General features: G+C 70.9%; 86 protein-coding genes and 1 pseudogene (1 of these 87 only partly in view). 58 read left to right on the forward strand and 29 right to left on the reverse strand.

Annotated elements, in window-relative coordinates; genetic code table 11:
- Positions 1-375: the final stretch of a Gfo/Idh/MocA family protein gene (locus ACZ5AJ_RS14390; RefSeq protein WP_464135724.1), read on the forward strand. The gene continues 690 nt to the left of window position 1, outside the view; only the last 375 of its 1,065 coding nucleotides appear in the window; its start codon lies beyond the left edge, outside the window; it ends in the stop codon at positions 373-375.
- Positions 369-1,427, forward strand: a complete 1,059-nt coding sequence (locus tag ACZ5AJ_RS14395; protein WP_464135725.1) for a Gfo/Idh/MocA family protein — start codon at positions 369-371, stop codon at positions 1,425-1,427. Before ACZ5AJ_RS14390 ends, ACZ5AJ_RS14395 begins: the two co-directional genes overlap by 7 nt.
- A 109-nt stretch (positions 1,428-1,536) precedes the next feature.
- On the opposite strand, the gene ACZ5AJ_RS14400 is transcribed toward ACZ5AJ_RS14395, so the two are convergent.
- Positions 1,537-2,697, reverse strand: a complete 1,161-nt coding sequence (locus ACZ5AJ_RS14400; protein WP_464135726.1) for an MFS transporter — start codon at positions 2,695-2,697, stop codon at positions 1,537-1,539.
- A gap of 110 nt (positions 2,698-2,807) precedes the next feature.
- Positions 2,808-3,542, reverse strand: coding sequence for a hypothetical protein (locus tag ACZ5AJ_RS14405; protein ID WP_464135727.1), 735 nt, complete (start codon positions 3,540-3,542; stop codon positions 2,808-2,810).
- 883 nt (positions 3,543-4,425) lie between these two features.
- Here ACZ5AJ_RS14405 and ACZ5AJ_RS14410 point away from each other — a divergent pair.
- The 4 genes from ACZ5AJ_RS14410 to ACZ5AJ_RS14425 all read left to right on the forward strand — a co-directional run bounded on the left by ACZ5AJ_RS14410 (position 4,426) and on the right by ACZ5AJ_RS14425 (position 10,010).
- Positions 4,426-5,367, forward strand: coding sequence for an ABC transporter permease (locus tag ACZ5AJ_RS14410; protein ID WP_464135728.1), 942 nt, complete (start codon positions 4,426-4,428; stop codon positions 5,365-5,367).
- Between the two features lie 31 nt (positions 5,368-5,398).
- Complete coding sequence (locus ACZ5AJ_RS14415; protein WP_464135729.1) at positions 5,399-6,388, forward strand: ABC transporter permease; 990 nt, start codon at positions 5,399-5,401, stop codon at positions 6,386-6,388.
- A gap of 197 nt (positions 6,389-6,585) precedes the next feature.
- Positions 6,586-8,304, forward strand: a complete 1,719-nt coding sequence (locus ACZ5AJ_RS14420) for an ABC transporter substrate-binding protein (RefSeq protein ID WP_464135730.1) — start codon at positions 6,586-6,588, stop codon at positions 8,302-8,304.
- On the forward strand, positions 8,304-10,010 hold the full coding sequence (locus ACZ5AJ_RS14425) for an ATP-binding cassette domain-containing protein (RefSeq protein WP_464135731.1): 1,707 nt from the start codon (positions 8,304-8,306) through the stop codon (positions 10,008-10,010). Before ACZ5AJ_RS14420 ends, ACZ5AJ_RS14425 begins: the two co-directional genes overlap by 1 nt.
- Positions 10,011-10,058: 48 nt before the next feature.
- On the opposite strand, the gene ACZ5AJ_RS14430 is transcribed toward ACZ5AJ_RS14425, so the two are convergent.
- Entirely contained in the window at positions 10,059-11,282 is a 1,224-nt protein-coding gene (locus tag ACZ5AJ_RS14430; RefSeq protein ID WP_464135732.1) for a toxic anion resistance protein, read from the reverse strand.
- A gap of 68 nt (positions 11,283-11,350) precedes the next feature.
- Complete coding sequence (locus ACZ5AJ_RS14435) at positions 11,351-12,325, reverse strand: hypothetical protein (protein ID WP_464135733.1); 975 nt, start codon at positions 12,323-12,325, stop codon at positions 11,351-11,353.
- A 135-nt stretch (positions 12,326-12,460) separates the two neighbouring features.
- On the opposite strand from ACZ5AJ_RS14435, the pseudogene ACZ5AJ_RS14440 reads away from it, so the two are divergent.
- Positions 12,461-12,586 (forward strand): annotated as a pseudogene (locus ACZ5AJ_RS14440) (glycoside hydrolase family 38 N-terminal domain-containing protein); the annotation flags it as partial.
- Between the two features lie 77 nt (positions 12,587-12,663).
- Here the strand turns inward: ACZ5AJ_RS14440 and ACZ5AJ_RS14445 are convergent.
- Positions 12,664-12,966, reverse strand: a complete 303-nt coding sequence (locus ACZ5AJ_RS14445; RefSeq protein WP_464135734.1) for a hypothetical protein — start codon at positions 12,964-12,966, stop codon at positions 12,664-12,666.
- A 261-nt stretch (positions 12,967-13,227) separates the two neighbouring features.
- Here ACZ5AJ_RS14445 and ACZ5AJ_RS14450 point away from each other — a divergent pair, with 261 nt between their 5' ends.
- Complete coding sequence (locus ACZ5AJ_RS14450) at positions 13,228-13,989, forward strand: GntR family transcriptional regulator (protein ID WP_464135735.1); 762 nt, start codon at positions 13,228-13,230, stop codon at positions 13,987-13,989.
- 28 nt (positions 13,990-14,017) lie between these two features.
- On the opposite strand, the gene ACZ5AJ_RS14455 is transcribed toward ACZ5AJ_RS14450, so the two are convergent.
- Positions 14,018-14,785: an SDR family NAD(P)-dependent oxidoreductase gene (locus ACZ5AJ_RS14455; protein ID WP_464135736.1), complete on the reverse strand. Its 768-nt coding sequence runs from the start codon at positions 14,783-14,785 to the stop codon at positions 14,018-14,020.
- 272 nt (positions 14,786-15,057) lie between these two features.
- Here ACZ5AJ_RS14455 and ACZ5AJ_RS14460 point away from each other — a divergent pair, with 272 nt between their 5' ends.
- The 4 genes from ACZ5AJ_RS14460 to ACZ5AJ_RS14475 all read left to right on the forward strand — a co-directional run bounded on the left by ACZ5AJ_RS14460 (position 15,058) and on the right by ACZ5AJ_RS14475 (position 17,908).
- Positions 15,058-15,399, forward strand: a complete 342-nt coding sequence (locus ACZ5AJ_RS14460) for a transposase (RefSeq protein ID WP_464135737.1) — start codon at positions 15,058-15,060, stop codon at positions 15,397-15,399.
- Positions 15,400-15,502: 103 nt separating this feature from the next.
- Positions 15,503-15,736, forward strand: coding sequence for a FitA-like ribbon-helix-helix domain-containing protein (locus ACZ5AJ_RS14465; RefSeq protein WP_464135738.1), 234 nt, complete (start codon positions 15,503-15,505; stop codon positions 15,734-15,736).
- Entirely contained in the window at positions 15,733-16,158 is a 426-nt protein-coding gene (locus tag ACZ5AJ_RS14470; protein ID WP_464135739.1) for a PIN domain-containing protein, read from the forward strand. The genes ACZ5AJ_RS14465 and ACZ5AJ_RS14470 overlap by 4 nt, the downstream gene beginning before the upstream one ends.
- Before the next feature lie 898 nt (positions 16,159-17,056).
- On the forward strand, positions 17,057-17,908 hold the full coding sequence (locus ACZ5AJ_RS14475) for a fumarylacetoacetate hydrolase family protein (protein ID WP_464135740.1): 852 nt from the start codon (positions 17,057-17,059) through the stop codon (positions 17,906-17,908).
- 38 nt (positions 17,909-17,946) lie between these two features.
- Here ACZ5AJ_RS14475 and ACZ5AJ_RS14480 read toward each other — a convergent pair whose 3' ends face one another.
- Positions 17,947-19,437, reverse strand: a complete 1,491-nt coding sequence (locus tag ACZ5AJ_RS14480; RefSeq protein WP_464135741.1) for a M81 family metallopeptidase — start codon at positions 19,435-19,437, stop codon at positions 17,947-17,949.
- 97 nt (positions 19,438-19,534) lie between these two features.
- Complete coding sequence (locus ACZ5AJ_RS14485; RefSeq protein WP_464135742.1) at positions 19,535-20,770, reverse strand: ROK family transcriptional regulator; 1,236 nt, start codon at positions 20,768-20,770, stop codon at positions 19,535-19,537.
- Between the two features lie 251 nt (positions 20,771-21,021).
- On the opposite strand from ACZ5AJ_RS14485, the gene ACZ5AJ_RS14490 reads away from it, so the two are divergent.
- From ACZ5AJ_RS14490 to ACZ5AJ_RS14520, 7 genes are all read left to right on the forward strand, one after another.
- Positions 21,022-22,809 (forward strand): peptide ABC transporter substrate-binding protein, encoded by a 1,788-nt coding sequence (locus ACZ5AJ_RS14490; RefSeq protein ID WP_464135743.1) that lies wholly within the window; start codon positions 21,022-21,024, stop codon positions 22,807-22,809.
- Between the two features lie 84 nt (positions 22,810-22,893).
- A complete protein-coding gene (locus ACZ5AJ_RS14495) occupies positions 22,894-23,853 on the forward strand; it encodes an ABC transporter permease (protein WP_464135744.1) in 960 nt (319 codons plus the stop codon).
- Positions 23,850-24,851 (forward strand): ABC transporter permease, encoded by a 1,002-nt coding sequence (locus ACZ5AJ_RS14500; RefSeq protein WP_464135745.1) that lies wholly within the window; start codon positions 23,850-23,852, stop codon positions 24,849-24,851. Before ACZ5AJ_RS14495 ends, ACZ5AJ_RS14500 begins: the two co-directional genes overlap by 4 nt.
- A gap of 31 nt (positions 24,852-24,882) precedes the next feature.
- On the forward strand, positions 24,883-27,102 hold the full coding sequence (locus ACZ5AJ_RS14505; protein WP_464135746.1) for a dipeptide ABC transporter ATP-binding protein: 2,220 nt from the start codon (positions 24,883-24,885) through the stop codon (positions 27,100-27,102).
- Positions 27,099-28,112, forward strand: a complete 1,014-nt coding sequence (locus tag ACZ5AJ_RS14510; protein WP_464135747.1) for an ROK family protein — start codon at positions 27,099-27,101, stop codon at positions 28,110-28,112. The genes ACZ5AJ_RS14505 and ACZ5AJ_RS14510 overlap by 4 nt, the downstream gene beginning before the upstream one ends.
- Positions 28,113-28,144: 32 nt before the next feature.
- Positions 28,145-29,686, forward strand: a complete 1,542-nt coding sequence (locus tag ACZ5AJ_RS14515) for a sulfatase-like hydrolase/transferase (protein WP_464135748.1) — start codon at positions 28,145-28,147, stop codon at positions 29,684-29,686.
- Positions 29,683-31,170: an alpha-L-fucosidase gene (locus ACZ5AJ_RS14520; RefSeq protein WP_464135749.1), complete on the forward strand. Its 1,488-nt coding sequence runs from the start codon at positions 29,683-29,685 to the stop codon at positions 31,168-31,170. The genes ACZ5AJ_RS14515 and ACZ5AJ_RS14520 overlap by 4 nt, the downstream gene beginning before the upstream one ends.
- Before the next feature lie 13 nt (positions 31,171-31,183).
- On the opposite strand, the gene ACZ5AJ_RS14525 is transcribed toward ACZ5AJ_RS14520, so the two are convergent.
- The gene (locus tag ACZ5AJ_RS14525; protein ID WP_464135750.1) at positions 31,184-32,353 is read right to left on the reverse strand and encodes an ATP-binding cassette domain-containing protein; all 1,170 of its coding nucleotides are present in this window, start codon (positions 32,351-32,353) and stop codon (positions 31,184-31,186) included.
- 361 nt (positions 32,354-32,714) lie between these two features.
- Here ACZ5AJ_RS14525 and ACZ5AJ_RS14530 point away from each other — a divergent pair, with 361 nt between their 5' ends.
- Positions 32,715-33,437, forward strand: a complete 723-nt coding sequence (locus tag ACZ5AJ_RS14530) for a DUF4232 domain-containing protein (protein ID WP_464135751.1) — start codon at positions 32,715-32,717, stop codon at positions 33,435-33,437.
- A 655-nt stretch (positions 33,438-34,092) separates the two neighbouring features.
- Here ACZ5AJ_RS14530 and ACZ5AJ_RS14535 read toward each other — a convergent pair.
- A complete protein-coding gene (locus tag ACZ5AJ_RS14535) occupies positions 34,093-35,181 on the reverse strand; it encodes a helix-turn-helix transcriptional regulator (RefSeq protein ID WP_464135752.1) in 1,089 nt (362 codons plus the stop codon).
- A 138-nt stretch (positions 35,182-35,319) separates the two neighbouring features.
- On the opposite strand from ACZ5AJ_RS14535, the gene ACZ5AJ_RS14540 reads away from it, so the two are divergent.
- Entirely contained in the window at positions 35,320-36,078 is a 759-nt protein-coding gene (locus ACZ5AJ_RS14540) for a DinB family protein (protein WP_464135753.1), read from the forward strand.
- Positions 36,079-36,151: 73 nt separating this feature from the next.
- Here ACZ5AJ_RS14540 and ACZ5AJ_RS14545 read toward each other — a convergent pair whose 3' ends face one another.
- Positions 36,152-37,405 (reverse strand): ROK family transcriptional regulator, encoded by a 1,254-nt coding sequence (locus ACZ5AJ_RS14545; RefSeq protein ID WP_464135754.1) that lies wholly within the window; start codon positions 37,403-37,405, stop codon positions 36,152-36,154.
- A 182-nt stretch (positions 37,406-37,587) separates the two neighbouring features.
- Between ACZ5AJ_RS14545 and ACZ5AJ_RS14550 the strand changes: the two genes are divergently transcribed.
- The 12 genes from ACZ5AJ_RS14550 (at position 37,588) to mgtE (ending at position 52,271) form a co-directional block, all read left to right on the forward strand.
- Positions 37,588-39,282, forward strand: coding sequence for an ABC transporter substrate-binding protein (locus ACZ5AJ_RS14550; RefSeq protein ID WP_464135755.1), 1,695 nt, complete (start codon positions 37,588-37,590; stop codon positions 39,280-39,282).
- Positions 39,283-39,366: 84 nt separating this feature from the next.
- Entirely contained in the window at positions 39,367-40,353 is a 987-nt protein-coding gene (locus tag ACZ5AJ_RS14555) for an ABC transporter permease (protein WP_464135756.1), read from the forward strand.
- 9 nt (positions 40,354-40,362) lie between these two features.
- Positions 40,363-41,442 carry an ABC transporter permease gene (locus tag ACZ5AJ_RS14560; RefSeq protein ID WP_464135757.1) on the forward strand — a complete coding sequence of 360 codons (1,080 nt, stop codon included), beginning with the start codon at positions 40,363-40,365 and terminating at the stop codon, positions 41,440-41,442.
- The gene (locus ACZ5AJ_RS14565; protein ID WP_464135758.1) at positions 41,439-42,464 is read left to right on the forward strand and encodes an ABC transporter ATP-binding protein; all 1,026 of its coding nucleotides are present in this window, start codon (positions 41,439-41,441) and stop codon (positions 42,462-42,464) included. Before ACZ5AJ_RS14560 ends, ACZ5AJ_RS14565 begins: the two co-directional genes overlap by 4 nt.
- A complete protein-coding gene (locus ACZ5AJ_RS14570) occupies positions 42,461-43,321 on the forward strand; it encodes an ABC transporter ATP-binding protein (protein ID WP_464135759.1) in 861 nt (286 codons plus the stop codon). The genes ACZ5AJ_RS14565 and ACZ5AJ_RS14570 overlap by 4 nt, the downstream gene beginning before the upstream one ends.
- Entirely contained in the window at positions 43,318-45,918 is a 2,601-nt protein-coding gene (locus ACZ5AJ_RS14575) for a glycoside hydrolase family 2 protein (RefSeq protein WP_464135760.1), read from the forward strand. The genes ACZ5AJ_RS14570 and ACZ5AJ_RS14575 overlap by 4 nt, the downstream gene beginning before the upstream one ends.
- 11 nt (positions 45,919-45,929) lie before the next feature.
- Positions 45,930-46,826, forward strand: a complete 897-nt coding sequence (locus ACZ5AJ_RS14580) for a LacI family DNA-binding transcriptional regulator (RefSeq protein ID WP_464135761.1) — start codon at positions 45,930-45,932, stop codon at positions 46,824-46,826.
- A gap of 80 nt (positions 46,827-46,906) precedes the next feature.
- Positions 46,907-48,631 (forward strand): ABC1 kinase family protein, encoded by a 1,725-nt coding sequence (locus ACZ5AJ_RS14585; protein ID WP_464135762.1) that lies wholly within the window; start codon positions 46,907-46,909, stop codon positions 48,629-48,631.
- 51 nt (positions 48,632-48,682) lie between these two features.
- Positions 48,683-49,477, forward strand: coding sequence for a hypothetical protein (locus tag ACZ5AJ_RS14590; protein WP_464135763.1), 795 nt, complete (start codon positions 48,683-48,685; stop codon positions 49,475-49,477).
- A gap of 31 nt (positions 49,478-49,508) precedes the next feature.
- Positions 49,509-49,718, forward strand: coding sequence for a hypothetical protein (locus ACZ5AJ_RS14595; RefSeq protein WP_464135764.1), 210 nt, complete (start codon positions 49,509-49,511; stop codon positions 49,716-49,718).
- 195 nt (positions 49,719-49,913) lie between these two features.
- Positions 49,914-50,774, forward strand: coding sequence for an aryl-sulfate sulfotransferase (locus ACZ5AJ_RS14600; RefSeq protein WP_464135765.1), 861 nt, complete (start codon positions 49,914-49,916; stop codon positions 50,772-50,774).
- Between the two features lie 51 nt (positions 50,775-50,825).
- The gene (gene mgtE / locus ACZ5AJ_RS14605; RefSeq protein ID WP_464135766.1) at positions 50,826-52,271 is read left to right on the forward strand and encodes a magnesium transporter; all 1,446 of its coding nucleotides are present in this window, start codon (positions 50,826-50,828) and stop codon (positions 52,269-52,271) included.
- Positions 52,272-52,349: 78 nt separating this feature from the next.
- Here the strand turns inward: mgtE and ACZ5AJ_RS14610 are convergent, their stop codons facing one another.
- Positions 52,350-53,366 carry a PadR family transcriptional regulator gene (locus tag ACZ5AJ_RS14610; protein ID WP_464135767.1) on the reverse strand — a complete coding sequence of 339 codons (1,017 nt, stop codon included), beginning with the start codon at positions 53,364-53,366 and terminating at the stop codon, positions 52,350-52,352.
- 386 nt (positions 53,367-53,752) lie between these two features.
- On the opposite strand from ACZ5AJ_RS14610, the gene ACZ5AJ_RS14615 reads away from it, so the two are divergent.
- Complete coding sequence (locus ACZ5AJ_RS14615; RefSeq protein WP_464135768.1) at positions 53,753-54,190, forward strand: hypothetical protein; 438 nt, start codon at positions 53,753-53,755, stop codon at positions 54,188-54,190.
- Positions 54,136-56,436 (forward strand): beta-galactosidase GalB, encoded by a 2,301-nt coding sequence (galB, locus tag ACZ5AJ_RS14620; protein ID WP_464135769.1) that lies wholly within the window; start codon positions 54,136-54,138, stop codon positions 56,434-56,436. The genes ACZ5AJ_RS14615 and galB overlap by 55 nt, the downstream gene beginning before the upstream one ends.
- Positions 56,437-56,647: 211 nt before the next feature.
- Here the strand turns inward: galB and ACZ5AJ_RS14625 are convergent, their stop codons facing one another.
- The gene (locus ACZ5AJ_RS14625) at positions 56,648-61,567 is read right to left on the reverse strand and encodes a DEAD/DEAH box helicase (RefSeq protein WP_464135770.1); all 4,920 of its coding nucleotides are present in this window, start codon (positions 61,565-61,567) and stop codon (positions 56,648-56,650) included.
- A 383-nt stretch (positions 61,568-61,950) separates the two neighbouring features.
- On the opposite strand from ACZ5AJ_RS14625, the gene ACZ5AJ_RS14630 reads away from it, so the two are divergent.
- The 4 genes from ACZ5AJ_RS14630 to ACZ5AJ_RS14645 are packed head-to-tail and all read left to right on the forward strand — an operon-like array spanning position 61,951 to position 66,281.
- Positions 61,951-63,033: a LacI family DNA-binding transcriptional regulator gene (locus tag ACZ5AJ_RS14630; protein WP_464135771.1), complete on the forward strand. Its 1,083-nt coding sequence runs from the start codon at positions 61,951-61,953 to the stop codon at positions 63,031-63,033.
- Positions 63,030-64,331, forward strand: a complete 1,302-nt coding sequence (locus ACZ5AJ_RS14635) for an ABC transporter substrate-binding protein (RefSeq protein WP_464135772.1) — start codon at positions 63,030-63,032, stop codon at positions 64,329-64,331. Before ACZ5AJ_RS14630 ends, ACZ5AJ_RS14635 begins: the two co-directional genes overlap by 4 nt.
- A gap of 32 nt (positions 64,332-64,363) precedes the next feature.
- Positions 64,364-65,398, forward strand: coding sequence for a carbohydrate ABC transporter permease (locus ACZ5AJ_RS14640; RefSeq protein WP_464135773.1), 1,035 nt, complete (start codon positions 64,364-64,366; stop codon positions 65,396-65,398).
- A gap of 1 nt (position 65,399) precedes the next feature.
- Positions 65,400-66,281: a carbohydrate ABC transporter permease gene (locus ACZ5AJ_RS14645; RefSeq protein ID WP_464135774.1), complete on the forward strand. Its 882-nt coding sequence runs from the start codon at positions 65,400-65,402 to the stop codon at positions 66,279-66,281.
- Between the two features lie 109 nt (positions 66,282-66,390).
- Here the strand turns inward: ACZ5AJ_RS14645 and ACZ5AJ_RS14650 are convergent, their stop codons facing one another.
- The 4 genes from ACZ5AJ_RS14650 to ACZ5AJ_RS14665 all read right to left on the reverse strand — a co-directional run bounded on the left by ACZ5AJ_RS14650 (position 66,391) and on the right by ACZ5AJ_RS14665 (position 71,376).
- The gene (locus ACZ5AJ_RS14650) at positions 66,391-67,482 is read right to left on the reverse strand and encodes a Gfo/Idh/MocA family protein (protein WP_464135775.1); all 1,092 of its coding nucleotides are present in this window, start codon (positions 67,480-67,482) and stop codon (positions 66,391-66,393) included.
- 787 nt (positions 67,483-68,269) lie between these two features.
- Positions 68,270-69,361 (reverse strand): Gfo/Idh/MocA family protein, encoded by a 1,092-nt coding sequence (locus tag ACZ5AJ_RS14655; protein ID WP_464135776.1) that lies wholly within the window; start codon positions 69,359-69,361, stop codon positions 68,270-68,272.
- Positions 69,358-70,149, reverse strand: coding sequence for a ThuA domain-containing protein (locus ACZ5AJ_RS14660; protein WP_464135777.1), 792 nt, complete (start codon positions 70,147-70,149; stop codon positions 69,358-69,360). The genes ACZ5AJ_RS14655 and ACZ5AJ_RS14660 overlap by 4 nt, the downstream gene beginning before the upstream one ends.
- 75 nt (positions 70,150-70,224) lie before the next feature.
- Entirely contained in the window at positions 70,225-71,376 is a 1,152-nt protein-coding gene (locus ACZ5AJ_RS14665) for a Gfo/Idh/MocA family protein (RefSeq protein WP_464138780.1), read from the reverse strand.
- Positions 71,377-71,868: 492 nt separating this feature from the next.
- On the opposite strand from ACZ5AJ_RS14665, the gene ACZ5AJ_RS14670 reads away from it, so the two are divergent.
- The 5 genes from ACZ5AJ_RS14670 to ACZ5AJ_RS14690 all read left to right on the forward strand — a co-directional run bounded on the left by ACZ5AJ_RS14670 (position 71,869) and on the right by ACZ5AJ_RS14690 (position 79,406).
- On the forward strand, positions 71,869-74,322 hold the full coding sequence (locus ACZ5AJ_RS14670; protein ID WP_464135778.1) for a beta-glucosidase: 2,454 nt from the start codon (positions 71,869-71,871) through the stop codon (positions 74,320-74,322).
- Between the two features lie 127 nt (positions 74,323-74,449).
- The gene (locus ACZ5AJ_RS14675; RefSeq protein ID WP_464135779.1) at positions 74,450-75,205 is read left to right on the forward strand and encodes a DUF624 domain-containing protein; all 756 of its coding nucleotides are present in this window, start codon (positions 74,450-74,452) and stop codon (positions 75,203-75,205) included.
- A gap of 472 nt (positions 75,206-75,677) precedes the next feature.
- On the forward strand, positions 75,678-77,354 hold the full coding sequence (locus tag ACZ5AJ_RS14680; protein WP_464135780.1) for an ABC transporter substrate-binding protein: 1,677 nt from the start codon (positions 75,678-75,680) through the stop codon (positions 77,352-77,354).
- A gap of 31 nt (positions 77,355-77,385) precedes the next feature.
- Complete coding sequence (locus tag ACZ5AJ_RS14685; RefSeq protein WP_464135781.1) at positions 77,386-78,429, forward strand: ABC transporter permease; 1,044 nt, start codon at positions 77,386-77,388, stop codon at positions 78,427-78,429.
- A gap of 101 nt (positions 78,430-78,530) precedes the next feature.
- Positions 78,531-79,406, forward strand: a complete 876-nt coding sequence (locus tag ACZ5AJ_RS14690) for a carbohydrate ABC transporter permease (protein WP_464138781.1) — start codon at positions 78,531-78,533, stop codon at positions 79,404-79,406.
- A gap of 122 nt (positions 79,407-79,528) precedes the next feature.
- Here the strand turns inward: ACZ5AJ_RS14690 and ACZ5AJ_RS14695 are convergent, their stop codons facing one another.
- Entirely contained in the window at positions 79,529-80,563 is a 1,035-nt protein-coding gene (locus ACZ5AJ_RS14695) for an acetylxylan esterase (RefSeq protein WP_464135782.1), read from the reverse strand.
- A 214-nt stretch (positions 80,564-80,777) separates the two neighbouring features.
- On the opposite strand from ACZ5AJ_RS14695, the gene ACZ5AJ_RS14700 reads away from it, so the two are divergent.
- Positions 80,778-81,809: a LacI family DNA-binding transcriptional regulator gene (locus ACZ5AJ_RS14700; protein ID WP_464135783.1), complete on the forward strand. Its 1,032-nt coding sequence runs from the start codon at positions 80,778-80,780 to the stop codon at positions 81,807-81,809.
- Positions 81,810-81,926: 117 nt separating this feature from the next.
- Here ACZ5AJ_RS14700 and ACZ5AJ_RS14705 read toward each other — a convergent pair whose 3' ends face one another.
- From ACZ5AJ_RS14705 to ACZ5AJ_RS14735, 7 genes are all read right to left on the reverse strand, one after another.
- Positions 81,927-83,789, reverse strand: a complete 1,863-nt coding sequence (locus ACZ5AJ_RS14705; RefSeq protein WP_464135784.1) for a hypothetical protein — start codon at positions 83,787-83,789, stop codon at positions 81,927-81,929.
- A 29-nt stretch (positions 83,790-83,818) separates the two neighbouring features.
- Positions 83,819-84,643, reverse strand: coding sequence for a carbohydrate ABC transporter permease (locus ACZ5AJ_RS14710; protein WP_464135785.1), 825 nt, complete (start codon positions 84,641-84,643; stop codon positions 83,819-83,821).
- Entirely contained in the window at positions 84,640-85,476 is an 837-nt protein-coding gene (locus tag ACZ5AJ_RS14715) for a carbohydrate ABC transporter permease (protein WP_464135786.1), read from the reverse strand. Before ACZ5AJ_RS14715 ends, ACZ5AJ_RS14710 begins: the two co-directional genes overlap by 4 nt.
- A 196-nt stretch (positions 85,477-85,672) precedes the next feature.
- Positions 85,673-86,395 carry an extracellular solute-binding protein gene (locus ACZ5AJ_RS14720; RefSeq protein ID WP_464135787.1) on the reverse strand — a complete coding sequence of 241 codons (723 nt, stop codon included), beginning with the start codon at positions 86,393-86,395 and terminating at the stop codon, positions 85,673-85,675.
- Between the two features lie 45 nt (positions 86,396-86,440).
- Complete coding sequence (locus tag ACZ5AJ_RS14725; RefSeq protein WP_464135788.1) at positions 86,441-87,430, reverse strand: acetylxylan esterase; 990 nt, start codon at positions 87,428-87,430, stop codon at positions 86,441-86,443.
- Between the two features lie 154 nt (positions 87,431-87,584).
- Positions 87,585-89,627: an alpha-xylosidase gene (gene yicI, locus ACZ5AJ_RS14730; protein WP_464135789.1), complete on the reverse strand. Its 2,043-nt coding sequence runs from the start codon at positions 89,625-89,627 to the stop codon at positions 87,585-87,587.
- Positions 89,628-89,655: 28 nt separating this feature from the next.
- Positions 89,656-92,928: a glycoside hydrolase family 3 N-terminal domain-containing protein gene (locus tag ACZ5AJ_RS14735; protein WP_464135790.1), complete on the reverse strand. Its 3,273-nt coding sequence runs from the start codon at positions 92,926-92,928 to the stop codon at positions 89,656-89,658.
- Positions 92,929-93,261: 333 nt separating this feature from the next.
- On the opposite strand from ACZ5AJ_RS14735, the gene ACZ5AJ_RS14740 reads away from it, so the two are divergent.
- The 4 genes from ACZ5AJ_RS14740 (at position 93,262) to ACZ5AJ_RS14755 (ending at position 98,137) form a co-directional block, all read left to right on the forward strand.
- Positions 93,262-93,873 (forward strand): DUF624 domain-containing protein, encoded by a 612-nt coding sequence (locus tag ACZ5AJ_RS14740; RefSeq protein ID WP_464135791.1) that lies wholly within the window; start codon positions 93,262-93,264, stop codon positions 93,871-93,873.
- Between the two features lie 444 nt (positions 93,874-94,317).
- Positions 94,318-95,322: an ABC transporter permease gene (locus ACZ5AJ_RS14745; RefSeq protein ID WP_464135792.1), complete on the forward strand. Its 1,005-nt coding sequence runs from the start codon at positions 94,318-94,320 to the stop codon at positions 95,320-95,322.
- A gap of 14 nt (positions 95,323-95,336) precedes the next feature.
- Positions 95,337-96,314 carry a carbohydrate ABC transporter permease gene (locus ACZ5AJ_RS14750; RefSeq protein WP_464135793.1) on the forward strand — a complete coding sequence of 326 codons (978 nt, stop codon included), beginning with the start codon at positions 95,337-95,339 and terminating at the stop codon, positions 96,312-96,314.
- 26 nt (positions 96,315-96,340) lie between these two features.
- Entirely contained in the window at positions 96,341-98,137 is a 1,797-nt protein-coding gene (locus tag ACZ5AJ_RS14755) for a type 2 periplasmic-binding domain-containing protein (RefSeq protein ID WP_464135794.1), read from the forward strand.
- Between the two features lie 230 nt (positions 98,138-98,367).
- Here ACZ5AJ_RS14755 and ACZ5AJ_RS14760 read toward each other — a convergent pair whose 3' ends face one another.
- Together ACZ5AJ_RS14760 and ACZ5AJ_RS14765 are read right to left on the reverse strand one after the other, a co-directional pair.
- Positions 98,368-99,366 (reverse strand): LacI family DNA-binding transcriptional regulator, encoded by a 999-nt coding sequence (locus tag ACZ5AJ_RS14760; RefSeq protein ID WP_464135796.1) that lies wholly within the window; start codon positions 99,364-99,366, stop codon positions 98,368-98,370.
- Between the two features lie 201 nt (positions 99,367-99,567).
- On the reverse strand, positions 99,568-100,770 hold the full coding sequence (locus ACZ5AJ_RS14765) for an ROK family protein (protein ID WP_464135797.1): 1,203 nt from the start codon (positions 100,768-100,770) through the stop codon (positions 99,568-99,570).
- A gap of 287 nt (positions 100,771-101,057) precedes the next feature.
- Here ACZ5AJ_RS14765 and xylA point away from each other — a divergent pair, with 287 nt between their 5' ends.
- From xylA to ACZ5AJ_RS14805, 8 genes are all read left to right on the forward strand, one after another.
- Positions 101,058-102,251: a xylose isomerase gene (gene xylA / locus ACZ5AJ_RS14770; protein WP_464135798.1), complete on the forward strand. Its 1,194-nt coding sequence runs from the start codon at positions 101,058-101,060 to the stop codon at positions 102,249-102,251.
- Between the two features lie 187 nt (positions 102,252-102,438).
- A complete protein-coding gene (xylB, locus tag ACZ5AJ_RS14775) occupies positions 102,439-103,827 on the forward strand; it encodes a xylulokinase (protein ID WP_464135799.1) in 1,389 nt (462 codons plus the stop codon).
- 342 nt (positions 103,828-104,169) lie between these two features.
- A complete protein-coding gene (locus ACZ5AJ_RS14780; protein WP_464135800.1) occupies positions 104,170-105,195 on the forward strand; it encodes a LacI family DNA-binding transcriptional regulator in 1,026 nt (341 codons plus the stop codon).
- On the forward strand, positions 105,192-106,757 hold the full coding sequence (locus ACZ5AJ_RS14785) for a sugar ABC transporter ATP-binding protein (protein WP_464135801.1): 1,566 nt from the start codon (positions 105,192-105,194) through the stop codon (positions 106,755-106,757). Before ACZ5AJ_RS14780 ends, ACZ5AJ_RS14785 begins: the two co-directional genes overlap by 4 nt.
- Before the next feature lie 312 nt (positions 106,758-107,069).
- Positions 107,070-108,059: an ABC transporter substrate-binding protein gene (locus ACZ5AJ_RS14790; RefSeq protein ID WP_464135802.1), complete on the forward strand. Its 990-nt coding sequence runs from the start codon at positions 107,070-107,072 to the stop codon at positions 108,057-108,059.
- Positions 108,060-108,104: 45 nt separating this feature from the next.
- Positions 108,105-109,763 (forward strand): sugar ABC transporter ATP-binding protein, encoded by a 1,659-nt coding sequence (locus ACZ5AJ_RS14795; protein WP_464135803.1) that lies wholly within the window; start codon positions 108,105-108,107, stop codon positions 109,761-109,763.
- Positions 109,738-110,832, forward strand: coding sequence for an ABC transporter permease (locus tag ACZ5AJ_RS14800; protein WP_464135804.1), 1,095 nt, complete (start codon positions 109,738-109,740; stop codon positions 110,830-110,832). The genes ACZ5AJ_RS14795 and ACZ5AJ_RS14800 overlap by 26 nt, the downstream gene beginning before the upstream one ends.
- A complete protein-coding gene (locus tag ACZ5AJ_RS14805) occupies positions 110,829-111,890 on the forward strand; it encodes an ABC transporter permease (RefSeq protein WP_464135805.1) in 1,062 nt (353 codons plus the stop codon). Before ACZ5AJ_RS14800 ends, ACZ5AJ_RS14805 begins: the two co-directional genes overlap by 4 nt.
- Before the next feature lie 583 nt (positions 111,891-112,473).
- Here ACZ5AJ_RS14805 and htpX read toward each other — a convergent pair.
- On the reverse strand, positions 112,474-113,382 hold the full coding sequence (gene htpX, locus ACZ5AJ_RS14810; RefSeq protein ID WP_464135806.1) for a zinc metalloprotease HtpX: 909 nt from the start codon (positions 113,380-113,382) through the stop codon (positions 112,474-112,476).
- A 386-nt stretch (positions 113,383-113,768) separates the two neighbouring features.
- Between htpX and ACZ5AJ_RS14815 the strand changes: the two genes are divergently transcribed.
- Positions 113,769-114,164 (forward strand): MmcQ/YjbR family DNA-binding protein, encoded by a 396-nt coding sequence (locus tag ACZ5AJ_RS14815; protein WP_464135807.1) that lies wholly within the window; start codon positions 113,769-113,771, stop codon positions 114,162-114,164.
- 138 nt (positions 114,165-114,302) lie between these two features.
- On the opposite strand, the gene ACZ5AJ_RS14820 is transcribed toward ACZ5AJ_RS14815, so the two are convergent.
- Positions 114,303-115,331, reverse strand: a complete 1,029-nt coding sequence (locus tag ACZ5AJ_RS14820) for a Gfo/Idh/MocA family protein (protein WP_464135808.1) — start codon at positions 115,329-115,331, stop codon at positions 114,303-114,305.
- Positions 115,332-115,343: the final 12 nt, after the last annotated feature.

Below are 115,343 nucleotides of genomic sequence, written 5' to 3' on the forward strand. Positions count from 1 at the left end.
CGCACCGCCCATGTGGTCCTCACCCACCGCTCGGGAGCGATCACGCACTGCCGCGGATTCTGGGGACCGCCCGGCACCGCCTTCCGCTACACCTTCTCCCTGGCCGGCTCCGAGGGCCGCCTCGAGTACGACTCCGCGGCCGACACCGGCGTCGCCTTCGACGAGGTCGCCTCCGCGCGCCGCTCCTCGGGCGACGGCTTCCTGCCCTCGGTGGCCGCCTTCGACGACCCCTATGCCGCCGAGATCGTCGAGTTCGCCCGTGCCATCACGACCGGCGGCCCCTGCCGGGTGAGTGCGGCCGACGGCGTCCGCGCCGTCGAGATCGCCCGCCTCGCCCTCGACTCCCTGCGCACCGGACGGAGCCTCGCATGCTGACCCCCGCCCCGGAGACCCTCGCCCCTGAGACCACCGAGCCGTCGGCCGCAGCGCCGTCGGCCGCAGAGCCGCTGCGCGTCGCCCTCCTCAGCTGCGCGCACACGCATGCCGCCGGCTATGCGGCGCTGCTGCGGGACCGCGCTGACGTCGAGCTGGTCGTCGCGGACCCCGGCGGCTTCGGTGACGTCGGCGGGGCGGGCGGCATCGAGGTCGTCGACTCCTATCGGGCGGCGTGGGAGCACTGGGAGGGCGGCCCCGACGCCGTGGTCGTCACCAGCGCCAACGCCCACCACCGGGACCTCGTCCTCGAGGCGGCCCGGCGCGGCGCCCACGTGCTGTGCGAGAAGCCGCTGGCGACCGCCGTCGCCGATGCCGAGGAGATGGTCGCCGCCTGCCGCGAGGCCGGCGTCGTCCTCATGACCGCCTTCCCGGTCCACTTCTCGCCCGCCGTCGACGCCCTGCGCTCCGCGGTGGCCGACGGCACCCTCGGGCAGGTCATCGGCCTGACCGGCACCAACAACGGCAAGCTGCCCACCGGCCGCGACTGGTTCACCGACGTCGCCCTCTCCGGCGGCGGCGCCATGGTGGACCACACGGTGCACGTCGCACAGATCCTCGACTCCCTCGTCGGCGAGCCCGAGAGCGTGCACGCCGTGACCAATCGGATCCTCTGCGCCGACCGCGCCGGCGAGGGCGCCGAGACCGGCGGCCTGGTGACGCTCACCTATCCCTCCGGTCTCGTCGCCACCATCGACTGCTCCTGGTCCGAACCGGCGGACTCGCCCACCTGGGGCGGGCTGACGCTGCAGGCCGTCGGCACCGGCGGACAGCTCCAGATCGACGCCTTCGCCCAGCACGTCGGAGGTGTCGGCCAGTGGCTCCCCGTCGGCGCCGACCTCGACGCCCGGCTCCTGGACGCCTTCCTCACCGCGGCCCGCTCCGGCGTCGCGAGCGAGCCGACGGGCGACGTCGGTCTGCGGACCGTCCGCGTGGTCGCCGCGGCCCAGGAGTCCGTGCGCACCGGGCAGCCGGTGCGCCTCGCCGACGTCTGACGCCGGGCGACGGCCGGGTGCGGCGGTCCGGTGCGGCGGCCGGGAGCGACTGATCGGGGGTGCGGCCGGGAGCGACCTGCAGGGAGGGACCGGCGGGGAGGGACCGGGGTCAGCGTCGTGCTCGAGCGCCCGAGACCGCCATCATCAGCGCGATCGCGAGCGCGCCGACGGCGAGCACCGCGCCCCCGGCGAGGACGGCCCCGGTCACGCCCAGCAGCGAGCCGAGCACAGCGATGGAGATGCCGTTGCCGGTGCGCAGCCCGCTGGTGAGCATCCCAAAGACCCCGATCACGCGCCCGCGCTCGGACACCGGGGCGCGCAGCTGCACGACGGCCTGCCCGATCGTCGCGGACGCCAGGTTCGCGACACCCCCGACCACGAGCGCGATCACCGTCAGCGCATAGCTGGGGGAGACGGCCACGATCACCGTCGTCAGCCCGAACAGGAAGGTCGCGACGACGGCCGCCCTCGTCGTCGGCCGGATCGCGCCGGTGGCCTCCAGCAGGAACCCGCCGCCGACCCCGCCGACCCCATTGGCGAACAGCAGCATCCCGTAGCCGAAGCCGGCGTCGCCGGCGCCGAGCCCGTCGGCGAGGGTCGGCATCGCCACCTGCAGCGAGGATCCGACGCACACGGCGATCAGCGCACCGAGGACGATCATCGCGATCAGCACCCGATCTCCCGCGACCGTCCGCAGCACCGAGAGCGAGCGCAGCGGGCCCAGCCGCTCTCTGCGCACGAAGCCGTCGCGCGTGTGCCCGGTGTACGGGGTGCGCAGCATCAGCACAGTCATCGGTACGTAGAACAGGATGTTCACGAGGATTCCGCCGCCCGCACCGAACAGCAGCAGCAGGGCCGAGCCGACGATCGGACCCGCCAGCACCCCCAGCCCCCGGAAGGTCGCATTCAGCCGCACAGCCCCCGGCAGCTCCTCCGGCTCGGCGAAGTCGTGCAGCATCAGCTGCTCCGCCGGACCCCACAGCGCCCCCGCGCAGCCGTGGAGGACCAGCAGCACGCACGCCATCCACATCTCCAGCGTGCCGGTGAGGAACAGGACGCCCCAGGCCAGCGACACGAACGCGAACAGCCCTTGGGCGATCTGAATGATGCGCCGGCAGTCGAAGCGCTCAGCCAGCTCGCCGAACCACACCGACAGCAGCAGGAACGGCAGCCAGTGGCTGATCACCTGGAAGCCCACCAGGGCGGGCGAGTGGAACGCCTGCCACAGGAACCAGTAGGTGATGACGTGCTCGATGTTGTCGCCCATCATCGACAGCCCCGCGGTGATCAGGTACGGGCGCGAATGGCGGTCGCGGAGGGCGCCGAAGCGACGGGGCGCGATGGTGGTCGTGACAGGCTCCAGGGATGAGGAAGGGGAGCTCAGCGGGTGGCGGTGGGACCGGAGGAGCGCCCGATGTCGATGCTCGTCTCGATCCCGGCCTCGAAGTTCGTCGGCTCGGACAGGCGGGCCCGCAGGAACTCGGCATGCACGTCGAGGGAGCGGGTGACACCGGCGACGAGATCGTCCTCGACGCGGTCGAGCCGCGCGCCGAGCGCCTCGAGCTGCTGATCGATGCTCGCGAGGTTCGCGACCGCCTGGTCATGGCTGCGGCCCGTGCTCAGCTGGAGCATCGGCGCGGTGTCCTCGAGCGCACGGACAAGGTCGGGGATGTAGCGCTCCGCCATGCCCTCGACCAGCATCAGATCGTCGTCGGAGGCGCGGCGCGACTGCAGTGCGGCCGTCGAGGCGAGCGCATCGATCTGCTCCAGCAGCGCCTCGGCCCGGTGCACGACCGCAGGCAGGCCGGTGCCCCGACGGGTCCGACGGCGCAGCCTGGTCAGACGCCGACGCAGTCTGCGCGTCGAGCGCACCACCCCGGTCAGTGTCCGACGCGTGCCCTCGCGGACCTCGATGCCGGCGGATCCTGCGGCGTCGAGCCGCACGGGCGCTGCGCGCCGCTCCCTCAGCAGGAGCGCGCTGCCCCCGCCGACGACGACACCGATGCCGACCCCCGCGATGAGCGGCGGCAGCAGCCCTGCACCGCCCACGAGGCTCGCCACGCCCAGCAGCATGAACGTCCCGATCCCGAAGCTCCCGCCGAGGACGACGGGCACCCCGACGGTCAGCCAGCGGCCGCGACGGCGCCGTGTCGTGAGCCCCCGCGAGCCCGGTCCGAGCAGTCTCCCCTCGAGGGCCCGGGCCGGTCGGAATGGCGGGCCCTGTCGGGGCGACGGGGCCGGTCGGGGCGACGGGGCCGGTCGGGGCGACGGGGCCGGTCGGAGTGGCGAGGCCTGTCGGAGTGGTGGGGCTGACCGAGTCGGCAGGCGGCGCGAGGGCCCTGCCTGTCGATCATCGTGGACTGCCATGGTGCGCTCTCGCCTCCCCTCGTCGCATCCTCCAGGGTATCCCCCGTGCTTGCACCGTGGCTGGGCTGGGTCGAGCTGGGCTGGGCTGGGCTGGGTAGGGCTGGGCTGGGCTGGTGCTGCCGCCGATTCCTGCGTCCTGCCTGCTCGTGACTGTCCGTCGGCGGTAGGTATGGCAACAAGGGGTAGGTATGGCAACGAAAGGTAGGTGAGCGGCACTTGCCTCGCGTATTGCAGGGCAAGTGCCGCTCAGCTACCGACTGCTGCCAGATCTACCGATCATGGACAGCGGCTCCGGGGTCGGCGGAACCAGTGGGGGTCGGGCCAGGGCAGTCGGGGCAGCCAGGGAGGGTCGGGCCAGGGCAGTCGGGGTGGCCGGCGCGAGCTCGGGCCAGGGCCATGGGCGGGGCCAGGGGCCTGGGCAGAGGCCCAGGTCAGGGGCGGTAGGTGTCGGAGTGTGACGAGCGGCGCGTGTTGGGACGGCGAGACGGTGGGATACTCTTTATCGCTTAAAACTTTGCTCCGTCGAAAGCTCTCGTGATGACTATGAGTGAAACCCCGTCATGACCACGAGTGAAGCCCCCGTGATGTCCACCAGTGAAGCCCCCGTGATGACCAGCAGTGAAGCCCTCGCATGATGACCACCAGTGAAGCCCTCCCGGCCGAGGCCGCATCCTCCCTGGAGGAGCGCCCGGCCCGCGCTCCCGTCTGGAGATCGTTCCTGCGGCCGCTGCCGTTCGCGGCGGCGATCGTCGTGGCGGTCAGCCTGCTGTCGGCGGTGTTCGCCCCGCAGCTGGCGGCGCTGTCCGGGAACGACCCCTTCACGTACCACGCGGATGCGCTGGGCCCGGACACCTCGCCGCTGGGGGTCCTCGGCGGGGTGAGCTCCGAGCACTGGTTCGGCGTCGAGCCCGGGACGGGACGCGACCTGTTCTCGCAGGTCGTCTACGGAGCTCGGGTGTCGCTGCTCGTGGGCATCGCGTCCACCGTGCTGGCGACCGTGATCGGTGTGGTGCTGGGGATCGTCGCGGGAGCCGTCGGCGGGATCGTCGAGAAGATCGTCGACTTCGCCACCGACGTCACCCTCGGCTTCCCGTTCCTCATCTTCGCGATCGCCCTCAGCGCCCTGTTCCCCCTGGAGGCACCGCGAGCGCTGCTGCTGACGCTGGTGATCGGCATGTTCGGCTGGCCCGGCATCGCCCGCGTGGTCGCCGCCGAGACGCGCGTGATCGTCAGCCAGCCCTATGTCGTCGCCTCGCGGGTGATGGGGGCGCGGTTCTGGCATCTGTTCCGCCACCAGGTGCTGCCCAACGTCGCCTCGACGGTGATCGTCTACTCGTGCATCTCCCTCCCCGGCCGCATCGCCGCCGAGGCGACGCTGTCCTTCCTGGGCGTCGGCATGCTTCCTCCGACACCGTCGTGGGGGCGCTCGATCGGTGACGCGATCAGCTGGCTGCTCGTGGATCCGGCATTCCTCCTGTTCCCGGCGGCGGCTCTGTTCCTGGTGACCTTCTCCTTCAACATCCTCGGCGACACCCTGCGCGACGCCCTCGACCCCCGAGGAGGCCGCGCATGAGCCCCGCCCTCGACCCGCGAGGAGGCCGCGCATGAGCCCCGCTCTGGTCCGCGTGGTGCGCAGCCTCGCCGTGCTGCTCGCCGTCGTCGCCCTGACCTTCGCGATCTTCTACGTCGCCCCCATCGATCCTGCGCTGCAGATGTGCGGGAAGCCCTGCTCGCCCGACGACCTCGAGGCCGCCCGCGGCTTCATGGGGTTCGACCGGCCCTGGTACGTGCAGTTCGCGGCCTTCATCGGGGCGATCTTCACCGGGCGCAGCTTCGGCTCCGAGAACGTCGTGGTGGAGTGCGCGGCCCCGTGCCTGGGCTACTCCTTCCAGATGCATCAGCCGGTCACCGCGCTGATCGGCCAGCGCTTCCCGATCACCTTCTCGATCGCGATCGGAGCGGTCGCCCTCCAGGCCCTGTTCGGCATCGCGGCGGGGGCGCTGGCCGCCCGACGGCAGGGCGGGATCCTGGACCGCATCGTCACGGGAGTCTCCGTGATCGCCGCGTCGGCGCCCGCGTTCGTCGTCGGCCTCCTGGCAGTCGTCGTGTTCGCCCTGCGCCTGGATCTGCTGCCCAGCGGAGGCTACGAGGCCTTCGCCGACGGCCCCTGGCAGTGGGCGCGGCACCTGATCCTGCCGTGGGCGACGCTCGCCTTCCTCAACGGCGCCGTCTATGCGCGGCTCGTGCGCTCCTCGATGATCGAGCAGCTGGGCCTGGACTACGTGCGCACCGCGCGCGCCGCCGGGCTGTCGGAGCGGCGCGTCGACGGGTACGCCCTGCGCAACCTTGCCCTGCCGCTGACGACCCTGATCGCCCTGGACATCGGCGCACTGCTCGGCGGCACCGTCATCACCGAGCGGATCTTCGGCCTGCCGGGTCTGGGGGCGCTGCTGCTCGACGCCACCACGACCGCGGATCTGCCGGTCATCGTCGGCACCACGCTCGTCGGCTCGCTCCTGATCGTCCTCGCGAACCTGACGGCCGATCTGCTGCGGCCCGTCCTGGACAAGCGCCTCGCCCGGAGCCGCGCATGACCCGATGTCGCCACCCCTGAGCTCCCCGCCCTGCCTGCCCAGTCCAGTCCAGTCCTGCCAATCCAGCCCAGTCCTGCCAATCCAGTCCAGCCAGTCGAGCCAGCCCGGCCCACAGCCCGTGGCCCTCAGCACCCCGGAGGAGCCGGACACCCCGGCCTCCCCGTTCCCATCCGCTCCGCACACCCCCAGGAGAAGCCATGACCCCCGCATCCCGGCCCCAGCAGTCCCCGTCGGCCCCGTCACCCCTGCTGGGTCGTCTGCCCCGTCGTGGGGTGCTCGCCGCGGCCCCGCTGCTCCTGGGCACCACCGCCCTCGCGGCCTGCACGGACGGCGGGACCTCGGGCGGGTCGTCCGACGGCGGCGGCGCGACCGGCGGCACGCTGACCATCTACTCCACCGGTGAGGAGATGAGCTTCGACCCGGCCACCAGCCAGAACCTGGCGATCACGACGCTCGGTCTGACCGCGCGCCGCCTGACCGCCTGGAAGACGTCGGCCGATGCTCCCACGGAGCTGATCCCCGATCTCGCGACCGACACCGGCACCGCGTCCGACGACGGGAGGACCTGGACCTTCACCCTCCAGGAGGGACTGCTGTTCGAGGACGGCACCCCCATCACCGCCGCCACGATCAAGTACGGCCTCGAGCGCTCCTTCGCCCCTGAGCTCACCGGGGGCCTGACCTACCACAAGGTGCTGCTCGAGGGCGGCGAGGACTACGAGGGCCCGTTCTCCGGGGAGCACCTGGACTCGATCGAGGCGTCCGACGACACCACCCTCGTCCTCCACCTGAACCGTCCCTACGGCGACTTCGGCTGGATCGCCTCGACCCCGGCCTTCGCGCCGGTGCCCGAGGACTCCGGGGAGCCCGAGACGTATGCGACCGCGCCGGTGGCCTCCGGCCCGTACCGCCTCGAGTCCTACTCCCCGGGCAGCCAGGCGATCCTGCAGCGCAACGAGAACTGGGACGCGTCCACCGATCAGGCGCGCGTCGGCGGCCCCGACACCATCGAGTTCGCCCTCGCCCAGGACGCGAGCGTCGTCGCCCAGTCGATCATCGCCGACCGCTCCGATGCCCAGAGCTCGTTCCTGTCCACGTTCGTGCCGACCGCTCAGCTGGTCCAGGCGCAGAACGACCCCGATGTCGGCGACCGCCTGGTCACCTCGGGTCCCGGCGCCCTCGAGTACCTCGCTCTGAACACGGAGTCGGAGGCGCTCCAGGACGTGACGGTCCGCCAGGCCATCCAGTACGCCGTGGACAAGGAGGCCTACCGCACCGCCAAGGGCGGCGAGATCTCCGGCGACTACGCGACCACGCTGATCACCCCCGGCATCGAGGGGCGCCAGGAGTACTCGCTGTACTCCGACGAGCCGACCGGCGACCCCGATCTCGCCGCCTCGATGCTCGAGGACGCGGGCGTCAGCGACCTGACCCTGCGCCTGGTCATCAACGACACCCAGACGTCGGCCGCCGAGGCGATCCAGCAGGGCCTGGCCCGCGCCGGGATCACGGTGACCATCCAGCCGCTCGACGACAACGCCTACACCTCCGAGGTCACCGCGGGCGACGGCAGCGCCTACGACCTGGTGCTCAGCTCCTGGCAGCCCGACGTCCCCTCCCCGAACGCGAACCTCACCCCGCTGTTCGACTCGAGCCAGATCGGCGGCGGCAACTACAACCTCGCGCGCTACGCGAACCCCGATGTCGACGCCGCGATCCTCGAGGCCTCCTCGACGATCGACGCCGACGAGGCGCATGCGCTGTGGGCGGCCGTCGACCAGCAGATCCTCGAGGACTCCCCGGTGGTCCCGCTGATCTTCTCGAAGAACTCCTTCATCCACGGCTCCGGTGTGAAGGACTTCGTCATCGGCGAGTTCCCGGCCTACCCCAACTACCTCACGGTGACGCTGGGCTGATGACCGACTCCGACGAGCTCCTGGCCCTCTCGGGCCTGCAGGTCAGCATCCAGGGCCGCACGATCGTGCAGGACCTGGACCTCTCCGTGCGCGCCGGTCGCATCACGGCCCTGGTCGGCGAGTCCGGATCGGGCAAGAGCATCACCGCTCTGGCCACGATCGGGCTCGCGCCGCGCACCGCTCGCGTGCATGGCAGCGCACGCCTGGACGGCGAGGAGCTCGTCGGACGATCACCGCAGCAGATGCGTCGGATCCGCGCCGGCCGCATCGGCATGATCTTCCAGGAGCCGGGGCAGTCGCTGTCCCCGGTGATGCGGGTGTCGGCGGTCTTCCGCGACGTGCTCGCGGTGCGCGAGGGCATCCGCTCCCGGGCCCGCGCAGAGCGGCGCACCGCCGAGCTCCTGGCCTCGGTGGGGCTGCCCGATCCCGAGCGCACCGCCCGCTCCTACCCGCACGAGCTCTCCGGCGGCGAGCTGCAGAGGGTCGTGATCGCTCTCGCGCTGAGCGGCGACCCCTCGCTGCTGATCGCCGACGAGCCCACCACCGCGCTCGACGTCACCGTCCAGCGCGGGATCCTCGACCTCCTCGTGCGGATCGTCCGGGAGCGGGAGATCGGCGTCCTGCTGATCACGCACGACATGGGTGTGGTCGGCGAGATCGCCGACGAGGTCGTCGTCCTCAAGGACGGCGTCGCCGTCGAGCAGGGCGGCTTCCGCCGCATCCTCTCCGAGCCCGAGGCCCCGTACACGCGGGCTCTCCTCTCCGCGGTGCCGCGCCTCGCCGAGAGCCTCGAGCGCGCCGACGGGGCGGAGGCGGCCGACGGGGCGGCTCCGTCTGACGGGGCTGGCGGGGCTGGCGCGGCTGACGGCGCTGGCGCGGCCGACGAGGCTGGTGCGGCCGAGCAGCCGGTCCCCTCGGTGCGGGTCGAGGGCCTGTCGGTCGAGTACCGTCGCCGCGGAGGGTCCCACCTGGCCCTCGACGACGTGTCGATGCGCATCCGCGCCGGGGAGATCCACGGCCTGGTCGGCGAGTCGGGCTCGGGGAAGTCCACCTGGGGCAAGGCGCTCGCCGGTCTCGTGCCCGCACAGGCTCGGGTGCTCGAGCTCGACGGCGTGGACCCCCGCGTCCTCGGCGGCGCCGCCCGACGCGAGGCCTACTCCCGTGTCGGCATGGTCTTCCAGAACCCGGCATCGTCGCTGAATCCTCGCCGCACGGTCGGCTGGAGCATCGCCGAGCCGCTCCAGCTCGCCGGTGGCACCTCCCGCACCGACATGTCCGCACGGGTCCGGGAGGCGCTCGAGACGGTGCGCCTGCCCGCCTCCTACGCGGACCGCCTCCCGCACGAGCTGTCCGGCGGTCAGCGCCAGCGGGTGTCGATCGCCCGGGCTCTGATCCGTCGGCCGTCGCTGCTGATCGCCGACGAGCCCACGAGCGCCCTCGACGTCACGATCCAGGCGCACGTCATCGAGGTCCTCCGCGACGCCATCGAGGTCGCGCAGTTCGCCTGCGTGTTCATCAGCCACGACCTCGCGGTCGTGGGGTCGCTCGCCGACGAGGTGACGGTGCTGCGGCGCGGGCGGGCTGTCGAGCAGGGCGATGTCCGCCAGGTCCTCGGCGATCCGCAGCATGAGTACATCCGCGCCCTGCTCGCCAGCGTGCCGGATCCCGAGCGGCGCCTGCGTGAAGGAGAGGCCCCGGCCGCCTGATCCGGTTCTGCTGGCAGCCCCCGGTCATTCCTCCGACGGGCCCTCTGGTCAGTCCTCGATCTGCAGCAGGTCGGCGGCGCTGGTGGTGGCGGCCTCGATCTCCGCGTGCTCGGGGCGCTCCTTCTGCATCCGCTCGATGTAGGGCTGGGCCCGCTGGACCTGCGCCTCGAGATTCGTGACCGTGGTCAGGAAGTTCTGGTTGGCCTGGCTGCGGAACTGATCGATGCCGTCCATGGTGGCGAACAGGCTGTCGAAGGACTTCTGCAGCGTCTCCGCGGAGACGCCTGAGGTGGCGGCCTGCTCCTGGATCTTCAGCGAGTTGTCCGCGAGCATCTTGGAGGTGCGGTCGATCAGGGAGTCGGTGGTCCGGTTGACCGCGTCGATCTGGTCGAGGACGATCTTCTGGTTCTCGAGCGCCTGGGCGGTGATGACCGCGGTGCGCAGGGCGGTGACGGTGGTGGTGCGGGCTCGCTCGACGCCCTGCTGGAGCTTGGTGTTGTTGTCCTCGATGAGGCCCATCGACAGGTAGGCCTGGACGGTCACGGCGATCTGGGTGGCCACGTCCTGGCGTCGCTGGCGGACGGCGAAGAGGACGTCTCGCTCCATGGCGTCGGCCTCGGCGGCCCGACCCTCGGCGCGCTTCTGCTCGGCGCGTCGCACGGTGCGCTCGTCGAGGAGGCCGAGCAGGTAGGCGGCCTTCTGCAGGGCCTGGAGGTCCTCCCAGAGGCCTCGGCGCTCGACGGCGAGCTCGGCGTTGTCCTTCTGCAGCATCTCCTGGCCTCGGGAGAGGGCGCCGAGGACCTCATCGAGCTGGTCCTGGTTGGACTCGAAGCTGCGGAAGTAGCGCTTGGCGGCGTTGCGTCCGGGCAGGAAGGAGAGCGCGCGATCGGCGAAGGTCTCCTCCTTCGGGGCGAGATCCTCCATGGTGGTGCGCAGCTCCGAGAGCGACTTGGCGACGGACTCCTGGGCGTTGCCCTTGTCCTTGGCCTCGCGCAGCGACTGCTGCATGAAGCGGGATGAGGTCTGGCTGGTGCGCTCGAAGGTGCGGCGGGCGACGGCGCCGAGGGCGTCGACCTGCGCGGTGAACTCCTGCGAGTGAGGGTTCAGGGCGGAGATCTGCTCGACCCAGGCGTCGGCCCTCTTCTCGAGGTCCTGCTGCTGCTCGTCGGGCAGCTCGGGCAGGAGGGATACCGCCTGGTCGTCGCTGATCTCCTCGACGGGCTCGGCGGGGGTGATCTCCTCGGCGGGGGTGGGGGGCTGCAGCTTGTCCATCGGGGCCTCCTGGGCGGTTGCGGGTCCGTGGTCCGTGTTCGTGGTCCGTGTCAGTGGGTCGTGCCGGGTCAGACGTCGATGATGGGGTTGAGGTGCTGGTCGGCGAAGCGGGTGCGCAGGAACTCGGCGTGCACCTCGAGGTCCCGGGAGACGCCGCGGAGGATGTCGGACTCGATCTGCTCGACGCCCTCGGACAGCACTCCGAGCTGACGGTCGATGCTCTCGAGGTTCGCGAGCGCCTCCTCGCGGGCGCTACCGGCGAAGGTCTGCAGGAAGCCGACGACGTCGGCCGCGGCATCGAGCAGCTCGGGGGTGTACCGGGTCGCGATGCCGTCGAGCATCGTGAGCTCGCCCGACGAGGGCCGCAGGGCCTGCAGCTGCTCGGTGCCGACCAGGGCATCGATCCGGGTCAGGAGCTGGTCGACGTCATCCAGCGCGAGGGTCACGGGGGCGACGCCGGCGGCCTTCGGGCGCAGGGCGGCGACGCGCTCGCGGGAGGAGGCGTCGGCCGCGAGGATCCGTTCGAGCATGGCGCGGGTCGAGTCCTGGACGGAGGTGGGGAGCACGGGGGTCGCTCCCGCCGCCTGGACCCGGCGTCCGGATCCGTCGCCGCGTCCGCCCCTGTTCAGGGCGAGGCCGCTTCCGCCGAAGGCCACGACGCCGACGCCGACCCCTGCGCCGAGCACGAGCAGCGGGCTCGCGAACGCGGTGGCGAGGCCGACGGCGATCGTCCCTGCTCCGAGGACCGTGCCGATCAGCAGGGGCACGCCGAAGCGCACGAGCGGTCCGCGCCGTCGGCGACCCACGGCCGACGAGGCGGGCGGGCGCACGGTCCCCTCGAGCGGCTTCTCGACCGGGCCCCACAGGTCGCGGCGCTCCGGCGTCGCCTTCCAGGGGAGGTCGACATCGCCCGGTGCGGGCGCGGGAGCAGGTGACGGTGCGGGTGCGGGCTCGGGCGCGGGCAGGTCGGGGAGCGGCTGCTCCCCGACGGACGGATCCCCGCTCGACGGCGTCCGCGCCGACGGGTCTCGTGCTTCGCTCACAGGCTCCTCGTCATCCTCCGAGGCGGAGACGAGGACCGGTCGCCCAGCTCACCGGGTCGACGGCCTCGTCACAGGCATGGGAAGAGGCTATCGCGGGGTGCTGGAGGATGGTCGAGCATCGGCATCGCGATCCTGTCTGCGGTCGTCCGTGCTGCGGTCGGCCATGCGCACATCGACTCCGCCTGGCTGCGGCCGCTGCGCGAGACCCGCCGCAGGTGCGCCCGCGCCTTCAGCAGCGTCCTCTGCCTCCTCGAGCACGACGAGCCCCTTCGGGATCACGACCGTGCGCGCCGCGCTCTGACCCCGAGCGGGGCGGGGCACGCCCCGAGCGCACGCCCTCAGCGCACGCCCAGACCGCAGTCGGCGAGGAACTCGCGGGTCGCGATCGCATTGGGCAGCGGGAGCGCCGGGTCGCAGGGGTACAGGTCCTGCTCGCAGATCACGTAGAGGTCCTTGTCGAGGGCGGCGAGCCTCGCGACCAGCTCCCGCATGTCCGGCAGCCCCGCCGGCGGTCGCACCGAGGCGCCCTTGGCGACGGCCGCCCCGAAGGGCCAGTCCTTCTCATGGGCCTCCCGGGTGATGTCCGGGTCGAAGGCCTTGATGTGGACGTAGCCGATGCGCTCGGGATACTCGTCGATCATCGCGACCGGGTCGCCGCCGCCGAGCGCTCCCTCACGGCCGACGGCCCCGTCGGCGTCGACCTGCGGGAGCGTCCATGAGCGGCGGGCCGAACGGCTGGCGGAGGGGATCCCGGACCGTATCCTGGCGTCGAGCGCACCGAGTGAGTCCGGCGCACCCGGTGCACCCGGCGCGGGCGGTGCACCCGGCGCGAGAGCCGCAGGCGGCGTGCGGGGTCGGACGAGGGGCCGGGGTAGGTCGAGGGGATGGAGGGGACGGGCGCGATGGTCGCATCATCTGAGCTCAGCACGGCGCGGCAGGTCGACATCACGATCGACCGGGACCTCGCGATCCCGCTGTACCTCCAGCTCTCCGCGGGCATCGAGAGGGCGATGCGCGAGGGCGAGCTGCCTCCCGGCAGCCGGCTCGAGAACGAGCTGGAGCTGTCCAAGCGGCTCGGCCTGTCCCGCCCCACCGTCCGCCAGGGCATCCAGGAGCTCGTCGACAAGGGCATGCTCGTGCGCAAGCGCGGCGTCGGCACCCAGGTGGTGCAGGCGCCCGTGAATCGGCAGGTCGCGCTGACCTCCCTCTACGACGACCTGCGCACGGCCGGGAAGGCGCCCCGAACCGAGATCGTCGAGTACCGCATCGGCCGCCCCGACGCCGAGGCTGTCGACCGCCTGCAGCTCGCCGAGGGCGAGCTCGTCCTCGAGCTGCTGCGGGTGCGCTTCGCCGACGACGAGCCGCTCGCCGTCATGCGCAACACCCTGCCCGAGCGGATCGCCCCCACCCGCGAGGAGCTCACTGCGACCGGCCTCTACGAGGCGCTGCGCCAGCGCGGTGTCACCTCCGTCCTCGCCCACGAGCGGATCGGGGCGACCGTCGCCGACGCCGAGCACGCCGATCTGCTGGACGAGGAGCCCGGCGCCGCGCTCCTCACCATGGAGCGCAAGTCCTTCGCCAACGACGGCAGCGTCGTCGAGTTCGGCTTCCACGTCTACCGGGCCTCGCGCTACTCCTTCGAGGTCACCCTCGTCGACTCCTGAGCCGAAGACCGCAGAGGGGCGACCGGTGTCAGCTGCGGATGCGCAGGCCCGTGACACCGCCGTCGATCGCGAGCAGCACGCCGGTCGTGGAGCGGTTGCGCGGCGAGGCGAGGTAGCAGTGCGCCTCGGCGACCTCCTCCGGCTCGACCAGACGGCCGTGCGGCTGGCGCGCCTCGAGGGCCCTGCGCTCGGAAGCGGGGTCGTCGGCACGCTCGAGGAGCCGCTGGATCCAGGGAGTGTTCGCCGTGCCGGGGAGGACGGCGTTGACACGGATCCCCTCGCGGGCCCAGTCCGCGGCCATGGCCAGGGTCATCGCCTCCACCGCGCCCTTGCTGGCCGAGTAGAGCACGCGCTCGGGCAGACCCACCTCGGCGGCGATCGAGGAGGTGTTCACGATGACCGCGTTCGAGGACTCCCGCAGGAGGGGGAGCGCGGCGCGCGAGACCCGTGCGACCGAGGTGACGTTGACGTCGAGGACCCGAGCCCACTCGGCATCATCGTTCGCGGCGACATCGCCCTGGGCGCCGATGCCGGCATTGTTGATGACCACGTCCAGGCCCCCGAGGGCCTCGGCGGCCGCAGCGACTGCGGTGTCCACGCTCTGCGCGTCCGACACGTCGCAGGCCAGGGCGACCGATACCTCGGGCGCACCGGAGGGCTTCAGATCGAGCACGGCGACGGCGGCGCCCCGCGCCATCAGCTCCTGGGCGGTGGCGGCACCGATGCCCGATGCACCTCCGGTCACCAGGGCGCGGATGCCGTCGAACTCGAGCTGCTGGGCGGGTGATGCGGGCACAGGGTCTCCTCCATGAGATCGGATGGATGCATCCTAGGCGACAGCACGGAGTGGGCGTGGGGCAGACGCCAGGTGCACGGAATGTGCGTTCGACGGGCGAGAACCGGTCCGGCGCAGGAGTTCACCGGCCCGGGTCGCCGCGAGATGATCGGATGTCTGGCTGCTGCGGGCGCGACGTTGCGGTCAGTGGGGTTGGGATGAGCGAACGGTTTCCTGACCGGCACGCTGGGTGATGCTGAAGGAGGCCTCACCCGGTCGGCACGTTCCACCTCGTGAAGCTCGGCAACGACGTGGTCACCGGCGTCCGGCAGCGCCTGGCCCGCACCCAGCACGGTCGTCGGGGCCGGGCGGGCGATCCGGCCTGGGACGAACGGATGCGGATGGGCTGCTGCTGCCAGATCGCGAACATGGCCGAGGCGACGAAGGTCTGCGACACGATCGTGGCCTGGTGGGACGCGATCGAGGTCCTCACCGTCACCGGTGTGACCACCGCGAGAGTCGAGGCGAACAGCACCGGCATCAAGAGCATCAGACGCACCGGCCGCGGCTTCCGCAACCCCGAGAACTGCCGGACCCATATCCTGCTGACCAGCGCCGCGAAGACCGCAGCGTGAACACCCGCCCCAGCAGGATCAATCACCACGAACCACGAAGAGCCCCGTTGCCCGTTGCTATGCGTGTTGATAGCATGCCTGCTATCAGAGGAGGTGGTCGCCGATGTCATCCATCATCGTCCGCGGCCTCGACGATGCCGTGAAACAGCAACTCGCCGCGCAGGCGAAGGAGCACGGTCGGTCTATGGAAGCCGAGGTTCGCGCCATCCTTACGAAGGCTGCACGCAGGCCGCACATCGGAATCGCTCTGCTGGCTGCTGCGCAGGATGTCGGTGGAGTCGAAGACCTGCCGATCCCTGTGCGCGATGACGTCGCGCGGGCGGTGGACTTCGGGTGATCGTTCTCGACACGAACGTGATCTCGGAGATCTTTCGACCAGTACCTGAGCCACGCGTGGTGGACTGGGTCGCTTCCCTGGAGGGTGACGTCGCGATCACGTCCGTCACGCTCGCGGAACTGCTGGCGGGTGTGCGACGGTTGCCGGATGGCCGGCGCAGGGATGAGCTGACCAGGCGCATCGACGCGGCGCTCGCACCGTACCGGGGCGGTCGCGCCGTGCTGCCTTTCGATGACGTGGCGGCCGACCGCTACGCCGACGTGCTCGTGGCTCGAGAGAGCGCTGGAGCGCCGATCAGTACGGCCGACGCGCAGATCGCCGCGATCTGCCTGACACACGGAGCAACCTGCGCTACGCGCAATGTGAAGGACTTCCAGCACACCGGCGTAGAACTGGTGGACCCGTGGAAGGTCGACGCGTGAAGCATCATTCGATCGAGATTCTCGCCCACCACGAACACACTGCGGCAGATCTGGGTGAGCTTCGACAGCTCTTCGACAGCGAGCATCTCAAGGAGTTCGGAGAGTGGGATCCGCAACAGCCCTACGGCTGCGCGGGTCAACCCTTCCTGTCGGTCTTCTTCCAGAAGGCTTCCCTCATCAGCAGTCCAACGGCTGTGGCGAGCACTACGAGAACGATGCCCTCGCCAGGAGTGATCCCGAGTTCCATGTCAACTTCCTCTACTTGGTCCAGCAGGCGGTCGAAGAGCTGCCTTTGACGCGAATCCTCAGGTACCGAGGTGTGGTGACTTCAGCGATCTCCGTCTGGACCCAGCTCTGCCCTCACGTGCACATCGACGACGTGCTCACGGATCGCCCCTTCTGGGTGGCGCGATCGAGAAGCCCTCGGCCAGGGGTCTTGTCGGAGCAGAGATCTCTTCGAGACGAAACGGAGTCAACTCGTCCCGCCCTGAGCTTGACCTCGATCTCTCATCGGGTTGGTGAGGGAGCCGGATCGTGGGGTCGCGGAGGGTGGTCACTGCGGGCCTGGACGGGTCGGGTCGAACGAGCGGTCGAGGGCGTCCCCGGCTATCGCGAGCAGGTCCCGGGCGCGGCCGGCCCAGCGGCGGCGGTCTGCAGCAGGGAACGGCTCCTCGACGTGGGCATGGAACGGTCGACGCGTGTATCACTCCACGTCGGAAGAGCCTTACGCTCTTCCGTCGACCGGTTGGGACCCCATCCCAGGAAGTCCTGCGAGTGGGGGTGAGACGGTCATCGGCCGTTCGCGGTTCCTGGGATGATGGCGGGCATCGGGCGCATGCGCCGCACCAGAGCCGGTGCGCCGTCCAGCGCGCCGCTTTCGACTGCGAATGGAGAGATCATGGAGTTCCGTCGACTGGGCCCCGTCGGCGCGGAGAAGCCCGCGGTGGTCCACGAGGGCGTCACCTACCGCCTGGACTCGCTGACCGGTGACATCGACGGCGAGTTCCTCGCCGCCGGAGGCGTCGAGCGGGTCGCCGAGAAGCTCGACGCCGGTGAGCTGCCCGTCTGGGAGGACTCCGATGCGGAGCGCGTGGGCGCGCCCATCGCGCGCCCTGCCGCCGTCATCTGCATCGGCCAGAACTATGCGGCGCACGCCGCGGAGTCCGGCGACGAGCCGCCGTCCACGCCGATCGTCTTCTTCAAGCACCCCAACACCGTCGTCGGCCCGCACGACACGGTCGAGATCCCGCCGGGCGCCGAGAAGGTCGACTGGGAGGTCGAGCTGGGTGTGGTGATCGGGAGGCAGGCGTCGTACCTGGCCGACGAGCAGGCAGCGCTCGAGGTCATCGCCGGGTACGTGACCAGCCACGACATCTCCGAGCGCGACTTCCAGATCGCCCGGAGCGGCGGCCAGTGGTCCAAGGGCAAGTGCGCCAAGGGGTTCAACCCCGTCGGACCGGCGCTGGTGCCCGCCGCCGAGGTCGACCCGCAGGCCCTGCGCCTGTGGTCGAGCGTGAACGGGGAGGCCCGCCAGGACTCGACCACGGCCGACATGGTGTTCACCGTCGCGCAGCTGGTGCATCACCTCTCGCAGTACATGGTGCTCGAGCCCGGTGACCTCATCAACACCGGCACGCCCCAGGGGGTCGCCCTCTCCGGCCGCTTCCCGTACCTGCAGGTCGGGGACGTCGTGGAGATCGGCATCGACGGCCTCGGCGCGCAGCGTCAGGAGTTCGTCGCGCACTCCTGACGGGTCCTGCCCGGGCCCTGGTGCCGGACCCGCAAGGATCAGCGCCGGATGTCCTCCGGGGTCGGCTCCGGGATCTCGTCGTCGAACGGGATCATCGGACGGTCGATGCGGGTGTGGCCGAGGCGGATCAGATCCTGGTCCACTCCGCCCGGGGTGAGTGCGAGCAGCCAGTCCGCGGCGGCCTCGTACTGGTCCGGTTCGAGATAGCCCATCTTCACGGTGACCACGTCGAAGCCGGTCATCGAGAGGCCCAGGCGCTCGAACATGCCGCGCGTCGCCCACTGGGAGCGTCGCCCCGTGACCACGACGGTGAGCCCCGTCGGCCGGTCGTCCGCGAGCACGCGCAGCGCGGCGGCGCGGCCCGTCGGCCCCGACTCGTCGAGGGCGGAGACCTCGACCGTGAGCGGCACCGGGCCCGGATCGCGGGCGTCGATCCGCCCGCCGACCTCGACGGCGAGGCGCCCGCCCGTGCCGGCCTCCCAGGCCGCATCGGCCGTGACGGGGTCCACCAGGGAGACCATCAGCGCGCTGACCTCGCCGGAGCGGATCTCCTCCCGCGCGGCCAGGCGCGCGAGGGCGAAGGTCGTGTCGTCGGCCCCTCCGGCGCCGGGATTGTCGCCCGAGTCGGAGATCCAGAACGGGCGCGCCGACGAGGAGATCGCGGTGCTCAGGCAGTCGTCGAAGCTTCCCGTCGGCGCCACGAACACGAAGTCGTGGCGCACCTCCCAGAGGCTGCGGGCGAGGTCGAGGGCGGTCTCGTCGACCGCGGCGGCGTCGTCCCCGAACGCGACGATCGCTGCCTTGCAGCGGGGCTGATCGGCCCAGGCGAAGCCGATCCAGCAGGACACGTCGGTGACGCCCTCGCGCTCCGTCAGCTCGGGGATCCGCGCATAGAGGGACCTGGCCGGCTCGATCCGCGTGGAGGTCTTCTCCCCGGGCAGCAGGATCGGCACGTGCACGAGAGCCTTGTGGGGGAGCGGCCCGCCCTCGCGCACCCGCCGGGCGACCTCGACCAGGTTCCGCAGACCGCGCTCGCGCGTCTCCCAGGCGTCGATGTGCGGGGCGTGCCGGTAGCAGGTCATCAGATCGCAGGCGTCGAAGAGCGTGTGCGAGACGTTCCCGTGCAGGTCCATCGCGGTGCCGACGACGACCTCCGAGCCGATCGCGGAGCGGATCGCGGTGATCAGGTCGCCCTCGGCGTCATCGAGGCCCTCGACGCTCATCGCCCCGTGGATGTCGAAGAAGAAGCCGTCCAGCGGCGCCTCGGCGTGCGCGGCGGCGAGACCGTCGACGATCTCCTTCTTCCACGCCTCATAGGTGCCGGGGAGCAGCTGGCCGCCGGGCAGCGCCCGGGCGTGCAGGATGCCGACGTACTCGACCTGCTCGGCCTCGGGTATGTCGAAGGGGTAGCGGTCCAGGATCTCCTCAGTGCCCCGGCGCACCTCGAAGTCCTTCTCCGAGGAGCGGTAGGGAGTGAAGGTCGAGGACTCGATGGCGATGCCGGCTATCGCGATGCGGGTGCGGGACATGGGCTTCTCCTGAGGTCTGCTGCGGAACGTGGAGGGAGGTCAGGGTGCTCGGGGAGCGCGGGGGAGGGGAGGGAGGGCGTCGGGGCAGCCGGTGCGCTCAGCGCTGTGGGCCGGTGCCCGGCAGCCGCACCGGAACCCTCTCCTGGGCGAGTCGGGTGAGTCCGATGAGCGCGGCGTCGCTCCCGGCGACGGTGGTGTCGATCGTGAGCCCCTGGGTGTTCATGGCCAGGCTCGAGTCGTAGATGGCGCTGCGGACCGCGGCGACGTAGGCATCCACCCCGGAGAGGGCGCCGCCGATCACCACGGCGCTCGGGTTCAGGAAGTTCACCAGCGGGGACAGGGCCGTTCCGAGCTGCTTGCCGGATCGGCGGATCGCCGCGTTCGCGGCGGGGTGGAAGGTGACTGCGAGGTCGACGACGTCGTTGACCGAGTCGACCTCGAGCCCGCTCTCGATGAGCTCCCGACGGATGGCGGCGCCGCTGGCCACGGTCTCGAGGCAGCCGATGCGACCGCAGCTGCACGGTCGGCCCTCCGCCCCCGGGACCGGCACATGGGTGATGTCCCCGGCGACTCCGGCCCCGCCCTGGACGATCTCGCCGCGGCTGAGGAGCCCTGCGCCGATGCCCGAGCCGGCTTTGACGTAGATGAGGTCGCGGAGGGACTCGCCGCGGACGAGATGCTCGCCGAGGGTGGCGGCTCGCGCATCGTTCTCGAGCCGCACCGGGACGCCGAGGGCCTCCTCGAGATCGACGGCGATCGACGCGCCGTGCCATCCCGGCATGCGCGCCGGGGCGATCAGCTCTCCGGTGATGGCGGAGACCGGTCCGGGGAGCGCGACGGCGGCGGCGAGGACCTCGGATCCGGGATGCCGGTCGCGCAGCTCCCGCCATCCTACGAGCAGCGTCGAGACCGTCGGCCCCGGCCCTTCGGAGATGTCCAGGGGCTTCTCGACGACCTCGGCGAGACGGCCGTCGGCGCCGGCGAGGCCGAGCCGCGCGTGATTGCCGCCGAGCTCGGCGACGAGCCAGACGGCGTCGTCGGCGGCGGCGCGGAGACGCGCGGGACGCCGTCCACCCGTGGACTCCCCCTGGTCGTCCTCGATGATGGCGCCGCTGTCGAGCAGTCTGCGCACGAGAGCGGATGCGCTCGAGGCGGAGATCCCCAGCTGGACGCGCAGCTCTGCGCGGGAGGAGGCGGCGCCCGAGGCGATCAGCGCCAGGGCCTGCGCCTCAGTCTCCGTGGAGCGGCTCTGACGGGATGCCGTGGCAGGCGAGTCGCCGGGTGCTCCTGCCCGGTCGGTGGAGGCGGTCGTTGTCGGTTCCTCGGGTCCCACGGGAGCTCCTCGAGTTCGTCGAATAGTGGTGACACTTTATGCAGACATGTTCAAAGATGGCGGATCGGATGGGTAACGCTTCGGTCACGAGGGGGGAGACTGGCAGAAGTTTGGCGATTCTGAGCGCCAGACTTCGGACATCGGGTCGATCGCTCGACCGAGCAGTGCAGTGAGACCAGTGCAGTGAAACCAGTGCAGCTCAACCGTCCCGGACCGTCCCTCGGACCGGGACCGACCTCGGAAGGAACCCCATGAGATCCACGACCTCACGGTTTGCTCGCACCGTCGCGGTGGGCGCTGCCGTCCTCTCCCTCGCCCTGACGGGATGCAGCGCCGGCAGCTCGACCCCGGAGGGAGCGGCCGATGCCGGCGACTCGGTGAGCGTCGCGATGACGACGCCGACCTGGATCCTGCCCATCTCGCAGCCCGGCAAGACCCAGGGCGAGAACGCGATCTTCCGGCAGGCCCTGTACCCGTCGCTGTTCTCGTACGAGCTCGACGGGGACGACGAGTACAACCTCGACCGGGACCGGTCGATGGTCGAGGACGTCCAGGTGTCCGACGACGGCCTGACGTACACGATGACCCTCAAGGACCTGACCTGGTCCGACGGCACCTCCATCACCAGTCGCGACGTCGAGTTCTGGTACAACCTCGTGGTCGCGAACAAGGAGGACTGGGCGTCCTACCGGGAGGGCGGCTTCCCCGACAACGTCGCGAGCTTCGACGTCGTCGACGAGAGCACCTTCTCCATCACCACCACCGACGCCTACTCGCCCGGGTGGTACATCGGCAACCAGCTCAACTCCCTGACCCCGATGCCTCAGCACGCCTGGGACAGGACCTCGGACGACGGGGAGATCGGCGACCTGGACCGGGACCCGGAGACCGCCCAGGAGGTCTTCGACTACCTGATCTCGGCAGCGGAGGATCCCGCGTCCTACGCGACCGAGGAGCTGTGGGACACCGTCTCGGGACCGTGGGAGCTGGACAGCTTCACCCCGGGCGGCGAGGTCGTCCTGACCCGCAACGAGGGCTACAGCGGATCCGACGCCGCGGAGCTGTCCCAGGTCGTCTTCACGCCGTTCACCGACGACACCTCGCAGTTCAACGTGCTGCGCTCGGGCGGCGTCGACTACGGCTACATCCCTGCCAGCGCCCTCGACCAGCAGGAGGTCGTCGAGCAGAGCGGGTACACCGTCGAGCCGTGGGACGGATGGTCCATCACCTATCTCGCGCTGAACTTCGCGAACCCCGAGACGGGCCCGCTGTTCGAGCAGAAGTACATCCGCCAGGCGATGCAGCAGCTGATCGACCAGGAGACCATCTCCGAGGTGATCTGGAACGGAGCCGCGTCGCCGACCTGCGGTCCCGTCCCCCAGAGCGGTGATGCCGCGGGCACCTCCGAGGGCTGCGCCTACTCCTTCGACCCCGATGCCGCCATCTCCCTCCTCGAGGACAACGGCTGGACCGTCGTCCCCGACGGCGTCAGCACCTGCACGAACCCCGGTACCGGAGAGGGCCAGTGCGGCGAGGGCATCGAGGAGGGCAAGGAGCTCAGCTTCACGCTGACCAGCCAGTCGGGCTTCACCTCCACCTCCCGCATGATGGCCGAGATCCAGAGCCAGTTCGCCCAGGCCGGGATCGGCCTGGAGATCAAGGAGGTCCCGGACTCGGTCGCCGTCAGCCAGGTCTGCGAGGAGGGCGCCGAGTGCGGCTGGGACATGTCCTTCTTCGGCTCGCAGGGCTCCTGGTACTACCCGGTGTACGCCTCCGGGGAGCGGCTGTTCGCCACCGGAGCCCCGGTGAACCTCGGCAGCTACTCCGATGAGAAGGCCGACGAGCTGATCGACGCGACCCAGTTCTCCTCGGATCCCGAGGCGCTCGAGGAGTACGACGACTACCTGGCCGAGGACCTCCCGGTGCTGTGGATGCCCAACCCCGTGAACCGGGTGAGCGCCTACTCGAGCGACATCTCGGGGATCTCCCCGCAGGACCCGATGCTCAACATGTACCCGCAGGACTGGTCCCGCGGCTGATCCGATCCGAGGGGCCGACGGCACGGCGCCGTCGGCCCCTCGGACCCTCCGTCCCCTCCGACCCATGAAGGAGATGCCCGGCTGATGTGGCAGTTCATCCTGCGCAGGGCGGGACAGGCGCTGGTGGTGATCCTGCTGGTCACCTTCCTGACCTTCCTGCTCCTGCACAACCTCCCCGGGGGCGCCGCGCGCAGCGCGCTGGGGCTCGACGCGACCCAGGCGCAGATCGACGCGTACAACCAGCAGATGGGCTATGACCGGCCCTTCCTCATCCAGTACGTGATGTACCTGAGCCGTCTGGCCTCGGGCGACCTGGGCTTCTCGTTCCAGATGAACCAGCCGGTGGCCGATCTGATCCTCCAGCGCCTGCCCAAGACGATGCTGCTCTCGTTCCTCGCAGCGGTGGTCGCGCTCGCCATCTCCATCCCGCTCGGGGCGGTGCAGGCCGTCAAGCGCGGCCGCTTCCCCGACTACCTCGTCACCGCCGTCGCGCTGTTCGCCTATGCGACGCCGCTGTTCTTCATGGGCATGCTGATGATCGTCCTGTTCTCCCAGACGATCCCGATCCTCCCGCCGCAGGCGCCCCAGGGATTCGGGATCGCGGACATCCTCGCGGACTGGACCGGCCTGATCCTCCCGGTGGCGACGCTCGCCATCGCGACGCTGGCCGCGTACACCCGGTACGTGCGCTCGACGATGATCGACAACCTCCAGGAGAACTACATCCGCACCGCCAGGGCGAAGGGCCTTCCCGGCGGCCGCATCGTGATCCGGCACGCGCTGCGCAACAGCCTCTTCCCCGTGATCTCCCTGCTCGGCATGTACATCCCGGCCCTCTTCTCTGGGGCCCTGGTGGTCGAGCAGCTCTTCAACTATCCCGGGATGGGACTCATGTTCTGGCAGGCCACGCAGACCCGCGACTTCCCGATCCTGCTCGCGACGACGACCATCGTCGCGATCGCCACCGTCGTCGGCTCCTTCCTCGCCGACGTCGCCTATGCGGTGGCTGATCCCCGGGTCCGACTCAGCGGAGGTGCACGATGACCTCGACAGATCCCTCGATCGACCGCTCGGCCGGCGCCTCCGTCGGCCCGTCCGCCGACCCGTCCGCCAGCCTGTCGACGAACGTCCCGCCCGCGAGCTCCCCCGCGCCCCTCGCGCCGGGAACCGGGCGGTCGGAGCGTCGTCGGCGCAGCAGCCTCGGCCGCCAGGGCATCGCGGTGTTCCTCGAGAACCGGCTGGCCGTGGTGGGGCTCGTGCTCATCGTCGGCCTGGTCGGCTTCAGCTTCCTCGGGCCGCTCCTGCACCCCACCGACCAGGTGCACACCGATCTCTCCAGCGCCTACATCGCGCCGGGGGAGGGCGGGTTCCCGCTCGGGACCGACGGCGTCGGGTACGACCAGCTGGGACGGCTCATGCTGGGCGGGCAGACCTCGCTCATCGTGGGTCTCGCGGCAGGCCTCCTGGCCACGGCCTTCGGCACCGTCTGGGGCGCGGCCGCCGGCTTCATCGGCGGCTGGGTCGACGCGGTCATGATGCGCATCGTCGATGCGCTGCTGTCGATCCCGGCGCTGTTCCTGTTCATGCTGATCGCCACGATCATCACCCCGACCGTCCCGATGCTCGTGCTGACCATCGCGGCGTTCGCGTGGCTGAACCCGGCCCGCATGATCCGCGGCGACTCGATCGCGCTGCGCTCGCGGGACTTCATCCTCGCGATGCGCGGCATGGGAGGCGGCTCCCTGCGGGCGGTGCGCACGCACGTGGTCCGCAACGCGATCGGCACCGTGATCGTCAACGCGACCTTCCAGATCGCCGACGCGATCCTCTACGTCGCCTATCTGTCGTTCCTCGGGCTCGGCGTCCCGCCGCCCGCGGCGAACTGGGGCGGGATGCTCTCCTCCGGGCTGTCGGAGATCTACTCCTCGCACTGGTGGCTCGTGTATCCCCCCGGCATCCTCATCATCCTGCTCGTGCTGGCCTTCAACTTCGTGGGCGATGGACTGCGCGACGCCTTCGAGGTCCGGCTGAGGAAGCGGTGACCTGATGACCACCTGGACGAAAGGCGACGACGTGACCTCATCCCGGACGGCCGACGAGCCCCTGCTGAGCATCTCCGATCTCGAGGTGACGATCCCCCGGCGCAAGGGCGCCGTCACGCCGCTGCGCGGCGTCGACCTCGAGCTCCGCGCCGGGAGGACCCTCGGGATCGTCGGGGAGTCCGGCAGCGGGAAGACCATGACCGCCCTGGCCGTCATGGGTCTGCTCCCCGGCGGGGGCCGGGTGACCGGCGGCTCCATCCGCTTCGACGGCACCGACCTGGTGACGCTCGGGGAGAAGGAGTCGCGGCGACGGCGCGGCACCGAGATCGGCATGATCTTCCAGGACCCGATGACCTCGCTGAACCCCACCATGACCATCGGGGACCAGGTCTCCGAGGGCGCCATGGTCCACGAGAGGCTCTCCCGCCGCGAGGCGGGCGTGCGAGCGTTCGACATCCTCCGTCGGGTGGGCATGCCGCGGCCCGAGCGCATCGCCCGCGACTACCCGCACCAGCTCTCCGGCGGCATGCGACAGCGCGCGATGATCGCGATGGCGCTCGTGAACCACCCCAAGCTGCTCATCGCCGACGAGCCGACGACGGCGCTGGATGTCACCACCCAGCGCCAGATCCTGGACCTCATCGAGGACATCCAGGAGGAGTTCGGCTCCGCGGCGATCCTGGTGACCCACGACCTCGGCGTCGTCGCCGGGCGCGCCGACGACGTCGCGGTCATGTATGCCGGGCGGGTGGTCGAGACCGCACCGGCCCGCACCCTCTTCGACGACCCCGCCCACCAGTACACGCGCGCCCTGCTCGCCGCGCTGCCCGAGAGGGCGGCGGCCGCCACGGGGAGCGGGGAGCGGCTCTTCGCGATCCCGGGGATGCCGCCCGACCTGGCGACCGAGATCGTCGGGTGCCCCTTCGCCCCCCGCTGCCATGCCGCGCGATCGGACTGCGTGAGCGGCCCCGTGCCGGTCGAGCTGCGGGGCGAGGGCCACGCCGTCGCCTGCCTCCATCCCGGTGGCGAGGAGCTCGACGCGGACCGTCGGCCGGAGGAGTCCGGCGCGGCCGCCGCGGTCGAGTCCGACGGCGCCTCGCCGGCCGGTGCCTCGCTGGCCGGCGCTCCGGGCGTCGGCGCTCCGGCCGCCGGAGCGACCGGTCCTGCGACCGTTCTCGAGGTCTCGGGCCTGACCAAGGAGTACGCCGCCTCCGGCGGATCGATCCTGCGGCGCGCCGTCGGCACCGTGAGCGCGGTCAGCGACGTCAGCTTCCGCGTGCGCGCCGGGGAGACCTTCGGCCTGGTCGGCGAGTCCGGTTGCGGGAAGTCGACGCTCGGCCGGCTGATCGCCGCCCTCGAGAGCCCCACCTCGGGCACTCTCGAGATCGACGAGCAGGACATCACCCTGTCCCGGGGACGGGCGGCGCGGTCGGTGCACCGCCGGGTGCAGATGATGTTCCAGGACTCCAGCGCCGCGATGGACCCGCGCATGCGGATCGACGAGGTGCTGTCCGAGCCGCTGCGGATCCAGGGCGTCGGCACGGGCCGCTCCCGCTCGGAGCGGGTCGAGGACCTCGTCGAGGACGTCGGCCTCCCCGAGGAGGCGCTCGAGCGCTACCCGCACGAGTTCTCCGGAGGTCAGCTGCAGCGCATCGGGCTCGCGAGGTCGCTCGCGCTCGAGCCGCGGCTCGTGGTGTGCGACGAGCCCGTCAGCGCCCTCGACGTGTCCGTGCAGGCCCAGGTGCTGAACCTCATGAAGGACGTGCAGGCCGAGCACGGCCTCGCCTACGTCTTCATCAGCCACGACCTGTCCGTCGTGCGGCACATGTCCGATCGGATCGGCGTCATGTACCTGGGGGCGATGGTCGAGCAGGGCCCGGCCGACGAGATCAGCGAGCGGCCGCGGCATCCCTACACCCGCGTCCTCATCGACGCGGTGCCGACGGTCGACGTCGACGACGGCCGCGATCGGCTGCTCGTGGAGGGGGAGCTGCCCAACGCGATGGATCCGCCGTCCGGATGCCGCTTCCGCACCCGCTGCCCCTTCGCCCAGGAGATCTGCGCGACCGCACCGCCGGTCCACGAGGTCGGGACCGGGGAGGGCGGTGCCGCGGACCATACGGTGGCCTGCCACTTCCCGCTGCCCGCCGACGGGAGCCTGCCGGTGCGCCCTCGACCGGGCTCTTCCGCTGCGCCTGCCGGAGCGGCTGCGGCTGCCGGATCCCCCGGGGCCGCTGGGTCCGCCGCATGAGCCTCGACGGATACCTGGGGATCGACATCGGAGGCACCTCGGTGACCGCGGATCTCGTCGACCGCGACGGTCGGCTGCTGGCCAGCCGACGCTGGGCCTCCGGGAGCGGGGGAGCCCTCCTCGAGGATCTGCGCGGCATGATCGCGTCCGCGGCCGACGACGCGGCGCTCTCCGGAGTCCGGATCCGCGGCGTCGGGGCCCTCAGCCCCGGGCACGTGGACGCGGACGAGGGCGTCGTCCGCTTCGCCTCGAACCTCGGATGGACCGACGTGCCCCTGGCTCGGATCCTCGGCGGCGCACCGGGCGTCGAGGGGGTTCCCCTGCGCGTGGGCCATGACGTCCGCTGGGCCGGCATCGCGGAGGGCACCTTCGGTGCCGCGCGCGGAGCGGAGGACTTCGCGGTGCTGTCGATCGGCACGGGGATCGCGGCCTGCCTGGTGGCAGGCGGCCAGGTGATCACCGGGGCCGCCGGCAGCGCCGGGGAGATCGGGCACGCGACCGCGGTCCCCGGCGGCGACCTCTGCGCCTGCGGACGCGTCGGGTGCCTGGACGCCTACGCCTCCGGAGCCGGGCTCCTGCGGCGCTACGCCGCCCGCACCGGCGGCGCGGAGCTCTCAGGAGTCGACGACCTGGTCGGACGCCTCGACCGGGACCCCGATGCACGGCGGGTCTGGGAGGAGGCGGTCGACGCCCTCGCCGTCGGGCTGTGCACCCTCACCATGACCGCCGACCCGGCGCTGATCTCGCTCGTCGGAGGCGTCGCGCGCGCCGAGGACCGGCTGCTCCGTCCGCTGCGCGCCCGCCTCGGTGAGGAGCTCGGATGGAAGTCGGCCCCCGACGTCGTCGTGAGCCCGCTGCGAGCCCTCCCGGGACGGGCCGGCGCCGTGCTCCTCGCGATGGCCGCCGCCGGCGACGACTCCCGCGCCGAGCGCTGGTCGCCCGACGTCGTCGCGGCCTGGGGGAACGACGCTCCTGCGCACGAGCGGACGAGCGCGGGGGCCGTCCGGTGAGGGGCGATGCGTCGCAGCTCCCGGACATCGTCGTGATCCTCACCGACGACCTCGGTCACGGCGATCTCTCCTGCTTCGGGGCGACGGCCTTCAGCACGCCCGCGATCGATGCGCTCGCGTGCTCAGGGCGCCGCTTCACCGACGCCCACGCCGCCTCGGCGGTGTGCACTCCGAGCCGCTACGCCCTGCTCACGGGCCGCTACCCATGGCGCAGCCCGCTGCGCTCCCGTGTGCTCGGCGGCACCGACGGCGCCCTCATCGCCGCGGACGTCCCGACGCTGGCGGGCGCCCTGAAGGAGGCCGGATACCTGACCGCGGCCATCGGGAAATGGCATCTGGGGCTGGACTGGGCTCTGCGGGACGGCGGTCGCCGCCGCATCGACCCCGATGCCGGCTTCCGCCCCGGGATGGAGGCCGACGGCTGGGACGTCGACTATGCGCAGCCCTTCGAAAACGGCCCTCTCGAGCGCGGGTTCGACTGCTTCGTCGGGATCTCCGGATCCCTCGACATGCCTCCGTACTGCTTCCTCGTCGGCGATCGGGTCGAGACTGAGCCGACCGAGCCGAAGGACCCCCTGGTGACCTCCCAGAGGCCGGGCCCGATGGCGCCCGGCTGGATCGACGAGGACGTCGACCCTCGCTTCGTGCGCGAGGCCGTCGACTGGCTGCGCAGCACGAGCCCCGTGCGCCCGCAGGACCCGCCGCGCTTCCTGTACCTGGCCACGGCCGCCCCGCACCGGCCCTGCGTGCCGCCGGCCACGTTCCGCGGGCGGTCGGGCATCGGGCCGCGCGCGGACGCGATCCTCATGCTCGACGACATGGTCGAGCAGATCCGCACGGTGCTCGAGGAGTCCACGCGCCCGACGATCTTCGTCGTCACCTCGGACAACGGCGCGCCGACCTGCTATCCCGAGGACGGCCTCCTCGAGGACCACGCCCCCAACGGCACGCTGCGCGGACAGAAGGCCGACGTCTACGACGGCGGGCACCGGATCCCCCTCATCATCAGCGGCGACGGCATCGCCCCCGGCGTCGACGACCGTCTGGTGAGCCTGCTCGACCTGTTCCCGAGCCTGCTGGCGCATCTCGATCGCACTCGGGGCGCCTCCCTCCCGGCCCCGCTCCAGGAGCGGCCGGGCGCCGAGCACCCCGCGCAGGTGCTGGCTGCGCTGCGCGACCGCCTCGATGGGGCCGACGACCTGCTCGACCCGGCGCCGACGGGAATCCGGGCGGACGGCACCCGGGTGGTCGGGGCGACCGCCTTCGACGGCTCGCTCGTGCTGATGCGCGGCGCCGATGCTGCAGTGTTCTCGACGGGTTCCGGCGGCTTCAGCGAGCCTGTCGGGAGCCCCACCACCATCGGCGGGGGGACCGGGCAGTTCTTCGACCGCGCAGCGGACCCGGGCCAGGTCCAGGACATCTGGGCGAGCGCGCGCGATCGTCGTGACGAGATGGTCGCCGGCTTCGTCGACCGGACCGGATATGCCGACCCGCCGCCCGTCGGCAGCCCGCCCGTCGGCAGCCCGCTCGCTGCCCCATCGCCCAGCCCGACCGAGGACGGAGACCCCTCATGATCAGCTTCGACGACCGCCACGGACCCGCCGACGCCGCCCCCGCAGAGGCCTACCCCGAGCTCACCGTCCCCGACTGGTACCGCGACGCGAAGCTCGGCGTGTTCGTGCACTGGGGCCTGTACTCGGTGCCGGCCTGGGCGGACGTCCTGGACCGCAGCGACGTCACCGCCGAGAACGCCTACGCCCGCCATCAGTACGCCGAGTGGTACGCGAACACCGTGCGGATCGAGGGCAGCCCCACCCGCGAGCGCCACGAGCGGATCTTCGGCGTCGGGCGCTCCTACGAGGACTTCGCCGAGGACTGGCATCCCGCGCCCGACGCCGCGGCCGGGATCGTCGGCCTCGCGCGCCGGGCCGGCGCCCGCTACGTCGTTCCCACGACGAAGCATCATGACGGGTTCTGCCTCTGGGACAGCGCCACCACGTCCTTCACGGCGGCACGTCGCGGGCCGGGCCGCGATCTGATCGCGGAGATCGCCGCCGAGGTGCGGGAGGCGGGGCTCCGGCTCGGGCTGTACTTCTCCGGCGCCCACGACTGGCATGCGAGCGAGTTCCCGCCGCTGACCTCGAACGAGGACCTGTTCGCGCTGCGCCGCAACGATGCCGCCTTCGCCTCCTACTCCGCTGCGCAGCTGCGCGAGCTGATCGAGCGCTTCGCCCCCGACCTGCTGTGGAACGACATCGACTGGCCCGACGCCGGCAAGCACGATGGCCCCGACTCCCTCCAGCAGCTCTTCCGCGAGCATCTCGCCGCGGTGCCCGACGGACTGGTCGACGACCGCTGGGGTGTGCCCGTCCACGGCGTCCTCACGCGCGAGTACCAGGACATCGACTCCGTCCAGGACGAGGTCTTCGAGGCCACCCGCGGTCTCGGCCTGAGCTTCGGGTTCAACGCCGACGAGTCCGCGGAGCACGCCCTAGACGGCGACTCACTGATCCGACTGCTGGTCGACGTGGTCTCGAAGAACGGGAACCTGCTGATCAACGTCGGCCCTCGGGCCGACGGCAGCATCCCCGACCTGCAGCGCCGCGCCCTGGAGACGATGGGCGGATGGCTCGCGCGGAACGGAGAGGCGATCTTCGGCTCCCGGCCGTGGTTCAATGCGGCCGTGCGGACACCCCCGGCGGGCGTCCGCTTCACCCTCGGCGCCGGAAGCGGCACCGGCACCGGGGACGACAGCCCACGGGTGCTGAACGCGCTGCTGCTCGATCCGGCCTCCGGTCCCGTGCAGCTGGATGCCGCCGTCTCAGCGGCGATCCGCGAGGTCGCAGCGTCAACGGGGCCGGCGGGTCAGGCGGGGCCGACGTGTTCGGCAGGCCCGGCGGGGCCGACGGGTTCGGCAGGTCCGGCGGGGCCGACGGGCCGGGTCGAGGGGCTGGACCGGACGGTCGGGCCGCTCGTCCTGCATCCGGGCCCGACCGAGCAGCCGGTCGCCGTCGTCACCATTCCGATCCGACCGGAGGCCGCGCCGACGCTCCGGTGATCCGCTCCGGGGATCAGTGCCGGTCCGCCTGGAGCCGCCAGCCGGTCGAGGCGTCCTGCTGGGCCCAGAACTCGGCGAAGCGCCCGCCGGCGGAGAGCAGCTCCTCGACCCCTCCGTCCTCGACGATGCGTCCCTCCTCGCGGAACAGGACGCGGTCGGCGGCACGGATGCTGGGCAGACGGTGGGCGACGATCACGCGGGTGCGCGGACGGGTGTCCTCGGCGAGGGCCGCGGTGATCGCCGCCTCGTTCTCCGTGTCCAGGGCGCTCGTGGCCTCGTCGACCAGCAGCACGGGCGAGGGCTTGAGAAGTGCGCGGGCGATCAAGACCCGCTGCCGCTGACCGCCGGAGAAGTACTGCCCGAGCGTGATCCCCACGGCCCGACGGAACACCGTCATCGCATGCGAGGGCGTCAGGTGCACGGCCGCGGCGATGTCCGCGACCGCGATCGGCTCCCGATGCCTCTCGACGACGAACTGTGCCATGGTCCCCACCTGACGGAGCCGCTCCGACGGGGCGGAGTCCGCGCGAGCACCGCCCGAGGCGCGCTCCGGGCTCTGGCCCGAGGCTCGGTCCGGGCCCTGCCGCGGTTCCTGCCGCGGTTCCTGCCCCGGGTCGTTCTGCGGGAGCCGGTCCGTCGGCCGGGCGCGGAGGATCCGCCGCAGCGAGGCCTCGATCTCCAGCAGGGCGATGCGTTCGCCGCCGGCCGTGATCTCGCGCCCCCAGTCCTCGGCCAGCAGGGCGATCCTCTCGGCGAGGCGCGGCGCACGGACCACGAGCGGACGGGCCCGCAGGAGGGGAGCGGTCTCCGCCTCCGGCAGTCCCCAGCCGAGCACGGTCGCGAAGGGAACGTGCACCCAGCACGCCTCGCCGGGCCGTGAGTCGACGAGCCCATGCGGCTGCGCCGCCCAGAAGACCGCGATCTCGCCCTCGCCCACCCGCAGCGGACGCCCCGCGAACAGGTACCGCAGCTCTCCGCGGAGCACGACGTTGATCTCCACGTCGTCGTGCCGGTGCATCGTCTCCATCCGCGGGGGCGCCCCGCGTCGGGTCCACAGGCCAGGGCCCTCGGTCGCCACGTCGGCCCTCGCTGCGTCGGCGCCCGACGAATCCGCTGGCGCGATGCCCGACGAGCCCGCTGGCGCGGGGCCCGCCGCGGAGGTTGCGGCCCTCGGAGTCGTCATCGGGTCAGGGTAGGCGGTCAACGGCCGGCGGGGATCGTCGAGGCCGGCGACCGAGGCGGAGGTCCGAGGGGATGGCCCGAGTGGTGTGCATCGTCGCGAGATCGGCGTATCGTCGCCGACCCGACGGAACCGAACAGCTGCGTCGATCAGGAACGTCGATCTCGGATGGAGACAGATCATGAGCATCCGCACCAGCCTCCGCACCCCTGCACACCTCCGCACTCCCGCGCCCCTCAGCGCTCCAGACCCCCTTCGACCTGCGCTTCCCTCCCGTCGTTCCGGCCGCTCCGGCCTCCTTTCCGCCCGCCCGGTCCGCGGCCTCGGCCGGGGCGCGTCGGCCCTTGCCGTCTGCGCGGTCGTCATGGCCGGCGCCGCATCGTGCGGCACTGGGGACGACGGGGACGCGGCCGGACCGTCGGACGGCTCCGCCACCAGCCAGGCGGCCGGCACGAGCGATGAGGGAGGAGCGAGCGATGAGGGAGGCGCGAGCGACGACGGGGACTCCGCGGACAGCGGATCCGACGGCGCTGATGAGTCGGATGGGACCGACGGGTCGGATGGGGCTGACGGGTCCGATGGCGCTGATGAGTCCACCGGCTCGACCGGCGCCGATGAGTCCGACGAGTCCGAGGGGGATGAGGATGATGAGGATGTCGCGGACTGCACCGTCGGCAGCCTGTCCCTCGACGTCACGCAGGGCGACGCCGCCGCCGGGACCATCGGCTACGAGCTCACCTTCACCAATACGGGCGATGACCCCTGCCGCATCGACGGCTACCCGGGCGTGATCGCCGTCGGCGGCGGAGACGGCACCGAGATCGGCCAGGAGGCGTCCCGCACCGACGCCGAGGGCGAGCCGGCCGTGCTGATCCCCGGCGGGACCGCGGTCGCGACCCTCCAGGCGGCGAACATCGGCGACGACGGAGGAGCCTTCGGCGCCGACTGCGAAGCGACCGAGGCGGACGGCTGGCGCGTCTACCTCCCCGACCAGGACGAGGCCCTGTATGCCGAGCAGGACGGCCTGACGGCCTGTGCCGGCGACGTCGACTGGCTGACCATCTCGCCGGTCCACCCCAGCAGCTGAGCGGCTGAGTCGTCGGCCCTAGCGTCGCGCACCACGGCTTCCCGACCCGCATCGAGGGGACCACCGACCGTTGGAGGCACCGCCGGACCCGGCGACGTGTTCCGCTTCCTGCGCTCGATGCCCGCAGACGACGAGATCGCCGCCCACGCCGACCGCCTGCCGGAGCGTCTCCGTTCGTAGGGGGCCCCGCTCGGCGCTGGCTTCGCTCGCTGCAACCTCGTCGCGGATGGGGAGTTCTCCCCAGGGACTCCTCCCCATCGCGTTCCCGCGGGAACGTCCGTAGATTCGCTGCGTCGGGTGCGGGAGTCGGCGAGGGGGATCGCCGAGGGGGATGGGCCGACCGGTCGGGGGACCGGTCGGCACGGGGAGCGTGCCGGGAACGGTCGTCGGCGCCCGGGGGAGGCGCTGGCAATGGTCCCGGCACGCTCCCGCCCCTCATCGTCCGGGGGGAGTGCCCGGGAGCAGTGTCCGTCTACCACCGCTTGAACGCCTTTTGAACGGTGGTAGACGGACACTGCTCGCTCGGATGGCCGACCAGGGAGCGCGAGAGCCCGAGAGCCCGGAAGCACGAGAGTCCGAGAGCGCGAGAGCCCGGGAGTCAGGGCAAGCGGGGGAATCAGGGAAAGCGGGCCTCGGCAGGCCAGGAGAACCTGTGTCAGCTCGGGTCGGTCGTCGCCGCGGCGCGCCCGGCCCAGGCGCTCAGCTCGCGCAGCGTCTCCGCGAGCTCCGGCGGGGAGATCACCTCGATGGGCTCGCCCAGCAGCGCCAACCGCGTCGCCACCCAGGGAAGATCCCCGCCCATCCGCACGATGCAGGCCCTGCTGTCTCCCGGTCCGCGATCCCCGGGCCGGCGATCCCTTCTCCCGTGAGCACTCGTCATGTCATCGGGCACGGACCCGCCATCGGGCACGGACCCGCCTTCGGGCACGAACCCGCCTTCGGGCACGGACCCGCCTTCGGGGATGACGCTCGCAGTCCGTGCCGGGATCAGCGGGGCGATCTCCTCGGCGGGCCGACGGATCCGCACCACCGCCTCGTGCTCGTAGGGGGAGACGGTGATCGAGCGCCGCACCGTGGCCTCGATGTCGGGCGTCGGCCGCGGAGCGAAGACGAAGGTGCTCGCGTGCACCTCATGCATGCGGTCCAGGCGGAACGTGCGCCAGTCCTCGCGATCCAGGTCCCAGGAGAACAGGTACCAGTGGGACTCGATCGCGAGCATCCGGTAGGGCTCCAGTCGGCGCTCGCCGCGCTCGCCGTCGCCCTTCTCGTAGTCCACGCGCACCCGGACCCGATCGCGCACCGCGGCCGCGAGCGCGAGCAGGACCTCGGGTCGGGCCGACGGCGCCCGTCGGGAGACCACCGAGACCGCGTCGCTGAGCGCCGACACCTCGGCACGGACCCTCGGCGGCAGGATCCGATCGAGCGCGGCGAGGGCTCTCAGGGCCTCCTCGTCCAGCCCTTCGATGCCTGATCGTGTCGCGAGACGCAGGCCGACCGCCACGGCGACGGCCTCCTGCTCGCCGAGCAGCAGCGGCGGCAGCTCACGCCCCGCGCCCAGCTGGTATCCACCGCCGTGACCTGCGGAGTTCAGGACGGGGTAGCCCATCTCGCGCAGCCGGTCGACGTCCCGACGCACCGTCCGGGTCGTGACCCCGAGCTCGCGCGCGAGCTCGGGCCCCGTCCACACGGTGCGGGACTGCAGCATCGCGAGCAGCCGCAGGGCCCGCTTCGTCACCTCGCTCATGCCGACAGTCTGCCCCGTTCCGCGGACAGGAGCTGTCCGCCAGGGGGAGGATCGTCGGGGACGAGCACGGGACGGAGCGTCGGTCGGTCCGACGGTCGGCGCCGACCCGGCCCGGACGACGAGCAGGGAGGGTCCGCCATGGCGACCACGACAGGGCCGACGACAGGGCCGACGGCAGGGATCACGACGGGAACGACGGGAGGGGGAGCGGGTGCGTCCGGAGGCGCGACCGCGGGGACGGAGCGCGGACGCGACGGCGATCTGCCGACCGTCCTGATCGACCAGATCGAGCTGCACTGGCACGAGCACCTGCGTCCCCGGCTGCAGGGGCTCACGGACGAGGAGTACTTCTTCGACCCCACGGGCGACGGAGACATCTGGACGGTCCATCCGCGACGGCCCGACGAATCCGCCCGGCCCGACGGCTCCGCCCGGCCCGACGATCCCGCCCAGGCCGACGGCTCCGCCCAGGCCGACGATCCCGAGCTGCCTCGACGGTTCCAGGCCGGCAGCGGCGACCTGGTGATCGACTTCGAGGTTCCGGAGCCGACGCCGGCGCCGTTCACGACGATCGCCTGGCGGCTCGGCCACATCATCGTGGGGGTCCTCGCCACGCGCACCCACAGCCACCATGGCGGACCCGCGGCCGACTACATGAGCTGGGACTATGCGGCCACGGCCGAGGGTGCCCTGGCTCAGCTCGACACCGAGCACGACCGCTGGATCGAGGGCGTCCGCCGCTGGGACGCGGACGATCTGCAGGTCGCCGTCGGCGAGGCGGAAGGTCCGTGGGCGGAGTACTCCCGGGCCACGCTCGTCGCGCACATCAACCGGGAGCTGATCCACCATCTCGCGGAGATCGCGCTCCTGCGCGACCTCTTCGCGCACCGGCGCTGAGCGACAGCGGTCCGCACCCCAGGACTGCGGTCCGCGCCCCAGGGCGGCGGCGCTGGACGATGGCGGCCCGTTCTCAGGCTCGAGCAGGGTCGAGGGACCGCTGCAGCGCCAGCACGGCGGCACCGACGGCGGCCGGATGGGGCTGGACCTGCGAGACGGTGACCGTCGTGCGCGGACCGGGGACCCCGGGAGCGCCGACGCGCTCGCCGACGATCCGATGGGCGAGCACCGGAGCCGCCTGGATGCCCGCGCCGCTGAGCGTCAGGGCATCCACGCCCAGGGCGCTCGTGACCGTGCTCAGCACCTGGGCGATCGCGCGCATGGCCGCCTCGAGGACCGCGCGGGCCCGGTCCTCACCGCGGTTGGCGGCGAGGGAGACGAGCACGAGATCGGCGGTGACGGCATCCGGGGTGAGTGCGAGGCCCAGGTCGTCGGCCAGGCCGGGCTCCTGGGCCGCTGCGTCGACGATCGCCTGCGCTGAGGCGTACAGCCTCAGGCATCCGCGCTGGCCGCAGGGGCATGCGGGGCCGGAGGGGTCGATGCAGGCGTGGTCGAGGGTCGCCCCCGCAGCTGAGCGGAGGGGCGCGCCGTCCAGCAGCAGGGCGAGGGCGAGACCGGAGTCCATGTGCAGCGTGGCGCTGAGTCCGGTCTCCGGCTGCTCCCCGCTCCAGAAGCTCCCGAGCGCGGCGCACACCGGGGTGCTCGCGCTGACGACGGGGATCCCCAGGTCCGCCTCCATCGCCGCGAGCAGCTGCGCGGTCAGCTCCGGACCGTCGGCCGGCCCGCTGGGTGCGGCCGACTCACCGAGGGCGTCCGGCCCACCGAGGGCGTCCGGCCCACCGGGCGCGGCCGTCGCGATGCTGTCGACCGGGCCGGTGGAGATGCCGGTGGCCAGGCCGATGCCGGTGGTCGACCGGGAGACTCCCTGGGACGGGTCCATCATCTCCAGGGCGCGACGCAGCGACTCCATCAGGAGGTCGACCGTCGGGCGCGGCGGCAGCGGGAGCACGGCGCGCGATCGCAGCGCACCGGTCATGTCGACGGCGACCATCGAGAGCCGGCCGGCGTCGATCGTGCAGCCGACCGCCCAGCGTGCGCGGTCGTTCAGCCGCAGCAGCGAGGCGCGCTTGCCGCCGTTGGAGCGGGCGAACCCGGTCTCGACCAGCAGCCCCGCGCCCATCAGTCGCTTGACCGCATAGGTGATCGTCGCGGGGGTGAGGCCGAGCTCGCGGGCGAGCTCCACCCGCGTGGTCTCCGCGCGACGTCGGACCGTCTCGAGGATCGCGGCGTCGGTCGCCGATGCCCTCCGGTCGCCGCTGGCCGTCATGGAAACCTCCGATGTCGTGACCATCTCGTGACGGGGCGACCGCGCCGACCCCCTTGACGGATTCTCCTGCGATCGCGACGATACACGTACTTCATTAAGTGAATGAAGTAAGCGTGATGACGACGCGCTCTGCGATGACGCAGACACGGAAGCGCAGCGGAGCGCTGACAAGGAGAGCAAAGATGCACCTCAGCCGTCGGGACCTCTACAAGCTGACCGCGGTCAGCGCCGCCCCTCTCGCCCTCGCCTCGTGCGGGCAGGCCTCGAACCTCGACAACGGAACCGATGAGGACGGCAGCTCGCTGCCGATCGCGACGACCTTCACCGGCAACGGAGAGTTCACCCGCAACTTCAACCCCCATTCGCCCTCGGTGATCTCGCTGGTCCAAGGCGTGCTGTACGAGTCCCTGTTCTACATCGACCCCCTCCAGGCCATCGACCAGGAGTTCGTGCCGCTGCTCGGCGAGTCCTACGAGTGGAACGAGGACGGCACCCAGCTGACCGTCACGATCCGCGAGGGCGTGACCTGGCACGACGGGGAGGCCTTCACGGCCGACGACGTCGCCTTCACCTTCAACAAGGTCAAGGACACCGAGGCGCTGAACCCCGCGGGGACCGCGCCGTCGGCCGAGGTCGCCGACGAGCGCACGGTCGTGATCAGCTACCAGGAGCCGTCCTTCACGGAGGGCGCCAACGCCCTGGGCCTGACCTGGATCATCCCCGAGCACCTGTTCAGCGACGTCGACGACCTGGCGACGTATGCGAACGAGGAGCCCATCGGCACCGGCGCCTTCAAGTTCTCCGACTACACCAACGAGTCGTACCTCTACTCCGCCAACGAGGACTACTGGGAGGAGGGCGTCCCCGCCATCGGCGGCGTGCGCTGCATCGCCCTGTCGGGCAACCAGGCGGCGACTGACAAGTGGCTCGCCGGGGAGGTCGACTACATGTCCACCTCCATCCCCGACCTGGACGCCCACGTGGAGGCGGACGAGGACCTCAGCTACACCAACACCGGCATCTCGCAGTGCTGCCTCATGGCCGCCTCGAACGCCGATCTCGGCTGCGAGGGACCGCAGACCGACGTCGCCGTCCGCCAGGCCCTCTACTACGGCATGGACCGCGAGCAGCTCTCCACCCTCGCCTTCTACGGCCTGGGCAGCGACATCTCGCCGTCGTTCGCGCTGCCCGAGAGGGATGCGGAGTTCATCGACCCGTCGATCGAGAACGCCCCCTGGAACGCCGACGTCGACAAGGCCACGCAGATCCTCGAGGACGCCGGCTACGAGCTCGGCGGTGACGGGATCTACGCCAAGGACGGGGAGCGGCTCTCGATGACCGTCAGCTGCCCGACCGGATGGTCCGACTACGTGACCGCCCTGGACACGCTCGCCGAGCAGTACAAGAGCGTCGGCATCGAGCTGATCCCCCAGCAGGTCTCCGTCAACGAGTGGAACGACGCGAAGGCCAAGGGCACCTACCAGCTCGTCATCGACGCCGTCGGCCAGGGAACCGCCCCGGACCCGTACTACCCGTACATGAACACCTTCGCGACGGACAGCACGCTGCCCGTCGGCGAGAACGGCAACCCCTACGGCAACGTCACCCGCTTCTCCGATCCGGAGGTGGACGAGGCGCTCGAGACCGCCGCAGGCACCACCGACATCGAGGTCAAGAAGGAGGCCTACTACACCATCCAGAAGAAGCTGTCGGAGAACCTGCCCGCGATCCCCGTGCTGATCGGCTCGAGCCTCACCGAGTACAACAGCTCCCGCATCACGGGCTGGCCCACGCAGGACGACCTGTACGTGTACCCGATGTCCTGGTCCGCGCCGTCGAACGCGCAGGTGCTGAAGGCCGTCGTCCCCGCGGAGTGAGCGAGGCCGCCGACGGGTCCCTGCGAGGGCCCGTCGGCGGCGACCGCCTCGTCCACGCTCACCTCCCGGAAGGATGCGATACCCGTGCATCTGCTGAGAAAGCTCGGCTTCTACCTGGTGGCCTTCTGGGCCGCCATCACCCTGAACTTCCTGATCCCCAGGGCCCTGCCCGGCAGTCCCGTCGATGCGGTGCTCGCGAAGCTCGCGCTGCGCGGACCGGTCACCGCGGACACGCGGCAGGCGATCGAGGTCATGCTCGGCGCTGACGACTCGAGCCCCCTGATCGTCCAGTACGTCGAGTACCTCAAGGGCCTCTTCCAGGGCGACCTGGGCATCTCGGTCACCTACTTCCCCACGCCCGTCACGGAGATCATCGCGGCGTCCCTTCCGTGGACGCTCGTCCTCGTGGGTCTGGCGACCACGATCACCTTCCTGCTGGGCATCACGCTGGGCACCTTCGCCGGGTGGAAGCGCGGCAGCTGGCTGGACTCGCTCATCCCCTCGACCACGATCCTGCAGGCCGTGCCCTACTTCTGGCTCGCGCTGCTGTTCGTGTACGTGCTCTCGGTGAACCTCGGATGGTTCCCGGTCTCCGGCGGCTACGACGTCACCCTCGTGCGTCCCGCCTTCGACTACCCCTTCATCTCCAACGCGATCTACCACGGCTTCCTGCCGGCGCTGACGATCGTGATCTCCTCGCTCGGCGGCTGGCTGCTGGGCATGCGCAACATGATGGTCTCGACCCTCAGCGAGGACTACATCCTCACCGCCGAGGCGAAGGGCCTGTCCCCGCGGCGCGTGATGTTCATGTACGCCGCCCGCAACGCGGTGCTGCCCTCGGTGTCGGGCTTCGCGATCTCCCTGGGCTTCGTGGTCTCGGGCTCGATCGTCGTGGAGACGGTGTTCTCCTACCCGGGCATCGGCTACACGATGCTCCAGGCCGTGAACAACAACGACTTCGCCCTCATGCAGGGCCTGTTCCTCATCATCACGGTGTCCGTCCTCGCGGCGAACCTCGTGGTGGACCTGCTGTACGGCGTGATCGACCCGCGGACCAGGGTCCGGGGCTGAGGAGGCGACATGACCACCATGGAAGAGCAGACCGCTGATACCTCCGGTGCCCACGGCCAGGGGGATCCCGGCCAGGGGGAGCCCGCCGCGGGCGCGTCCCGCGGTGCGGGCGGCTCCTCGGCGCCGACCACGCCCGCGCAGCGCCGTCGGGCGGCGCTGCGCCGCAACCTGACGCCGTCGCTGCTGGTCGGCAGCGGGATCGTCATCGCCATCGTCCTGTTCGGGCTGATCGCCCCGTTCTTCGTGCAGGATCCGCTGGCGATCTCGAACGACGGCATGCAGGGCCCGCGCGCCGGGCATCTGCTGGGCAGCACGCAGACCGGCCAGGACGTCCTCGCCCAGCTCGCCTACGCGACCCGCGGATCCCTCACCGTCGGCGTCATCGTCGCGGCGCTGGCCCTGTTCCTCTCGGCCTTCTTCGGCATCCTCGGCGGGTACCTCGGAGGCTGGCTCGACGAGGTGTTCTCGCTGTTCACGAACGTCGTGCTGATCCTGCCGGGTCTGCCGCTGATGATCGTGATCGGCTCCTACGTCCAGCAGCGCGGGCTGCTGCTGATCGCGATCATCCTGGCGATCACCTCGTGGGCGGCCTCGGCCCGCGTGCTGCGCTCGCAGACGCTGTCCATCCGCACCCGCGACTACGTGCATGCGGCCCGCATCGCCGGCGAGAAGCCGTGGCGGATCATCTCCGTCGAGATCCTGCCGAACCTGCTGCCGGTGATGTCCAGCGGCTTCGTGTTCGCGCTGATCACCGCGATCCTCGGCGAGGCGGGGCTGAGCTTCATCGGCCTGGGCGTCGTCGGCACCCAGACCTGGGGCTCGATGCTGTTCTACGCGCAGAACGCGCAGGCCCTGACCCTGGGTGCCTGGTGGTGGTTCGTGCCGCCGGGCCTGATGATCGCCCTGCTGGGCGGCGGACTGTCCCTGATCAACTTCTCGATCGACGGGATCATCAACCCCCGTCTGCGCAGCGCCCCGAAGGCCGCCAAGCAGGTCCGTCGGGCCGACCGGGACGCCGAGAAGGCTGACGAGAAGGCTGACGAGCAGGCCGCCCGGAAGGCCGCCGAGAGCGAAGGAGCGACCGCATGAGCACGCCGATGACCGGACCCGCCGTCCCCGACGAGGTCCTCGCCGAGCAGGGCGCCGCAGCGGAGCCCCCGTCGTCGGCCCCCGGCGGTGCCGATGGCCCGGAGGAGCTCCGCGCGAGCCTCGAGACGGACCGCACCGGCGCGGGCGCCTCGCCCGTCGTCGACGAGCCGGTGCTCACCGTGACCGGACTGAACATCGTGTACGAGGTCGAGAACCCGGTGCATGCCGTCCAGGACGCCTCCTTCGACCTGCGTCGCGGGGAGATCCTGGGGCTCGCCGGGGAGTCCGGCTGCGGCAAGACGACCCTCGCCTACGGCCTGAACCAGCTGCACCGTCCGCCGGCGCGGATCACCTCCGGCTCCGTCGTCTTCCACGACCATGAGAGCGGCGAGGACGTGGACGTCCTCGGGCTCGAGGGGGAGACGCTGCGCGCCTTCCGCTGGTCGAAGGTCGCGATGGTGTTCCAGGGGGCCATGAACTCCCTGAACCCCGTGCTGAGCGTGCGCACGCAGCTCGGCGACGTGTTCACCACGCATCGTCCGCACATGACCAAGGAGGAGCGCCGGCAGCGCAGCGAGGAGCTGCTGGAGCTGGTCGGCGTGGACCGCTCCCGCATCAGCGCGTTCCCGCACGAGCTCTCCGGCGGCATGCGCCAGAGGGTCATGATCGCCATGGCGCTCGCGCTGGATCCGCAGCTGATGATCATGGACGAGCCGACCACGGCGCTCGACGTCGTGGTCCAGCGGGAGATCCTCCAGGAGGTGCTGCGGCTGCGCCAGGAGCTCGGCTTCGCGGTCGTGTTCATCACCCACGACCTGCCGATGCTGCTGGAGATCTCCGACCGCATCGCCGTGATGCGCACCGGGCGGATCGTCGAGCTCGACACCGCCGAGAACCTCTACTTCGAGCCCAGGGATCCGTACACCCGCAAGCTGCTGGGATCCTTCCCCTCGCTCACCGGAGAGGCCGGCGACTTCGTGCGCGCGGGCTTCGACCTCGATGCCCCGGAGGGAGCACGATGACCACGCTCAGCGTCACCGACCTGTGCAAGACCTACACCATCCGCAACGGACTGAGGTTCTCGAAGCTCGAGGCCGTCAAGAAGGTCGACTTCGACCTCGAGCCCGGCAGGACGGTCGCCCTGGTCGGCCAGTCCGGCTCCGGCAAGTCGACGATCGCCAAGCTGCTCTCGCAGCTCGAGCGGCCGACGTCGGGGACCATCACCCTGGACGGGAAGCCGATCGGGACCCGCGGCAAGGCCCTCGAGCGGTACCGGGACGAGGTGCAGATGGTCTTCCAGGACCCCTTCGCCTCCCTCAACCCGTTCCACAGCATCGGCCACCACATCGAGCGGCCGCTCCTGCTGCACGGCAAGGCCACCCGCAAGGACGTGAGGGAGAAGGTCTGCGCGCTGCTCGAGCGCGTGAACCTCACCCCGGCGGAGGACTTCATCGACCGCAAGCCGCACGAGCTCTCCGGCGGGCAGCGCCAGCGCGTGGCCATCGCCCGGGCGCTCGCCCCGGAGCCCAGCGTGCTGGTGGCCGACGAGCCGGTGTCGATGCTGGACGTGTCGATCCGTCTGGGCGTGCTGAACCTGCTGGCGCGCCTGCAGCGCGAGGAGAACCTCGCGATGCTCTACATCACCCATGACCTCGCCACCGCCCGCCACTTCTCCGACGAGATCCTCGTGATGTACAAGGGGGAGGTCGTCGAGCGCGGCGATGCCGACGAGGTCATCCTGAACCCGCAGGCGGAGTTCACCAGAAAGCTCCTGGTGGCCGCCCCCGAACCCGGGAACAACCCGCGCTTCCTCGCCGAGGCCCGTCGGCGCGGGGTCCCGATGCCCGACCATCTCGCTCCCCTGGAGGACACCCCGTGACCGCAGCTCCCGCCGTCATCGCGCCCGCCGTGCGCCGCACCGACCTGCATGCCGGGTGGACCGTCTCCGTCGAGGACGGTCCCGCGCCCTTCCCCGTCGACGGCATCCCGGCGACCGTGCCGGGCACCTTCATCCTCGACCTGCTCGACGCCGGACTCATCGAGGACCCGTACCTCGATCGCCACGAGCACGATCTCGCGTGGACCGGCGAGTGCGACGTCGTCTACCGCACCTCCTTCGCCTGGGCGCCCTCGGGGGCGGACCGTGCCGACCTGGTCGCCCGCAGCCTCGACACGGCCGCGACGGTCGTGCTCAACGGTCAGCGCATCGCCGAGGTGCAGAACGAGCACCGCTCGTGGCGCTTCGACGTCACCGACCAGCTGGTCGAGGGCGACAACGAGCTCGAGATCCGCTTCGCCTCGCCGCTGCGCACCGCCCGCGAGAACATCGAGGTGCTGGGCGATCTGCCCAAGGTCGGCAACGAGCTGCCGTACAACGCCATCCGCAAGATGGCCTGCAACTTCGGCTGGGACTGGGGTCCGGTGCTGGTGACCAGCGGCATCGCCGGTCCGATCGGGCTCGAGGAGTGGTCCTCGGCGCGGCTCGCCGAGGTCCGCCCGCAGGTGACGGTCGAGGGCCTCGACGGTTCCGACGGCCCCGATGGCGCCGTCGGCCGGGTGGCGCTGGCGGCGGTCGCCGAGCGGGCCGACCTGCTGGACGCCTCCGTGCTCGAGGTCGTCGCGACCCTCGCGGACCCGTCGGGCGCGGTGGTCGCCGAGGCGAGAGCGCGGACCGGGGCCGACGGCGCCGATCCCGGCGACGACGAGCTCTCGCTCGCGCTCGAGGTCGCCGATCCGCAGCTGTGGTGGCCCCGCGGCTACGGCGACCAGCCGCTCTACACGGTGCGGATGCGTCTGCTGGGGGCCGACGGCGTCGAGCGCGATGTGCGCGAGCACCGCGTGGGCTTCCGCACGGCCGGGGTCGTGGAGGAGGCCGACGAGATCGGCACCGGCTTCCAGTTCGTGGTGAACGGCCAGCCGGTGCTCGCCAAGGGCGCCAACTGGATCCCCGATGACTGCTTCCCCGTGCGTCTGACGGACGAGGACTACCGGGCGGCGATCCAGGACGCGGTCGACGCCGGCATGAACATCCTGCGCATCTGGGGCGGTGGACTGTACGCGTCCGACGTCCTCTACGACCTGTGCGATGAGCTGGGGCTGCTGGTCTGGCAGGACTTCGCCATGGCCTGCGCGGCCTACTCCGAGCTGGAGCCGCTGCGCTCCGAGATCGAGGCCGAGGCCCGTGAGCACATCGTGCGCCTGGCCTGGCATCCCGCGCTCGTGCACTGGAACGGCAGCAACGAGAACGTCGAGGGCTACTACCACTGGGGCTGGAAGGACGTCCTGCCCGAGGGCACCGGCTGGGGGCTGCACTACTACACGGAGCTGCTGCCCTCGCTGCTCGCGGAGCTCGACCCCACTCGCAGCTACACGCCCACGAGCCCCTACTCGCGGCCGCTCCCGGAGGATCCCCGCAACCCCGATCACGGCTCGATCCACAACTGGGTCGCCTGGGCGTCGGAGGAGGACAACGACTACGAGCGCTACCGCGACACGGTCTCGCGATTCTCCGCGGAGTTCGGCTACCAGGGGCCTGCGAACTACGCGACCGTCGCCCGGGCGATCACGGAGCGGCCGCTCGTCGAGGACTCGCCGACCATGCTCTCCCACCAGAAGGCGATCGGCGGCCAGGACAAGCTCGAGCGCGGCATCGCCAGGCACCTGCCCCGCCCCGAGGGCTTCGACGACTTCCACGCCACCATGCAGCTGAACCAGGCCCGCGCACTGATCTGCGGGATCGGGCACTACCGCTCCCACTGGCCGGTGTGCGGCGGCACGATCGTCTGGCAGCTCAACGACTGCTGGCCCGTGACCAGCTGGGCCGCCGTCGACGGCGACCGGCGCCGCAAGCTGCTCTGGTACGCCCTGCGCGACCTCTACCGGCCGCTGCTGGTGACCGTGCAGCCGCGTCCCGAGGGGCTCGTGGTCAGCGTCGGCAACGACCGGGCCGAGGAGCTCGCCACGACGCTGCGCCTGCGCCGTCAGACCCATGCGGGCGAGGTGCTCGCCGAGGCCGTGATCGACGTCGTCGTGCCCGCGCGCAGCGCCGCCACCGAGCCGGTGCCCGCGCAGCTCGCGACGCCCGACGACGCCGCCTCCGAGGTCCTCGTGGTCGAGCTCGACGGGCGCGAGGAGCGCACCGTGCACCCCTTCGCCGAGGACGTCGACTCCGCCCTCCCCGCGGATGCTCTGACGGCGACCGCGAGGGCGGTCGACGGAGGCGTCGAGGTGGCGCTCGAGGCGAGCGGGACGGTGCGCGACATCTGCGTGCTGGCCGACAAGGTCGACCCCGACGCGGTCGCCGAACGGCAGCTCGTGACCCTGCTCGCCGGTGAGAGCGCGACCATCGTGATCCGCACCTCGGCGACCTCCGAACCGGGACGATTCGTGCGCGAGGATGTCCTCTACAGCGCGAACGACCTGGTCGCCCGAGCCCGAGCCCGCAGCGGCGATCCGGCCCTCGCCGACCGGGGGTGAAGGAGACGGCCGTGGGCACCATCGGCATCACGATCCCTGATTCCGTGTGGTCGGCCCGGGCCGAGCAGTTCTACACGCAGGTCCTCCACGGGCTCGAGGACACCGCCCTGCGCGCGGGCGACGCGGTGCTCAGCCACGTCGCCCGCGACGCCGACGAGGAGCGGGAGACCGTCGACCGCTGGGCCGAGCGCGGCCTCGTCGACGTGCTGGTCCTGAAGGACCTCCGCGTGGACGACCCGCGACCCGCGCAGCTCGCACGGCTGGGGCTGCCCCTGGTCGTCATCGGCGACGTGCGGCAGGAGCCCGTCCGGGACGCCGTCGCGATGGTCGCCGTCGACAACGGCGGCACCATGCGCACGCTGCTGCAGGATCTGCACGCCCGCGGCCACCGCGCGATCGCGCACGTGGGCGGGCCGCCCGAGCTCCTGCACAGCCGCTGGCGGCAGGAGGCCTACGAGGAGTTCATGCGCGAGCACGACCTGCCGGTCCTCTCCCGCGACGGCGACTACAGCGCCTCCGCGGGAGCCGTCGCGACCCGGTCGCTGCTGGGCCTCGAAGCCGCGGCCGACGGGCCCGACGGGCTCGGCAGGTCCGATCGGCCCGGCAGATCCGACGGAGGGGGGCGGCCGACGGTCGTCGTCTACGACAACGATGCGATGGCGATCGGAGGCTGCGCCGAGGCGACCGCCGCCGGCCTGCGCGTGCCGGAGGACCTGTCGATCGTCGCCTGGGACGACTCCGCCGCCTGCCAGACCCATGAGCCGCCGCTCGCCGTCATCGACCGGGATCCGCATCGCATCGGGGTGGACGTCGCCCGAGCCGCCGGGGCTCTGCTGGCTCGTCCGCCCCGGATGCTCCGCCTCGTCCAGGATGTCCCGCTCCTGGACGCGCGCGGAACCGTGCGCTGACTGCTCGAGTGCGCGCTGCGCGGCAGGCTGGGTCGACCGGGCGGGGCCGCGGCGCGGCCAGCCCCGATAGCATGTCGGGCATGGCCGCCGTCACATCACGCTACCGCCAGATCGCCGATGTGCTCGTGCGCAACGGCCTGCCCGCGCTCGCCGACCAGATCGGTCTGCACGAGCGCATCCCCGACCTGCTGCGCCCGCGACGCGGAGGCCGCGGGGGAGGGCGCGGCGGAGAGCTCGGTGCGGGATCGGACCAGGCTGGTCGGGTTCCGGGACCCGTCCGCCTGCGGCGCGCGCTCGAGGAGCTCGGGCCGACGTTCGTGAAGCTCGGGCAGATGCTCTCCACCCGCGCGGATCTCCTCCCGGAGGACTACACCCGGGAGCTCGAGCACCTCCAGAGCAATGTCCCTGCGATCCCGTTCGAGCAGGTCAAAGGGGTGATCGAGCGGGAGCTCGGGGATCGGGCCGACGAGCTCCTGGCCGGCATCGACCCCGCACCCCTGGCCTCCGCCTCCATCGGCCAGGCCCATCGGGCGCGGCTCGCCGACGGGTCCGACGTGGTCGTCAAGGTCCGCAAGCCCGGTGTCAGCGAGGACGTGCTCGCGGATCTGGACCTGCTGCGCTCCCTCGCCGCGCTCGCCGCCCGGGAATGGGACCTCGCCCGCGACATCGACGTCGAGGCGCTGGTCGCGGCCTTCGACCGCACCCTCCGCGGCGAGCTCGACTACAGGACCGAGGCGGCCAACGCCGAGCAGTTCCGCCAGAACCTCGCCGAGGACGCGGCCGTGCGCGTGCCCCGGGTCCTCACCGAGCTGTCGACCTCCGAGGTGCTCGTGGAGGAGGACGTCGGCGGGATCGGCATCACCGACACCGCCGCGCTCGACGCGGCGGGCGTGGACCGGCCCGCGCTCGCCCGCTCCGCCACCAGCACCCTCGTGACGATGGTGCTGGTCGACGGCTTCTTCCACGCCGATCCGCATCCGGGGAACATGTTCGTCGGCGACGACGGCGTGATCGCGCTGATCGACTTCGGGATGGTCGGCCGGCTCGGCCCGACGGTCCGGGAGGACCTGCTGCGGATGCTGCTGGCCCTCAGCCACGGCGATGACCAGGCCGCCGTGTCGGCGCTCCTGCACCTGGCGCCCCCGCATCGCGGCGTCGACCGCCGGCGGCTCACGTCCGACGTCGCAGCGCTCATGGACACCCTGACCCGGGACCCCCTCGCGGAGGTCTCCATGGCGGCGATCGTCGGACGCATCACCGCCCTGCTGCGCCGCCACCGGCTGCAGCTCCCGCCGGACGTCTCCACCCTGCTGCGGATGCTCGTGCTCACGGAGTCCAGCGCCGTCGTCCTCGATCCCGACTTCCATCTCTCGAGCGTCCTCGAGGAGGTGATCCCGGTGGCGATGGTCCAGATCCTCAGCCCCCAGGCGATCGCCCACCAGGTCGGCGACGCGAGTCTGCGGGCGCTGCGCTTCGGCTCCGAGCTGCCCGGGCGGGCCTCCCGCCTGCTCGACGACTACGAGAGCCGCGGCATCGACGTGCGGCTGCATGCCGAGGACCTCGAGCCCCTCGTCGAGAGGGTGGAGGCGACCGCTGACCGGCTCGTCGTCGGCATGACCATGAGTGCGCTGCTGATCAGCCTCGGCAGCGTGCTCGCCGCCCAGCCCGGCAGGGCGCGTCTGCGCGACCCGCTCATGCTCGGCGCCGGCGGAGCGGCGGCCCTCGCCGGCGCCTATCTCGCCGCCGGGGCGGGGCCCGCGCGCCGCGCGGCCCGCTTCGTCCGACGCGGCCTGAGCAGGCCCTGAGCCCGACGACCGTCCCGACGACCGTCCTGACGACCGCCCGAGGAGGCCCCGATGACCGACGCCGCGTCCCCCGGACTGATCGCCGTCCTGCTGATGTCGATCGCGGTGTGCATCCCTGCGATCTGCCCGCTCGGGGCGACCGTGCTGGCAGCACCGCCCGAACGGCGCCGATGGAGCGCGACCGCGATCGGCGTCGGAGCGATCCTCGGGGTCGCCGCGGGTCTCGTCGCCGTCCTCCTGGGCCCCGGCTCCGGGCTCGTCGGTCCGGGCTCGGTGCTCGTCGACGCCGGCTCCGGCCTCCCGGGGCGGCTGCAGACCGGCGCCGCGGTCTGCGAGATCGTCGGCGTCCTGCTCGCCGTGGTGTGCGCGATCATGGTGCTGATCCGGCCCGCCGGGTCGCTCCTGGGGATCGGCGCAGGGGTCTCCGGCGGCCTCCTGCTCGCCGCCGGGATGCCGCTCGCGCCGGCGATCGCGGCCGACGGCTCCACCGGGGAGCTCGCCTGGACGATGCTCGCCGTGCTCGTCGGCCCCCTCGCCGCGCTGCTGCTGGCCGCGGCGGTCGTGGCCCTCGGCGGGATGGTGCGCCCGGTCGCGATCGGCGTCGCCGTCGCCGCCCTCCCGTCGGGCGCCCTGCTGCTCGTCTCCGACGTCGGTCGGCTCCTGCACCAGCTCTCGGACGCGCCCCTGCTCGAGCTGCCCACCTGGATGCTCGTGCTGGTCGCGCCGATCGTGCTGATCATCGCCGCGACCATCGCGGCCCTCGTGCTGCCGCGTCCGCCGGAGCCCGACGACGAGGACGACGCCCGACCGCTCCCGGAGATGCCCGAGGACCCCTTCGGCCCCTGAACGGTCCAGGATGCCTGCCTACACTCGAGGCATGTCTCAGGCCGCCGCGACCATGGACCGACGCACCGTGATCAGGGGGGCGCTCGCTGTCGGTGCCGGAGCCGGAGCCCTCACCCTGGCGGCGTGCACCGACGACGAGGGCACGCAGGAGCCCGACGCCGCCGACGTCGCCGCCCTGAAGGTCGTGTACAGCGAGGATCCCGCCTCCCGCGGCGACTGGACGGTGTGGACCGTCGGCTAAGACCTCGCGGACGGCCAGGAGACGCCCGACGTCTTCGACGCCGCGACGCAGGCGGCCCGCCACGAGGCCCTCGAGGCGAAGAAGGCGGAGCGGACCTGGACGGCGTCGGACCCGCTGCTGGTCCTTGACCCGTACGGCACCACCCGCACCGGCCTGTACGTCCACTTCGAGGACGAGTCGGCCGGCTCCCTCGACGTGGTCTCCCGGGCCGCCGCGACCGAGGACTACGCGATCACCCCGGCCACCCATGCCGCGGACGGCGGCTTCGAGGGCCTGCTGATCGCCCTCGTCCCCGGCGCCCACAACACCCTCACCCTGACCCCGGGGCTGTTCGCGCTCAGCGGCCTCTCCGGGCTGGGCAACAGCACCTACCTGTTCGACAGGACCGGCACGATGCGCGCCGAGTTCCAGGCCGGGGACTCCGCCGGCCACCGCTTCCAGCTGGTCGACGGACAGCTCGTGCTCGCCACCGGCTCCCGCCGGATCAGCGTCATCGACCATCTCGGCCGCGCGACCACGACCATCGACACCGGACGCCAGAGCATCCATCACGACCTCGTCGTGGTCGGAGGGATCGCCTACGCCCTCACCTCCGACCTCGACGCCGACGAGGTCGAGGACCGCGTGATCCGCGTGGACCTGGCCACCGGAGAGGTCGACGAGGTCGTGGACATGAAGCAGCTGCTGCCCGAGTACGAGGCGCTCACCATCCTCGATGAGGGCGAGGCGGGCGGCACCGAGGCGACCGGCAAGGACTGGATCCATCTGAACACCGTCGACGTCGTCGACGGGATCATGTACCTCTCCTCCCGCGAGACCGCCGGGACCTTCACGCAGGACCTCGCCGGCGAGGTGCCCTGCTCGGCCGTCGTCTCGAGCGTGTTCCGGCTCGGCGACGGCGGCATCACCAGCCCCCTCGTCGTGAACTCCGGCCGTGCCAACGTGTTCTCCGAACGCACCGCCGACGGCGAGGTCCTGGCGACCTACCGCTACGATTCGGCGGGGTACGGCTACCGCGTCTACAAGGACGCCTTCACGGGGTTCTGGTTCGCCTGACGTCCGCGGTGCACGACCTGCTGCACGACGAGATCCCAGGAGGCCCGCACCATGATCCCCGAGAAGGCCCGCGCGCTCTCCCCTGAGCAGACCAGCGAGCTCGTCGACTCCGTCGTCGCGCGTCTGCGCTCCGCGTCCGGCCGCCGGGACGGCGGCCCGCGCGAGAGCCGTGAGGGCCGGACCGCGCGGAGCGCGATCGAGCAGGCCGGCCTCGAGCAGCTCGCCCTCGAGGCGCAGCGGCTGCCGGTCGAGGAGCTCGTCTACCTCGTCGAGACCCGCAGTGCGACCGAGGCCGCGATCCTCTTCCGCGTGCTCGAGAAGGACACGGCGCTCGCCGTCTTCGAGGCGATCCCGGCCGACCATCAGGCGGACCTCATCACCGGCCTGCGCACCCAGCAGGTCGCCGACATCATCGAGGAGCTCGACCCCGACGACCGCGCCTCCCTCGTCGACGAGCTCCCGGCATCGGTCGCCGAGCGCCTGATGCGGGGGCTCGACGCCGACGAGCGCGCCATGACCACTGCCGTGCTCGGCTACCCGCGCGATGCGATCGGCCGCTACATGTCGCCCGAGGTGCTGACCCTCCGGCCCGAGCAGACCGTCGCCCAGGCGATGGTCCACGTGCGCACCCACGCGGAGGCCCCGGAGACCGTGTACCTGCTGCCGGTGGTCGACGCGACCCGACGGCTGCTCGGCGTCGTCGGCCTGCGCCGTCTGCTGGTCGAGGACCCGGGCACCCTCATCGGCGATCTCGCCCACGAGGCAGTCCGCGCCCGCGCCACCGAGGACCGCGAGGACGCCGCCCGGCGCTTCCTCGCCGCGAAGCTCCTGGCCATGCCTGTCGTCGACAGCGAGGACCGGCTGGTGGGCATCGTGACCATCGACGACGCCGTCGACATCATCGAGCAGGAGAACGAGGAGGACGCGGCGCGCACCGCCGGCTCCGAGCCGCTGCCCCGCGCGTACCTCTCCACCTCGATCCTGGGCATCGTCCGCAGCCGGATCGTCTGGCTGCTGGTGCTCGCAGCCTCCGCCGTGCTGACCGTCCGCGTGCTCGAGTCCTTCGAGGCCCAGCTGGACGAGGTCGTCGTCCTCGCCCTGTTCATCCCGCTGCTCACCGGGACCGGCGGGAACACCGGCAACCAGGCCGCCACCACCGTGACCCGGGCGCTCGCGATGGGGGAGGTGCGCGTGCGGGACCTGCCGCGCGTGATCTTCCGGGAGCTGCGCGTGGGCGCCCTGCTGGGCACGGTGCTGGGGACCCTCGGGTTCGTGATCGCCGGGCTCGTCTACGGCTGGGCGATCGGCGTCGTCATCGGCACGACGCTGCTGTCGATCTGCACGATGGCCGCGATGGTCGGCGGCCTCATGCCGCTGATCGCCAAGCGGGTCGGCGCGGACCCGGCCGTCTTCTCCAACCCCTTCATCTCGACCTTCTGCGACGCCACCGGCCTGATCATCTACTTCCTCATCGCCATGGCCGTCCTGGGCCTGTGACGCGGGCCGGCCGGCGCCCTCGGAAGGGCGCCGGCCGGGAAGAGGGGACGGAGGCGGACTGCGGGTCCGCGCGGGGGATCACTGCTGGTCGCCGGCGAGGATCCGGTAGATGGAGCGGCGGGCGTCGCCGAGGATCTCGACGACCTGGGTCAGCTGCGCGGCATCGGCGGACCGAGCGGCCTCGCGGATCGCACCGCCGAGGTCCTGCAGCGCCACGCGCACGTCCGGCAGCTGCTCGCCCTCGTCACCCGCGGCGGCGAAGGGATCCGACCAGGAGCCGGAGTGCTCCTCGACGTGCGCCCGGCCGGCCTCGGTGAGGGTCGCGAGCTTGCGCCCGCCCTCCTTCGAGGTCTCCACGAGGCCCTCGTCCTCCAGCTGGGAGAGGGTCGGGTAGATCGCCCCCGGACTGGGGGACCAGCGGCCCTGGGTGCGCTCGCCGATCGACTGCATGAGCTGGTAGCCGTGCATCGGCTCCTCGCTCAGCAGGAGCAGGACCGCGGTGCGCACGTCGCCGCGGGGGCGACGTCCCCGTCCCCGGCCGCCGCGACCGCCCCGGCCCCGCCCGCCGCCGTGACCATGGGGACCGCGCGGACCGAAGCCGTCGGGATCGTCCTCGGGACCCTCAGGCCCCTCCGGGCCGAAGGGTCCGCGGGGTCCGCGGGGACCGAAGCCGCCGGGGCCACCGGGGCCGAAGCCGCCGCGGCCGTAGCCGCCCCGGCCTCCGCGGCCACCGCGACCGCGACCCTCGCCCGGGCCGCCGCGACCGCTTCCGTGGCCGTCATCGTCGCGGACGTCGCGACCGTCGTCGATCGGACCGTCGTCGCGGGACATCCGCGGGCCGAACCCGGCATGCGGGCCGAAGCCCGGCACGAAGCCCAGACCGAAGCCCTCGGAATCGCTGAACCCCGGCCGCCCTGCTCCGCGCCGCATGCGGCCCCGGCCGCCCCGGCGGCCGTCACGGCCGTGCTCATCGCGGCGGGGATCGTCGTGGTGCGGATGGTCGTGGTGGGAGCTGCTCTCGTCATGGTGGTGGTGATGATGGGTGGTGCTCTGCTCGTCGAGGAGCAGATCGGTGTCGTCATGATGCTGTCGCATGTCTGCGTTCCTTCCATAGTTCGTATCGTGACTGCATCACGATATATCGCTAACTCGAGCGCAGGCAAGGGATCGAGGGCGATGGTGCGGCGAATCGACGGCATGGACGGGTCGCAGGGCTCCCGGCATGCAGTGCTTCCGATCGTCGATGATGGTCAGTCGGCGCACGACGCTCGAGGTCGCGGGGAGGATCGACGTCCGCCGGTCGACGTGGCGCGCCGAAGCGATCAGCGCGACGTCGAGAACTCTCGGAAAGTTTGCGGGGTAGTATCGCTCACTTGCGCCGGGGAGCGGGCGTCCGACGACGTGCCTCCGCCCCGCCGGGTCCCGGCCGGCGCAGCCCCGCAGCCCATCACCCCCGGTCCCGCCTCTGGAGCCCAGCACCCATGACCTCCTGCCCCCGCGACATCCTGCTGCTCGACGACGGCTGGCGCTTCCGCCGCATCGCCCCGGAGGACGTCGACCGAGCCCTCGACTACGAGACCCGGCCCGAGCTCGGCGAGGCCGAGGACGGCAAGGACGCCGACGCCCGCCCCGAGCAGGTCGACCACGGCGCCGACGACACCGTCGGCCTGAAGCCCTGGATCCTGCCGTCGGCGGCGCCCCTCCTCGCCGACCCCGCCGACCGTGCGCGTCGGCCCGCCGAGGATCCGCCGGTCGCTCCCGATGCCGCCCGCACCGATCTCGACGACTCCGACTGGGAGCAGGTCAGCGTCCCCACGACTGGGCGATCGCCGGGCCCTTCCTCGTCGACGGCCCCTATGGGGGCATGGGTCGGCTCGAGAGCTGGGGAGTGGGCTGGTACCGCCGCGAGCTGCCCCTGACCCCCGCCGACGCCGGCCGCGCGATCTCCCTCGAGGTCGACGGCGCCATGTCCTATGCGACGGTCTGGCTGAACGGCCGCCTCGTCGGCGGATGGCCCTACGGATACAACGGCTGGAGCCTGGACCTCACCCCGTACGTCGACCTCGAGGGACCGAACCTGCTGGCCATCCGGCTGGACAACCCGCCGCGCTCGGCCCGCTGGTACCCGGGCGGCGGACTGTTCCGCGACGTCCGCCTGGTGCGGACCGCGCCCGAGCGCATCGCCCACTGGGGAACCCGCATCACCACCCCGGAGGTCTCCGTCGAGAGCGCGCTGGTCGAGGTCGCCACGACGCTCGAGCACGTGCGCGGCGCAGGAGCGCCGGAAACGGCCGGACGCCCCGCAGCGTCCGGCGGCCCGCTCGATCCTCAGGCCGACGAGCTGGTCGTCCGCACCGAGATCCGCAGCCTGCCGCTGGGGGCCGAGGCGCCCGTCGGCCCCGTCGCCGCCCGCACCGAGCCGGTCGCCGTCGGCCTCCCCACCCTGGATGACCCGTCCGCCCGGACCGTGCACGCGAGCGCCCGGATCGACGAGCCGTCGCTCTGGGGCCCGCCGCCGCAGCAGGCGCCCCACCGCTATCTGGCGGTGACCAGAGTGCACCGCGGCGACGAGCTCGTCGACCGCGTCGAGACGGTCTTCGGGGTGCGCGAGATCCGTTGGGACGCCGACGAGGGCCTGCAGGTCAACGGCCGTGCGGTCGCCGTCCAGGGCGTCAACAACCACCATGACCTGGGTGCCCTCGGCGCCGCGTTCCACGAGCGCGCGGCCGAGCGGCAGCTGGAGATCCTGCAGGAGATGGGTGCGAACGCCGTGCGGATGGCGCACAACCCGCCTGCGCCGCAGCTGCTCGACCTCGCCGACCGCATGGGCGTGCTGATCCTCGACGAGGTCTTCGATTCCTGGTATGCGCGCAAGACGGATCTCGACTTCCATCTCGTCTTCGGCGACTGGCATGAGGCCGACCTGCGCGCCATGATCCGCCGCGACGCCAACCATCCCTCGATCGTGCTGTGGGGCATCGGCAACGAGGTCGGGGAGCAGTACACCGATGCCGAGGGTGCCGCCGTCGCCCGACGGCTCGTCGGGATCGCGCACGACGAGGACCCCACCCGCCCGACCACCACGGCCATGAACTATGCCAAGCCGCATATGCCGCTGCCGGCGGAGGTCGACGTCATCGGCATCAACTACCAGGGCGAGTGCATCCGTCAGGAGCCCGAGTTCGAGGGCACCGACCGCATCCGCACGCCCCCGCAGTACCCCCTGTTCCGTGAGGCGTTCCCGGACACCCCGATCCTGGGCACCGAGACCGCCTCGGCGCTGTCCACCCGCGGGACCTACCTGTTCCCCGTCTCTTCCGCGCAGAGCGCCTCCGCGCGCGACGGCCGCGGGGCCGACGACGAGACCTGCCAGGTCAGCGCCTATGAGCTGCACGCCGTCGACTTCGGGTCCACAGCCGACAAGGTCTTCGCGACGCTCGACGTGCATCCCTTCGTCGCCGGCGAGTTCGTGTGGACCGGCTTCGACTACCTCGGCGAGCCCACCCCCTACTACAGCTCCCGCAGCTCCTACACCGGCATCGTCGACCTCGCGGGCTTCCCCAAGGACCGCTACTGGCTCTACCGCTCCCGCTGGCGCCCCGACGAGCCGACCGCCCACCTCCTCCCGCACTGGACCTGGCCGGGACGCGAGGGCCAGGTGACGCCCGTGCACGTGTTCACCTCGGGCGACGAGGGCGAGCTCTTCGTCGACGGCGTCTCCCAGGGCCGACGGCGCAAGGGTCCCGGCGAGCACCGTCTGCGCTGGGACGAGGTCGTCTACACCCCAGGCGAGATCCGTGTCCTCACCTGGAAGGACGGCCACGGGGACGAGTTCTGGGCGCAGGATGCCGTCCGCACGGCCGGCCCGGGCCGTCGCATCGTCCTCGAAACGGACCGCCAGGAGATCCGCGCCGACGGGCGGGATCTCGCCCATGTCTCCGCCCGCATCGTCGACGCCGACGGCATCCCCGTGCCGAACGCCTCCGACCTGCTGGTCTTCACCGTCGACGGGCCCGCCGACCTCGTCGCCACCGACAACGGCGACCCCACCGACATGGTCGCCTTCCCCTCGCCCGAGCGCCATGCGTTCAGCGGGAGGGCCCTCGCCGTCGTCCGCGGCCCCCCGGCGCGAACCCCGGGCGCCCCGCACCGGGCAGGGGAGTGATCCCGCGGCCGACGCGGGGCGTGGTCCCGAGGGCGACGCGGGGACCGGCGTCGCCACGGTCCGGGTCGAGGCCGACGGCCTGGAGGGAACCGAGGTCAGCCTCCGCGTCTCCGTCTGAACGGGCGGCCCCGGGATGGCGCCGTGGGCTTCCGTGCCGAAGGCTCGGACACAGAGAAGGTGTCACGGTTGGAGGGGATGACCCAGTCGGTCATCACTCGCCTGCTTCAGCGCTCAGGGGCGGCAGCGATCCCGTGATCTCCACCGTGCGCACGGAGACGGTGACGACTCTCTGCAGCAGGTCGAGGATGTACCGGGGGTTGCCGTGCTCGATGCCCCATTGGTTGGGGTCGTTGACGATGCCGGAGGCCTTGTCGGTGGTGACCTGGTACTGGCGGATGATCCACTCGATCGCGCTGCGTGAGCCGAGCTGGTAGCGGTAGGCCTCCTCGGGGATGCCGCGCACCGTGATCTGCGGGTTCAGGAACAGGGCGTCGGGGGCGTCGGCGGCCTTCTTGCCGGTGGGGAAGCGCATCTTCTGCACCCGGTAGTACTCCGCGGCCGCGTCGGGACTGCCGAGCGGTGGCTGCTCTCCGCCCACGACCTCCAGCGGGTACAGCTCCGCATCCTCGTAGTCGGCGTGGAGGCGGAACAGCTCGCGGCCCGCCGCGGTGAACGCGGAGAACGTTCCCGCGGGAACGTTCGGGACGCGAGGGAGCATCTGCTTCAGCTCACCGGCGTAGCGCTCCCGATACTCGGGGGAGTGGAGGAGGCCGTAGAGGAAGAAGAAGACGTCATCCTTGCTGACGCCGTCGCCGTAGCGCTCGCGCATGTGGCGGTGGAACTCGTCGGTGATGTTGTCGACGCGGCGGTAGCCGTCGACGACGGCGCCGTCCACGTCGAGCGCGAGGGCGCCGTCGTCGACAGGTTCCCAGCGGTAGCGGGGGAAGAACTGGCCGCCCTTTCCGAAGAGGTCCAGGCAGGGCACGGTCCTCGTAGCGAGGCAAGCAAACGGATTGCCGGCTGCGATGCCGTTCACGTAGAACCCGTAGTTGTCGTGCTTCGTGGTGGGGAAGTACCGGCGGGCGACGGCGGGCCGGTGGATGAGCCCGTCCGTGAGGTCGACGTGCTGGGTCATGAATGGCCGGTAGAGGCTGCGCACGATGTGCTGACCGGATCGTTCGAGGGCGCGGTTTTTTGCGGCGCGGTCTCGGAGGCCGCTGGTCCACTTGATCTGGGTGTCGTCAGTGGTGACGACACCGACGGTGTCCGGCCCCTTGGGCGAAGCGAGCTTGTGAGTGTCGGCGTACTCGGCGAAACGTTCACGCTCGGCGTCGTAGGTCTCGATGAACCGAGTCAGGTTCCTGTCGAGAGCGGCGCTCGATGAGTTGTAGACCCAAGCATCACGGTTGGTCTGCAAGCCAGCGCTGTAGCTGTCGAAAACCAGGGTGCCGTCTGTCGCCTTGCCTCCGAGGATGGGGTAGGTCAGGTAGTCCTCGTCGCGCTGATTGATCCAGTCGCCATGCTCGTTCGGTTCGATCTGGCGCCACGGGACGGTGTCGAGGCTGGCGTCGTCTACGATCGCGAGCTTCTCCTTCGCGGTGAGGTAGTCGCCGATGTCGCGGTAGTGGATCGTCGCGGGGCCGTCGTGCTGCGTCGTACGGACGAGGAGGAAGACGGCGATCGTGGTTCGGCCTCCCGAGCCGAAGACGTTGCCCTTCTCTCTCTGGCGGAGCATCCCAGCCGTGCGTGCGTTCCCGCGGAGGTTGAAGACGTAGATCGCGCTGAACTCGTCGGCCAGAGTCTTGCGGACACCCGCGGCGGTGTTCCCCTCGATCCAGCCGCCGTTCGTGACGAAGCCGATCACACCTTCATCGCCGATGCGGTCACTGGCCCAGCGGATCGCCCGCATGTACGAGTCGTAGAGGCTGTTCTTGTTCGTCGCATCGGTGCGAGCGGCGAACGTGTCCCGCACGCGCGTGTCCAGAGTCGGGTACTTGACGTTCGCGTTGTCGTCGTTTCCAGAGGTCTGGCCCACCGAGTAGGGCGGATTCCCGACGATGACGCGGATGTCGAGGGCCTTCTGCGCTTCGGCACGCGTGTTGTTGGTCGGGAAGACCACCTCGTCGGTGAGGTCGCCGTCCTCGGTGAGCTGGAACGTGTCCGTCAGGACGATCCCGTCGAAGGGCTCATAATCCTCCGCCGCGGGCTCCACCCCGTGGGCCTGCGCCTGGAGATCGTGGAACGTCGTCTCGATGTTGATCGCGGCGATGTAGTAGGCCAGCAGCAGGATCTCGTTCGCGTGCAGCTCGGAGGCGTACTTCCGGGCGAGGTCCGCCGGGTCGATGAGGCCGGACTGGAGCAGGCGCACGATGAACGTTCCGGTGCCGGTGAACGGGTCGAGCACGTGCACGCCCTCGTCACTGATCGAGCGGTTGAACTCCTGCTTCAGCACGTCGTCCACGGAGCGGAGGATGAAGTCGACGATCTCGATCGGCGTGTACACGACACCCATGGCATCGGCGGCCCGAGGGAAGGCGTTCTTGAAGAAGGACTCGTAGAGCTCGGTGATGATCTTCTGCTTGCCCTCGGCGTTGTCGATCCCCGCGGCGCGCAGCCGCACCGACTCGTAGAACGCCTCCAGCGACTCGGCCTCCGCATCCACGTGCATGGCTGTGAGGGCATCGACCATGCGGTTCATGACCTGGGAGACGGGGTTGTGGTCGGTGAAGGCGTATCCCTCGAAGAGGGCGTCGAACACAGGCTTGGTGATCATGTGCTGGGCGAGCATCTCGATCGCCCCATCCCGGGTGATCGACTCGTTCAGGTTCCGTCGCAGCGCGTCGAGGAACACGTCGAACTGCTGCGAGGCGGCGGTGCCCGGATCGTCGACCAGGGCGGTGATGCGAGTGATGTGCGCCTGAGCGATCACGGCGATGTCCCTGGCCCACTGGTCCCAGTAGGTGCGGGAGCCGACCTTCCTCACCATCCGTGCGTAGATCGCGTTGCGCAGATCGTCCATCTGGGTCAGGCGCACCTGCAGCGTCCCCTGGGCCGCGCTCATCGCGGAGGTGTCGCTGCTGCTCCCGTTCTCCCCGCCGTCGCCGGCGCCGTCGAAGCCGACGCCGACCACGTCGATCTTGGAGTCCCGGGCCCGGTTCAGCTCGACCTTGTTGACCATCGCGTCGAACCGCTCGTCATGGGCGCGCAGCGCCTGCAGCACATCCCAGACCACCTGAAAGTTGCGGTTGTCGTCCAGGGCCTTCTCCGGGGCGACGCCCGCGGGGACCACCACCGGCAGGATGATGTATCCGTACTTCTTGCCCTCGGCCAGACGCATCACCCGGCCCACGGACTGGACCACGTCCACCACGGAACGGCGCGGGTTCAGGAACATCACCGCGTCCAGAGACGGGACGTCCACGCCCTCGGACAGGCAGCGGGCGTTGGACAGCACCCGGCAGGAGTTCGCCTCCGTGTCCTCCTTCAGCCAGTCCAGCAGCTCGGTGCGCTCCATCGCGTTCATCGAGCCGTCCACATGCTTCGCCTCGACTGCCAGCAGCGACTCCGTCTGCGGCTCCTCCGCCGGAAGGTCAGCGTCCTCGGGGGTGCTGTCATGAGCATCGACGTACGTCGAGACCACATCGGTGAACTGGGCGGCGACCTTCTTCGAAGCCCTGATGTCCTTCGCGAACGCGACCGCGCGGCGCATGGGCTGCGGGTCCAGGGCGAAGGAATGCTCGGTGTCGCCGCGCTTCGCCAGTCCGTTCCAGCAGCCGATCAGACGCGTCGCGTCGTCCAGGGTCAGCTCCCCATCACGGGCGAACGCATCCTGCAGAGCCTCTCCCACGGATTCCTGGTTCACCGTGAGGATCAGGACCTTGTAGTCGGTGAGCATGCCCATCTCGACGGCCTGCCCGAAGCCGAGGCGATACATCTCCGGCCCGTACACGTCCTCGTCGTCCATCGACGCGAGCACCGCCTGCGCCTTCCCGGCCTTCGCCTTCGAGGCGTCGTCGTAGATCCGAGGGGTCGCGGTCATGTACAGACGCTTCGTGGCCCTCAGATAGTCCGCGTCATGGACCCTCACGAACGCGGACTCCTCCGTGCCAGCGAGCGTGGTGCCCGTGGTGCGGTGCGCCTCATCGCAGATCACCAGGTCGAACGGCTCCAGCCCCGCGATCTGCTGCGCGCGGGCGACCACGTCGATTGACTGATACGTCGCGAACACCACCCGCATGCCCTGACCGCTCGAGCGGGACTCCTTCATGCGCTCGGCCAGGCGGTGGGGATCCGTGGTCGCGGGCAGAGCCAGATCGACGACGGAGATCTCCGACGAGTCCTCCTTCGCGCGGGTGGTGCGGGAGGCCTTCGCGTCCGAGCAGACCGCCATGGCCGTCAGGCGCTCGAAGGAGGTGTTGTTCGACCATTCCCGCAGCGCCTGGGACAGCAGTGCGATCGACGGCACCAGGAACAGCACGCTGCCCGCCTCGCCTACCAGCTCCTCGGCCAGTCGCAGCGACGTGAACGTCTTCCCCGTCCCGCAGGCCATGATCAGCCGGCCCCGATCCTCGGTCGTGAACCCCTCGATGACCTTGTTGATCGCCGTGCGCTGGTACGGGCGCAGATCCGAGCTCCCCGACAGCGACAGCGCCGACGGCGTCTCCGGGTCGAACGCCGCCCAATCGATCCGGGACTTCTCGAAGTCCTCCAGCCCCAGCCGACGCACCGGCACCGACTGCTCGCGGATCGACTCCTCCGCCGTGGCCCCCCAGTGCGTGGTCGTGGAGACCACGAGCCGCTCGGTGAACCCGCCCCGGCCCGACGCCGCGAGGAACTTGTCCAGATCGCCCTTGGAGACGCGATGCGAGGGTGCGTAGAACTTGCACTGGATCGCGGTCAGACCTCCGTCGCGCCGCTCCGCGACCAGATCGATGCCCGAGTCATGCCCCCACTTCCCGGGCCACTGGTCCCACATCCACACCGTCGAGAACTGCGCCGCCCACAGCGGGTCCGTCTGCAGGAACGAGAGCGTGAACCGCTCGAACCTCGCCCCCTGATCCGCCGTCGAGGTCGCTGCATTGAACATGCGATCCAGAATCTTCATCGGAGACGGAGAAGTGGCGACGCTCATGGCCCAAGTATCTCCCGTCTCCGCATGTCGGTGGGCCGGTCCGACGCTGCCCGCACGGACGTCGACTGGCCGCGTTGACAAGCGGAGCGTTCCGACGCAGACTGGTCGCGCAACGGGTCGAAGCGCTTCGACCTTGTGCCGCGGAAGCGGAGATGTGAGGCCTGCCTTCTCGAGCGTCGAGCGTGCGATGTCGGACGCGGATCGTCGGATCCGATCGTTTCTCGAGCATCGGCGAATCGTTTAAGCCATCGACGATGCGGTCCTTGCCGTCGCTGCACCGTCGGCAGTCCGAGCGCGGCCGGCAGCCCGAGCGCCGCCGATCGGCGGCGGCACCAGCGGAACGACGACGTCCGACGAGGGGAGGCAGGACGATGGCGGCGACCATGAGCGATGTCGCGGCGCGCGCAGGCGTGGCCACGAGCACGGTCTCCTACATGCTGTCGGGGGACCGGCCGGTCTCCGCCGCCACCCGTGAACGGATCCGGGAGGCGATGGCCGAGCTGGGCTATCGCCCCAACGCGATGGCCCGCTCGCTGGCCAGCCGACGGGCGCGGGCGCTCGCCCTGCACCTGCCCGACTTCGACGTCTCCGCCGGGGAGACCGTGTTCGAGGTGGTCCGCGGTGCGCACGCCAGGGCGGCGGAGAGCGGCTACCTGCTCACCGTCTGGCCGATCGCTCGCGCCGAGTCCCCGGCCGGCCTCGTCGACCTCGTCGCCGCAGGTCATGCCGACGGCGTCATCCTGGTCGAGGTGGGTCTCGACGACGCCCGCGTCGACGCCCTGGTCGGCGCGGAGGTCCCCGTCGTCGCCGTCGGCCGCACCCGGGATCCCGAGCGTCTGAGCTTCGTGGACATCGACTTCGACGCCGCGGTCGAGAGCGCGCTCGGCGCGCTGGTCTCCTCCGGTCATCGCCGCATCGCCTTCCTCGGCCGCTCCCCGGAGCTCGAGGCCGACGGCTACGGGCCGGCCGTCCGAGCCCACGCGGCCTTCGTCCGGATCGCGGAGGAGCGGGGCCTCGACCACGTCGAGTACGCAGTCGACGCCTCGCCCGACGCCGGCCGCCGTCTGGCGCGGGAGCTGCACGCCATGGAGGCCGGGGCGTGGGCCGACGCCGTGATCGCCATGAACGACCTCGCGGTCGTCGGACTCATGAACGAGCTGCGCGTGCTCGGCGTGCGGCTGCCCGAGCAACTGTCCGTCGTCGGCGTCGTCTCCAGCCGTCGAAACGGATCGATGACAACGCCGCGCCTGACGGGCTGGCAAGCGCCGGGCGAGGCCATGGGGAGCAGCGCCGTCGACGCGCTGCTGGCGCAGCTCGAGTCCCCGGACCGGCCGCCGACCCGCGTGCTGGTCAGCTGCGAGCCATTCGACGGCGACTCGGTCGCCCCGCGCCCCGACCCTCCCCGTACCGACCCTCCCCGTACCGACCCTCCACCCACCACCCTCCAAGGAAGCAGGACGTCATGAAGCGCAGGAACTTCACCACCCTCGCCGCGGCCACCGCCCTCGGCGCCGCCGCCGCACCGGCCCTGTCGGCATGCAGCTCAGGCGGCTCCGGCGACGGCAGCTCGCTGGTCATCTGGCACTACGAGAACGACGACTCGGCGATGGGCCAGGCCTGGGCGCGCGCCATCGAGCTGTTCAAGGACGCGCACCCGGATGTCACCGTCTCCGTCGAGAAGCAGACCTTCGAGCAGCTGCAGAAGAACGCCAAGATCGTCCTGACCGGCAACGACGTCCCGGACGTGATGGAGTACAACAAGGGCAACTCCACCGCCGGGCAGCTCGCATCGCAGGGGCTCTTGGCGCCGTTGACCGATGCAGCGACCGAGAACGGCTGGGACCAGAAGCTCTCCGAGTCCCTCCAGACCACCGCGCGCTACGACGAGAACGGGCTGATGGGCTCGGGCGAGTGGTACGGGGTGCCGAACTACGGCGAGTACGTCCTCGTCTACTACAACAAGACGATGTTCGACGAGGCCGGGGTCGCGGTCCCCACCACGCTCGACGAGTTCGAGGACGTGCTGCAGACCTTCGTGGACGCCGGCACGACGCCGATCGCCACCGCAGGCGCCGAGTACCCTGCCGGTCAGCTCTGGTACCAGCTGGTCCTCGCCCACGCCGACCGGGCCTTCGTCGACGCCTACCAGCTGTTCGACGGCGACGTCGACTGGGCCGGCGACCCGATCATGTCCGGCGCCCAGCAGTTCGCCGACTGGGTGGACAAGGGCTACGTCGACGCCGACACGGCGGGCCTGACCGCCGAGGACATGGGCACCGCCTTCATCGCGGGCACCTACCCGATCATGTTCTCCGGCTCGTGGTGGTTCGGTCGCCTGGTCGCCGAGATGTCCGACGACTGGGGGCAGTTCCTGTTCCCCGGCACCGACCTGACGATCGGCTCCTCCGGCAACCTGTGGGTCGTCCCCACCAACGCCGCGAACCCCGATCTGGCCGCCGAGTTCATCGACATCACCATGTCCGACGAGGTCCAGGCGATCCTCGGCGAGACCGGCGGACTCCCGGTCACCGGCGACACCTCCACCATCGAGGACGACCGCACCCGCGAGCTCACCGAGAACTTCGCGGCCGTCAACGAGGCCGACGGCCTGGCCTTCTACCCGGACTGGCCCGTCGCAGGCTTCTACGACCAGGTCGTCAGCGCCATGCAGTCCCTGATCAACGGCTCGAAGACCCCGGCCGACGCCATGGCCGAGCTCGGCGACGCCTACACCACCGGCCGTGCCGACCTGACCGGCGAGTGACCGCCGCACGACCATCCCTCGGGAGGATCCCCATGTCCACATCCGAAGCCGCTCCGGCGGCGTCGGCCGGTTCGTCGGCGACCGGTTCGTCGGCGACCGTCGCACCGGGCGGGCCCGGAGAGCCGGGCGCCCCGGGTGCTCTGAGAGCGCGGCGGCGCCGGACCCCGCGCAGCGCCGCCGCCGGCTACTGGCCCTACCTGATCCCGGGCCTGATCGCCTTCGTCGTCGTCATCCTGGTGCCGTTCATCCTGAACATCTGGTACAGCCTGCACAGCTGGAAGGGCGGCCTCGCCCCCAAGCGCTGGGTCGGCCTGCAGAACTACATCGACCTGATGTCCGACGACGCCTTCTGGCTGTCGTTCCGCAACTCGCTCTACATGATCGGCGCCATGGTCGTGGTGCCGACGCTGGTGGGGCTGCTGCTCGCCGCGGTCCTTTTCGACTTCGTCGCCAAGCACTTCGACAGCCGCATCGCCGCGTTCCTGCGCGCGACCTACTACCTGCCCCAGATCCTCCCGGTGGCCGTCGCCGGCATCGTGTGGAACTGGGTGCTCAACGCGCAGACCGGTGCCGTGAACGTCCTGCTGCGGGGCATCGGCATCGAGAAACCGCCGAACTGGCTGGGTGATCCGTCGTTCGCCCTCTGGGCCGTGATGCTGGTGCTGATCTGGATCCAGATCGGCTATCCGACGGTGATCTTCATGTCCGCCCTGCAGCGCGTGGATCCCGAGCTGTACGAGGCGGCGGAGCTCGACGGCGCCGGCTGGTTCGCCCGCTTCCGCGCCATCACCATCCCGCAGATCTCCCCGGAGACCTTCGTGATCGTGCTGACCTGCACCATCGCCGCACTCAAGGTGTTCGCCCCGATCTACGTGCTCACCCGCGGCGGCCCGGAGAGCTCGACGCTCGTGCCGTCGTACTACTCGTACCTGAGCTTCTTCGACAAGTCGCAGGTCGGCTACGGCGCCGCGATCGCAACCGTGCTGACGCTGATCATCATCCTGATCGGCGGCGCCATCCAGGTCCTGCAGAACCGCAGCGCCCGCAAGGAAGAGGAGGGCCGCTGACATGACCGCCCAGAACATCTCCGCCGACGGCGCGCCCGCGCGCCGCACCCGCGACCGGCACCATCGCGGAGCCGCCCGCTGGTTCGTCCTCGCCGGGGCGCTGATCATCGCGCTGCTGATGGTCGCGCCGTTCCTGCTGATGCTGCTGAACGCCTTCAAGTCCCCCGCGGACTACTCGAGCGGCGGCCCGCTGTCCCTGCCGAGGGAGCTCTACTTCGACGGCCTGGTCAACTTCTGGGAGCGCGTGAACTTCCCGATCAAGCTGTGGAACTCGCTGTGGACGTCGGCGCTGGTGGCCGTGTTCGCGGTGATCCTGTCGCTGCTGAACGCCTATGCGATCGGCGTCGGCCGGGTGAAGGGCCGGCTGTGGCTGGTCGGCGTCTTCCTGATGGCGAACATGCTGCCCCAGGAGGTGCTGATCTACCCCCTGTTCGACATGGCCCGACGAGTCGGCCTCACCGACAACCCCTGGTCGATCGTCATCATCTTCACGGTCATCCAGTCGGCCTTCGGCACCTACCTGCTGGCCTCCGTGCTCGGCACGTTCCCGCCGGCGCTCCTCGAGGCCGCCCAGCTCGACGGCGCGAGCCGCTGGCAGATCCTGTGGCGGATCGTCTACCCCGTCGTCCGGCCGACGATGGCGGTGCTGATGATCTTCTTCTTCATCTGGACCTGGAACGAGTTCTTCATCCCGCTGGTCATGCTCACCAGCAACGACAACCAGACCGTCCCGATCGCGCTGTCGTCCCTCCAGGGCGATCGCATGCTCGACGTCCCCACCCTGAACGCGGGCGCCCTGGTCTCGCTGCTGCCGACGTTCATCTTCTTCCTCATCTTCCAGCGCACGCTGACCCGAGGAGTCACCGCCGGCGCCGTGAAGTAGCGGCGCAGCGCGGCCTCGTGCAGCGCGGCAGGATGCAGCAGAGCCCGATGCTCATGACGAGCATCGGGCTCTGCTGCACGCCCGGGGCGTCGGCCGACGCCCCGCGGGGTCAGGCGGTCGGTGCGGCCGCGAGGACCCGGGCCTGCTCCTGGGCCCGGACCGCGAGCTCGACGGCCTTGAACGCATGCGCCTGGGTCATGGCATTCTCGGTGCCGTTCAGGACATCGAGGATCAGCTCCCCGAAGAACGGATAGCCGACCTTGCCCGTCGCATCGATGCGATGCTCGCCCTCGCCGTCGACGAGCAGGAGCTGACCGCCGCCGTTGTCGGTGGTGACGTCGATGTACTTGCGCAGCTCCATGTAGCCGTCGGTGCCGAGGATGAAGGTGCGGCCGTCGCCCCAGGTGCGCAGACCCGCCGGGGTGAACCAGTCGACGCGCACATATCCGGAGGCGCCCGAGCTGAGGGCGATGGAGGCCTCGCCGAAGTCGTCGAGCTCGGGGTAGGCATGATGGGCGAAGTTGCCGATGGCGCTCGAGGAGATCTCGGCGTCGTCGGACCCGGTGAAGGTGAGCATCTGCTCGAAGTTGTGGGAGCCGATGTCGGTGAGGATGCCGCCGTAGCGGGCACGCTCGTAGAACCAGTCGGGTCGGGAGTCGGGATCGCCGAGGCGATGCGGACCCATGCCCATCACCTGGATGACCTTGCCGATGGCGCCGCGGTCGATGAGCTGTCCGGCGAGGACCGCGGCCTCGACGTGGATCCGCTCGGAGTAGTAGACCGAGTACTTGCGTCCGGTGCGGGCGACGGCGTCCTTCGCGGCATCGAGCTGGTCGAGGGAGATCAGCGGGGTCTTGTCGGTGAAGTAGTCCTTGCCGGCCTCCATGACGCGGATGCCCAGCGGTGCGCGATCGGCAGGCACGGCCGCGGCGGCGACGAGCTTCACCGCGGGGTCCTCGAGGATCTCCTCCTCGCTGCGGGCGACCTTCACATCGGGGAACTTCTCGACGAACGCCGCGACGCGCTCGGGCTGCGGGTCGTACACCCACGTCAGGGTGCCGCCCGCCCCGGTCAGTCCGTTGATCATGCCGTAGATGTGGCCGTGGTCGAGGTGCATCGCAGCGAACGCGATCTCCCCGGGCTCGACGACAGGGTTCGGCATCTCAGCGGGGGCGTAGTTGGCGCCTTCGGAGGCGGGCATCGCAGGATCCTTTCGGAGGAGGCGGTGGTGACGGGGTGATGGTGGTGACGGATCGGCTCAGGGGAGCCGACCGTCCCCGGGAGCTGGTCGACGGGCGGGTCGGTGCACGCTCGGACGCGCGCCGCGGTGCGAGCAGCTGTGCGCGCTCGGGTGAGCGCTCGGTTGCGTGCTCGGGTGCGCCCGAGGACTTCGCCCGGCGCTGTCGATGGTGCAGATGACGGTGCTGGGGATGTCCATGTCCATCATCGGTTCCGGTGGCCTTCCACGGTCGTCGGGGAGCGGCACGAGTCGTCCGCACCGTCGGGGAACGGCACGAGTCTTCCGCACCGGCGAGGTCCCGGGGCGAGCGTGCCACCGGTTGCCGCCCCGTGCCGGGGGCCACTCTCATCCCGCCGTCTGGCGGTGCGCGGGCGTGGCCTTCGTCCATCTCGCCTGGTCGGCGCCGCTCCATGACGCCGCCGCCCTGACTGACGGGTGCCCGACGGTCCAGTCCCTGGACGCGGGACAGCGGCCCTTCGCGTGGGGTCTGGGCCTATCGGACAGGTGGTCAGGTGGTCAGATGGCCAGGCGGACACGGTGTCCTTGGCGGTCGTGAGATCTGCGAAGGCAGGGGAGGGGCTGTTCGGCGTGGGGTGCGGGATGTGCTGCTGAGAATGGGACCTGTGCGTGACCTCAACGCCTCTCAGGCGTTGAGATCACGCAGGAGTCCCAAAGTTTGCAGGCACCCCTGTGGCAGGCACCCCTGTGGCAGGGGCGGCGGGCGGCGGGTCCGGGCGGGCAGGACGCGTCAGCCCTGGCGGGGGTCCCGCAGGGCCACGGCGTCGGGGCGCTCGACGGTGCTGACCACGTCGACGCGTCGGCCGCTCTCGGCGGACTCGAGCATCGCGTTCATGACCTCGAGCGCATGCTGGCCGAGGGCGCCGCTCGCCCGCAGACCCTCCCCGCGCTCGGCCATGTCCAGCAGGCCGATGCCGCGGGAGCCGTCGACGAAGCCGGCCGACGTCGGCACCGCCTCCCAGCCCTGACCGTCGAGCCGGTGCACGGTGACCTCCCCGGAGAAGTGGTTGGGGTCGGGGACGGCGAGGGTGCCTGCGGTGCCATGGATCTCGATCGGATGGATCCCCGTCGCGACCCCGTCGAAGCTCATGACCAGCGTCGACAGCACCCCCGACTCGTGGATCAGCACACCGGTGACATGGGTGTCCGTGGAGACCGGGATGGACTCCCCGGCGCGGGGTCCGCTGCCGATGGTGCGCTCGGCGCGGGTCCGGCTTGAGGCGCCGACGACGGCCTCGACCGGGCCGAGCAGCGTCACCAGGGCGTGGATGTAGTACGGGCCCATGTCCAGCAGGGGGCCGCCCCCGGGGACGTAGTAGAAGTCCGGGTTCGGATGCCAGCGCTCATGACCGGGAGTGATCATCGTGGCGGTCGCGGCGATGGGTGACCCGATGATGCCCTCGTCGAGGGCTGCACGGGCGGTCTGCGTGCCGGTTCCCAGGACGGTGTCCGGGGCGCAGCCCGCGAGGACGCCCGCCGCGTCGGCCGCCTCGAGCACCGCGGCGCCGTCGGCCGTGGTGACGGCGAAGGGCTTCTCCGAGTACACGTTCTTGCCTGCGGCGATGGCCTGACGGTCGACGTCGGCGTGCGCGGCGGGGATCGTCAGGTTCAGGACGGTCTCGACCTCGGGGTCGGCGATCAGCTCGTCGACCGACAGCGCGCGCACGCCCTCCCGCTCGGCGGCGACGGCCTCGGCGCGGGAGCGGTCGAGATCCGCGACCGCGACCAGCTGCAGTCCGGGAAGGGCGTCGAAGGTCGCGAGGTACTGGGCGGCGATGTTGCCGCAGCCGATCATTCCCACGCGCAGAGGTGCCGTGCTCATGCCTGTCCCTCCGCGTTCCGCTCGTCGGCCGGGACTCCGGCGTACACCGCGCGCGGACCATAGGGCTGGCCGCTGCCCCGCGCCGCCCACAGCAGACCGCGCTCGATGATCGTGCGGACGTTCGGGTCCTCCAGGACCTCCACCCGATGGCCGGGCGTGGAGACGAAGATCCGGCCCTCGCCCCATTGACGGGTCCAGATCGCCGGCGAGGTCACCGGACGCTTCCACGGGTCCCATGCGCGGACCTTCTGGGTGGTCGTCGCGAGCACGTCGATGTAGTCGTCGGCCAGCACCCAGTACTGCTCGGTGACCAGGTCGAAGTCGTCGATACCGGCGGTGATCGGATGATCGGCGGCGACCGGGAGCATGTTCACCGTGTAGGGGACGTAGTTGTCGGACTGCTCGCCCGTGCGCTCGTCGGGGTGCTTGCCGGGATGGCAGCCGAACTGGCCGCCGATCAGGGTCAGGTAGTCCGACTCGCTGCGATAGGAGTCGGCGATCCCGCCGTGCCAGCCGGCCAGCCCGGTCCCGGCCTCGACGGCGGCGCGCAGGCCCTCGAACTGGGGGCGCTCGATCGTGGACATGGTGTTGCACTGGACGATCAGGTCGACGGTGGCCATGAACTCGGCGTCGGCGTAGATCTCGGGCGAGCCCTCGACGCGGATCTCGAAGCCGTTGGCCTCGAGGAACGGGATGAACAGGTCGGTCGCCTCGATCGGCTGGTGGCCGTCCCAGCCGCCGCGCACGACGAGCGCGCGGCGGGGTGCGGTGGTGGGGTCCTGGGTCATGCGTGAGCTCCTGGATGCGTCTCTGGGTGCTTCGGGTGGGGTGCTTCTCCGGGGGTGCCGCGGGCCGACCCGCGGTCAGGCGCCGACGGTGTGCCAGCGCGAGTCGTCGTCGGCGCTGGCCTCGACCGCGGCGAGCACGCGCTGGACTTGCAGCGCCTCGGCGAAGGACGGGGAGGGATCCTCCCCCTTGCCGATCGCGCGCACGAGGTCGGCGATCTCGTGGGTGAAGGTGTGCTCGTAGCCGAGCCCGTGACCGGTGGGCCACCAGGCGGCCGCGTAGGGATGCTCGGGCTCGGTGGTGAGGACCCGCGTGAAGCCCTGTCGGCCTGCGGGCGCGGTCGCGTCGCAGATCTCGAGCTCGTTCATGCGCTCGAAGTCGAAGGCGATCGAGCCGGCGGAGCCGTTGATCTCGATGCGCATCGCGTTCTTGCGTCCGGTGGCCATGCGGGTCGCCTCGAAGGAGCCCAGCACGCCCGAGGGGAAGCGGGCGGTGAACAGGGCGACGTCGTCGACCGTGACCTGGTCGCGCTCGCCGGAGGCGTCGCCCCGGCCGCCCAGACCCTGCATGTCGCCGGCGGCCGGTCGGGTCGGGACGACGGTCTGCAGGGTGCCGGAGACCGCGGCGACGTCCTGGCCGCTGATCCACTGGGCCAGGTCGATGACATGCGCCCCGATGTCTCCGAGCGCCCCGGAGCCCGCCCTGTCCTTCTGCAGACGCCAGGTCATCGGGGCGTCGGCGTCGGCCAGCCAGTCCTGGAGGTACTGGCAGCGGATCTGATGGATCTCGCCGACGACGCCCTCGGCCACCAGCTGCCGGGCATAGGCGAGCGCCGGGGTGCGACGGTAGCTGAACCCGCAGATCGAGCGGATCCCTCGGGCGGAGGCCGCCGCCGCGGCGTCGGCCATCTCCTCGGACTCCGCGACGGAGTTCGCCAGCGGCTTCTCGCACAGCACATGCTTGCCGGCCGCGAGCGCGGCCAGGGCGATCTCGCGGTGGGTGTCGCCGGGGGTGCAGATGTCGATCACGTCGATCGTCGGATCCTCGACGAGGTCCTGCCAGCGCGTGGCCGAGCCGGCGAAGCCGAAGCGCTCGGCCGCCGCGGCGACGCCCTCGGGGCTGCGCCCGGCGATCGCCGTCAGCTCCGGGACCAGCGGCAGGTCGAAGAAGCGGTGCGCCGTGCGCCAGGCATGCGCATGGGCGGCGCCCATGAAGCCGTAGCCGACCATGCCGACCCGCAGAGGTCGGGCGGGGCCGGGTCCGGCGTCGGCCGACGGAGCGGCTGCGGCCGACGGGGCGGCGGGGGGCGATGGTGTCACGGGTGTGCTCACTGTTCTCCTCGTCCTCGAGGTGCTCGGTGGTGCGGTCTCGTGAGGCCTCCGCGCGGATCTGCAGCGCGGGCAGCTGTCGAGCACTGTCTTAGTTGCTTTCGCTTACTTTACATGTCGCCGGCCGCGGCGGGTAGGGGGCCCTCCAGAGGGAGGCCCGAGAGGCGCATGGGCCTGACATGCGCAGAACTCGCGCGCGCCGGTGGCACGACCGTCGGGCGGCGGAACGGTTGACCGTCCGGCGCGCCTCTACTAGTCTCCAACGGAACGAAACCTTGCGGAAAAGTTTTGTCCCAACATCGGAAACGGTTCTCGTGCCAGCGGGGCGCAGGGGGCGACGACGCCGTCGCCCGCCCAGCGCCCGTCCGCGATCGGGGCCGCGAAGGAGCACCTATGACCACCCCGCTGTGGAACGACCCGACGCAGGACGTCGACGCGCGTGTCGACGCGCTGCTCGCGGACCTCACGCTCGAGGAGAAGATCGGCCAGCTCGGCAGCTACTGGCGGCGCCCCGGGCCCGAGGGCGGGGACGACGGCGAGAGCGGGGGCGGCTTCGCCCCCATGCAGTCCAGCTTCGACGAGGACCGCGACCCGTTCGACGCTGCGATCGCCCACGGTCTCGGCCAGATCACCCGCGCCTTCGGCTCCGCCCCCGTCGACGTGGCCGATGGTCTCGCGCAGCTGCGCGAGATGCAGTCCGCCGTCGTCGCCGCCTCCCCCCACGGCATCCCCGCGATCGTCCACGAGGAGTGCCTGACCGGATTCATGACCCACGGCGCCACCACGTATCCCGCGGCGATCGCCTGGGGCGCCACCTTCTCGCCCGAGCTCGTCGGCGCGATGGCCCGCCGGATCGGCGAGGACATGGCCGCCGTCGGCATCCATCAGGGCCTCTCGCCGGTGCTCGACATCGTGCGCGACTACCGCTGGGGACGCATCGAGGAGACCATGGGCGAGGATCCGCACCTCACCGGCACCCTCGCCACCGCCTACGTCCAGGGTCTGCAGTCCGCAGGCGTCATCGCGACGCTCAAGCACTTCGCCGGCCATGCCGCCTCCCGGGCAGGCCGCAACCACGCGCCCGTGTCCATCGGCATGCGCGAGCTGCACGACGTCGACCTCGTGCCCTTCGAGATGGCGGTCCGGGAGGGCGGCGCCCGCTCGGTCATGAACTCCTACGCCGACATCGACGGCGTCGCCCCCGCCGCGAGCCGCTGGCTGCTGACCGACCTGCTGCGCGGGACCTGGGGCTTCGACGGGACCGTCGTCTCCGACTACTGGGCGGTGAACTTCCTGGAGTCCATGCACCGCGTCGTCGGCTCCACCCGGGAGGCGGCGGTGACGACGCTGCGCGCCGGCATGGACGTCGAGCTGCCCGAGACCAGCACCTTCCCCGAGCTGCGGGACGCGATCGCCGCCGGAGAGCTCGAAGAGGGCGAGCTCGACGTCGCCGTCCGCCGCGTGCTGCGGCACAAGGTCGAGCTCGGGCTGCTGGATCCGGACTACGACCCCGCGCACGTCGGCCGGGAGATCGACCTCGACTCGGCCGCGGGCAGGGACCTCGCCCGGGAGCTCGCGGAGGAGTCCGTCGTGCTGCTCGCGGACGACGGGATCCTCCCGCTCGCCGCTGACGGACCGCACGGACGCGGCGGACGCCTCGGCGCCCCCTCCCGCATCGCCCTGATCGGCCCCGCCGCCGACGACGGGCGCTCCTTCCTCGGCTGCTACAGCTTCACCAACCATGTGCTCTCCCGGACCGACCCGCTGGGCACCTCCGTCCCCGTGCCGACCCTCGCCGAGGCGCTCGCCGCGGAGCTGCCCGCGGCGGCGCTCGCGACGGTCGCCGGCACGGGCTTCATGGATGCCGACGTCTCCGGGATCCCCGCGGCGGTCGCCGCCGCCGAGGCCGCCGACGTGGCGATCCTCGCCGTCGGCGACAAGGCCGGCATGTTCGGCACCGGCACCTCCGGGGAGGGCTGCGATGTGGCCGATCTGCGTCTGCCGGGCGCCCAGCACGAGCTGGTCGAGGCGGTCCTCGCCACCGGGACGCCCGTCGTGCTGGTGCTGGTCACCGGCCGCCCGTACGCGATCGGGGAGTACGCGGACCGCTGCGCCGCGATCGTGCAGGCCTTCATGCCCGGCGAGGAGGGCGGCGGCGCGATCGCCGGCGTGCTCTCGGGCCGGGTCAACCCGTCCGGCCGTCTGCCGATCGGCATCCCCGGCGGCATGGGCGGCCAGCCCGGCACCTATCTGGCGTCCGTGCTCGCCTGGGTCAGCGAGGGGATCTCCAACATCGATCCCCAGCCGCTGTTCCCGTTCGGCCATGGCCTCGGCTACTCGCGGTTCGAGTACTCCGACCTGAGCATCGAGGCCGACGGCTCCGGCGGCTCCTCCGACCGGATCGCCCCCGACGGCGCCGTCGAGATCTCGGCCCTGGTCAGCAACGTCTCCGATCGCGACGGCAAGGAGGTCGTGCAGCTGTACCTCTCCGACCCCGTCGCCTCCGTGGTCCGCCCGCTCAAGCGCCTGGTCGGCTTCACGAAGGTCGCGATCCCGGCGCGCAGCAGCGTCCGGGTCACCTTCCGCCTGCACGCGGACCGCGCATCGTTCGTCGGCCCCGACCTGCGCCGCATCGTCGAGCCCGGCGAGCTGCGCGTGCGGCTCGGCCGCTCGAGCGAGGACGCCGAGCTCGAGGGTGCCATCCACGTCGTCGGACCCGTGCGCGTCATCGACGGCGAGCGGATGCTGTCCACGCCGGTCGAGGTGGCCCCGGTCGGGCCGGCGGCGGTCCGGTCGGGTCCGCTCGCCCCGTCCGATCCCTCCGAGGCGCCGTCCGTGCCGGTCTGATGCGATCCGTGCAGGTGAACCTGATGCGCACCGCTCCGATCCACGGACGGTCCCGTGCCGCGCAGCCGCCATCGGATCCCGGTGGCCCGCCTGCCGCGGTCCGGCTCTGCGGCGAGGGGGCGCCACTATGAGCGATCCCGCTCGCAGGAGCGTCCCCGCGCGGGACGATCGGAGCACCTTCACGCGTGTCACCGAAGGCGTGTACTGGGTGCTCGTGATCGGTCTGCTGCTGATCGTCGCGACGCTCCCCACCATCGTGACCTGGATGCTCCTCCCGCGGGACATGAGCAGCGTCCCGCTCTACGGGGTGTCCGCGCTCTTCGTGCCACCGGCTCTCTCCGCCGCCCTCTTCGCCTGGAGCCGCCGCGCCGAGGACCCGGATCCCGTCCCCCTGAAGGTCTTCGTGCGCGGGTACCGGGTCAATCTGAGGGACTCCCTCGGGATCGGGGCTCCGACGCTGCTGATCCTCGGGGTGCTCGCGATCAACCTCGCCGGCGGCGCGAGCGCCGGCACGACGGGCCTCGGGCCGCTGTTCATCGTGCTGGCGGTCCTCGTGCTGCTGATCGCTGCGAGAGCGCTGTCGATCTCCTCGCGGCTCGGATTCCGGCTCCGAGATGTGCTGCGACTGTCCGTGTTCTCGCTGCTCACGATGCCGCTGCGGACGCTCGCACTGGTCTCGCTCGGCGTCCTCACAGCGGGGATCAGCCTGTACATCGGCGACTTCGCCGTGGCGATCCTCGGGGCACCGCTGACCTTCGGCCTGTGGTGGTCCGAGCAGCCGGTCCTCTCCCGGTTGCGGCGCGAGTTCGTCGACGCCGACGCCGACGTCGACGCCGACGCCGACTCCGACGCAGACCCCGACGAGGCGGAAAGGACGGGATGAGCGCTGCGGGACCGGTGTCCGGTCGCGCCATCGTGGACAGCAGCCCGGATCAGCCCCCAGAGGGTGGCGAAAGTTTTAGGCCTGACGACAAGGGTCGTTGCCAGAATGTTATGCGGACGAGGCGCGAGTCCGAAACGGTTCGACGACCACTTTTGGGATGACGATGCAGGTGAGAGGTGCCTAGCCCCGGACCCCATGCAGTATTGGCCGATGATGCGAAAGATTCTTGACCATCGCGAGGTCGCGCGCTAGGTTTACGAACAAGCTAAAACTTGCGGAAAAGTATCTAGCTGTTCGTCGGGCCGCAGTGCCGCCCCCCGACCCTCGATTCGACCCGGTTCCGCACCGAAGCCCGATCCGGCTGGGCCGCTGTCGGCCCGGACGTCCCCCGCAGTCCCGCAGCATCAGCACTTTCCCCATCGCACAGACCTCCCGGCTCGCCGGGATCCGCAGCACCGACCAGGAGATGACGATGACGACATCGAACCCCTTCCACATGTCCCCGAGCCGCCGCGGCTTCGTCGGCATGTCCGCCGCCGCCTTCGCGAGCGTCGCGCTGGCCGCCTGCGGCGGAGGCGACGACGACCAGGCGGCCGACGTGTCGACGCAGAACGTCGGAGCCATGGATGACTTCGCCGCCGACGCGCAGTTCACCGCGACCGAGCCCATCAAGATCTCGATGCTGTGGACCGACTGGCCCGACGTCCCGATCGAGAGCAGCTGGCGGATCTTCGACCTCATCCAGGAGCTCACGGACGTCGAGCTCGAGCTGACCAACATCCCCTACAGCGACGCGACCGAGAAGCGCAACCTCCTGATCAGCGCCGGCGATGCCCCGACCCTCATCCCCCTCGTCTACAGCGGCGAGGACGCGCCCTTCGTCTCCTCCGGCGCGGTCGTGCCGCTGAGCGACTACGTCGAGCACATGCCGAACTTCCAGAAGTATGTCGAGGAATGGGATCTCGGCGAGATGATGGAGAGCCTCAAGCAGGCCGACGGGAAGTACTACATGCTCCCGGGCCTCCAGGAGGTCTCCGTCCCCGTGTTCACCCTCGTGGTGCGGAAGGACGTGTTCGAGGAGGTCGCCGGCGGCGTCCCGGACAGCTGGGAGGAGCTGCGGGACGCACTGGGGGCGATCAAGGAGAAGTACCCGGACTCGAAGCCCCTCGCCGACGGGTTCGAGGCGCAGTCGATGCTGAACTACGCCTCCCACGCCTTCGGCACCCGTGCCGGGTGGGGCTTCGGCGGCGGCGTCATCGACGGCGAGGGCGACGAGCTGGTCTATGCCGCCTCCACCGACGAGTACAAGCAGATGGTCGAGTTCTTCCACGAGCTCGTCGTCGACGGGCTGCTGGACACCGAGTCTCTGACCGCGTCGAACGACGGCAGCGGCGGAGGGGACGTGAGCGAGAAGTTCGCCGCCGAGACCTGCTTCGCGGCCTCGGGATCCTCGGGGACGGCGATCGAGTTCGCCCAGGCGCTGAACGAGACTGTCGGAAGCGGGAACTATGAGGTCACTCTGATCCCGCCGCCCTCCGGTCCCGCCGGGAGCAATGTCGAGCCCCGCAACTTCTGGCACGGCTTCATGCTCAGCTCGGATGTCCTGAACTCGGAGAACTTCCTGGCCACCCTGCAGTTCGTGGATTGGCTGTACTACAACCCCGACGCCCGGGAGATGCTCCGCTGGGGCGAGAAGGACGTCACCTACACGAAGGCCGACGACGGGACGATCGCGCTGGCCGACGGCTACTCGCTCGACGACTTCGAGATCAACAAGGGCGCCGACACCGACATCAAGCAGGATCTCGGCTTCTCGACCTTCCCGGCGGAGTCCACCGAGTCCCGCGCGCTCAAGGAGTCCTACTCGACTGACGCCTTCGTCGCCTACATCGACGAGGTCCTCACCCAGCGCACACCGAGGGACCCCTTCCCGCCGGCCCCGCTGGACGAGTCCGAGCTCGAGCAGGCTTCGCTCCTGTCCACGCCGCTCAAGGACGCGGTCGACACCGCGACCCTGCAGTTCGTGATGGGGGAGCGCGACCTGAGCGAATGGGATGCGTTCCAGGGCGAGCTCGAGGCCGCCGGCCTCTCCCGCTACATGGAGCTCATGAACACCGCGCGCACGCGCTTCGTCGAGGCCAACGGCTGAGACGCGGACGTCGGGAGGAAGGAGAGCCACGATGAGTGCAGCGACCGACGTGCCGGCTGCGGGCCTCGAGGGCGGATCGACCGCTCCCCGTCCCGACGGGCGACGGGGAAGGTCCACCCGCGCCGCCGAGGGTCGCCGACGAGGGGGCGACGGCGGACCGCCGAGGCCGCGGCCCGGCCGATGGAAGCGGACGCTGAAGCGGGACTGGTCGCTCTATGCGCTCGCGGTCCTGCCGCTCGTGTTCCTCGCGATCTTCCGGTACATGCCGATGCTCGGGAACGTCATCGCCTTCCGCAGGTTCCGGCCGGGAGGAAGCATCTTCGGCGAGGAGTGGGTGGGGTTCTTCTACATCGAGATGTTCATCAGGGACCCCGCGTTCTGGAACGTCTTCGCGAACACTGCCATCATCGGGATCATGACCCTGGTGGTCTGCTTCCCGCTTCCGATCATCCTCGCCCTCATGCTGAACGAGGTCCGGCGGAAGCATTTCAAGAAGATCGTGCAGTCGATCTCCTATCTTCCCCACTTCCTGTCGGTCGTGATCGTCGTCGGGATGCTTTTCCAGGTGCTGAGCCTGCAGGGAACGGTGAACCAGATCATCACCACCTTCGGTGGGGACGCCATCCCGTTCCTGCAGAGGCCCGAGTGGTTCCGCATCATCTATGTGGCCTCGGAGGCATGGCAGACCGTCGGTTGGGGCACGATCCTCTACCTCGCAGCGCTCACCGCGGTCGACGACTCCCTGTACGAGGCGGCCCGCATTGATGGCGCGAACCGGTTGCAGCAGACCTGGCACGTCACCGTCCCAGGCATCCGGCCGACGATGGTCACGCTGCTCATCCTGAACATCGGCTCGTTCCTGAACGTCGGGTTCGAGAAGGTGCTGCTGATGTACAACCCGATGACCTACTCGACCGGTGACGTCATCTCCACCTATCTGTACCGGGTGGGCCTGATGTCCAACAACCTGAGCTATGCCGCGGCCATCGGCCTGTTCCAGGCGATCATCGGGTTCGTCATGGTGATGGCGGCGAACTTCATCTCGAGACGATTGGTGGGGACGAGCCTGTGGTGATCGACGCTATACAACCCGACCTCGATGGACCGGGCTCGGCAGGCGGCGGTGCGGCCGGGCCGGGCAGGAGCGGACCGAAGGGCGCCCAGGGCGCCACCCGCATCAGGGACTCGCGCTCGTACCGGGTGTTCACGGTGGTCAACACCGTGTGCCTGCTCCTGCTGTGCGCGGTGATGCTCTACCCGTTCATCACGTTGATCGCGCAGTCCTTCAGCTCGTCGGGCGCCATCAACGCCGGCAAGGTGAGCCTCCTGCCGGTCGACTTCAACCTCGACACGTACCGGGCGGTCGCGCAGAACGGCTCGTTCTGGCGCAGCTACGGCAACACGGTCATGTACACCGTGATCGGCACGGCGATCGCGATGGTGCTGACCACGTCGTACGCCTTCGTCCTGTCCAAGAAGCACCTGCGAGGACGCGGCCTGCTCATCGGCATCGCCGTGTTCACGATGTTCTTCAACGGCGGCATCGTCCCCAACTACGTGCTGATCTCGTCGCTCGGCATGAAGAACACCATGTGGGCCGTGATCCTTCCGCCGGCGCTGTCTGTATTCAACCTGCTGGTGATGAAGGCCTTCTTCGAGAATCTGCCCACCGAGCTGGAGGAGGCGGCTCAGATCGATGGGCTCAGCTGGTTCGGGATCCTGTTCCGGGTCGTGCTCCCGCTGTCCAAGGCCGTCATCGCGACCATGGTGCTGTTCTACTCGGTGCAGTATTGGAACGACTGGTTCAGTGCGTTCCTCTACCTCGACAAGAACAACCTGTTCCCCGTCACTCTCTTCCTGCGCAACCTTATCGCCGGAGCGTCGACCGCGACCTCCGAAGGAGCTGCCGCTGCAGGGTCCAGCGTCAACGCGATCAGCGCGAACATCCAGTCCGTCACGATGATCCTCATCCTGATCCCGATCCTGTGCGTCTACCCGTTCGTGCAGCGCTACTTCGTCTCGGGCGTCATGCTCGGTTCGGTGAAGGGCTGAGCGAACCCGTCGACGGACGCCGACCGACGATCACAGGAGCGCCCGCCCCTCCCGATGCAATGCCAACGCATCGGAAGGGGCGGGCGCATCTGCGAGACCGAGGAACTCAGCGTCTCAGCGCCTCAGCGCTGCGCGAGCACCGGCACGCGGTCGGCGAGCCAGGTGAGCTGCCTGCGCTGATGGCGGGCCCCGCCGCCCTCGTGACCGTTGAAGGGGTAGACCTCGATCGTCCGGTCGCCCGAGCGGTCCCGGGTGCCGGCCGGTTCCCCGGCGCGGGCCGGGGCACCGGCCAGCTCCCCGTAGCGGTTGAAGGCCGCGAAGACGGTGGAGGGCGGGCAGGTGGTGTCGCGCAGGCCGACGGCGAACTGTGCGGGCGCTGCCGCCCGTCGGCCCAGGTGCAGGACATCGACGTAGGAGAGGGTGCGCATGACTTCCTCCTCGCGGCCCCGGTGCACGGCGAGATAGCGGACGATCTCCTGGTACGGCTCGGTGTCCACGAGGTCGATCGCCCGACGGATGTGGGCGAGGAAGGGGACCGTCGTCAGGAGCGCGTCGACGTCGGGCACGAGCGAGGCGGCGGCGATCGCGAGGCCTCCGCCCTGGCTGTTGCCGAGCGCGACCACCCGCCCGTCGGCCCCCGGGAGGGCGCGGGCCGCGTCGATCGCGCGCGCCGCATCGGTCAGCAGCCGGGTGAGGTAGGCGGTCTGCGGGGACTCGATGCCGCGGGTCATGACGCCCGGCACCGCGGGGCCGGAGCCGTGCGGGTCCGGGGTCGCGCCGGGTGCGTGCATGCCGCCCTGGCCGCGCGAGTCCATCAGCAGATGGGCGTACCCCGCGGCGGGCCAGAGGATCCGCTCATGGGGCTCGCCGCGTCCGCCGCCGTATCCGATGTACTCGACGACGACGGGCAGCTCCGCCGTCGTGCCCGCCGGGCGGTGGTACCAGGCGCGGATCGGATCGCCGCCGTGGCCCGCGAAGGTGACGTCCCAGGTGTCGATCAGGGCCATGCCGTCGTCGGCCGGTTCGACCGCGAGCAGCACCGGGTGGCGTCGGGCGTCGGCGAGCGTCTCCGCCCAGAAGGCGTCGAGGTCCTCGGGCTCATCGAGCTCGGGGCGGTACTCGCGCAGGGCGGACAGCGGCATGTCGAACAGGGCCATGGGCCTGCCTCCACGGTGTCGTGGAGCGCGATCCAGCGCCCCCCGGGGATGAGTGTGAAACCGGACTGAAACTTCCGTCGAGGTTCAGGGTATGGTGGTCTGAGTCGAGCGGTCAAGACGGCCGCCCCGGGGTACTGTTCCCCGGGTGAGCGCCGGTGCGGCGCACGGCCATGCGCCGCCGATGTCGGTGCCGACTCCGGGGAAGGGTGAGGACATGAGCGAGGACGCGCAGCGGCGGGACCGTGTCACCCTCAAGGACGTGGCGGAGAAGGCAGGGGTCTCGCTGGCCACCGCCTCCAAGGTGATGAACGCGCGGGCCGACGTGCGCGAGGAGACCCGCCGCACCGTCTCGCGGATCGCCGAGGAGCTCGGCTACCAGGCCAAGCGCCGCGAGCCCGAGCGGCGACCCACCGCCGTCATCCGCTTCGACACGCTGACCAGCACCTACGCGCTGCAGGTGCTCGAAGGGGCGGAGTCCGCGGCCCGGCGGGCCGGAGTCGACCTGATGGTCGTCAGCGCCGATGCAGCGGCCGACGAGGGGATCACCCGCGCCTGGATGGCCGACCTCGCCGCCCGCGGCGTCGAGGGCGTCATCGCCGTGACCAGCCGCATCGGTGCCGAGCATGCGCGCTGGAGCCGCGACCTCTCGCTGCCCCTGATCGCGATCGACCCGGTCGCCGTCGGCTCCGACACCAAGGGCGTCGTCTCCATCTCGGCGACCAACTGGGAGGGCGGCTGGACCGCGGTCGAGCGGCTGATCGAGCTCGGCCATGAGCGCATCGGCGTGCTCGCCGGCCCCGAGGAGTCCGTGCCCGCCCGGCAGCGCCTCCAGGGCTACATCTCCGCTCTCGCGCAGGCGTCCATCCCCGTCGACGACAGCCTCATCGTCCATGGCGGCTTCGACTACGAGGCCGGGCAGGTCGCCGCCGACCAGCTGCTGAGGCTGTCCGAGCCGCCGACGGCGATCTTCGCGGTCGCCGACACCCTCGGCGTGGGCGTCCTGCGCGCCGCCCGCACGCTCGGCGTCGACGTCCCCGGGGCTCTCAGCGTGATCAGCTTCGACGACACCATGATCGCCAGCTGGACGTATCCGCAGCTCAGCGCGGTGCGACAGCCGCTCTACTCGATGGGGCAGGTGGCCGTCGAGCGTCTGCTCGCCCTCTCCTCCGATCCGGGCCGCTTCGCCCACCCGTTCAAGCTCGAGACCCAGCTCATCGAGCGCGAGTCCACCGCCCCGGCGCCCTGACGTCTCGCCGCGCCCTGACGTGACGGACGCGCCCTGACGTGACGGATATGTGGCTGCGGCTTCCATCCATGGAAGCCGCAGCCACATATCCGTCACCGGCCTTCGTGACCGGCGCTGTCAGTCCGCGGGCGCGGGGCCGAGGCGCAGCTGCACGCTCAGCGGGGCCGACGTCGAGGCGGGGACCAGGAGGACGTCCCCGTCGGGCTCGTCGGTCGCCCCGAGGAAGGCATAGGCCTCCCCGGGCGCGTAGAAGGCACGGCCGCCGAGAGCTCCGGAGGCCGTGATCTCGAGGCGTTCGTCGACGCCCGTGTAGCTGCAGCTCGAGCTGCTGCGGCCGGCGCCCGACGGGTCGGAGCCGTCGAGGACGTCGGGGCCGTCGAGGATGCGGCGTCCGCGATCGTCGATCCGCAGGGCGGGTTCCGTGGCGAAGCGCCCGCCCTCGAGGGCGAGCAGGAGGCAGATCGGGGTCGTCGGCCCGTCGACGGCGATGCGCAGCGTGACCTCTCCGGGGCCGACCTCGACGCGCATCGACGTGCGCAGGGAGACCCGGTCGGCGTCGCGGCGGGAGAAGGCCATGGCGGCGGCGAAGCGGCCCTCGAACTCGAGGTCGTAGCGGCCGTCCCGGCTCAGGTCCGACGGTGCGAGCGGCTGGTAGCAGCCGTCGCCGACCTCCTCCTCCAGCGCATAGGCGAACCGGCCCTGAGGCGTCGCCGTGGGGTGCGGGGGACCGGGACGCAGCGGGCCGAGGTTGAAGAAGTCCCGCGAGAGCCGCAGGTCGCGCACCCCGATGCTGCTCCCGTGCAGCCGCAGGAGCGTCGGTCGGGAGGAGGCGCCGGAGACCACGCGACCCAGCGCGGCGGTGTCCGTCCCGCCGAGGAGGACGGCCGACGACGTCCCGTGGTCGACCCGGACCAGCCCCGAGTCCGCGAGCTCGACGACGTCGGGGGAGGACGGCAGGGGATCGTCGGCCGGCACGGGGAGCGGGCCGAGCGCCGCGGGATCCTCGACCGCCATCGCCGCGAGCGTGAGGCGGGCGTCGGCGTCAGCACGGGCTGCCGTGCGATGGGCGGCACGCGAGGTCAGCGGGTCGCCGGTGCGGGCGGCATGCGCGCGGAAGAGGGGATGCAGGGCGCCGCCGTCGAAGGGCGCGAACTGGTCCTGACGGCGCGAGGCGAGGGTCTCGACGAGCCCGTCGGAGCCGGTCAGCTGCGCCTGCACGCGGGTGGCGCGATCGGCGTCGGCGATCAGCTCCGGGCGCCCGAGGATCCGCCCGAGCGTCAGCAGCGACGGCACCGACACGTGCGCCGCATAGTTGGCGCTGCGCTCGGAGAACATGCCATCGGCCTGGAGGTCGACGCCTTCGGCGAGCCACTGCTCGGCGCGTCGGCGCACGGCGAGTCGGCAGGGGTCGTCCTCCGCACGGCCCTGCACGCCCTGCGCCTCCCACAGTCGCGCGAGCGCCGAGGCGATCTCCCAGCGATGGTTCGGGGTGTGCACGCCGCCCGTCACGAGCGCGGGGGCCACCGCTTCGAGGATCGCGTCCAGCGGGGCGCGGAGCGGCTGCCGTGCGTCGGCCGACGGCGCCTCCGCCCGGCCGAGCGCGACCCGGGCCCAGGCCAGGTCGTTGACCGTGAAGGCGGTGTCGGGAGGCGAGTCGACGTTATCGCCGCCGCGGAAGGTGCCCGAGGGGCCCTGCAGCTCGGCGAGGCGATCCAGTGCGGAGAGCGCGGCGGACAGCGCACGCGCCGCGGCGGCGTCGGACGGCTCCGAGAGCAGGAGCAGGACGGCGTCGCGGACCACCCGCCCGAGATCGCGATGCCCGCCATGGGTGATCGCCCGACGGGCCCGCGCGGGCAGGTCCCGATCCAGCGCGGCGAGATCCTCCGGTCCGACGGGTCCGTCAGCGCCGACATGCCCGACGGGGCCGACATGCCCGACGGCTCCGACGGGGCCGACGGGGGCAGGATCGGTGTGCGTCATCAGAGGAGAACCCTTCGCGTCGGTCGAGGTCAGTCCTTCAGCCCGGAGTTGATGTCCGAGCTCATGATCTGCCGACGGAACACCACGAACAGCGCGACCATCGGGATCAGGGAGATCACCGAGGCGCCCAGCAGCACCGACCAGTCGATGTTCTCGGCACCGACGATCGAGCGCAGTGCGATCTGCAGGGTGTACTTCTGCTGGTCGTTGAGGACCAGCAGGGGCCAGATGTAGTCGTTCCAGCGCCACTGGAAGGAGAAGATCGCGAGGACCGCGATGATCGGCTTCGCGATCGGCAGCATCAGGCGGAAGAAGATGCGGAACTCCCCGGCGCCGTCGATGCGCGCGGTCTCGAGCAGCTCGTCGGGGACCGTCGTGAAGAACTGGCGGAACATGAAGATGCCGGTCGCGGTGAGGATCGACGGGATGATGATGCCGGCCAGGGAGTTGTACAGCCCCAGCCCGAGGATCACGCTGAAGGTCGAGGGCATGATGACCTCGGTCGGCAGCATCGTCGTGGCGAGGATGCACAGGAAGAACGCCTGCACCCAGCGGTTCCGGTACTTCGCGAGGGCGAATCCGGTGCAGGCGCTCACGAACACCGTGAAGATCGTGGTGACGACAGCGACGATCGCGGTGTTCAGGAAGTATCGCTGGAAGTCGAAGCGGGACCAGGCGGTGGTGTAGCCGCTCAGGGTCCAGTTCTCCGGGAACAGCCGCAGCGGCCAGGTGAACAGCTCGCTGCCGGGCTTGAAGGAGCTCAGCAGGAACCAGGCGATGGGGATGAGGAACAGGAGAGCGAGGATCCAGGTGAGGGTCGTCGGCGCGACCCAGCGCAGGGACTTGGTGGTCAATCGAGGTCACTCCTGTCGAAACGGGTCTGGACCAGGGCGATGACCAGGAGGATCACCATCAGAACCGTCGACGCGGCGCTCGCGTAGCCGATCTTGGACTGCTCGAAGCCGGTCTTGTAGATGTACTGGACGATCAGCACGTTCGAGGTGCCCGGGCCGCCGCCGTTCAGCGCCTGGATCATCGCGAACTCCTTCATCGCGCCGATCGTGCCCAGCAGGATGACCATGAACGACGTCGGCCGCAGCAGCGGCCAGGTGACCCGCAGGAAGCGGGTGATGGGGCCCGCACCGTCGAGCGAGGCCGCCTCGAGGTAGGAGGTGGGGATGTTCCGGATCGCCGCCATGAACAGCAGCATGCTGAACGCGGTGCCGCCCCAGGAGCCCGCGAGTATCACGACGATCAGCGCCAGGTTCGGATCCGTCGCCCATCTCAGCGGATCCAGGCCCGAGCTCGAGATCAGGTAGTTCACCAGCCCGAAGTTCTCCCCGAACAGCCAGCGGAAGACGACGCCGGTGACGATGGGCGAGATCAGCCACGGGAAGAAGAAGATCACCTGCGCGACCGTCGACCCCTTCGTCTGCCGGGAGACCAGCAGGGCGCTGATCAGCAGCGTGACGCAGTATCCGAAGGGCACGGCGATGACCGTGTAGAGGAAGGTCCGCAGAAGGCTCGAATAGAAGTCCCCGTCGCCGAAGAGCGACGAGTAGTTCTCGATGCCGACGAACTCGGGCGTCCCGTAGCCGCGGTAGTCCGTGAAGGAGTACAGCAGACCGAGCCCTGCGGGGCCGACGAAGAACAGCAGGAACAGGACCATCGCCGGGAGCAGGAACACCAGGGCGACCAGGCCGCGGCGCCGACGCTCGCGCCGGGCGAGGGGCCGACGGGCCCCGGTGCCCGGGCGCGGGGCCGACGACCCCGCGCCCGAGGAGGATCGCTCCGATGCGTCGGCCGCACCCGGGGAGGAGGGCGCCGACCGGGCCTGGCACGACCGGGCTCGCGGAAGCTGCGGAGGATGCGTGGGCCATGGCTCAGGCGAGGCTCTCGTTGAGCTGCTCGAGGGCCTGGTCGACGACCTCCTCGGCGGTCAGGTCCCCGGCGATCGCCTGGACGGTCCCGTCGCGCAGGGGGTCGCCGTCGATCGGCGCCGCCGTCCCGGCGACCTGAAGCTGCAGCTCGCGCGCCTTGACCTCGCCGATGAAGGCGGGGGAGCCGGTGATCGCCGCGTTGTACAGGTCGAAGTCCTCCTGGCGCTCGTCGTAGGTGATCTCGACGTCCTGGGTGGCCGGCAGGAAGCCCGAGATCCGCGACAGCTCGGCGTAGTTCTCGGGCGTGTACAGCCACTTCACGAACTCGAGCGCCTGCTCCTCCTGCCCGGTGCCCTCGAAGACGACCACGTACGCGGCCGCCCCGAAGTTCGTCGCCTGCACGTCCTGAGCGGGCATGGGCACGCTGATCCACTCGAAGTCGGCGATGTTGTCGACGAAGTCCGCGATCTGCCAGGAGCCCGAGTAGTAGGCGGTGACTTGGCCGGTCTTGAACATGGCGTTGGGGTCCTCCTCCGAGAGCCACACCGAGCGGGGCATCGTCTCGTCGTCGTTCATCGCGACGAAGCGCTCGATCGCCGGTGCCGTGGCGCCGTCCGCCTCGTAGGCGGAGAGGTCCTCCGTCAGGGACAGGCGCTCCGAGCCGTTCTGGTACAGGAACGAGTTCAGGCGGTGGGAGCTGCGGTCCATCGTGAGCGAGAACTTCACGTCCCGGCCCTGTCCCGGCCCTGTCGCGGCCGGAACGGAGGCAGGTCAGTCGAGCGGGAGGTGCTGCGCGAGCCAGTTGACCTGGATGTGGTTCTGGAGCGCGGCGCCGCCCTCGTGGTTGTTGTAGGGGTAGACCTCGATCTGCTTGTCGGGGGAGGCGTCGGTCGCGCCCGCCCAGTGGTTGAAGGCCGCGAAGACCGTCGAGGGCGGGCAGGTCATGTCGCGCAGAGCCGCGGAGAAGAGTGTCGGGGCGGTGGCACGGCGGGCGTGGTGCACGACGTCGAGGTAGCGCAGGGTGTTCTCGACCTCCGCCTCGCGCCCCCGGTTGACCGCGAGATAGCGGACGATCTCCTGGTACGGGTCGCAGTCGGTGATGTCGATGGCGCGGCGGATCTGGCAGAGGAAGGGCACGTTCGCCATGGCGGCGTCGACGTCGGGGACCAGCCCGGCGGCGGCGACGGTGAGTCCGCCGCCCTGGCTGTTGCCCGTGACGGCGACGCGTCCGTCGAATCCGGGCAGGGCGCGGGCGGCGTCGACGGCGCGGGCAGCATCGGTCATCAGACGGGTCAGGTAGGAGGTCTCGGGGGACTCGATGCCACGGGTCATCGAGCCGGGTGCGGCGGGTCCGGAGCCGACGGGATCGGGGGTGTCTCCGCCGGAGCCCCAGCCGGATCCCTGGCCGCGGGTGTCCATGACGAGATGGGCGTAGCCGGCGGCGGGCCACACGAGATGCTCGAGGGGGAGGCTGCGTCCGCCGCCGTAGCCGATGTACTCCACGACCGTCGGCAGCTCGCCCTGGACGCCTGCGGGGCGCATGTACCAGGCGCGGATGGGGGCGCCGTCATGGCCGCCGAAGGTGACGTCCCAGGTGTCGACCGTGCGCAGGCCGGTCTCGACGGGGGTGAGGTCCCGGATGGTCTCGAAGCTGCGGGCGCGCTCGAGGGTGCCGATCCAGAAGGCGTCGAGATCGGTGGGCTCGTCGAGCTCGGGGAGGTAGGTGCGGAGCTCGGCGAGGGGCATGTCGAAGATGGCCATGGGCGGGCCTTTCTGCGGTGAAGAGGCAGGTGAGCGGGGTTCAGCGGAGTGCGGCGGGATGCAGGGGTGCGTCCCAGCAGGACGATGGCGAGGCCGGCCCGTCGATGACGGACCGGCCCCGATGACGGACGCCCGGGGGCGGGTGCCCTGAGGGTCAGGCGCCGCGGACGGCGGCGAGGACCTCGGACCCGGCGCGGGCGAACAGGCCCAGCGAGTGCACATCGTAGGTGCGGTTGACGTAGCGGCCGGACTCGCCGGCGTCGACGACCTCGCCGTCGAGCAGATGCACCCACTGACCGGCGGGCAGGTAGACGTCCACGGAGCCGTCGGCCTGGAAGACCGGGGCGACGACGACGTCGGCGCCCAGCATGTACTGGGTGTCGAGCGTGCGGGTCGCCGGATCCTCCGGGAACTGCATGACCATCGGGCGCATGACCGGGGCGCCCGTGCGGGAGGTCTCGGCGGAGGCCTCCAGCAGGTACGGCATGAGCTTCTGCTTGAGCTCGGTGAACTCGCGCATCACCTCGACGGCCTCGTCGTCGAACAGCCACGGCACCCGGTAGGAGTTCGAGCCGTGGAGGCGGGAGTGCGAGCTGAGCAGGCCGAAGGCGACCCAGCGCTTGAACAGGGTCGGATCCGGGGTGCCCTCGAAGCCGCCGATGTCATGGCTCCAGTAGCCGAAGCCCGAGGAGACCAGGGACAGGCCGCCGCGCAGCGACTGCGCCATGGCGACATAGGTGGACTCGCAGTCGCCGCCCCAGTGGATCGGGAAGCGCTGGCCGCCGGCCGTGGCGGAGCGGGCGAACAGGACGGCCTCGCCCTCGCCGCGGCGCTCCTCGAGCAGCTCGAAGACGACCTGGTTGTACTGCTGGGTGTAGAAGTTGTGCTCGCGCAGCGGATCCGAGCTGTCGTGCCAGACGATGCCCTCGGTGGGGATGCGCTCGCCGAAATCCGTCTTGAAGGCGTCGACGCCGTCGTCCAGCAGCGCGCCGAGCTTCTCCTGGAACCAGGCGCAGGCCTCGGGGTTCGTGAAGTCGACCAGGCCCATGCCGGCCTGCCAGAGGTCGGTCTGCCAGACCCCGCCGTCGGCCTTCCGCAGCAGGTAGCCCTTCTCGGCGCCCTCGGCGAACAGCACGGAGCGCTCGGCGATGTACGGGTTGATCCACACGCACACCTTCAGACCGCGCTCGTGGAGCTTGGCGATGAGCCCGCGGGGGTCCGGGAAGGTGCTCGGATCCCAGGTGAAGTCGGACCAGTGGAAGCCGCGCATCCAGAAGCAGTCGAAGTGGAAGACGCTCAGCGGGATGCCCCGCTCGGCCATGCCGTCGACGAACGACAGCACGGTGTCCTCGTCGTACTCGGTCGTGAAGGAGGTCGACAGCCACAGCCCGTAGGACCACTCGGGCAGCGCCGGCGGACGGCCCGAGCGGGCCGTGTAGCGGTCCAGGACCTCGAGCGGCGTGCCGCCGCCGTAGACCTCGTAGCGCAGGCGCTCGCCGAGGACGGAGAACTGGGTGGCGGACACGTTCTCGGAGCCGACCTCGAAGGAGACCGGGCCGGCGTCGTCCACGAGCACGCCGTATCCCCGGGAGGACAGGTAGAACGGGACGTTCTTGTAGGCCTGCTCGGAGTTGGTGCCGCCGTCGGCGTTCCAGATGTCCACGCTCTGGCCGTTCTTGACGAAGGCGCCGAAGCGCTCGCCGAGGCCGTAGATCTGCTCGCCGACGTCGAGGCCGAGCTGCTCGTGCACGTACGGGCCCTCGCCCTCGACCTGCGCATAGCCGATGGAGCGGGCGGTGGAGCTGGTCAGCACCCTGTCGTCCCACAGATAGTCGACCTGCCAAGGTCCTTCGAGGGCGATCCGCGCGGTCAGCCGGCCGGAGATGAAGGAGATCGTCGAACCGTCCTCGGCCTGCTCGACGACGGGGGAGGCGCCGCCGGTGGCCAGGTCGAAGCGCGGCGTCGGCTCGACGGCACCGGCCCAGTGCTCGATCCGGACGGCGATCACGTCCTCGCGCGGGGCGCTGAAGGCGACGCTGATGACCGGGGTGTTGAGGGTGTCGCCGCGCGTCTCGATCCGCTTGACCGGGGCGTGGACGACGAGCTCGTCGCCGCGCACCTGGTGGTCGTAGACGCCGGCGGGGCGGAGCATGGTGACCCCGTCGCGGATCAGCCAGTAGCCGTTGGTGAACTTCACAGGGACCTCCTGGGTCGCTTCGGGGGGATCAGGGGAGCTCGACGCGCAGACCGCGCAGGGCGGTGCGGCCGGTCAGGCGGACGCGGACGCGCCCGGTGGGCCGCCCCCCGTCGGAGGGGACGGTGTGCGGGAGCTCCAGAGCAGGAGCCGACGGGTCCGACGGGTCCGACGGGTCCGCCGGGTCGGTCGGGGTCGTCGGGTCGATGAGCACGGCGCCGTCCGTCGGACCGGCGGGTGCGGTCTCGAGGCCGACGACGACGGCACCGGCCGGGAGCACGAGGTCGGCGGTGCCGCCGACGGAGGGGACCCGGGCACGCAGCTCGGTGCCCTCCAGCAGCGAGGCGGCCGCGCGGGCGAGGCCGGCGAGCTCCTCGGCGCGAGCCGCCGGCACCAGCACCGTGCCGTCGGCCGGCTGCTGGGCACCAGCATCCGCGACCGCGTCCGCACCAGCATCCGCGACCGCTCGCTGCGCGTCCGTGCCGTCCTCGGTGCGCGAGGGCACGGGGCTCCAGGGGGCCGACGGAGGAAGCTGCACCTCATGAGCGCCGACAGTCTCGGCGCTCGATCGGGCCAGACGGATCGTGACCGGGCCGTCGGGGAGCTCCCAGGCGTCGAGGTCGGGGGCGAACAGCGCCAGACGCGCGAGGGGGATCTCGACGGTCACCTCCACCGGGCCCGCAGTCGTCCCAGCGGGGACCTCGAGGGACCGGAACCCGATCAGGCGGGTCGAGGGGACCTGATGGACCCGGCGCGAGAAGGACGAGGCGGGGACGTCGGCGTACACCTGGACGACCTCGTGCAGGGGACCGCCGGCGATGCGCTCGGCAGGTGCGCTGAGGGTGACGCGGGCGGTGAGGGCGGCGGGCGCGTCGGAGGGCGCGTCGGCCGTCTCCGAACCGGAGGGGCTGTCGGCCGGGGAGCCGACGATGAGCTCGACCGACGTGTCCGACCAGCGGACCCGGTCGTAGGAGAGGCCGTGGCCGAAGCCGAAGCGCGCGCTCTGGCCGTAGAGGTAGGTGGAGCCCGTGCCGATCACGTCGTAGTCGAGCAGCGAGGGCAGCGGGTCGGACGTCGGCCAGGTCTGGGCCAGGCGGCCGGAGAAGTCCCGCGCCCCGGTGAGCAGGTCGGCGAGGGCCTCGCCCTCCGCCTCGCCCGCATGGGAGGACCACACGACGGCGCCCACGCGCTCCTCGATGCCCTCGAGGTCGTACGGGTACGACGACGTGATGACCAGGACGGTCGCGACGTCGGCGGGCAGGGAGGCGAGGCGCTCCGCGGCGGCGCGGTCGGCGTCGGCCAGGCGCGCATGCGGCCGGTCCTCCGTCTCCCGTCCGTGCACGTGCGGGTCGTTGCCGACCACCAGCACCGCCGCCGCAGCGCCCGCGACCGCCTCGTCGACCGACGCCGCACCGTCCCGCACCACCAGGGCCTCGAGCTCCGCGGCGGAGGAGACCAGCGCGGAGCGCAGGACCAGCGCGCCGCTGTGATGCTCGACGCCGACATAGCGTCCGGATCCCGCATGCTGCAGACGCCAGACGCCGTCATCGGCGATCTCCCGGCGGAAGGTCTCCTGGGCGACCCAGCCGCCGACGCGGGACGCGGTCGCGACCAGCTGGCCCCGGTCATCGACCGTGACCAGCAGACCGGTGGAGACGTCCCGGAGCTCGACGACGCCCTCGCCGAGGTCGACGACCTCGAGCCGCAGCGGCTCCTCGCCGACGGCGGGGACGTCCGCGACGGGCCGATCGCAGCGCAGCGAGGAGTCCGCGGCCAGCAGCACCGTCTCCGGCGCCTCAGAGGAGGGGGAGCCGGCGTGGGAGCCGACGGCACCGGAGCCCGCAGCACGGGAGCCGAGCGTCCGCGCGCCGTCGACGCCGGGGACCGTCCCGTTGCGGCGCACGGCCAGGGTCACGATGTCGTTGCCGCTGGTCGCGCGCACGTCGGCGCCGCGCAGCGCGGTCAGGCCCTCGACGATCGAGGTGGTCGCGCGGAAGTCGCCGCTGTACCAGTCGCGCAGGACGTCGGAGGCCTGGTGGCCGATGACCGCGATCGGTCCGGACGGCAGCGGCAGCGCCCGCTCGTCGCGCCGGGAGAGCAGCACCGCCGAGCGGGTGGCGACCTCGCGGGCCAGCGCCCGACGGCCCTCGCGGCCCTCCGGGACGTCCAGGCGGTAGGAGCGGGAGGAGCTGTCCGAGGGGTCGCCCGGGGTGCCGTCGGCCGCGATCCGGTCGTCGAACTCGCCGGTGCGGGCCCGCGCGACGAGCTGGCGCACGACGGCGCGGTCGATGAGCTCCACGCCGATCAGGCCCTTCTCGAGGGCCTCCGTGACCGCGGCGACCGTCTCGGAGGAGTCGCGATCGTGATCGGTGAACGAGTCGACGCCCGCCTGCAGCATGGCCGCATAGGCCGAGGCCGCATCGGGGACGACCTTCTGCGAGCGGAACAGGTTCGAGGGCGCGCCGGCGTCGGAGACGACGAACAGCAGATCCGGGTCGGCCAGATGCGCGCGCAGCTGCGTCTCGAGCAGCTCGGTCAGGTGCGCCGGGCGCCCGTTGACGAGGTTGTAGGCGAGCATGACGGAGCCGGCGAGACCCCGGGCGACGGGCTCGACATAGCCCGGCAGCTCGTACTCGTGCAGAACGCGCGGGGAGAGCTCGGAGCTGGTGGCGGCGCGATCGGTCTCGTTGGAGTACGCGAGGAAGTGCTTGAGCGTCGGCACGGTCGCCCAGCTCTCGCCATCGCCCCGGAGGCCCGCCGCGAAGGCGGAGCCGAGCTCGGCGTTCAGCAGCGGGTCCTCGGTGTACGCCTCCTCGGTGCGGCCCCACAGGGGATGGCGCAGGGTGTTGACCACCGGCGCCCAGACGGTCAGGCTCACCCCGGCGGGATCCTCCGCATGCATCTCGCGGACCTCCTGGGCGACGACCGCCGCGGCCCGCCCCAGCAGCGCGGGATCCCAGCTCGCGGCCATGCCGGGCGGCTGCGGGAACTGCGTCGCCTCGCCCTTCCAGGCGACGCCGTGCACGCCCTCGGTGCCGGTCACGAAGGGGGCGATGCCCAGGCGCTCGACGCCCGCGGCGTTCTGGTGCAGCTGCCCGATCCTCTCGGAGACCGTCATCTCCTGGACGGTGCGGCGGGCCCATGCGAGGCGGCGCGCGTCGGCCGCATCGATCGGCGCGGCGACCGGAGCGGCGGCCGCATCGGCCGGAGCGGCGGCCGGAGACGCCGTCGGGACGGCGGCGGGGATGCCGGTCGTGTCCGCTGCGGAGGCGGCTGCCGAGGAATGCCGGACGTCAGAGGTCATCGTCGAGGATCCATTCGTCGCTGGACGGGGCATGCCGGGGCCCGGGGGCGCGGCACGAGCCGGGGACGGCCCTGTCAGGAGGGCTTCGTGCGGGGCGTCGGACCTGTCCGAGGGCGGAGGTCCGGCGTCGCCGAACTCTATCGAATCGCTTCGATGATCGCTAGTCAACCCGGCACCCGGACACGCACACCTCCGATGTTCCGGGCCGACGCCCCGACCGGCTCCCGGGAGTGCGTGCCACACTTCCCCCATGCCTCCGACGAACTCCTCCGAGCGCCCCGACCTCTCGACGGCCCCGCCGGTCGTCGCGCCGTCAGCGGAGGGGTCCCCCGCATGAGCCTCGACCTCGAGGGGCGCACGATCCAGGGGCTCAACAGCTTCGTCGGGTTCGTCCTGCTGAACGTGCTCTACCTGATCGCGTGCATCCCGATCGTCACGATCGGCGCCGCCACCAGCGCCCTGATCGAGGTGATGCTCCGCTTCGCCGACCATGAGCGCGGCCGTCCGCTGCTGGACTACCTCAAGGCCTTCCGGGGCAACCTCCGGCGCGCCACCCCCGCCTCGCTCGTCCTCGGCATCCCGCTGCTCGTGCTGCTGTTCGCCGCCCGCTTCTGGTACTCGCTCGGCGGCGCGGTCTCGCTGATCGCGCTGCTGGCCTGCCTGCTCGCGGCGGGGTACCTCTTCGCCGCGTTCCTGCACGCCATGGCGCTGGTCGCGGCCTTCGACGCCGGCTGGTGGCGCACCGTGAGGAACGCCCTCCTGCTGCCCGGCGCGGAGCCGCTGCGGACGATGGGGATCGTGCTGATCCCGCTGACCTGGCTCGCGATGATGATCATCATGCAGAGCTTCGTCTGGATCGTCCTGACGATCGGCTTCACCGTCGGCGCCTACCTCAGCGCCCTCATCTGGCGTCCCATGTTCCGGCGCTATGAGCCGGAGTACTGACCGGCGCACCGCTCGCCGCGCTCCTGGCCGTCCGCCCCCGGCGGTCGCCGCCGGCCCCGGTTCCGTCCGACTCAGCGGTCGCCTCTGCGGGCGCCGTCCGTCTCTGCGGTCGCTGTCGGCCTCTGCGGTCGCTGTCGGCTCCGGGAGCCGTCAGTCGACCGTCGATCTCTGTGTCCGTGCAGGTCAGGAGGTTGGGGTGACGCCACGAGGGAGTTGCCCGTCCGGCGGTGCGCCGCCACTGTGCCTAAACCGTTATCGAAGCGCTTCGTCGAAATCTTGACGCGAACCTCCGACCTCTTTAGTGTCTGGGGTTAACAAATGGTTGCGGGCGCTACGGTGCGCCCCCGCCGCGGCGAACGGCGAACACGGACCCACGAGGGAGTGCGGAGTGGACACTGCAGGATCCCCTGCCCATCGGGGTGTCGACCGAGGAGGCCGATACTGATGGCAGCACCCGTCAACGTCGAGGCGGTCGTCGCCTCGGAGAACGAGGGCGAGTCCCCCCGTCGGCGCCGCAAGGGCAGCGCCTCCGGGGGACGCACCCCCGCCTACCGGAAGCAGTCCTTCGGTCTGTTCCTGACCATCGTGCCCTTCCTGGTGCTCGTGTTCCTGTTCAGCTACTTCCCGCTCTACGGCTGGATCTACTCGCTGTTCGACTACCGGCCCGCGCGCGGCCTCTCCGGCAGCGAGTTCGTGGGCCTGCAGTGGTTCAAGATGCTGGTCAACTCGCCCACCCAGGTGCAGCAGATCGGCCAGGTCATGCTGAACACGCTGGCCATGAGCTTCCTCGGCATCGCCGCATCGGTCCTGCCGCTGGGCTTCGCGATCTTCCTCAACGAGATCAAGGCGACCTGGTTCAAGAACCTGGTGCAGACGATCACCACCCTCCCGAACTTCATCTCGTGGGTGCTGGTCTACATGATCGCCTTCTCGATGTTCTCGACCACCGGCATGGTCAACGGCCTGCTGGAGAACATCGGACTGATCAGCGAGCCGATCAAGTTCCTCGACAGCGAGGACCACACCTGGCTGAAGATGGCCGCCTGGGGCGTGTGGAAGTCCGTCGGCTGGGGCGCGATCATGTACCTCGCCGCCATCGCCGGCATCGACCAGTCGCTGTACGAGTCCGCCAAGATGGACGGCGCAGGCCGCTTCAAGACCATGTGGCACATCACCGTCCCGCAGCTGCTGCCGACCTACTTCGTGCTGCTGATGCTCGCGATCGCGAACATCCTCAACAACGGCATGGAGCAGTACTACGTCTTCCAGAACGCCTTCAACAAGGAGACCATCCAGGTTCTGGACCTGTACGTCTACAACATCGGCATGACCGGGAACAACCTGTCCCTGGCGACCGCCATCAGCATGCTCAAGAGCGTCATCTCGGTCGCCCTGCTGCTGTCGGTGAACGCCCTGTCCAAGCGCGTCCGCGGCGTCTCGCTGGTCTGACGGAGGAGATGACGATGACGACGACGACCATCCAGGGTCAGAACCAGGGCGGCGGCCCGTCCGCCGGTGCGAAGCCTGCGGGGCGGAAGCGGAAGATGCAGCGCGAGAGGGGCGACATCCCCTTCACCATCATCAACAGCCTGTTCTTCGTGCTCATGGCCTTCATCTGCGGCTACCCGTTCTACTACCTGATCATCAACTCGATCAGCGCGAACGACGTCTCCGCCCTCGGCGACATCCGATGGCTGCCCCAGGGCATGCACCTGGACAACTACCGCCAGGTGTTCCAGCTCGACGGGCTCACCACCGCCGCTGCGGTCTCCTTCGGCCGCACGGTCATCGGCACCGTCGCCACGGTGCTGGCCTCCGCCCACCTCGGCTTCATGTTCACCCAGAAGCGGCTGTGGAAGCGCGCTCTCTGGTACCGCGCGGTCATCATCACGATGTACTTCAACGCGGGCCTCATCCCCGTCTTCATCATCATGAAGACGCTGGGCCTGACCAACAGCTTCCTCGTCTACATCCTCCCGCTGGTGGTGCAGCCCTTCAACATCATCCTCGTCAAGACGTTCGTCGAGTCGATGCCGGAGGAGCTGCAGGAGGCGGCCGAGATGGACGGCGCAGGGATCCTCTCGATCTTCTTCCGGATCTACCTGCCGAACATGACGCCGATCCTGGCGACCATCGCGATCTTCTCCGCGGTGACCCAGTGGAACAGCTTCCAGGACACCCTGATCTACATCACCGATCAGAGCCTCTACACCCTGCAGTTCCTGCTCTACATGTACATCAATCAGGCCGACAGCCTGGCGCAGGCCGCCCAGCAGGCGGGCGGCAACCTCAGCGGCGTCGCCGCCGCCGCCACGCAGCAGACTGCCACGTCGATCCGGACCACGGTCGCGGTCGTCGTCGTCCTCCCGATCCTGTTCGTCTACCCGTTGTTCCAGCGTTACTTCGTCAAGGGCATCATGCTCGGCGCCGTCAAGGGCTGAGGGCCCGCTCCACGAAAGGAAGCACCATGACTCTTCTCAACGATGAGAACCCGCTCCGTCGTCCTTCGCGGCGATCGCTGCTCGGCGGCGGGCTGAGCCTGACCCTCGCGGGCCTGGGCCTGAGCGCCTGCTCCGGGGGCGACGACGCCGTGACCGCGGAGGAGGCCGGCCCGTTCCCCGAGAGCTGGGACGACGCCGACGCCTGGACCATGGACGTGTTCGACGGCCTGGCCAACCAGATGGGCGAGCAGCCCGGCTGGTTCGGGCACATGATCGACCAGAACTTCAACGCGACGCTGAACGTCATCGCCCCGAACGTCGCCGGCGGCGGCGACACCCTGTACAACACCCGCGTGGCCGCCGGGAACCTCGGCGACATGATCATCACCGACGTCGGCGAGCGCTCCGACGAGCTCGTCGAGGGCGGTCTGCTCGCCGACCTCTCCGGCTACTACGCCAACATGGAGAACGCTCCCCGGTTCGACGCGGCGGTCCAGCACATCAACGAGGGCTACGACGGCATCTACGTGCTGCCGACGCAGGTCTCCGAGATCCCGCCCACCGAGCCCAGCGAGGGCATCGACCCGACCTTCGGGCCGTTCCTGCGGTGGGACCTCTACAAGGAGGTCGGATACCCGGAGATCGGCACCCTCGAGGACCTGCTGCCCGTCCTCAAGGACATGCAGGACGCCCAGCCCACCGCGGAGAACGGCAAGAAGGTCTACGGCCTGTCGCTGTTCGCCGACTGGGACGGCAACATGATGAACAACGCGAAGCAGCCCACCTGCTTCTACGGCTACGACGAGCTCGGCTTCGTCCTCGCCCGCAACGACGGCTCCGACTTCCAGTCGATCCTCGACGCCGACGGCGAGTACGTGCGCGTGCTGCGCTGGTTCTACGAGGCGAACCAGCTGGGCATCGTCGACCCCGAGTCGACCACCCAGAACTACGACACCCTGTACGCGAAGATGCAGGCCGGCCAGGTGCTGTTCTCCTTCTGGCCCTGGCAGGGCCAGTCGGCCTTCAACACCGAGGCCAACATGGCCGACGGCAAGGGCTTCATGCTCGCCCCGCTCGCGGACATGAACATCTTCTCCTACGGCGCCTCCATCTACGGCGGCTCGCAGGTCTTCGCCGTCGGCTCCGGCGCGCAGGACCCGCAGCGCGCGGCCGCCCTGATCGACTGGCTGTTCTCGCCCGACGGCGTGAACGCCAACTCGAGCCAGACCATGGGTGCCGCCGGTCCGCAGGGCCTCACCTGGGACCTGAACGACGACGGCCTCCCGGAGCTGACCGAGTTCGGCCGCAAGGCGCTGCTCAGCGGCGACGCCGTCACCGTCCCCGACGAGTGGGGCGGCGGCAACTACCTCGACGGCGTCTCCTGGCTGAACGTCACCTCCGTGCTCGGCAACGACGTCAACCCCGACACCGGCTACCCCTACAACTACAAGATGTGGGACACCTACCTCGCCGAGGTGGCCAACCCGCTGACCGAGGACTGGGCCGACCAGATGGGCGGCGCGCAGACCACCATGGAGTACCTGACCGCCAACGACAAGCTCGCGGTCGCCCCGGGGGCCTCCTACGTGGCGCCCGAGGACTCCTCCGAGATCGAGACCATCCGCAACCAGGTCAAGTCCGAGATCGTCACGGCCTCCTGGAAGATGGCCTTCGCCTCGAGCGAGAGCGAGTTCGAGTCGCTGCTCGAGTCCCTGCAGTCCACCGCCGACGGTCTCGGCTACGAGAAGGTCCTCGAGGTCGACATGCAGAACGCCAAGGACCAGGACGCCCTCCGCCAGGAGGTCGCCGAGCAGTACGGCTGACGCCGCTCCCGGGAACGGCCGCCTCATCGGGGCGGCCGTGTCCCGGGCATGAACGGGCACGCGTGAATGGATGCGCGTGATCGGTCGCGCGTGAACGGATGCGTGTGAACGGAGATGTCCGGCGCTGTCCGGCGCTGATCTTCGGCGCGGTGCGGCACCATCGATCGCGGTGCGGAGGCCCGTGCTGCCCTGGCCCGGCCTGAGTTGACCTGCCCTGCCTCGCCCCGCGCTCAGCGCCGTGTGGTGTCGCGGTCGACGAAGCGGGGGCTCAGCAGGCGGGAGTGCGGAGTCGTCGCGGGATCGGCGAGCTGCTCGAGGAGCATGGTCACCGCGCTGCGCCCGATCGTCGCGATGGGGAGGTCGACGCCGGAGACCTCCCAGGGTCCGTTGACGGCGACGTCCTGCGGGGCGATCGCTGCGATCTGCACGTCCTCGGGGACCTGGACACCGAGGGCGGCGACGGCGCGACCCAGGTGAGGGAGGGCGGGCTCGTGGTGGACGAGCAGGCCGTCGAACCGGTGCCCGTCCAGCAGCTCGTCGCGCACGAGGGCGGAGGCGTCGTCGGGCGTCGCCCCGATCTCGAGGACATGCTCCTCGATGCCCAGCTCCCGACAGGCCATCGCATAGCCCAGGCGGGCCCGGCGCGCATAGGTGGGGACGCGGCCGTCGTCGGACGGGGGAGAGGTGACCATGGCGATGCGCTCCGCACCGCGGGCACGCAGCTCGGCCACCGAGATCTGTGCGCCGAGCAGGAAGTCGAAGTCGACGCGCGCGAGGCCTCCGGAGGCCTGCGGGTAGCCGATCAGCACGACCGGACGGGTGAGCTTTGCGAGCGATGCGACCCGAGGATCGTCCTCGACGAGGTCCATCACGATCATCGCGTCGACCTTGCCCTCGTCGACGACGCGCAGCGTGCGCGCATGATCCTCGGCGGCGACCAGCAGGATGTCGTAGTCGTGCTCATGGGCGGCGGCGAGGATCGAGCTGACGAACTCCATGATGACGTGGTCATCCACGGCCTCGCGCTGAGGGACAGCCACACCCAGCAGGGACGTCCGCTGCAGGGCGAGGGCGCGGGCGGCGGCGGTCGGGTGGTACTCGAGGCGCTCGATCGCCGCCTGCACCCGCTTGCGGGTGCTCTCCGAGATCGGGCGCTTGCCGCTGAGGGCGTAGCTCACGGTGCTGAGGGAGACCCCTGCCTCGCGGGCGATGTCGGTCATCGTGGCCATCGTGCGTTCCTGTCGCTCCTCCGGGGCGATCCCGGGATGCTTCGTCGTCGGGAGCGGCCGGGGCCGCGATCCTGTCGCCCCCGATGCGGGGCCTCGTCATCGTGGGCTCTCCCATTGTGACCCCTCTCTGCGCCGACCAGGGCGGCCGCCCGTGATCCGTCGGCCGGGGCGCGGGGTCCGTCGGCCGGGGCGCGGGGTCCGTCAGCCGGGGCGCGGGATCCAGCTGCCGGGGGCGTCGAACACGGGCTGCAGGGCCGCGCGGGCGGCGCCGCGCAGGGCGGGGTCCGCCAGACCGTCGGAGCGCTCGACGATCACGGGCCCGGCGTCGGTCGCGAGCGCATGCGCCTCGACGGTCGTCTGCACGACGGGACCGAGCTCGTCGGCGATCGGTGCGAGGTAGCCCGAGAGCACGACCGTGGACAGGTCCAGCACGTTCAGGGCATTCGCGATCGCCAGGCCCAGGGAGCGGCCGATCATGCCGATCACCTCGGCGCGGTCGGAGCTGCGGGAGAGCTCCTCGACAAGATCCTCGATGCGCACGTCGGGCCCGAGGCCCGCCCGTTCGAGCAGCGAGTGGTACGAGATGTAGGCCTCGAGGCAGCCGCGCCGGCCGCATCGGCAGCGGGCGCCGTCGGGCTCGACGACCATGTGCCCGAACTCCCCGGCCCAGCCGTGGACCCCCTCGAGGAGGGCGCCCTCGAGCACGACCGCGCCGCCGACGCCGGTCGAGCCGCGGACGTAGACGAAGGACTCCCCGGGGCGCATGTCGATCTCGGTCAGGACGCTCAGACGGTTGTCGTTCTGCGCTCGCACCGGCCAGTCGTGGGCGCCCAGGCGCTCGGTGAGCTGCTCGTCGAGCCGTCCGACGAACGGGACCTCGGTCCAGTCGAGGTTCGGGGCCGAGAGGACGCGGCCGTCGTCGGGAGCGATGCGTCCCGGGATGGCGGCGACGACGCCGACGACAGGCAGGTCCCGTCCGGCGACGTCGCAGGCCTCCGTGCGGACCTCCTGGACGAGGCGCGCGGCGAGCGCGATCGCCTCGTCGGCCGACGACGATGTCACCCGCAGGTACTCCGTCCGACGGGCGAGCGTGCCGCCCGCGAGGTCGATGCCCAGGCAGGAGGCGTGGTCGGCGGCGACCTCGAGGCCGATCGCCAGCAGCGTCCCCGCGGCCGGCTGCAGCGGCACCATCGGGCGTCCCGCGCCGCCCGAGATGGGCGTGCCCTCCTGCACGAGACCCGCGTCGACCAGCTCCTCGACGAGCTTGGAGACGGTGGGCTTGGTCAGCCGCGTCATCTTCGCCAGTCCGGCCCGCGAGGTCGGGATGGCGCCGGGGGAGGAGGCGGAGGCGAGCGCCGTGAGGATCGCCGAGAGGTTGTGCTCGCGCAGATGCGTGGACTGCATGGCGGGGGAGCCTCCTTGTGCTCGGCGGCGGTGCAGGGCCAGGGGACGGGCTGACGGACGGGGCCGACGGGCGGGGCCGACGGACGGGATGGGTGGGATGGGTCGGCGGACGGGGCCGACGGACGGGGAGCGGGACTTGTGCGGGACAGCTTCCCACGTCTAGATTAGTAACGGAAACTTACTAACGGTTCCGTCGTGTCGGCGGGGCCCGGACGGTCGGTCGGCGCGGATCAGCTCCGTCGTCGGCCTGCCGATCTCCATGACGATCCGATGAAGGAGCGCTCACCATGACCGCACCCACCCCCACCCGCGACGACAAGTTCTCCTTCGGCCTGTGGACCACCGGCTGGGAGGCCCGCGACCAGTTCGGCCTCGCCAGCCGACCCGCCCTGGACCTCACCGCCCACATCCGCAGGCTCGCCGAGCTCGGCGCCTGGGGCTTCACCTTCCACGACAACGACGTCGTCCCCTTCGACGCGTCCCCCGCCGAGCGCGAGCGCATCCTCTCCGAGCTGAAGAAGGTCACCGAGGAGACCGGCCTCGTGATCGAGATGGTCACGACCGACACCTTCGCCCACCCCGTCTTCAAGGACGGCGCCTTCACCTCCAACGACCGCTCCGTGCGCCGCTTCGGACTGCGCAAGGTGCTCGCCAACGTGGACCTCGCCGCTGAGCTGGGCGCGACCACCTTCGTCATGTGGGGCGGCCGCGAGGGCTCCGAGTACGACGGCTCGAAGGACCTGCTCGCCGCCCACCAGCGCTACGCCGAGGGCATCGACACCGTCGCCGGCTACATCAAGGACAAGGGCTACGACCTGCGCATCGGCCTCGAGCCGAAGCCGAACGAGCCCCGCGGCAACATCTTCCTGCCGACCGTCGGCCACGCCCTGGCCTTCATCGAGCAGCTCGAGCACGGCGACATCGTCGGCATCAACCCGGAGACGGGCCACGAGCAGATGGCCACCCTCAACTACACCCACGGCCTCGCCCAGGCCCTGTGGGCCGACAAGCTGTTCCACATCGACCTCAACGGCCAGCACGGCCCGATGTACGACCAGGACCTCGTGTTCGGCCACGGCGACCTCATCAGCGCCTTCTTCACCGTCGACCTGCTCGAGAACGGCTTCCCGTCGAAGCCCGGCGCCTACCAGGGCGCCCGCCACTTCGACTACAAGCCCTCCCGCACCGAGCACGAGAAGGGCCAGTACGACTCCGCGGCCGCGAACATGGAGATGTACCTGATGCTCAAGGAGCGCGCGGTCGCCTACCGCCAGGACCCCGAGGTCCAGGAGGCCCTGAAGTACTCGGGCATCGAGGACCTCGCCCAGCCGACCCTCGCCGAGGGCGAGACGGTCGCCGACCTGCTCGCGGACCGCTCCTCCTACGAGGACTTCGACGCCGACAAGGCCGGCGAGCGCAACTACGGCTTCGTCCGCCTGCACCAGCTCGCCCTGCAGCACCTCCTCGGCTTCCGCGCCTGAGACCGCCCCTAGGGGTCGGGGCGGGAGCTTGCTCCCCTCGGCCCAGCGGTGACGGATATGTGGCTCTCGCTTCCACTGATGGAAGCGAGAGCCACATATCCGTCGTCGAGACCGCCGTCCTCGGCATCCTTGCCCCGCTCCTCGCCTCGTCGTCGGCCCCCGCCCACCAGTTCGAAAGGACGCCCTGATGGCTCCCGCAGTCCTCGGCATCGACTCCTCCACCCAGTCCACCAAGGCCCTCCTGGTCGACTCCGAGACCGGTGCCGTCCTCGACGAGCGCCGCGCCTCCCACCCCGACGGCACCGAGGTCGATCCCCGCGCCTGGCTCGCAGCGGTCGACGACGCCGCCGGTCCCTTCCTCGAGAAGGCCGACGCCATCGCCGTCGGAGGCCAGCAGCACGGCATGGTCCTGCTCGACGAGGACGGGGAGGTCGTCCGCGATGCGCTGCTGTGGAACGACACGCGATCCGCGCCGCAGGCCGCCGCCCTCATCGAGGAGATGGGCGGACCCGAGGCGAGCGTCGCCGAGATCGGCAGCCTCATGGTCGCCTCCTTCACCGCCTCCAAGCTGAGGTGGGTGCGCGACAGCGAGCCCGAGAGCGCCGCCCGTGCCCGCTCCGTGCTGCTGCCCCACGACTACGTCTCCCTCCACCTCGCCGAGCAGGGCACCACCGCCTTCACCGACCGCGGCGACGCCTCCGGCACCGCCTACTACTCCACCCGCGAGGAGGCCTGGAAGCCCGAGCTCGTCGAGCTCGCCCTCGGCCGCAGCCTTGACCTGCCGCGCCTGCCGAAGGCTCCCCAGGAGGTCATGGCCCGCACCGCCACCGGTGCCGCGATCGCCGCCGGAACCGGCGACAACATGGGCGCCGCCCTCGGCCTCTCCCTCGGCCCCGGCGACGTGTCCGTCTCCATCGGAACCTCGGGCGTCTGCGCGATGGTGACCGACGAACGACCCGGGGACGCGACCGGGACCGTCACCGGCTTCGCCGACGCGACCGGCCGCTTCCTCCCGATGACCACCACCATCAACGCCTCCCGCATCCTCGAGGCGGCCCGCACCCTGCTGGGCGTGGACCATGACGAGCTCTCCCGCCTCGCGCTCGGGAGCGTGCCCGGCGCCAACGGCGTGGCGCTGCTGCCCTACTTCGACGGCGAGCGCACCCCGAACCGGCCCGACGCCCGGGCGACCCTCACCGGCATGAGCACCTCGACCACGCGCGAGGACATCGCCCGCGCCTATGTCGAGGGCCTGCTGTGCTCCCTCGCCGACGGCATCGCCGCCCTCGAGGAGACCACCGGCACCGAACCCGCCCGCATCACCCTCATCGGAGGTGCGGCCCGCAGCCGTGCCGTCCAGGAGCTCGCCCCCGGGATCTTCGGCCGCGAGGTCACGATCGCCCCGGCCGGCGAGTACGTCGCCCTCGGTGCCGCCCGCCAGGCGGCCTGGGCCCTCACCGGGAGCGACGAACCCCCGGTCTGGGAGATCTCCGGCTCGCGCATCGTCGGCGGCTCTGCGACTCCGCAGGTCCTCGAGGCCTACCGCGAGCTGAAGGGCCGCACCGAGGGCTGGTGAGGGCTGGGACTGGTGCGTGGCCCGCGGTCGGTGTGGGCTGCGCTCGGTAGGTGTGTCCGTGATCGGCAGGTGTGTCCACGATCGGTAGGTGAGCGGCATCTGCTTCTCCTGGGGAGAGGCAAGTGCCGCTCATCTGCCGTTCATGGACGGCAACCTGGTGCTGGACACCCGAGCCTCGGTCGTCGGGAGCGTGCGGGGCGCATCCGGCGAGCGTCTGAGGTGCGTCCGGGGCGTCCGGGGTGCTCGGGCCGCGGCTCTACGATGGGAGCGCGCGCCGCGGCGGCGCGACGCGGTAGCGTGCCGCGCATCGGGGCGTGCTGTGCGAAGGATCCAGGAGGCGGGATGAGCGTGAGATCCGCGTCCGATCGCCCCAGCATCCGCCAGGTCGCCGAGATGGCGGGCGTCTCGCACATGACGGTGTCGCGAGTGCTCAACGGGCACTCGAGCATCCGGGAGAGCACCCGCGAGAAGGTCCTCGCCGCGGTCGATGAGCTGGGGTACCGGCCCAACACGGCCGCACGGGCGCTGGCCACGCAGCGGACCATGCGGATCGGTGCGATCGTCGAGAGCGAGCTCGAGTTCGGTCCCGCCAGCGCTCTGCGGGCCATCCACCGCGCCGCGCGCGGACGCGGGTACTCGGTCGCCTCCTATGCCCTGGACGATGAGGAGGCCGGCGCGAGCGTCGGCCAGGCCGTCGCGCACCTGGAGTCGCTCGGGATCGATGCCCTGTGCCTGGTGACCCCTCGCTCGTCGTCGGTCGTGGCCCTGCGCGCGGAGAGGCCGGATCTGCCGGTGCTCGTGGTCAAGCCCGAGAAGGAGGACGAGCTGCTGCGTGTGTGCATCGACCAGCAGCTCGGCGCGACGATGGTGGTCGACCATCTTGCAGCGCTGGGGCACCGGGACATCCTGCATGTGACCGGGCCGCTCGAGTGGCTCGATGCCCGTGCCCGCGAGAGGGCCCTGCGGGCTCGGGCCCGCTCCTGGGGGATGACGGAGCGGCCGATCGTCCCCGGGGACTGGACGGCCGACTTCGGGTACGACTTCGCCGTCGGCCTGCAGCGCATGCCCGACTACACGGCCATCGCCGCGGGGAACGACCAGATGGCCCTCGGCATCGTGCACGGTCTGCACGATCGCGGGATCCGAGTGCCCGAGGACCTCAGCGTCGTGGGGTTCGACGACGCGCCCTTCTCGCGGCATTCGATCCCGCCGCTGACGACGGTCCGCCAGCCCTTCGGTCTGCTGGGCGCCGCCGTCGTCGATGTTCTGATCGCGGCGGTGGACGGGCGGGCCATCCCGCAGCGCACGAAGATCCCGCCGGAGCTGGTGGTGAGGCTGTCGAGCGCGAAGCCGCGGGGGTCGGCATGAGCGAGGCAGGCGGCGCGACGGTGATGGAGGCGCGGTCCCTCGGCGTGCGCTATGGCGATCGCCAGGTGCTGCACGGCGCCGACATCAGCCTGCGCGCGGGCGAGGTCCATGCGCTGATGGGGGAGAACGGTGCGGGCAAGTCGACGCTGATCCGAGCGCTCGCGGGCGTCGTGCCCGTGGTCTCGGGCGAGGTGCTGCTGGACGGCGGTCCGGTGCGCTTCTCCTCTGCTGCGGAGGCGCAGACCGCCGGGGTGGTCGCCGTCCTGCAGGACGTCCCGCTGGTGCCGCATCTCAGCGTCGGCGAGAACGTGATGCTGGGGCAGGAGAGCCGCGGACGCTGGGGCATCGACCGGGGCGGCAGCCGTCGGCGTGCGGAGGAGATGCTGGGTGAGCTGGGGCTGGACGACCTCGACACCCGTCTGCCGCTGCATGCGCTCTCCCCGGCGGCGCGTCAGCTGGTGGCGATCGCCCGCGCGGTGGCGACCCGACCACGGGTCCTGCTGCTGGACGAGCCGACGTCGAGCCTCGACTCCGGAGAGGTCTCGCGGCTGTTCGGCGTGATCGACCGGCTGCGCGATCAGGGGGTGGCGATGGTGTTCGCCTCCCATCATCTCGAGCAGGTCTTCGCGGTGAGCGACCGCGTGACGGTCCTCCGCAACGGCCGTCTGATCTCGGAGGCCCCCACCCGCGGTCTCGACCGGGCTGAGCTGATCGCGGAGATGATCGGTCATGACCTGGAGGCCCTGCGGCGCATCGGCGACCGGCGACGTGCGCATCGCCTCGATCCCGCCGACCCTCCCTACTACGCGGTGCGCGATCTGGGGTGCGAGGGGGTGCTCGCCCCGACGGATCTCGATCTGCACTGCGGGGAGATCGTGGGCGTCGCAGGGCTCCGCGGCTCCGGCCGGAGCGAGCTCGCACGCCTGCTCGCCGGTGCTCTGCGTGCGGATTCGGGCACGCGCAGCGTGGCCGGACGACCGGTCCGGATCGTCTCGCCGGAGACGGCGATGCGGCATCGGATCGCCATGGCCACCGAGGACCGGCTGGCCGACGGGGTCATCCCGGAGCTCGACGTCCGGGACAACGTCGTGCTGGCGCTGCAGGCGCTGCGGGGCTGGACGAGTCCGCTGTCGAAGAAGGAGAGCGACGACCTGGTCGGTGGGCTCATCGAGGATCTCGGCATCCGGCCCGCGGATCCGTCCGCTCTGGTCGGCGACCTCTCCGGAGGCAATCAGCAGAAGGTGCTGCTCGCGCGCTGGCTGGCAACCCGTCCGCGGATCCTGATCCTCGACGAGCCGACGAAGGGCGTGGACATCCGCTCGCGCGTCGAGATCCAGGAGATGATCGCGCGCCTGGCCGTCCAGGGCATGGGGATCATGGTGATCTCCTCCGACTTCCACGAGCTGGTGCGGCTGTGCGACCGCGTCGTGGTGATGAAGGACAGGGCGAAGATCGGTGAGGTGAGCAACGGTCCGGGCCTCACCGCCGACACCATCGTCGAGATGATCGCGGCGGTGGAGGACGAGGACGACGACCTGCCGCCCCTGATCCCGCACCCCTGATCCCGCGCTCATCATTCCGGGCCCCGCACACCGCGCCCCGCACTCCATGCCCCGCGCCCGTTCCGGAGATGGCCTCGGCGGCTGACGACGGCCGACGGCTCCTGACGGCTCGAGGCGGCTCCCGACGGCAGCTCCGTTATCGGTCCGAGACCTCGCAGTGCTTCCGGGGTCTTGAGCACCCCATGATGTTCACGGTAACATCCGTGGAACACCGAGAGCTCCCGCATCCCGCGGGACCACCGGAGAGCCGCCGGCAGCGCCGTCGGCCGCTGACGACGCACCGTCGCGTCGTCGATCTCGAGGAGGAGATCCATGACCATCTCTCGACGCACCATGCTCGGAACCGGCGCCGCCGGACTCGCCGCCCTCGCGCTGGCCGCCTGCGGCGGGGACGACTCCGCCTCTGCGGACGGCGACGGCGACCCGATCGTCGTCGGCTTCGTCGCCGTCGGCCCCGAAGGGGCGTGGCGGCAGGCGAACGAGCAGGACATCCAGGACACCTTCACCGAGGACAACGGCTTCTCGCTGAAGTACGCGCCCGCCACCAATCTGGACCAGAAGTCCCAGATCGACGCCTTCACCTCGTTCGTCGACGAGGGCGTCGACGTCATCCTGCTGTCGGCCACGGAGGGGTCGGGCTGGGACGAGTCGCTGAGCCTCGCCCAGGAGGCGGAGATCCCCGTCTTCCTCATCGACCGCGGCATCGAGCCCGACGACACGTCCCTGTACGTCACCCGGCTCGCGCCCGACAACGTCGCCGTCTCCCAGGCCGTCGCCGACTGGGCGGTGGAGACCTTCCCCGACGGCGCGAAGTACTTCGTGCTCGAGGGCCCGGCCGGCGTCTCCGTCGTCAACGAGCGCAATGAGGGCTGGTCGGCGGTCATGGACGGCAACGACGCCTTCGAGAGCCTCGGCTCGCAGACCGCGAACTGGTCGACCGAGGAGGCCAAGAGCGTGTTCGAGACCGTCCTGAAGTCCAACGGCAACGACGTCCAGATGGTCTTCGCGCAGAACGACGAGATGGGTCTGGGTGCGGCGCTCGCCGTCGAGGAGGCCGGGCTGGTCCCGGGCGAGGACGTCAGGATCGCCACCATCGACGGCACTCAGGCCGCGCTCGAGGCGCTCGCGGAGGGACGGCTCAGCTTCGTCGCCGAGTACAACCCCCTGTTCGGCGAGCAGGCCCTCGAGGCGGTGAACACGGTGCTGGACGGCGGCAGCGTCGACTCGTACATCCAGATCGAGTCGACCACCTTCGACTCGCCGGAGGCGGCCGAGGAGGCGCTCCCGGACCGCAAGTACTGATCCGGGACCGTCGGCTCGGCACCGCCCCTCGAGGAAGCGAAGTCCATGACAGCTGCCACCACCACCAGACCCGTGGTCGAGATGAACGGCATCTCGATCACCTTCCCCGGCGTGAAGGCGCTGGACGCCGTCGACTTCCGGCTCCTCCCCGGTGAAGTGCACACCCTCATGGGGGAGAACGGCGCCGGCAAGTCCACCCTGATCAAGGCGCTCACCGGCGTCTACACGATCGACGAGGGGCAGATCCTGGTCGACGGGTCGCCGCGCCGGCTCACCGGCACGGCCGACGCCCAGGCCGCCGGGATCTCCACGGTGTACCAGGAGGTGAACCTCTGCACCAACATCACCGTCGGCGAGAACGTCATGCTCGGTCACGAGACCCGCGGCCCGCTCGGGATCCGCTGGCGCGACACCCATCGCCGGGCCGCCGAGGTCCTCGCGACCGTCGGACTGGGCGATCTCGACCCACGACTGCCCCTGGCCTCGCTGTCCATCGCGCTCCAGCAGCTCGTCGCGATCGCTCGGGCCACAGTCAACGACTCGAGAGTGCTCATCCTGGACGAGCCGACCTCCAGCCTGGACAGCAACGAGGTCCAGAACCTGTTCGCGGTCATGCGCCGCCTGCGGGACGACGGCGTCGCGATCCTGTTCGTCAGCCACTTCCTCGATCAGGTCTACGAGATCAGCGACCGGCTGACCGTGCTGCGCAACGGTGCCTTCCAGGGCGAGTTCCGCACCGAGGAGATCGACCAGGCCACGCTGATCTCCGTCATGGTCGGCAAGGAGGTCACGGCCATGGACTCCCTGGGGAGGGCCAGTGCGCGTCGCGAGGTCGTCCGTGGCGGGGTGCCGCTCTACCGGGCCGAGGGCATCGCCCGCAAGGGGTCGCTCGAGGCCACCGACCTCGAGATTCACCGCGGCGAGGTGCTGGGCGTCGCCGGGCTGCTCGGCAGCGGACGCACGGAGCTGGCGCGCCTTGTCTGCGGTGCGGACCGGCCGGAGGACGGGACCGTCGAGATCGAGGGGGAGTCCGCCCGGATCTCCTCGCCGGCCGACGCGCTCGCCGCACGGATCGCCTACTCGAGCGAGAACCGGCGGGACGAGGGGATCATCCGCGACCTGAGCGTCCGCGAGAACCTCGTGCTCGCCGTCCAGGCCAAGCGCGGCTGGGCCAGGCCGCTCGCGAAGGGCGAGAAGGATGCGATCGTCGAGAAGTACATGACCTCCCTCAACGTCCGACCTGCCGACCCCGAGCGCCCCATGCGGAACCTCTCCGGGGGCAACCAGCAGAAGGTGCTGCTGGGCCGGTGGCTCGCCACGGACCCGGACCTGCTGATCCTCGACGAGCCGACCCGCGGCATCGACGTCGGCGCGAAGACCGAGATCATGCAGCAGGTGATCCGATTGGCCGACGACGGGGTGGCCGTCGTCTTCATCTCCTCCGAGCTCGACGAGGTCGTCCGTCTCAGCGACCGCATCGTCGTGCTCAAGGACCGGCGCAAGATCGCCGAGATCCCCGTCGACGACGACGTCGACAGCGATCTCGTGATCGCCACGATCGCCGAGGAGGGACTCTCCGTGGCCGACGATCGGGGCGACCACAAGGACGGCCGGCGAGACGACCATAGAGATGGCCGGCGGGGCGATCATCGAGACGACCGACGAGAGGACACCGCTGATGAGCACGCAGCACAGACTCGTTGAGCGCGGCGCCCAGCTGATCCGTCAGCCCTACTTCTGGGGCGTCATCGGGATCCTGCTGCTGCTCGCGATCAACAGCGCCCGGGACCCCGGTTACCTGGCCATCCGCTACAACGAGGCGACCGGGAGCTTCTCGGGGAACCTGATCGACATCCTGCGCGCCGCCGCACCGATCCTGATGATCGCCGTCGGCATGTGCCTGGTGATCGCGACCAGCGGCATCGACCTCTCGGTGGGCTCGGTCATGGCGGTCTCCGGAGCCGTCTCGATGGAGCTGCTCAGCGCGCTGGGCAGCGGACCGGGCGCGGCGGCCGCAGCGGTCGCCCTCGCCATCCTCATCGGGGCCGTCCTCGGCGGCATCAATGCCGTGCTCGTCTCCGTCGTCGGCCTGCAGCCGTTCATCTCGACCCTGGTGCTGATGCTCGCCGGGAGAGGGCTGGCGAAGGTCATCACCGGCGGCCAGAACACCGCGGCCTCCAACGGGACGTTCCGCTGGATCGCCAACGGCCACGTGCTCGGGATCCCCGTGGTGTTCGGGCTGGCGCTCCTGCTCGCCATCGCCGTCGGCCTGCTCGTCCGACGCAGCGCCCTGGGGCTGATGATCGAGGCCATCGGCATGGACCCGCAGGCGGCGCGACTGGCCGGGGTCAACAGCCGCGGTCTCCTGGTGAGCGTGTACATCCTCTCCGGGGTGCTCGCCGCCATCGCGGGGATCTTCGCCGTGGGCAGCGTGATGACTGTCGACGTCTCCAACACGGGCTATCAGCTCGAGATGGACGCGATCCTGGCCGTCGTCATCGGCGGGACCTCGCTCGCCGGCGGCAAGTTCAACATCACCGGCGCGGCGATCGGCGCACTCCTGATCGCGACCCTCGACAAGACGGTCGTCTTCCTCGGGATCTCCTCCTCCGCGACGCCGGCCTTCAAGGCGATCGTGATCATCGCGCTGTGCCTGCTGCAGTCGGAGAGGGTCCGCGGACTCCTCCGTCGACGCCGTCGGCGCGCCGCGCCCGACGACCCCGGCACCCCCGCATCCACCACCACCGCGACACCCCAGGAGGTGGCGGCATGAGCGCCATGATCACGGACGTCGAGGACGTCGAGGACGTCGCCGAGCAGCAGCGCGCCGAGACCCGCACCGAGGCCGCCCGACGCTGGCTGACGCTGCACCTCGACTCGCTGCCGACGGTCGCCGCCCTGGTCATCTTCCTGGCGATGATCGTGTTCGGCCAGATCTCCTACGGGTCGATCCTGCAGATGAACACCATGTCGAATCTGCTGATCAACAACGCCCACCTGATCGTGCTCGCCGTCGGCCTGACCTTCGTCATCCTCAGCGGCGGCATCGACCTCTCCGTCGGAGCGATCATCGCGGTCTCCTCCGTGACGGGAGTGATGCTCGCCCAGGCCGGCTGGAGCGCCTGGCTGGTCGTGGCCGTGATGATCCTGATCGGTTCGGTGTTCGGGCTGATATCCGGAGTGCTCGTCCAGTGCTTCGGCGTGCAGCCGTTCATCGCGACCCTCGCCCTGATGTTCCTCGGCCGAGGACTGGCATCCATGCTCAGCACCGTCCCGCAGCGCCTCGACGAGGACTCCCCGATCCTCCTGCTGGGCGAGAAGATCAAGATCATCGACGGTCCCAAGGTCAACGACCTCACCATCACGCCCGGTGTCATCATCGCGCTGGTGATCGTCGCCGTCGCCTTCTTCGTCCTGCACCGGACCCGAACCGGAAGGACCGTCTACGCGATCGGCGGATCGGAGCAGTCGGCGACCCTCATGGGGCTCCCGGTGCCGCGCACGAAGCTTCTCATCTACGTGATCAGCGGCTCCCTCGCGGGGATCGCCTCGGTCATCTACACCGCCCGCCTCGGCTCCGCGCAGAACATCACGGGGATCGGCTGGGAGCTCGATGCGATCGCCGCCGCCGTCATCGGGGGCACCCTGCTGACGGGCGGCTTCGGGTTCGTCCTCGGCAGCGTCGTCGGCGCCCTCGTGCTCGGACTGATGAACGTGCTGATCACCCGCGACGGGAGCATCCCTCCCGAGGCGACGACGATCATCACCGGCGGGATCCTGCTGGTGTTCGTGCTCCTCCAGCGGGCGGTCACCGCCAGGCAGCGGGAGTGACGGGTCGCAGCTCCGCAGGTCACAGCTTTGCGGGTCGCAGCTCTGCGGGTCACAGCTCCGTGGACCGCCCGGGTCCTACCGGCGCCAGGCTGGCCTGGGCTGTGTCCAGCATCGGTAGGCGTGGCAGCAATCGGTAGGTGTGTCCACGATCGGTAGATGAGCGGCATCTGCTTCTCCTGGGGAGAGGCAAGTGCCGCTCATCTGCCATCGGTGGACAGCATCGGCCCGAACCTGGGCCTCGACAGCTCGGGGCAGCTCGGGCCAGTTCGGGCCAGTTCGGGCCAGTTCGGGGCAGCCCAGGGCAGTTCGGGGCTGCCGCGTCAGCAGCTGTGCCGGGGCCGGCAGGCCGGTAGCGGTGCCCACGATTGGCAGGCGTGTCCAGGATCGGTAGGCGTGGCAGCAATCGGTAGGTGAGCGGCATCTGCTTCTCCTGGGGAGAGGCGAGTGCCGCTCATCTGCCGTTGAGGGACAGGCGCGGCCCTGGGGCCGGACAACCAGGTCGCAGACAGCTGGACCCCGGGAACAAGCAGCCCGGCGTCGGGCTACTCAGGCTCCGGGCAGGCCAGGCGGGGCAGCATCCGGCTCAGCGGCCGGTGCCCAGGCTCATCTGCTGGAGGCGCTGGACCCGCTCGGCTGTCGGCGGGTGGGTGGAGAACAGCTGCTTCATGCCGCCGTTCTTCGTGAACGGGTTGGCGATCATCATGTGGGCGGAGTCCTGCAGCTCCTGGTCGGGAGCCAGGGGGTGGGACTGCACGCCGCGCTCGATCTTCTGCAGGGCGGAGGCGAGGGCGAGCGGGTCGCCGGTGAGGTTCGCGCCGTCGTGATCGGCATCGAACTCGCGGGTGCGGGAGATGCCCAGCTGGATCAGGGAGGCTGCGATCGGAGCGAGGATCATCGCGGCCAGTGCGCCGAGGATGCCCCCGCCGCCCTCCCGGTTCCGTCCTCCGCCGAACCACATCGCCATCTGGGCGACCGAGGTGATGATGCCGGCGATCCCGGCGGCGATCGAGCTGGTGAGGATGTCGCGGTTGTAGACGTGCATGAGCTCGTGCCCGAGCACGCCCCGCAGCTCCCGCTCGTCGAGGACCTGCAGGATCCCCTGGGTGCAGCAGACCGCGGCATGCTTCGGGCTGCGACCGGTGGCGAAGGCGTTGGGCTGCATCGTCGGGGAGATGTAGAGGCGCGGCATCGGCTGTCCTGCGCGCTCCGAGAGCTCGCGGACGATCCTGTGCATCGCGGGCGCCTCCTGCTCGGAGACCTCCACGGCGCGCATCGACCGGATCGCGATCCGATCGCTGTTCCAGAAGCTGACAGCGGTCCCGATCACGCCGATCAGCGCGAACAGCCAGATCGTGCTGCTGCCGCCGATCAGCCAGCCCACTGCCAGCAGGACTCCCCACAGGACCCCGAACAGGGCCGCCGTCTTCACCAGGTTCGTGACGCTGCGTGCCACGATCCGCCTCCTCGTTGCTGCCTGAGCGCTCCAGGCCATCGGTGCTGCCGCATCGGGTCGGTGCGGGCGCGCCGGGCCTGTGCTACCGGAGGGTAGAAGCCGAAGCTCGGAGTCTGCGGGGAGACGACTGGGCGGAGCAGGGGAGTCGTCTGAGGTGCTGGGCGGCGGTGGTCAGCCACGGGCGGCGCGCCGTGGGACCTCACGCCGGACGGCACACGGGAGCCCTTCCCGCCGAGCAGTGTCCGTCTACCGCCGCTCAGAGACGCTCCGAGCGGTGGTAGACGGACACTGCTCTTCCGGGACTTGACCGGCTCCTTCGGAATTCGGTGGGAGCCGGGTGCTGACGGCCCATATGGCAGAGTTCCTCGAGACCCCTTGAGGCTCGCTCGGGACGGACGGCACGCACGCGAACGGAGGAGCTCCACATGGGCGCGACGATCGGTGAGGACCAGCTCCACGCGCTCGCCCTCGAGCGCGCTCTCGCCCTGCCCGCGGCGCACCTGGAGCGGCCCTTCGGGTCCGGGGCCGAGGTCATGAAGGTGCTGGGCAAGATGTTCCTGCTGGCCACGGAGCTGAAGGGACGCCCGATCCTCGTCCTGAAGGCCGACCCCGACGACGCCCGGATGCTTCGCGAGAACGTCGACGGCATCAGCCCCGGCTACCACATGAACAAGCGCCACTGGATAACCGTCGAGGCCGGCGGTGACGTCGACCGGCAGCTCCTCGAGGACCTCGTCACCGACTCCTACCGGCTCGTCGTCGCCACGCTGCCCAGGGACCGTCGGCCTATCGATCCGGAGACCTTCGAGGACGCCGGCTGAGCTGAGCTGAGTCGGCACCCGAGCTGACACCCGGACCGGTGGCTGAGCTGAGCTGAGTCGGCACCCGAGCTGACACTCGGGCCGGCACCCGAGCCGGTCCCCCCAGCGGAGCGGCTCACTGTCCGGCCATGCCGGTGATCAGGACTGCGGCGTCGGCCCGTACCCGCTGTTCGCGTAGGCGTCCTTGAGGATCTGCAGCGAGGCCATCGCCTCGGACGGGCCGATCCAGAAGGGCTCGGGATCGTCGAGGTGCGCGTAGAAGTCCTGGATCAGCAGCTGGTGGGAGACTCCCCAGTAGGAGCGTCCGCCCGCGGTGAGGGTGCGGTCGCCGAGCGTGTCGACCCGACCGTCGGCCCAGCGGATCGTCAGACCTCCGCCGCGACCGCTGCGCAGCTCGACGTAGGCGTTCTCGCAGTCCAGCTCGATCTCCACCGGACGGTTCTGCGGTGCGGTGAGGGTCGCGAAGAAGGTGGTGTCGACGCCGTCGGCATGATGGAGCAGGAGCTCGGCGGTGTCCTCGACCTCGATGACGTCGCCGAAGCGACGGGTGGAGACCCGTCCGTCGGTCCGCTCCACCGGGCCGACGAGCCACTGCACCAGATCGAGGGTGTGGATCGCCTGGTTGATGAGCAGGCCTCCGCCGGAGCCCTCCCACGTCCCCCGCCAGGGCTTCGCGCGGTAGTAGTCGGCGGTGCGGGTCCACACGACCGACGCCCAGGCGCCCCGCACCGCCCCCAGCTCCCTGGAGCGCAGCATCTCGTGCAGACGCTGGCTGGCCAGGTTGTAGCGGTTCTGGAAGCAGATGCCCACCTTCGGGCCGTCCGCCGGCGCAGCGGCGAGGGCGTCCACCAGGCGCCGGCCCTCCTCCAGGGTGTGGGCGAGCGGCTTCTCCTGCAGCACGTGCACGCCTGCAGCGAGCGCGGTGAGGGAGGGGTCGATGTGGGCATCGTGCGGCGTGGTGACGTGCACGGCGTCGGGGCCGACGCCGTCGATCAGCTCCTGGGTGCTCGCGAAGCCCGGCACCCCGGTGGCCTCGACGGCGCGGGCCAGGGCCTGCGGGTCGGTGTCCGCCACGCCCACCAGCTCCAGGCCCTCGATGTCCCGGATCGCCTCGAAGTGGACTACGGAGACGTCCCCGCATCCGATCACGCCGATGCGCACGGTCATCCTCGTCCTCCT

This window comes from Brachybacterium zhongshanense (assembly GCF_055385755.1).

What these genes read in the sequence shown, in the direction of transcription:
- ACZ5AJ_RS14395 (WP_464135725.1), top strand. Translation starts at nt 369, where the DNA reads ATGCTGACCCCCGCCCCGGAGACCCTCGCCCCTGAGACCACCGAGCCG.
- ACZ5AJ_RS14400 (WP_464135726.1), bottom strand. Translation starts at nt 2,697, where the DNA reads ATGATGGGCGACAACATCGAGCACGTCATCACCTACTGGTTCCTGTGG.
- ACZ5AJ_RS14410 (WP_464135728.1), top strand. Translation starts at nt 4,426, where the DNA reads ATGATGACCACCAGTGAAGCCCTCCCGGCCGAGGCCGCATCCTCCCTG.
- ACZ5AJ_RS14415 (WP_464135729.1), top strand. Translation starts at nt 5,399, where the DNA reads ATGAGCCCCGCTCTGGTCCGCGTGGTGCGCAGCCTCGCCGTGCTGCTC.
- ACZ5AJ_RS14420 (WP_464135730.1), top strand. Translation starts at nt 6,586, where the DNA reads ATGACCCCCGCATCCCGGCCCCAGCAGTCCCCGTCGGCCCCGTCACCC.
- ACZ5AJ_RS14425 (WP_464135731.1), top strand. Translation starts at nt 8,304, where the DNA reads ATGACCGACTCCGACGAGCTCCTGGCCCTCTCGGGCCTGCAGGTCAGC.
- ACZ5AJ_RS14430 (WP_464135732.1), bottom strand. Translation starts at nt 11,282, where the DNA reads ATGGACAAGCTGCAGCCCCCCACCCCCGCCGAGGAGATCACCCCCGCC.
- ACZ5AJ_RS14445 (WP_464135734.1), bottom strand. Translation starts at nt 12,966, where the DNA reads ATGATCGACGAGTATCCCGAGCGCATCGGCTACGTCCACATCAAGGCC.
- ACZ5AJ_RS14450 (WP_464135735.1), top strand. Translation starts at nt 13,228, where the DNA reads ATGGTCGCATCATCTGAGCTCAGCACGGCGCGGCAGGTCGACATCACG.
- ACZ5AJ_RS14465 (WP_464135738.1), top strand. Translation starts at nt 15,503, where the DNA reads ATGTCATCCATCATCGTCCGCGGCCTCGACGATGCCGTGAAACAGCAA.
- ACZ5AJ_RS14475 (WP_464135740.1), top strand. Translation starts at nt 17,057, where the DNA reads ATGGAGTTCCGTCGACTGGGCCCCGTCGGCGCGGAGAAGCCCGCGGTG.
- ACZ5AJ_RS14480 (WP_464135741.1), bottom strand. Translation starts at nt 19,437, where the DNA reads ATGTCCCGCACCCGCATCGCGATAGCCGGCATCGCCATCGAGTCCTCG.
- ACZ5AJ_RS14490 (WP_464135743.1), top strand. Translation starts at nt 21,022, where the DNA reads ATGAGATCCACGACCTCACGGTTTGCTCGCACCGTCGCGGTGGGCGCT.
- ACZ5AJ_RS14495 (WP_464135744.1), top strand. Translation starts at nt 22,894, where the DNA reads ATGTGGCAGTTCATCCTGCGCAGGGCGGGACAGGCGCTGGTGGTGATC.
- ACZ5AJ_RS14500 (WP_464135745.1), top strand. Translation starts at nt 23,850, where the DNA reads ATGACCTCGACAGATCCCTCGATCGACCGCTCGGCCGGCGCCTCCGTC.
- ACZ5AJ_RS14510 (WP_464135747.1), top strand. Translation starts at nt 27,099, where the DNA reads ATGAGCCTCGACGGATACCTGGGGATCGACATCGGAGGCACCTCGGTG.
- ACZ5AJ_RS14520 (WP_464135749.1), top strand. Translation starts at nt 29,683, where the DNA reads ATGATCAGCTTCGACGACCGCCACGGACCCGCCGACGCCGCCCCCGCA.
- ACZ5AJ_RS14525 (WP_464135750.1), bottom strand. Translation starts at nt 32,353, where the DNA reads ATGACGACTCCGAGGGCCGCAACCTCCGCGGCGGGCCCCGCGCCAGCG.
- ACZ5AJ_RS14530 (WP_464135751.1), top strand. Translation starts at nt 32,715, where the DNA reads ATGGCCGGCGCCGCATCGTGCGGCACTGGGGACGACGGGGACGCGGCC.
- ACZ5AJ_RS14535 (WP_464135752.1), bottom strand. Translation starts at nt 35,181, where the DNA reads ATGAGCGAGGTGACGAAGCGGGCCCTGCGGCTGCTCGCGATGCTGCAG.
- ACZ5AJ_RS14540 (WP_464135753.1), top strand. Translation starts at nt 35,320, where the DNA reads ATGGCGACCACGACAGGGCCGACGACAGGGCCGACGGCAGGGATCACG.
- ACZ5AJ_RS14545 (WP_464135754.1), bottom strand. Translation starts at nt 37,405, where the DNA reads ATGACGGCCAGCGGCGACCGGAGGGCATCGGCGACCGACGCCGCGATC.
- ACZ5AJ_RS14550 (WP_464135755.1), top strand. Translation starts at nt 37,588, where the DNA reads ATGCACCTCAGCCGTCGGGACCTCTACAAGCTGACCGCGGTCAGCGCC.
- ACZ5AJ_RS14560 (WP_464135757.1), top strand. Translation starts at nt 40,363, where the DNA reads ATGACCACCATGGAAGAGCAGACCGCTGATACCTCCGGTGCCCACGGC.
- ACZ5AJ_RS14565 (WP_464135758.1), top strand. Translation starts at nt 41,439, where the DNA reads ATGAGCACGCCGATGACCGGACCCGCCGTCCCCGACGAGGTCCTCGCC.
- ACZ5AJ_RS14570 (WP_464135759.1), top strand. Translation starts at nt 42,461, where the DNA reads ATGACCACGCTCAGCGTCACCGACCTGTGCAAGACCTACACCATCCGC.
- ACZ5AJ_RS14585 (WP_464135762.1), top strand. Translation starts at nt 46,907, where the DNA reads ATGGCCGCCGTCACATCACGCTACCGCCAGATCGCCGATGTGCTCGTG.
- ACZ5AJ_RS14590 (WP_464135763.1), top strand. Translation starts at nt 48,683, where the DNA reads ATGACCGACGCCGCGTCCCCCGGACTGATCGCCGTCCTGCTGATGTCG.
- ACZ5AJ_RS14595 (WP_464135764.1), top strand. Translation starts at nt 49,509, where the DNA reads ATGTCTCAGGCCGCCGCGACCATGGACCGACGCACCGTGATCAGGGGG.
- mgtE (WP_464135766.1), top strand. Translation starts at nt 50,826, where the DNA reads ATGATCCCCGAGAAGGCCCGCGCGCTCTCCCCTGAGCAGACCAGCGAG.
- ACZ5AJ_RS14610 (WP_464135767.1), bottom strand. Translation starts at nt 53,366, where the DNA reads ATGCGACAGCATCATGACGACACCGATCTGCTCCTCGACGAGCAGAGC.
- ACZ5AJ_RS14615 (WP_464135768.1), top strand. Translation starts at nt 53,753, where the DNA reads ATGACCTCCTGCCCCCGCGACATCCTGCTGCTCGACGACGGCTGGCGC.
- galB (WP_464135769.1), top strand. Translation starts at nt 54,136, where the DNA reads ATGGGTCGGCTCGAGAGCTGGGGAGTGGGCTGGTACCGCCGCGAGCTG.
- ACZ5AJ_RS14625 (WP_464135770.1), bottom strand. Translation starts at nt 61,567, where the DNA reads ATGAGCGTCGCCACTTCTCCGTCTCCGATGAAGATTCTGGATCGCATG.
- ACZ5AJ_RS14630 (WP_464135771.1), top strand. Translation starts at nt 61,951, where the DNA reads ATGAGCGATGTCGCGGCGCGCGCAGGCGTGGCCACGAGCACGGTCTCC.
- ACZ5AJ_RS14635 (WP_464135772.1), top strand. Translation starts at nt 63,030, where the DNA reads ATGAAGCGCAGGAACTTCACCACCCTCGCCGCGGCCACCGCCCTCGGC.
- ACZ5AJ_RS14640 (WP_464135773.1), top strand. Translation starts at nt 64,364, where the DNA reads ATGTCCACATCCGAAGCCGCTCCGGCGGCGTCGGCCGGTTCGTCGGCG.
- ACZ5AJ_RS14645 (WP_464135774.1), top strand. Translation starts at nt 65,400, where the DNA reads ATGACCGCCCAGAACATCTCCGCCGACGGCGCGCCCGCGCGCCGCACC.
- ACZ5AJ_RS14650 (WP_464135775.1), bottom strand. Translation starts at nt 67,482, where the DNA reads ATGCCCGCCTCCGAAGGCGCCAACTACGCCCCCGCTGAGATGCCGAAC.
- ACZ5AJ_RS14655 (WP_464135776.1), bottom strand. Translation starts at nt 69,361, where the DNA reads ATGAGCACGGCACCTCTGCGCGTGGGAATGATCGGCTGCGGCAACATC.
- ACZ5AJ_RS14660 (WP_464135777.1), bottom strand. Translation starts at nt 70,149, where the DNA reads ATGACCCAGGACCCCACCACCGCACCCCGCCGCGCGCTCGTCGTGCGC.
- ACZ5AJ_RS14665 (WP_464138780.1), bottom strand. Translation starts at nt 71,376, where the DNA reads ATGGTCGGCTACGGCTTCATGGGCGCCGCCCATGCGCATGCCTGGCGC.
- ACZ5AJ_RS14670 (WP_464135778.1), top strand. Translation starts at nt 71,869, where the DNA reads ATGACCACCCCGCTGTGGAACGACCCGACGCAGGACGTCGACGCGCGT.
- ACZ5AJ_RS14675 (WP_464135779.1), top strand. Translation starts at nt 74,450, where the DNA reads ATGAGCGATCCCGCTCGCAGGAGCGTCCCCGCGCGGGACGATCGGAGC.
- ACZ5AJ_RS14680 (WP_464135780.1), top strand. Translation starts at nt 75,678, where the DNA reads ATGACGACATCGAACCCCTTCCACATGTCCCCGAGCCGCCGCGGCTTC.
- ACZ5AJ_RS14685 (WP_464135781.1), top strand. Translation starts at nt 77,386, where the DNA reads ATGAGTGCAGCGACCGACGTGCCGGCTGCGGGCCTCGAGGGCGGATCG.
- ACZ5AJ_RS14695 (WP_464135782.1), bottom strand. Translation starts at nt 80,563, where the DNA reads ATGGCCCTGTTCGACATGCCGCTGTCCGCCCTGCGCGAGTACCGCCCC.
- ACZ5AJ_RS14700 (WP_464135783.1), top strand. Translation starts at nt 80,778, where the DNA reads ATGAGCGAGGACGCGCAGCGGCGGGACCGTGTCACCCTCAAGGACGTG.
- ACZ5AJ_RS14705 (WP_464135784.1), bottom strand. Translation starts at nt 83,789, where the DNA reads ATGACGCACACCGATCCTGCCCCCGTCGGCCCCGTCGGAGCCGTCGGG.
- ACZ5AJ_RS14725 (WP_464135788.1), bottom strand. Translation starts at nt 87,430, where the DNA reads ATGGCCATCTTCGACATGCCCCTCGCCGAGCTCCGCACCTACCTCCCC.
- ACZ5AJ_RS14735 (WP_464135790.1), bottom strand. Translation starts at nt 92,928, where the DNA reads ATGACCTCTGACGTCCGGCATTCCTCGGCAGCCGCCTCCGCAGCGGAC.
- ACZ5AJ_RS14740 (WP_464135791.1), top strand. Translation starts at nt 93,262, where the DNA reads ATGAGCCTCGACCTCGAGGGGCGCACGATCCAGGGGCTCAACAGCTTC.
- ACZ5AJ_RS14745 (WP_464135792.1), top strand. Translation starts at nt 94,318, where the DNA reads ATGGCAGCACCCGTCAACGTCGAGGCGGTCGTCGCCTCGGAGAACGAG.
- ACZ5AJ_RS14750 (WP_464135793.1), top strand. Translation starts at nt 95,337, where the DNA reads ATGACGACGACGACCATCCAGGGTCAGAACCAGGGCGGCGGCCCGTCC.
- ACZ5AJ_RS14755 (WP_464135794.1), top strand. Translation starts at nt 96,341, where the DNA reads ATGACTCTTCTCAACGATGAGAACCCGCTCCGTCGTCCTTCGCGGCGA.
- ACZ5AJ_RS14760 (WP_464135796.1), bottom strand. Translation starts at nt 99,366, where the DNA reads ATGGCCACGATGACCGACATCGCCCGCGAGGCAGGGGTCTCCCTCAGC.
- ACZ5AJ_RS14765 (WP_464135797.1), bottom strand. Translation starts at nt 100,770, where the DNA reads ATGCAGTCCACGCATCTGCGCGAGCACAACCTCTCGGCGATCCTCACG.
- xylA (WP_464135798.1), top strand. Translation starts at nt 101,058, where the DNA reads ATGACCGCACCCACCCCCACCCGCGACGACAAGTTCTCCTTCGGCCTG.
- xylB (WP_464135799.1), top strand. Translation starts at nt 102,439, where the DNA reads ATGGCTCCCGCAGTCCTCGGCATCGACTCCTCCACCCAGTCCACCAAG.
- ACZ5AJ_RS14780 (WP_464135800.1), top strand. Translation starts at nt 104,170, where the DNA reads ATGAGCGTGAGATCCGCGTCCGATCGCCCCAGCATCCGCCAGGTCGCC.
- ACZ5AJ_RS14785 (WP_464135801.1), top strand. Translation starts at nt 105,192, where the DNA reads ATGAGCGAGGCAGGCGGCGCGACGGTGATGGAGGCGCGGTCCCTCGGC.
- ACZ5AJ_RS14790 (WP_464135802.1), top strand. Translation starts at nt 107,070, where the DNA reads ATGACCATCTCTCGACGCACCATGCTCGGAACCGGCGCCGCCGGACTC.
- ACZ5AJ_RS14795 (WP_464135803.1), top strand. Translation starts at nt 108,105, where the DNA reads ATGACAGCTGCCACCACCACCAGACCCGTGGTCGAGATGAACGGCATC.
- ACZ5AJ_RS14800 (WP_464135804.1), top strand. Translation starts at nt 109,738, where the DNA reads ATGAGCACGCAGCACAGACTCGTTGAGCGCGGCGCCCAGCTGATCCGT.
- ACZ5AJ_RS14805 (WP_464135805.1), top strand. Translation starts at nt 110,829, where the DNA reads ATGAGCGCCATGATCACGGACGTCGAGGACGTCGAGGACGTCGCCGAG.
- htpX (WP_464135806.1), bottom strand. Translation starts at nt 113,382, where the DNA reads ATGGCCTGGAGCGCTCAGGCAGCAACGAGGAGGCGGATCGTGGCACGC.
- ACZ5AJ_RS14815 (WP_464135807.1), top strand. Translation starts at nt 113,769, where the DNA reads ATGGGCGCGACGATCGGTGAGGACCAGCTCCACGCGCTCGCCCTCGAG.
- ACZ5AJ_RS14820 (WP_464135808.1), bottom strand. Translation starts at nt 115,331, where the DNA reads ATGACCGTGCGCATCGGCGTGATCGGATGCGGGGACGTCTCCGTAGTC.